The organism is Xanthobacter tagetidis, assembly GCF_003667445.1.
Classification (GTDB): Bacteria; Pseudomonadota; Alphaproteobacteria; order Rhizobiales; family Xanthobacteraceae; genus Xanthobacter; species Xanthobacter tagetidis.
Genome location: NZ_RCTF01000001.1, coordinates 57298 through 169781 on the forward strand (window position 1 = coordinate 57298; position 112484 = coordinate 169781).

A 112484-nucleotide genomic window follows, 5' to 3' on the forward strand; every position below is an offset into this window, starting at 1 on the left:
ACGGCTCCATGGGCGACTATATCGCCTCGCTGGAGCGCCTCGCCGCACGGACGGAAAAGGTTTACCTGCCCGGCCACGGCGGCCCGGTGCGGGATGCGCCCGCCCATGTGCGCGACTTCCTCGACCATCGCCGGGCGCGCGAAGCGGCCATCCTGCGGGCGCTGGACCGCGACGCGACGACCATTCCGGACCTGGTGCGCGGCATCTATATCGGCCTCGACCCCCGGCTCGTCGGCGCCGCCTCGCTCACGGTCCTCGCCCATCTCGAACACCTGGTGGCGGGCGGGCGGGTGGCGACGGACGGTCCGCCCTCCATCAACGGCCGGTTCAGGATCGCGGCGTGAGCGGCGGCCGACCGCCCCGCCTGCCGGCCTGAGGCGCCGCCATGTGCGCGCGCTTCGTCCAGCATTTGTCGCCGCGCCTCTATGCGCAGGTCTATGGCGTGAGCCTCGACGTCCCACTACCCAATGCGCCGGGCCGCTGGACCGTCGCGCCCACGGACGACGCGCTGGTCCTGCGGCGGCATCCGGAGCAGAACGACCTGCGCCTGTCCCTGCTGCGCTGGGGCCTGGTTCCGGTCTGGTCCCGCGACCCGAGCGGCGCCGCCAAGCTCATCAATGCCCGCGCCGAGACCGTCGCCGACAAGCCCTCCTTCCGCGACGCCTGGAGAAAGCGGCGGCGCTGCGTCGTGCCGGCCGAGGGCTTTTATGAATGGGCCAAGGGCCCGTCCGGCAAGGTGCCCCATTTCATCACCCTGCAGGACGGGGCCGGCATGGCGCTGGCGGGCCTGTGGGAGGGCTGGAAAGACCCGGCGAGCGGCGAGTGGCTGCGCACCTTCACGCTGCTCACCTGCGCCGCCAATCCAATGATGGCAGAGCTGCACGAACGCATGCCGGTGATCCTCGATCCCGCAGACGTCGCCCGCTTCCTCGACGATCCCGACCCGCGCGACCTCCTCGCCCCCTTCCCCGCCGACGCGATGGCGCACCAGCCGGTCGATCCCGCGGAAGCAAAACCCGGCGCCGAAATACCTCCACGCGCGAAGATCTAGCGCCCACGCGAACCGCCATAACCTTGGGTCAGGCGCGCGAAACCTTTCCAATATTTCATGTAACCGCCATCATGCGGACACCCTGGTGCCGGCAAAGCTTCGGGGGACGGAGCCGTCAAGCTTCGATCCCAGTTCCCGGAGACCGGACGTGCGCAAGCTTCCCCCATTGATCGGCGACGTGCGCCGTCTGGCGCTGCCCTATTTCCGCAGCGAGGAGCGCGCCGTGGCACTCGGACTGCTCGGGGCGGTGGTGGCCCTGGAACTCGCCTGGGTCTATGCCACCGTGCTGCTCAACGAGTGGAACGTCGCCTTCTACAACGCGATCCAGGACAAGGATCTCGCCGCCTTCCGCACCCAGCTCCTGGTGTTCTGCGCCATCGCCGCGGGCGCCATCGTCGTCGCGGTCTACCAGATCTACCTGAAGCAGTGGCTGGTGATCCGATGGCGGCGCTGGCTGACGCAGCGCTATCTCGGCGCGTGGCTCGCCGACGACGTGCACTACCGCCTGCGCCTCAAGGGCGACGTCGCCGACAATCCCGACCAGCGCATCTCCGAGGACGTGGAACTGTTCGTCAGCCGCACCATCTCCGTCGGCGTCGGCCTGCTGGGCGCCACGGTGTCGCTGGTCTCCTTCTCGGTCATCCTGTGGGGCCTGTCCGGGCCTCTGGCGCTCAGCCTGTTCGGGCACGAGGTCAGCATTCCCGGCTATCTGTTCTTTGCCGCGCTTATCTATTCCGCCGCCGGCACGCTGCTCGCGCATGTGATCGGCCGCCCGCTGGTGCGCCTGAACTTCGAGCAGCAGCGCTACGAGGCGGACTTCCGCGTCGACCTCGTGCGGGTGCGCGAGCACGGCGAGCAGATCGCGCTGCTCGCCGGCGGCCCGGCGGAGGAGCGGCGCCTGTCGGACCGGTTCGCCCGCGTCTGGGGCAACTTCTTCGGGATCATGCGGGCGCAGAAGCGCCTCACCTGGTTCACCGCCGGCTACAACCAGATCTCCAGCATCTTTCCCTATGTGGTGGTGGCGCCGCGCTATTTCTCCGGCGGCATCCAGCTCGGCCAGCTCATGCAGACCGGCTCGGCCTTCGGCTCGGTGCAGGGCGCCTTCTCCTTCTTCGTGTCGAGCTATGTGGAGCTCGCCGAATGGGCCGCGGTGGTCCAACGCCTCACCGGCTTCGAGCGCGCCATGGCGGCGGCGCGCGCCAGTGAGCCGGCCTTTGCCGCTGCGGCAGGTGCCGGAGGCGCGCTCGCTCTGTCCGGCCTCGACGTGCGCCTGCCCTCCGGCGCTGCGCTCATGGAGGTGGACGGCGTGAGCATCGCTGCGGGCGAGCGGGTGCTCATCACCGGCCCCTCGGGCGCCGGCAAATCCACGTTGCTGCGCGCCATCGCCGGCATCTGGCCCCACGGCAGCGGCGAGATCGCGCGGCATTCCCATCACCGGCTGCTGGTGATGCCGCAGAAGCCCTATGTGCCGGTGGGCCGGCTCGACGCCGCTCTGACCTATCCCGAGCCTGCGCGGACCTTCGCCCGCGGCGAGCAGGAGGCCGCGCTGGGCGCGGTGGGCCTGCCGGACCTCGCTCTGCGCCTCGATGAGGAAGCGCAGTGGCCCCACGAGCTGTCGCTCGGCGAGCAGCAGCGCCTCGCATTCGCCCGCGCGCTGCTCCAGGCGCCGGATGTGCTGCTGCTGGACGAGGCCACCTCGGCCCTCGACGAGATGGCCGAAGCGGACCTCTACGCCCTCCTCAAGGCCCGCCTGCCAGAAGCCACCGTGATCTCCATCGGCCATCGCTCGACGCTGGTGCCGCTGCACGACCGGGTGCTCCATCTGCACGGCCTGGAAGCGCCCCGCTCGCTGCGGCCTGCAGGCCCGCCGATGCTCCAGTCGGCCTGACGGCGCCGCCGCGCTTGCGGCGGCGCGCACTCCTCCGCTAATCACGGTACGGGGCGCCGCCACCCGAGCGGTGCCGTTCTGCGCGGAGCGATGGACCATTGGCGGAGGAGACGACTGGCGCGCACCGCGCACCGCGCGATCTGGTCTACTATGCCCTCGCCACGCTGGTGGGCGTGCTTGCCGGAACGGTGGGCGCCCTGTTTCACATCGCCGTCGAAGCAGCCGCGCGCTGGCACACCTTGCTCGACGGCGTCCTGGAAGGACCCGCGAGGCTCGCCGCGCTCTCCGCCGGCTCGGCGGCCATGGTGGTGCTCGCGGTCGCGCTGGTGCGCTTCATCGCGCCTGAGGCCGCGGGATCGGGCGTGCAGGAGATCGAGGGCGCGCTCGAAGGGCTGAGGCCGGTGCGCTGGAAGCGCATCCTTCCGGTGAAGTTCTTCGGCGGCGTCCTCGCGCTCGGGTCCGGCCTCGTGGCCGGCCGCGAGGGACCCACCATCCACATGGGCGCCTCCATCGCCAAGGCTGTGGCGGACGCGGCCAAGCTCGGCACGCGCGACATGCGCGGCCTGCTTGCCGCGGGCGGTGCGGCAGGCCTTGCCGCCGCCTTCAACGCGCCCCTCGCCGCCATCCTGTTCGTGATCGAGGAGACGCGCCGGCAATTCCCCTACGGCTTCCGCACCTACAGCGCCGTCATCCTGTGCGCGGCCGCGAGCGCGGTGGCGACCGAGCTGATCGGCGGCACCGGCCCAGACCTGCGGCTCGACGTGCCGGAAATGCCGCTGGCGCTGCTGCCGGCCTTCATCGTGCTGGGCGCGGTCCTGGGCGTGGTGGGCGTCGCGTTCAACCGCTGCCTGATCCTTGCCCTCGACGGCGCGCGCGCCGTGGGTATGAAAGTGTCGCCCTATCTGGTGCCGCTGGTGGTGGGGGCCGCCGTCGGCCCGCTCCTCGTTCTTCGCCCGGAAGCGACCGGCGGCGGCGAGCAGCTTGTTCTGGCGCTCGCGGCGCAGAACCTGCCGGCGCTGACGCTGGCCGGCATCGTCGTCATCCGCTTCGCCATGACCATGGCGAGCTATTCCACCGGCATTCCGGGGGGGATTTTCGCACCGATCCTGGCGCTCGCGACCGCGGTGGGCGTGCTCTTCGGCACGCTGCTCGGCATGGTGTTCGCCTTGCCGCCGCTGGCGGCGGCGGCCTTTGCGGTGGCGGCCATGGGCGGCCTGTTCTCCGCCACCGTGCGGGCGCCGCTGGTGGGGATGGTGCTGGTGGCCGAGCTCACGGGCGCCTACGCCTTGCTTCTGCCGGTGATCTTCACCTGCCTGTTCGCGAACCTCGTCGCCGAGGCGCTGGGCGGCAAGCCGATCTACGAGCAGCTGCTGGAGCGCACGCTGCGCCTCGCCGGCCAGGTGCCACCGCCCGCCGATGCGCAGGACGACATCGGCGGCTGGGACCAGCGGGTCCGGCGGGACTGACGCCGTCAGCCTCCGCGGCGCGGCCAGGAGCCCCGATGCGCGGCGTTGTGCCAGACGAACGCGAACAGCGCGAGCAGCACCGCGCCGAGGCCGACCGGCACCAGCAGGAAGCTCGCCGGCAACTGCTCGATCACGATGATGATCGGGTTGATGGCTGCCGGCGGGTGCATGGTGCCGGTGACGCGCATGGCCACCATGGCGACCCCCACCGCCGCGGCCGCGGCCACCTGGGACGGCCCGAACAGCCACAGCATGGCGAGCCCGCAGAATGCCGAAACGAGGTGGCCCCCCACCAAGGCCCGCGGCTGGGCCGGGCTCGCCTCGGGCATGCCCATGACGACGACGATCGAGGTGGCGAACGGCACCAGCGCAAGCGGTGTCTCGCCGAGATCCGCGGCGATCTCCATGCCGCCCACCGCCAGCGCCCCGCCGATGCCGCGCCAGACCCAGGTGCCGATTTCCCGCATGTCGAGCCTCACCCTTCCATCCCCCATAAGGCAGAGGGCGCGCGCAGGTGCGGGTCGGGCGAAGGCCGCAGGCGGAGCATCAGGTCAGGCTGCATTCCCTATTCTGGAACCGACCCGATGCCGGCGGCAATGGTGAAGTCGCATCGAACGGCCGGCAAGCCGCGCCTGCGGTCAAAAAAGGCACACTCCCGCGGAGGCCAGCAGGGCGGGAAACGCATCCGAGGCGAGCAGATCGTATTCCCGCGCGCGCTGGCCGGTCACCGGGTCACGCGCCGTGAGCGTCGCATCCACATGGCCGGGATGGACCATGGCGAGCCCCCCCTCGGGCAGGCTTGCGAGAAAGCGGGCCAGGAGCGCGGCGAAATCCGCGCCGGCGGAGAAGTCATAGGCGCCGGCGAAGCGCCCCGAGGTGTGCAGGCCCGCGCGCGCCGCCGCGGAGGGGAAGCCGGCGCCGAACGCGCCGATGAGACGCGCCTTGAGCCCCGGCCCGTCGAACCCGGCGGCGGCAGGGCGCACGTCGCGCAGCCAGGCGGACGGCGCATGGCGGGCGGCGGCTGCGATCACCACGTCCCGCACCCCCGGCAGAACATGGACGTGCTGGTGCCCGTCCACATGGTCCGGCGGCCGGCCGAAGGCCGCCTGGAAGGCGGCGAACTGGGCTTCCACCTCGGCGGCGAGCGCCGCGCGGTCGAGCCGCCCGGTGAGGATTTCCACCAGCCGTCCCGGAACGGACGGAAACCGCGCGTCGGACGCGGTCAGCGGCGCGAAGCCGCCGGTGAGCGTGACGTGGAGCCCGATGCTGACCGCGCGGCCGGCGCACGCCGCGTCGAGCGCGCGCGCCGCCTCCGGCAAGCCCTCGAACACCGTCATGACAGAAGTAGCGTTGAGGCGGCCGAGCGTCACCAGTTCGCGGATTCCGGCGCTGACACCGGGGGCGAGCCCATAGTCATCCGCACACAGGATGATGCGCCTCACCGGTCCTCCCCCGCGGGCGGCGTAGCGCGTGGGCCTGCGGCCGCATGGGAATGGACCGGCGCCGAGGAACGATCGTGGCCGGCTCCCGCCTCATGCTCATGGCGGTGCTGCGCACCGGCGCCGTGGGTCAGCAGATGGTCGGCGACGAAATAGACCGGCCGGCCTTTGATCTCCGACAGGATGCGCGCCATGTATTCGCCCATCACGCCCATGACCAGAAGCTGGGTGCCCCCGATCACCATCAGCCCCACAACCACCGAGGGATAGCCCGGGACCGGGATGCCCCAGACGAACCGCTCGACCACGATCGACAGGCCGAAGATGAGCGCGAAGCCGGCGATGGCGGCACCGAGCAGGCCGGCGAGGCGCAGCGGGGCGGGCGAGAACGAGGTCAGCCCCTCCATGGAGAGCCCGAGCAGGCGCAGCAGGCTGAACGAGGTCTTGCCGTGCGAGCGGGCGGACGGGCGGTAGGGCACCGCCACCTGGCGGAACCCCACCCAGCTCGACAGTCCCTTGAAGAAGCGGTTGCGCTCCGGCATCCGGCGCAGCGCCGCCGTGGCGCGCGGGGAGAGCAGGCGGAAGTCGGCCGCATCCTCGGGAATGTCGGTGGCGGCGCCGAAATTCAGGAGCCAATAGAAGGTCTTGACGAAGAGGCGCCGGCTCAGGGGCTCGTCGAGCCGGTCCGCCTTCACCGCATAGGGCACGTCGTAGCCCTCGTCCTTCCACAGGCGCAGGAAGGTGGCGATCATCTCGGGCGGGTGCTGGCCGTCCCCGTCCATGAACATCACCGCGTCGGCGCGCGCGTGGTCGAGGCCGGCGGCGAGCGCCGCCTCCTTGCCGAAATTGCGCGAGAGCGCCACCACCTGGACGTCGAGCGTGCCGGGCGGCAAGCCGGACGCCAGGCGCGCGCTGCCGTCGCGGCTGCCGTCGTCCACATAGACGATTTCAATCCGCAGCCCGCGCGCGGAAGCCTCGGCCTCGGCGGCGCCCAGGAGGCGGGCATGGAACGTTTCGAGGCCCTTCGCCTCGTTGTAAAGCGGCACGACAATGCTGAGATCGGGCGTCATGGCACACTCAGTCTGCAACCCGCCACGGAGACAATGGGACCGGCGGATTGCGGTAACATGGAACATTGCATTGGGGCAGCGAGATTTTTTTGCGGCCGCGGAACCAGAAGCGCCTCCGGCCGTTATCTGTCTGTAGCGGTCATTGCCCCCCAATTGATCGCACATCTGACGCGGTCGCCTTCCCCCCAAGGCGGCCGCGTCTTCATTTGCCGATCCTGTTGAGCTACATCAAGCGCGCGGATTTTCGGCGCGAATAGGGTATGGTCGCGGCGCCGAAGCGACGGAGGGGGATGAAGCGCATGATCCGGGACATTCTGGTCAACCTGGCCCAGGGCGTGGAGAAGGACAGTGCGTGCGAGTTCGCGGCAAGCCTCGCCGCCTATTTCGGCGCGCACATGACGGGTCTGTCCATCGCCTACGAGATCGATGTGCCGCCCTTTTACATGGGCGCGCTGCCCACGGACTTCATCGATGCGCAGATGACCGAGAACCAGGCTGCGGCCGACAAGGCCACCGCGCGCTTCAAGGAGATCGCCGCGGCGGCGGGCGTGACGTTCGACGCGCGCTCGCTCTCCGCCTCTCTCGGCGTCGCCGCGGGCAGCTTCGCGCACATGGCGCGGCTCTATGATCTCACCGTGGTGGCCCAGCCCAATCCCGACCTTCCGGGACCGGAAGAGGTGATCGCCGAGACCGTGCTCATGGAGTCCGGCCGTGCGGTGCTGATGGTGCCTTACGTGCAGAAGGCGCCGTTCGCGGTGGATCGCGTGGTGGTGGCGTGGGACGGCGGGCGCGCCAGCGCGCGCGCGCTGGCCGAATCGCTGCCGCTGCTGCACCGGGCGAAGACCGTCGAGGTGCTGCGCGTGGTGCAGGCCCATGCCGAGACCGCCGACGAGGAGGGCCCGGAGGTGGTGCGCCATCTCGCCCGCCACAATCTCGAAGCGGTGGTGCGCACCCTGCCGGTGGGCTCGGGCGAGTCGGTCTCGTCGGCGATCCTCAACGAGATCGCCGATCGCGGCGCCGATCTGGTGGTGATGGGCGGCTACGGCCATTCCCGCCTGCGCGAGCTGGTGCTCGGCGGCGTCACGCGGGACATCCTGGGCTCCATGACCGTTCCGGTGCTGATGGCCCACTGAGGCCCGGCGCACACCGGCTGGGCGACCTTCAGGTCGAGACGAATCCGGGAGCCGGCGCCGATCCGCGCCGGCTCCCTTTTTCATGACCGCGCCGTGGCGAGGGTTTTCCTGCGCCGGGTGCCTTTTCCCGGCGGCCCTTGGGGCAGGCATTGTGGGAAGCGGCGACCGGCGCCCCCGCCTCACCCCTTCATCGCCGCCCGCTCCTCCGCCTGGCGCTGGCTCTCGGCCCGCTTGGTGACGATGGAGGCGGCGATCACCACCACGGTGACGATGGCGATGAGGATGGTGCAGACCGCGTTGATCTCCGGCGTCACGCCGAGGCGCACCTGGGAATAGATGCGCATGGGCAGAGTGGTGGCACCCGGCCCGGTGGTGAAGCTCGCGATGACGAGGTCGTCCAGCGACAGCGTGAACGCCAGCATGAAGCCCGAGATCACCGCCGGCAGGATCAGCGGCAGGGTGATGGTGAAGAAGGTCTTGAGCGGCGGCGAGCCGAGGTCGAGCGCCGCCTCCACCAGCGTGGTGTCGAAGGTGACGAGGCGCGACTGCACCACCACCGCCACGAAGCACATGGTGAAGGTGATGTGGGCGAGCGTCACGGTCCAGAAGCCGCGGTCGAAGTCCACCGCCACGAACAGCAGCAGCAGCGACAGTCCGGTGATGACCTCGGGCATGACCAGCGGCGCATAGATCATGCCGGAGAACAATGTGCGGCCGAAGAACCGGCCGTAGCGGGTCAGCGCCAGCGCCGCCATGGTGCCGAGCACGGTCGCGACGCACGCCGAGACGAAGGCGACGCGCAGCGTCACCCAGGCGGCGTCGAGCAGTTGCTCGTTCTCCAGCAGCGCCCAGTACCAGCGGGTGGAGAAGCCGCCCCACACCGTCACCAGGCGCGAGTCGTTGAACGAATAGATCACCAGCAGCAGGATCGGGATGTAGAGGAAGGCGAACCCCAGCGCGATCGAGCTGACGTTGAACCAGGTGAGCCCGCGCCTCATCGCCCCGCCTCCAGTTCGCGCTGCTGGATGTTCTGGTAGATGACGATCGGCACCACCAGCACCAGCAGCAGCAGCACGGCCACCGCCGACGACACGGTCCAGGAGCGGTTCACCGTGAACTCGGTCCACAGCGACTTGCCGATCATGAGGGTGTCGGAGCCGCCCAGGAGGTCGGGAATCACGAACTCGCCCACCGCCGGGATGAAGCACAGCAGCGCGCCGGCGGCGACGCCCGGCAAGGAGAGCGGGAAGGTGATGGTCCAGAACGCCTTCCAGGGCGGGCAGCCGAGGTCTTCGGCGGCCTCGAGCAGCGTCATGTCCATCTTCTCGAGCGCCGAGTAGAGCGGCAGCACCATGAAGGGCAGGTAGGAATAGACGATGCCGATATAGACCGCGAGGTCGGTGTTGAGGATCTCCAGCGGGCTGTCGATTACGCCGAGGCCCATCAGCGCCTGGTTGAGCAGGCCCTCCGGCGAGAGGATGCCGATCCAGGCATAGACGCGGATCAGGAACGAGGTCCAGAACGGCAGGATCACCAGCATCAGCAGGGTCGGCTGAAGCGAGCGCGGGGCGCGCGCCATGCCGTAGGCGATCGGATAGCCCGCGGCCAGCAGCAGCAGCGTCGAGATCGCCGCGATGATGAGGCTCGACCCGTAGGCCTGCAGGAACTCGTTCGAGAAATCGAGGACGTACCAGTAGTTGGCGAAGGAGAGCTGGGACAGGAAGTCCGTGATGCCTTGCCAGCCCGCGGAAAGGTCGAGCAGCGGCGCATAAGGCGGCTGCGCCACCACGTCCTGCGACAGCGAAATCTTGAAGACGATGAGGAACGGCGCGAGGAACAGCGCCAGGAGCCACAGATAGGGCAGCGCGACCACCACGGCCCGCCCCCAGCCCTTCTCGCTTGCGAGCGCCACTATCGCCTCCCCTCAGCGTGTCAGGACGACGCCGGCATGGGGCGCGAACGTCACCCACACCTTGTCGTCCCAGGAGATGGGGCGCTGCACCATGCGCGAGAGATTGGGCTGGGACACCTTGATGCGCGTTCCGCAGGGCAGCTCCACATGGTAGATGGAGAGGTCGCCCAGATAGCCGATGTCCCAGATGGTGCCCTCGAAGCAGTTCTCGGTGATGTCCGGGGGCTGGTCGAGGGTGATGCGCAGCTTCTCGGGCCGGATCGCCACCCAGGCCTCGTCCCCGGTGGCGGCCTCCACCTGCTGGGTCACGTGGATGGGCGATGAGGTGATGGGCGTGACGAGCACCGCCTGGTCGCCCTGGCAGGAGCGCACCTTGCACGCGATCAGGTTCACGTCGCCGATGAAGTCGGCGACGTAGCGCGTGGCCGGCTGCTCGTAGATCTCCGCCGGGGTCGCCACCTGCACCAGCACGCCGTTGTTCATGACGGCGATGCGGTCGGCCACGGTCATGGCCTCCTCCTGGTCGTGGGTGACGATCAGGAAGGTCATGCCCAGCTCCATCTGGAGGTCCATCAGCTCGAACTGGGTCTCCTCGCGCAGCTTCTTGTCGAGCGCCCCGAGCGGCTCGTCGAGCAGCAGCACCTTCGGGCGCTTGGCGAGCGAGCGGGCCAGCGCCACGCGCTGGCGCTGGCCGCCGGAGAGCTGGTGCGGCTTGCGCTTGGCGAAAGGCGTGAGCTTGACGAGCTTGAGCATCTCCTCCACGCGGGCGTCGATGTCGGCCTTCGGCATCTTGTCCTGCTTCAGGCCGAAGGCGATGTTGTCGGCGACGTTCATGTGCGGGAACAGCGCGTAGGACTGGAACATCATGTTCACCGGCCGCCGGTAGGGCGGCACGCCGGCAAGGTCCTGTCCGGCGAGGGTGACGCGCCCGGTGGTCGGCTCATCGAAGCCGGCGAGCATGCGCATCAAGGTGGTCTTGCCGCAGCCGGACGGGCCGAGCAGCGCGAAGAACTCCCGCTCGTAGATGTCGAGCGAGACGTCGTTGATGGCGGTGAAGTCGCCGAACCGCTTCACCACGTTCTCGAACCGGATGAGCGGTGTCTTCGTGGGATCCGTCCAGGGGGCGAACGAACGCCGCACGGCGCCGATGGTTTCCTTGCGCGTCTTCTCCGAAGCCATGCTGATCCCCGCCCGGCGCCACCGCCTGCACTGAGGCTACTAAGCCGCGCGCCAACGCTCAAGCGTTGTGCACGCGCAAAATGCGAGCTGCATCGGCCCGCTTGGCAGCCACCCCGGCGCGGCTCCTCTCGGCGCGGCCGGCCCCACCGCCGCGCCCCGGCCCGCGCGCATATCGGGGACAAAGAGCGCGCCGCCGGCCCTGCCCCTTGCGCCCACCCCCGGCATGTGGCAGGAGAGGCCGCCTGACGGGACGGCGCGCCGCCCCGCCTTTCGGGCAGGGATGATTTTCCCTTCCCGGCCCTCCGGCCCCGCCGGACCGGTTCGCTGCGGTAGCTCAGTGGTAGAGCACTCCCTTGGTAAGGGAGAGGTCGAGAGTTCAATCCTCTCTCGCAGCACCAGCACAAAGCGTTGCGATCGCTATGACCTTTGCAGGTCTCCGCCTCTTGTCCAAGGCCCCGCCCAAAATCTAAGTCCGCAAGTGCAGATGATGCTGGCAGCCTCGTCAGCCCTCATCGCAGGCGGCGGAGCCAGAGGGGGAGAGGGTTTCCGGCGCTCGTCGGAGATGCCTCCGTGAGCACCTCGGCGGAGGCCGGCCTGCGCGGCGAAAGCCCGCCTCACCCCCTTACCGCGTTTCGCCACTCCTTCCCTAACCGCCTATTTCCATGGCGCTTTTGCCGGCCTGCGCGCATGATGCGCGGCGCGGCTGCGGGTCCGTGCGCCGCGTGGTGCATCTGGGGAAACATCCGATGAGATACCTTTTTGCCCTGGCGGTGCTCATCGCCGGGCTCAGCCCGGCTGCGGCGAGCAAGTGGGACCTCTCCACCATGTCCTGCCAGCAGTTCGTCACCAGCGACAAGGACACGATCGCGCTCATCCTCACCTGGCTCGACGCCTATTACCGGGACGAGGACGACCCGCCGGTGATCGACACCGACAAGTTCGTCAAGAATGCCGAGAAACTCGGCGCCTTCTGCGCGGCCAACCCGCAGCTCGGCCTCATCACCGCGGCCGACAAGGTGTTCGACGAGTGAGGCGCCGGCGGGCGCCGGCGGCGCCCGCCCTTCGCCCGGCACGGGCCCGGCGCCGCGCCCGCTGGATCAATGGCCGCCGCCCGGCTATCAAGGACAGGCTCCGGAACGCGCACCTTGAACGCCCTGCAATGAAGCGCACACCATGAACGCCATCTCCTCGCTCAAGACCTTCTTCATCGACCGCGTGAAGGCCCAGGCGGCCCCGCCTTATGCCGAGGCGCACCGCCTCGGCGTGCCGGCGGACGACCCCCATGACGAATTGCCCGGCGGCCCGGTGGAGCAGATGCGCGACGCGGCGGACGGCCAGTCCTTCGCCATCGACTATGTGGACCATGCCGGCCACCCCAGTCACCGGCGCATCTCGGTGTGGGCGGTGGAGCGCAATCCCGAAGGGGTGCCGATCCTGATCGCCAAGTGCCACGAGCGGCAGGCGACCCGCGCCTTCCGGGTGGACCGCATCACCGGCGTGACCGACCTCGACGGGGCGCCGCGCGAGCCATTGGCCCGCTTCTTCTTCGACACCTTCGGCTTCGTCTGGCCGAAGGAGGCGATCCACGTCACCCTCGGCGATCCCGAGGAGGCCCGCTTCGAGCGCATCCGCACCATCGTGCGGCAGGCCGGCCTGCCGCTGCTCGCAGCGCTCTCCCTCGCCGACAAGGAGATGAACGCCGCCGAAGTGGAGGAGATGAGCTATTTCTGCGACCGCGCCTGCGCCGAGAAGGGCATCGACCTCACCGGCGCCGAGCGCGAGCGCCTGAGCGGCGTCATCGCCCGCATGCGGCCGACCGAGGAGACCGTAGACGGCGCCATCGACACGCTCATGGAGAGCGGGCACGACGCAATCTCGGTGCTGCTGCGCGCCGGGCTCAAGGTGGTGAGCGCCGACGGCGCGCTCAATGTCGAGGAGGCGGACATGCTCGACGCCTTCTGCTTCGCGCTCACCGGCCGCCACGTGCGCTGATGCCCTGAGGCTCACCGCACGGTGACGTCGGCATAGACCGGCAGGTGGTCGGAGCCGAACGCCGGCCCGATGCGCGCGCCATCGGTGCCGACGCCCCCCTTCACCGCCAGCCGGTCCACCGGCGCGCCGAGCCAGCGGGGCAGTTCGCGGCCGCGGAACAGGAACACGCGGGTGGACGGCGGCCAGGGCAGCGCCTCGGTGGCAGCGAGCCCCGCCGCATCCATGAAGCGGGCGAACTGCGGCGACCAGGGCGGGGTATTCCAGTCTCCCGCCACCACGACCCGCGTGCCCTCCGGCTCGGCGCGTACGTGCTGCGCGATCTGCGCAAACGTCGCCGCCCGCCGGTGCCAGTAGCGCAGGGTGCGCGGGCTCGGTGGATGGATGGCATAGACCACCAGCGGCGGGGCGCCCGGCGCCACCTGGATCTCGGCGCGCACCGCCACCGGCCGCCGCCGCCGCGCCTTCACCCCGCCCGGCCCGGGGTCGATGAGCGTGACGGTCATGGGCAGGCGGCTCAGCACGTCGACGGCGGCGAGGCGGCTGTCGAGGTCGGACGCCCTGTAGGGAAAGCCGTCCAGCCGATCGAGCGCCATCGGCCAGCCGAGCACGTCCTCCTGCACCACCAGGATGTCGGGGCGCACCTCGTCCACGCTGGCCCGGAACAGGGCCTTGTGGGGATTACTGTAAAGCAGGTTCGCCGACATGATGCGCACCGTGGGCGCCCCGGCTGCGGCGGGCGGGGCTGCGGGCACGGAGGAGACCGCGAGCGGCCACAGATTGAACAGCACGATCGCGCCTGCCGCCAGGACCGCCAGCCTTCGGCGGGCGAGAAGCGCGAGCGCGAGACCGGCGAGGCTCGCGACGAACAGATGCGGGCGGAAGAAGGTGAGCAGATCCGCCGGCCAGACCCATTGCGCGAACAGCGTGCCGGCCGAGACCAGCGTCAGCAGCACCAGGACGCCGTGGACGATCAGGCCGGAAAGGCCGAGGCGCCGCACGGGCGATATGGACATGCTCACGCTCACGCCAGCTCCCACGAATTCCGTCCGGCCACGTCACGGTCGCTGCATTGCAGCATCATGGGGCAATCTGTCTGCAATAAGGGCGAAAGCAAGCTCGAAGACGCCGAGCGGAGCTGCTCGGCGCGGGTGCCGCTGCGGCCCGGTTGCGGGGCATGGACCCGGCAGGCGGAGTGCGTCTGCCGGGCCGGGCGCTGATCCTACTTCTTGTAGGCGTCGATCACCGCCTTGCCGCTGTCGCCGGCCTTGGCGAGCCAGGCGTCGGTGAGGGTGGTGCCCACCTTCTCGAAGCCGGCCTTCAGCTCGGGGCTGGGCGGCGCGAGCTTCATGCCCTTGGCCGAGAGCTGGTCCATATACTGCTTGGTCTTGGTCTCGGCGAGCGCCCAGCCGCGCTCCTCGGCAGCGGCGGCGGCCTTCAGCACCGCCTCCTGCGTGGGCTTGTCGAGGGCGTCGAAGGCGGCCTGGTTCACGAACACCACGTTCTTCGGCAGCCAGGCCTGGATGTCGTAGAAATAGGGGATGCTCTCCCAGATCTTCACGTCCGTGCCGGTGGCCGAGGAGGTGATGAGCGCGGTCACGGTGCCGGTGGCGAGCGCCTGGGCGAGTTCCGCCTGCTGCACGGTGACCGCCTGGGCGCCGACTGCCTCGCCGATGCGGGAGGTGCCGGCATTGTAGGCGCGCCACTTAGCGCCCTTGAGGTCCTCCACCTTCTCCACCGCGGTCTTGGAGAACAGGCCCTGCGGCGGCCACGGCATGGCGTAGAGCACCTTGATGCCCTGGGAGGCGAGCTTCTTCTCGACCGCGGCGCGGGAGGCAGCCCACAGCTTCTTGGAGGCCTCGAACGAGGTGGCGAGGAACGGCACCACGTCGACGCCGAAGATCGGGTCCTCGTTCTCGTGCAGCGAGATCAGCACCTCGCCCGCCTGGGCCTGCCCGGTCTGCACCGCGCGCTTGATCTCCGGCGCCTTGAACAGCGAGGCGTTGGGGTGGAGCGTGATGGTGAGCTTGCCGCCGCTCGCCGCCTCCACGTCCTTCGCAAACTGGGCGAGGTTCTCGGAGTGCAGGTTGTCGGCGGGATAGGCGGACGGCAGGTTCCACTTGGTCTGCGCCATGGCGGGCGCCGCAAATGCCAGGGCCCCCGCCGCGATGACCGGGCCGAGGGTGCGCATCAACAAGGACATCGAACGTCTCCTTCGGGTTGATCCAGATCCGGCGAGGCCCCGCACAGCGGGGGCCTCATTGTCCGTAGGCAAGCTCCGGCAGCACCATGACGATCTGCGGGAACACAGTGATGATGGCGACTGCCGCAACGAGAAGAAAGAAGAATGGCAGCGCGGCGAGCGCCACCGTGTTCGAATCCTTGCCCGACATGGTCTGCAGCACGAACAGGTTGAAGCCCACGGGCGGCGAGACCTCGGCCATCTCCACCACCAGCACCAGGAAGATGCCGAACCAGATAGGATCGAAGCCCGCGGTCTTGATCATGGGGATCACCACCGAGGTGGTCAGCACGATCATGGAAAGCCCGTCGAGCGCGGCGCCGAGCAGGATGTACATGACGGTGAGCGCGGCGATCAGCGCGTAGGGCGACAGATGCAGGCTGTCCACCCATTGGGCCAGCGCCACCGGGATGCCGGTATAGGCCATGGAGGTGGACATGAAGGAGGCGCCCGCGAGGATCAGCATGATCATGCAGGTGAGCCGCGTCGCCCCCATCACCGAGGCCCAGAAGGCGGGCCAGGAGAGCGCGCCCTGCCACCAGGCGATGGCAAGCGAGCCGGCCACGCCCCAGGCGGCGCATTCGGTGGCGGTGGCCCAGCCGAGCAGCAGCGAGGCGAAGACGAAGATGATGAGCAGGCTGACCGGGATGAGGTTCGCCGATTCCTTCAGCTTCTCGCGCCACGGCATGGGCGGGTCGGCGGGCGGCGTCTTCGACGGGTTCAGCAGCGACCAGACGATGATGTAGCCGGAATAGAGCGCCATCACCAGGAAGCCGGGCAGGAAGCCGGCGAGGAATACCTGGATGATGGAGACGTTCGCCGCCACCGCATAGACCACCATGGTGATCGAGGGCGGGATGAGAATGCCGAGCGTGCCGGCGCCCGCCAGCGAGCCGAGGCTGACCTTCTCGTCATAGCCGCGCTTCTTCAATTCCGGCAGCGCGATCTTGGCGACCGTGGCGCAGGTGGCGGCCGAGGAGCCGGACACCGAGCCGAACAGGCCGCAGGCAATGACGTTCACGTGCATCAGCCGGCCCGGCAGCCAGTTGAGCCAGGGGGCGAGGCCGCGGAACATCTCGTCGGAAAGGCGGGTGCGGAACAGGATCTCGCCCATCCACACGAACAGCGGCAGGGCGGCCAGCGTCCAGGAGGCGGAATTGCCCCAGATGGTGGTGGCGAGCACCGCCCCGGCGGGGATGCCGCCGCCGACGAACTGCATGCCAACGAAGCCCACCACCAGCAATGCGACGGCGATCCACACGCCGCCGGCGAGCAGCACGAACAGGAGGAGGAGCAGCAGGCCGGAGATCTCGATCATCTCCATGATGCTAGACCCCGCTCTGCATGGCACGCTCGACCACTTCCTCGGCCGAGGCCGGCGGCGGCTTCTCGTAGCGCGGCTCACCGCCCCTGAGCGCGTGGACCAGTTCGTCGGCGAAGGCGATGGCGAGCATCACGAGGCCGACGGAATAGCCGAGCTGCGGCAGCCAGAGCGGCACGGCGACGACCCCCTGCGAGATGTCGTCGAAGCGGTAGCTGTCCCAGTTCAGGATCACCGCGTTCCAGGCGAAATAGCCCACGGTGAGCGTGCCGATGACGAGGCAGCCCAGCTCCACCACCCGCTTGGCGCGGCCCCTGAGCCGGTCGGTGACGAGGCCGACCCGGATCAGCTCGCCGGAGCGGAAGGTGTGGGCAAGGCCGAGGAAGGCGCTCGCCGCCATGGCCCAGGCGACGAAGTCGTCGCCGGAGGGAATGTTGAAGCCGACGATGCGCCCGATGGAGAGCAGCATCATCAGCACGAAGATGGAGATGAGGAACAGGCCCGCCAGCCATCCGGCGGCGAGATACAGGCCATCCAGCAGGCGGCGGATCATGGGCGGCTCCGGCCGGCGTGCCGCGCGGGCGGGCACACGGGGCGAGAAAATGGGCGGCGAGAAGATGGGCGGCGGGAGATCTGGTGGGGAGAAAACGGGTGGGATGAAAATGGGGAGCAGGCAAGCGGGTGGCGGAAATCCGACCCGCAAGAACCGAGCGGCGCGACGATCACTCCCATGAGGTCCCCTCTCCCGTCTCGCCTGCCGCACCAATCGGGCCGCGCGCGCCACCGCAGAGTGTAGCAAATCCCGAGCCAACGCCATGGCCACCGCCGGGCTGCGGAGGCAGAGGCATGCGCCCGGTCAGCGCCCGCTTGCACCCATGGGGCCGCCGGTTCTCACAGACAAGGCGAAGCATCAGATTCGCGCATTGAGCGTGACGCCCCGAGAATGCTACCCTCTAATTAGAGGAGATGCCGCAGGCCGGCTTTATCCGTAGATTTTCCCGGCTCGGCTGGATGGGTGGGCGAATCACCTGCGGGCGCCATGCGAGGGGGCGATGGAACTGCGGTCTGGGCCGGAGGCGGGTGATCGTGCGGGCCTGGCATGGCCCAAGCCGGATGCGGCGCGCGACTCGCCGCGCGCGCATGCGTGCCGTGCTGCCCATACGCGACTGCTGGCCTCGGTCGCCGGCGCCGCTTTGCTTCTGCCCGGTGCGCCAGCAGCCCGAGCCGCCGACGTCGTCATCGACAACGGCGACGTCGTGACCGTGCCAAGCCTCGCCGTTCCCTCTCCATGGACCGTCGGCGGCCAATTGACCGTCGGCGATACCGGCAGCGGCACGCTGAACGTCGTGGACGGCGGGACGGTCACCAGCGGCACCGTCCGCATCGGCAGCCAGGCCGGCGCGAACGGCACGGTCAAGATCAACGGCGACGGCTCGCTGCTGGACCTGTCCGCATCTACCCTCGGCGTGGGAGGTAGCGGCACAGGCACGCTGACCATCGAGGATGGCGGCAAGGCCAAGAGCGATGGCGCCGGCATCGGGCTGTCCGCAGGCTCGGTCGGGACCGCGACCGTCACCGGGACGGGCTCATCCTGGGAAATCGGCAACGGCAACTTTTTCATCATCGGCTTCAACGACACCAGCAAGGGCACGCTGACCATCGAGGACGGCGGCACGGTCACCAGCGGCTATACCATTGTCGGCGCCGAAGCCGGCGCGAAAGGCACCGTGACTGTGACCGGCGCAGACTCGCGCTGGGAAGTCGAGAACCTCATCGCCGTCGGACTGAATGGCACCGGCAAGCTCACCATCGCCGACGGCGCCACGGTGACCGCCACCGTGGTCGGCCTCGGAGCCGAGGCTTCCGGCAACGGCACGCTCAATCTCTCCGGCACCCCAGGCGCCCGCGGCGTCCTCGCTGTCGAAGGTCTGGGCGCCGGCAACGGCACGGCGAAGATCAATTTCGATGGCGGCGTGCTGCGCGCGACCGCCGACAATGCCTATTTCCTTCTCGACTTCACCGCCAGCGAGATCGACATCAAGGCCGGCGGCGCCTTCATCGACACGAACGGGAACAGCGTCGGCATCACCCAGGCGCTGCAGGGGGTGGGCGGCCTCACCAAGCAGGGCGCGGGCACGCTGACGCTGTCGGGCGCCACCACCTATGCCGGCGCGACGGTGATCGAGGCGGGCACGCTCGCCTTGACCGGCGCCGGCGCCATCGCCGCCTCCAGCGCGCTGACGGCGGACGGCACGTTCGACATCTCCGCCAAGAGCGCCGGCGTCTCCATCAAATCCCTGTCGGGCGCCGCGACCGGCGCCATCAAGCTCGGCGCCAACACCCTGACGGTCACGCAGAATGCCGCCGGCACCTTTGCCGGCGTGATCTCCGGCACCGGCGGGCTGTACAAGCTCGGCAGCGAAAAGCTCAGCCTCTCCGGCATCAACACCTATTCCGGCGACACCATCATCGATACCGGAACGCTCGCGCTGTCGGGCGCCGGCTCGATCGCTTCGTCGAGCAGGGTCTCGGTCTCCGGCACGCTGGACATCTCGGACACCACCTCCGGCGCCACCATCCACTCGCTCTCGGGCTCGATCTTCGGCTCGGTCGTGCTGGGCGGGAAGAACCTGACGGTGGTGCAGGACGCGTACGGCAATTTCGGCGGCATCATTTCCGGCACCGGCGGGCTCATCAAGCAGGGCGACGACTGGCTCTCGCTCCAGGGCGTGAACACCTATACCGGCGACACCACCATCGAAACCGGCAAGCTCTCCCTGATGGCCGACGGCTCCATCGCCGCCTCGCGCTCGGTGACGGTGGACGGCGCGTTCGACATTACGGCCACCAACTCCGGAACCACGATCCACACCTTGTCCGGCGCGTCCACCGGCTCGATCTTCCTGTGGGTGAAGCCGCTCACCGTGGCGCAGGATGCGGACGGCACGTTCGCCGGCGTCATCTCCGACACCGGCGACCTCGGCCGCCTGGTGAAGCAGGGATCGGCGACGCTCACCCTCACCGGCGCGAGCACCTTCGGCGGCGGCACCACCATCTCCGCCGGCACGCTGCAGATCGGCGATGGCGGCACCACGGGATCGATCGTCGGCGACATCGAGAACAATGCCGCCTTGGTGTTCAACCGGTCGAACGCCGCGAGCTTCGGCGGCGTCATCTCCGGCACCGGCACGCTCGGCAAGACAGGCGCGGGCACGCTCACCCTCACCGGCGTGAACACCTTCGGCGGCGCCACCTCCATCACGGCCGGCACGCTCGCTCTGTCGGGCGCGGGCGCCATCGCCTCGTCCAGCGCGGTGACGGTGGACGGCACGCTCGACATCTCCGCCACCGACGCCGGAGCGTCGATCAAGACCCTCTCCGGCGCCGCCACCGGCGCCGTGACGCTCGGCTCCAAGACGCTCACCGTGACGCAGAACGCCAACGCCACCTTCGCCGGCATCGTCGCCGGCGACGGCGGCCTGACGAAGCAGGGGACGGGCACCCTCGTGCTCACCGGCGCGAACACCTTCTCCGGCCTCACCACCATCTCGGCGGGCACGCTCCAGATCGGCGACGGCGGCACCACCGGCGCGCTCGCCGGCGCGATCCAGAACGATGCCGCCCTCGTCTTCGACCGCTCGAACACCTTTGCCGTCGCCAGCGCCCTCTCGGGCACGGGCACCACCGCGTTCCGCGGCGGCGGCACCGCGCTCCTGTCCTCGACCGGCACATATAGCGGCACGGTCACGATGGAAGACGCCAGCGTGCTGCTCCAGAACGCGGCCCTGGCCTCGGCCGGCTTCGTCGTGGCGGACGGCGGCCTCATGGCCGGCGGCGGCAGCATCGGCGCGCTCACGGTCGGCAGCGGCGGCACCGTGGCGCCCGGCTTTTCGCCGGGCACGCTCGTCGTGAACGGCCCGGTGACGTTCGAGGCCGGCGCGACCTACCGCGTGGACGTCACGCCGGACGGGCAGCACGACATCATCTCCGCCAGCGGCGCCGTCACCCTCTCCAGCGAGGCGCGGGTGGTGGTGGAGGCCGTGCCCGGCGCCTTCAAGCCCGGCACCGCCTACACCATCCTCACCACCACTGACCAGGTGAGCGGGCAGTTCGGCGGCATGGACGGCGGGGTGAGCGCCAACTACGCCTTCCTTGACCCCGGCCTCAGCTATGACGCGCAGAACGTCTATCTGACGCTGACCTATAACGGCACCGCCTTCACCACCTTCGCGCCCACCGCCAACACCGCCGCGACCGCGCGGGCCGCCCAGGCGCTCGGGCCGGGCCACCCGGTCTATGACGGCCTGATCCAATTGCCCGCCGGGCCGGACGTGGCGTTGGCCTTCGCCGCCCTCTCGGGCGAGGCCTATGCCTCCGCCAACACGGTGATCCAGCAGCAGTCGGTTTATGTGCGTGAGGCGGTGCTCGCCCGCCTCACGCAGGCCGTGATCGGCCCAGCGCCGACGCCGCTCGCCTACAGCAAGGCGCCCGCCGAGGCGCGCCTCGCGCCGGACCTCGCGCCGACGCTGTGGATGCAGGGCTATGGCGGCTGGGGCAACACGTTCGCGGATGGCAATGCCGCCGCCGTCTCCAACACCATCGGCGGCTTCCTCATGGGCGCGGACGTGGCGGTGTCCGACCAGGCCCGGGCCGGCGTGTTCGGCGGCTATGGCCGCTCGACCTTCGATGTGGACGATCGCGCCTCCTCCGGCACCATCGACAATTACGACCTCGGCCTCTATGCCGGCGCCCGCTTCGGCGCCCTCGCCGCGCGGGGCGCGCTGGCCTATTCCTGGCACGACGTTTCGGTCGACCGCACCGTCGCGTTCCCCGGCTTCGCGCAGGCGCTGCACGGCGGCGCCACCACCGGGAGCTTCCAGGCCTTCGGCGAGCTCGCCTGGCGCCTGACCTTGGGCGCAACCGACGTGGAGCCGTTCGCCGGCCTTGCCTATCTCGGTTTGTCGGGCGCGACCCTGCGGGAGAGCGGCGGGTCGGCGGCGCTGCGCGCCGAGATCGCGGGCATGGACACCTTCTACACCACGCTCGGCGTGCGGGCGGCGACGTCCTGGGAGGTGGTGGGCCGGATGCTGGTGCCGAGCGTCACGGTGGGCTGGCAGCATGCCTTCGGCGACACGACGCCCACCGCCGCCATGCTGTTTGCCGGCGGGACGCTGCCGTTCCAGGTGGCGGGCGCGCCGATCGCCGAGGATACGCTGATGCTGGGCGCCGGCCTCGCCTACGCCCTCTCCGGGGCGGCGAGCCTGTCGGTGGACTATAGCGGCCAGATCGCCTCCGGCGCGGCCCAGAACGCCGTCACCGGCCGCTTTTCAATGCGCTTCTGAGGCAGGGACCACCGCGGACGGCCTCGCCTGCGCAGACCGGCGCAGGCGGGGCCGCGCGCCGTCAGACAACGGCCGGGCGGACGGGAATGCGCATGGCGGTCGCGAAGGTGGCGAACGCCTGCCAGGCGCGCCGCTTCAGTTCGGGCGCGTCGGCCGCCTCCATCACCTCGATCAGCATGCCGGCATGGCGCGCCATCGGCAGCGAGCGCAGGAAGTCCGCCGCCTCGGCCATGCTCCGCAGAACGATGACGGTGCCGTCGCGCGTCACCTGGAGCGGCGAGAGGTCGTGGATCTGCATCGGTCTATCCTCCAAGCTGGTGGCTCGCCCCGTTCTTCCCCCACCTACCGGCCGATGACGTCCCCATTTTGAGGGAGACGTGGCCATTTCGTGGGGCGGGTGCATGCGCGGCTGGATACCTCTCGCCGGGCGACGGGAGCCCGAGCGGGATGCGGCGGCACAGGGAGGCAGGCGGCCTTGGAGGCGCGGGTTCGCAGGGCGGGTTCGCTTTGCGCGGCCATACCCCCTATTATGCGCGTGGCCGGCGCTGCGTCGGCCCTTGCGAGCGAGCGGCCAATCGGTGGCCGGGGATTCGTGACGACTTCGGATTGGAAATCTTTTGCAGGTTCTCGTCAGAGACAACAATATCGACCAAGCCCTGAAGGTCCTCAAGAAGCGCATGCAGCGTGAAGGCATCTTCCGCGAGATGAAGGCGCGCCGCGCCTTTGAGAAGCCCTCCGAGCGGCGCGTGCGCGAGCACGACGAGGCCGTGCGGCGTCATCGCAAGGCGGCGCGCAAGAAGGCCCAGTGGGAGGGCCTGATCGCGGCGCCGAAGCGGCGCATGAAGCGCCCCGCGACGAGCGGCACGACCGGCACCGCCGGAACCGCCGCCCGCTGACCTTCCGGCCGGACCGCGGGCGCGCGTCCCGGTCCGGCCTGCCCTTCACCACGAGCCCGTCAACGGAAGGGGCGCGTCAGTAGAAGGGGCGCGTGAGCTTCAATAGAAGGGGCGCGTGAGCTTCGCGTTGGCCAGCGTCTTGCCATTCACGTCCACAGCCTCCACCGCCCACGTATACATGCCGCCGAGGCAGGGCGGGCGGAAGGCGACCGCGCCGGTCGGAACGGTTCCGTTGGCGGGCAGCGGCAGCGCCGCCCCACCGAGATCACGCCCGCTCGGGCTCAGCAGAACGAAGCGCAGCTGGGTGGTGCCGGCCGGCACGTTGCCGACCTGGAATTCCGGGCTCTTGGGCAAAGGCGCGCACAGAACTGTCCCAAGCCAAGTATAGTCGAGGGTCATCTCGGCGGCGCGGGCGAAGGACGCGGACGCGCCGCCGCAGATCAGGCACACCAAAAGGCTCAAGGTCTTCATCGCCATCCCTCCGGCTTCCGGAGAGAAGCTCTGGGCAGGTTAGCATAATCTCAGCTGTTCGGAATGGACGGCCGAGGAAAAAGCGGTGCAGCATAAAACTTGTCGATCGCCGGCAAGATGTGTGGTAATAAAATTCCATGAGCACGAAATTTGAAATCGATGGTTGGGTCGAGTTTGTCGCAGGATTTCGCGCCCCCGCCGGGCGGTTTCGCATCCTGCGGGCGCTTCCGGCGGATCGCGGCGAACCCAGCTACAGGGTCAAGGGCGAGCGCGAGACCTTTGAGCGCGTGGCGCGGGAATCCGAACTGCGGTCGCTCGGCGCCGAATCCGCCGCCGGCTAGCGGCTCGACGCGGCGGGCGGCTCGATCCGGGCGGATGGAGCCCATCTGCTGCGCGCGCCCCCACCCTGAAGCCTAAGCCCCGCAAGGCCTAAGCCCCGCGGCGACATCGGCCGTGCCCGCGTCCCGCTCGCCGGACCGCGAATGGAGAGAATCCAGCTGGGCTCGTCCCCGCGGGAAAAGAGCCGGACTGCCCCCCGAAAAACGCTCAGAAAAAACGGCCTTGCCGTGAACACAATTGTCTTCTATCTTCCCAAAGTCTGATTTTGACGGCTGATTTTCTGGCGCATAAATCTCTGGTCCATGTCTTTGGCCTCCAGAGTTCCGCCGACGATAAACTCCTTCAATATCTAACCTACGCTTCACCCGATTTATCGGGTTGAGCACCCATGCGCGATTGAAAGGAAATCGTCATGAATATCGGTACCGTGAAGTGGTTCAACGCCACCAAGGGCTTCGGCTTCATTCAGCCTGACAACGGCGGAGCCGACGTGTTCGTCCACATCTCCGCGGTCGAGCGCGCTGGCATGGCCGGCCTCGCCGAGGGCCAGAAGCTGCAGTACGACATTGTCCGCGACAACAAGTCCGGCAAGAGCTCGGCTGGCAATCTTCAGGCTGCGTGACCTATTCGCGAACCGTCGACCACGGATGTACTGGCGGCGGCAGCGGATTGGGACGAAGACGACGAAAGGCTCCGCCCCCGCAAGGGCGGAGCTTTTTTGTTTCCGGCGGCGTCATTCATTGCCGCCGGAAAGTAATCGCGAAATCAACATTCGCGAAAGCTGCAAACTCGTGGTAGGATGGAGCATGACACCAACGACACCTCACCAGTCAAACCTCTCCACCGCCGACCGACGGCGCCAGCTTGAGGAATCGACGTCGCGGGCGATGGATCGCTATCGCGACGATTTCGAGGCCCAGCGCGCGAAGACCTCCCGGCTTCGCGCGGAGCGCGAGGCCCGAGACGCCGCCGATCCGGCGCCGCAGGCCCCGGCCGGAACCGCCTCACCCAAGCCCAAGCGTCGCCGCGCCTCCTGAGCGTGGCTGCGCGCCTGCGCCGGCGAAGGCCACCGACTCGGCGGAGAGCCGACTTGGCAGCGGAGAGCTGCCCTGGCGGGCAGTAACCACTTGGCGGCGCGGTGCCCATTTGGCTGCGATGCACCAACTTGGCAGCGCGGCCTGGATTTCCGCGACCGCACGCCCTAAATAGGGCAGCGGGTGTTGTTAGCCGTGTGGTGCGGTGAAGGCAGGTTTTTGCGCTGGTCGGGCCGCCGCGCAGGGACCATTGCGCATGAACGCTCGCCCCTTGAGCCGTGCCCGCCTTCGCGCCCGCCTTGTTTCCGAGCGCGCGTTTCACACCCTCCAGAAATTTCTCCATATCGAGGCCGTCAGCGGGATGGCGCTGCTTGCCGCCGCCCTGGTCGCCCTGGTGTGGGCCAATTCGCCCGCCGCCCAGAGCTACCATGATCTTTGGCATGCGCCGCTGAGCTTCGGCATCGGCCCGTTCGTCGTTTCCAAGTCGCTTCATTTCTGGATCAACGACGCACTGATGACCGTCTTCTTCCTCGTGGTGGGGATGGAGATCCGGCGCGAGATCCACGAGGGCGCGCTGGCCGATCCGCGTTCGGCCATGCTTCCCATCGCCGCCGCTCTCGGCGGCGTGGCTGTACCGGCGCTGATCTATCTCGCGCTCAACGGCGCCCCGGTACAGCGCGACGGCTGGGCCATACCCACCGCCACCGACATCGCCTTCGCGGTCGGCATCCTGGCGCTGCTCGGCAAGTCGGTGCCGATCAATCTGCGGATCTTCCTGCTGGCGCTTGCCATCATCGACGACATCGTCGCCATCCTCATCATCGCGCTGTTCTATTCCGGCGGACTGGACTATGCGGGCCTCGGCATCGCGGCGGCCGGGATCGTCCTGGTCCTCGCACTACAGGTCGCCGGTATCGGCAGCGCCTTCGCCTACGTGGTGCCGGGTGCGATCCTCTGGGTCGGACTGCTGAAGGCAGGCGCCCACCCCACGCTCGCCGGCGTGATGCTGGGCATGATGACGCCGGTGCTTGGGTTTTCCGGTCGTGAGCGCAGTCTGAGCATCGCGGAGGGGGCGGTCGACGCGATCAGGCGCGCCGCGAGCAGCAGCCCTGTGTCGGCCGAACGCATCTTCGCCGCGGCGCAGCGACTGCGAATCGCACAGCGCGAACTGGTCGCGCCGGTCACGCGGGTGCAGATGACGCTGCACCCTTGGGTCGCCTACATCGTCATGCCGCTGTTCGCCCTCGCCAATGCCGGCGTGAGCCTGGATGGCCTGGACCTCGGCCGCGCCGACGCCCAGCACGTGCTCGCCGGCGTGCTGTTGGCGCTGGTCGTCGGCAAGCCGGTCGGCGTCGTCCTCGCCACCTGGCTGATGGTGCGCTTCGGCGGCGGCAGCCTGCCGGCGGGCGTGTCGTGGACTGGCGTGCTGCTCGCGGGACTGCTCGCGGGCATCGGCTTCACCATGTCGATCTTCATCGGCACGCTTGCCTTCGCCGATCCCGTCCTGCTGGGCGCGGCGAAGCTCGGCGTGCTGCTGGCATCGGCGACCGCCGCCGCCGCCGGGCTCGCCTGGGGGACGGCCATGCTGAGGCGTGCGCCCGCAGGCGTGCCGGCCCGGAGGCCGGGAGCCTCGTGAGCGGCGCGCCGGCGCCCGGCTTCCAATTTGGCCGGGCGCCGGCAATCCATGGCGCGCCATCGCGGGAACAAAGCGCGGGCTTGAGCGTCCTTATGGTCGCAACACGCGGCCGGCGGGGGACACCATGCGCTTCACCATGAATTCGAACCTCGAATACGAGGTGAAGGCGCCCACCATCTTCATCCTGAATTTGGAGGCGGCGGCGCTGCCCCGCCAGCGCATCGTCGCCGAGAAGCTCACGCTGGAGCCGGCCAACCCCATCGACCGGTTCTCGGACGACGAGGGCGGCAGCCGCTTCTTCCGCGTCCTCGCCGAGCCGGGCCGTTTCGCGGTCGCCTACGAGGCGGAGGTCGAGGTGAACATGCTCGACCAGGCGCCGGAGCACATCCGCGAAGTGCCGGTGGGCGACCTGCCGCTCGATATCCTGCCCTATCTCCTGCCCAGCCGGTTCTGCCAGTCCGATCTGCTCGGACGGTTCGCCCGCCGCGAGTTCGGCGAGCTGGAGCCGGGCCATTCCCGCGTCACCGCAATCTGCAACTGGATCTACGAGCACGTGGACTATGTGCGCGGCTCCAGCGACTCACAAACCTCGGCCTACGACACGATGGTGCTGCGCGCCGGGGTGTGCCGCGACTTCGCCCATCTCGGCATCGCCTTCTGCCGCGCCCTCAACATCCCGGCCCGCTTCGCCTCGGGCTATGCGTGGAAGCTGGAGCCGCCCGATTTCCATGCCGTCTTCGAGGCCTATCTCGACGGCAACTGGTATCTGTTCGACGCCACGCGGCAGGCCGCTCTGCAAGGCCTGGTGCGGATCGGCGTCGGGCGCGACGCCTCGGACGCGGCCTTCGCCACCATCTATGGCGAGGCCGAGTTGAAGGGCATGTCGGTGGGCATCGAGGCCGCCCATCCGGTCGCCGACGACGAGCCGACCACCCGGGCGGTTGGGGTCGGATAGGCCCCCACCCGAGGAGCGGCGGCTACCAGGTGCTGCACAGCCGCATCCAGCGGCGGTGCTCGCGCGGCACGCGCCCCGCCTCGCAATCGCGGCGCGCGTCGCCGTCGAGCGCCATCATGCACGACTTGCCCTCGCGCAGATGCTGGCACCAGCCGCGGTCGGACGCATCGTTGAACGCCATGAAGCAGGACTTGCCCTCGACATAGGCCTGGCAGAAGCCGCGGTCCGGGCCGTCGAACGTCATGAAGCAGGACTTCTTCTTGGCGCAGATTTCCGGCAGCGGCTGGGCCTGGGCCGAAAAGCCCCCCAGCGCCGCGAGGACCACAAACAATCCGAATAAGCGTTTCATGTAACCCCCCAGTTCATGAGCGTATGGTCAGGGTGTCCGCGCCGTAGGGGGCGGACACGTCGGTTCGGCAATGGCGGTCGGAGACGGGCGGCGCTCGTCACGCCTGGTGGCGGATCTTCCCGTTCATCATGGTCAGCTCGACCTTCGCCTTGTGGATATCGCGCGGGTCGCCTTCCAGGATGTTGCGGTCGAGCACGATCAGGTCGGCGAGCTTGCCCACCTCCAGCGACCCCACCTTGTCGTCCATGCGGATCTGGTAGGCGGCGCCGAGCGTGTTGGCGTGGATCGCCTCGGCGACCGTCAGCCGCTCGTCGGCCGGCGCAAGCACGGCGGCGTCGGGCTTGCCGATGAGCTGGCGGGTGACGCCCACCTCGATGGAATCGAGCGGCTTGTAGGTGGAGAAATAGCCCGCCGCCGGCCAGTCGGTGCCGAACGAGACGCGCCCGCCCTGCCGCAGGATGGTCTTCGTGCGGTACATCCGGCTGGCCCGCGGCTCGCCCAGGCGCGCCGCCATGTTGATCATCGTGTCCGGATCGGACGACGACCAGTTGGCAGAGAACTGCGCCGTCACGTTCAGCTTGGCGAAGCGTGGATTGTCCACGTCCTCCACATAGACGAGATGGGCGATGGCGTTGCGCCGGTCGCGCCGGGGGTTGGTGGCGATCGCCTTCTCGATGGCGTCGAGAGCAACTCGCGCGGTGCGCTCGCCGCAGGCGTGAACGTGAACGTCGAAGCCCGCCGCATCCACCGCGCCGATGAGCTGGTGCCACTGTTCCTCGGTGAAGGGCGAAGCGCCGGTCGAGCTGGGCAAATCGGCATAGGGCTCGATCAGCCAGGCGGTGTAGCCGCCCTGCGAGCCGTCGCCGACGATCTTGACGATGTCCACATGCACCAGCTCGCTCGCCACCCGGCTGCGGACGTCCTTGAGCTTCTCGACCACGTCGTCGATCGGCAGGCTCTTCACCGAATAGGACGCCGATACCCGGAACGGCAGGACGTCACGCTTCTCCGCATCCACGTAGAGGTTGATGACGGCGCCCTGGTCTGAACCGATGGGCGGCACGCCGGCGTCGAAGATCGAGGTGATGCCGGCGGCGGCGGCCTTGGGCAGCCAGCCCTCCAGCAGCTTGCCGAGGTGGGCGGCGGTGATCGGCTCCACCGCGTTCACGAGGGCGAGAACGGCATTCACCTCCAGCACGTAGCCGGTGGGCTCGCCCTTCGCGTCGCGCGCATAATAGCTGAAGCGCGGGATGGGGTCGGGCGTGTCGCGGCTGACGCCGGCGATCTCAAGGGCCTTGGAATTCACCCACAAACTGTGGCCGTCGATGGCGAAGAAGAAGGCGGGTCGGTCGGGCAGGATGCGGTCGAGGTCGGCGCGGGTCGGCCCCTCCGGCGGGAACATGTCGACGCGCCAGCCGAAGCCGCGAATCGGTCCCGTGGGGTTCTCCTTCGCATACTGCTCGATGGCGGCGAGCGCGTCCTTCAGGGTCGGCAGCTGGAGATCGATGCCGGAGGTGAGGAACGCGCCGAGCAAAGGATGGGTGTGCCCTTCGACGAAGCCCGGCATGAGCAGGCGGCCCTTGAGGTCGACCACCTGCGTCTTCGGCCCGGCGAGCGCCATGGCGCCGGCCTCGTCACCCACATGGACGATGGTCTTGCCGCGCACCGCCACGGCCTTGGCCCAGGGCTGGGCGCCGGAGACGGTGTAGACAGAGCCGTTGCGGAACACGAAGTCCGCCGGTCCGCCGGTGGTGGCGCTCGATCGCGCATCCTGCGCCCGAACCTCGGTCGCGCGGAAGACGGGAGCGACGGCGGCGGCGGTCATGGCCATTCCGGCACCGAGAATCGACCGGCGGTTCAGGCCGGCGGCCCGGCCAAACGCCTCGAAATGAGGTGCCCACTCACACGCAACGCACATGCGCCTGCCCTCCCGATTGCGACGGCGGTGAGGTGGCGGGACGGCACCCGCCCACGACCCGCAAATCATCTGATTACCACTAGGGTACCTTATTTCGGCGAAGGAGGAATGACTTCGTTGCTCAAACGCCGCGGTCCGCGGCGGCGCAGGCCAGCTCAACGCCCAGCAAGGGTCGATGCTCAGCCGGGGCCGATTTGGCGGCCTTGCATGCGATTCGGTCCCGCCGCAACGCCCAAAGGGCCGGACGAGCGCCCGCGGCGCATCGCTACCGCCGCAATGTCGGGAATTGGATTAGAGATTTGGTGGAGCCAGGCGGAATCGAACCGCCGACCTCTTGAATGCCATTCAAGCGCTCTCCCAACTGAGCTATGGCCCCACCGGGCCTCGGGCTGCGCGCCGCGCCTTCGCGGAAACGATCGTTTCCTTGGGGCGAGATCGCGCCGGGATGTCCCGAGGCGGGGTTGCCGGGGCGTTGCGGCCCCGAGCGAGAGCGGCCTTTAAGCACAGGCCGCATCCGGTATCAAGCCTCTTCGTCGTCCTCGAGGCCCTCACCGATCAGATCGGAGACGTCGTCCCCATCATCTTCGTCTTCTTCAAGGAAGGTGTCGTCGTCACCGGCCTCGATGTCCTCGTCCGCGTCGTCGCCGGTGGCCGCGGCCGCACCGGCGGACGCCTCCTCGTCGGCTTCCTCCAGGCTGATGACCTCGGCCTCGGCCTCCTCGGTCTCGGGCTCCTCCGCAGCCGCGCGCGGCTCGGCCCGGCCGCCGCGAACGGCTGGCTCGAAATAGGAGCGCGGATAGGATTCCCCCGTGAACGGCGACACGATGGGGTCCTTGTTCAGGTCGTAAAACTTGCGCCCCGTGATCGGACAGGTGCGCTTGGTGCCGAGTTCAGGCTTCGCCACGGCAAAGTTCCTCGGTATGGCTGTAAAAACGAGGGTGCTCCATTGGCGCCTGCCACAAGGTCTGTCAAGGCCAATCGCAGGACAAGCCCCAAAGGCTGGCGGCGGCGGCGGGCCGCGCGGGCCGCGCGTGACGCCGCTCGGGGGCCTGTGTTAGACGGGCGGCCGATGTTGCCATGACGCCAACAGGCCTGCTTGAACGGGCCGGCGGACCCCACGGGAGGCCTTCCATGTCCACCGCTTCGTCCCCCGCTTCGCCCGCGTCCGCCGCCCATGGCGAAGGCGCTTCGGTTCCCGCGACCGCGCTGGCTTCGGGTCCGCTGAACGGCCGGGTCCGCGTGCCCGGCGACAAGTCGGTCTCGCACCGCGCGCTCATCTTCGGCCTGTTCGCCGAGGGCGTGACCGAGATCACCGGCCTGCTGGAAGGCGAGGACGTGCTGAACACCGCCAAGGCCTGCGCCGCTCTCGGCGCCAAGGTGGAGCGGCTCGGCGAGGGCCATTGGCGCGTGACCGGCGTCGGTTCGCGCGGGCTCAGCGAACCGGATGCGGTGCTGGACTTCGGCAATTCCGGCACCGGCGTGCGCCTGATGATGGGCGCCGTGGGCGGCCAGCCCGTCACCGCCACGTTCGACGGCGACGCGAGCCTGCGGCGCCGGCCCATGCGCCGGGTGCTCGATCCGCTGCGGGAGATGGGCGTCGCGGTGGTGGCGGAAGCCGAGGGCGGGCGCCTGCCGCTCACGCTCAAGGGCAGCGTCGCGCCCACCGCTTTGACCTACGAGACCCCGGTTCCGTCGGCGCAGGTCAAGTCGGCGGTGCTGCTCGCCGGCATCGGCGCGCCGGGCAACACCGTGGTGATCGAGCGCGAGGCGACCCGCGACCACACCGAGCGGATGCTGGCCCATTTCGGCGCCCATGTGAGCGTCGAGCCGCACGGCCCGCACGGGCGGCGCGTCACGCTGGAGGGCGGGGCGAAGCTGAAGGGCGCGCCGGTTGCAGTGCCGGCCGATCCCTCCTCCGCCGCCTTCCCGCTGGTGGCGGCGCTGCTGGTTCCAGGCTCCGAGGTGATCCTCACCGACGTGATGATGAACGCGTTCCGCACCGGCCTCATCGCCACGCTGAAGGAGATGGGCGCCGACATCGAGACCCTCGCCGAGCGCTCCGAGGGCGGCGAGAGCGTCGCCGACCTCCGGGTGCGGCATTCCCGGCTCAAGGGCGTCGAAGTCCCGGCCCACCGGGCGCCGTCCATGATCGACGAATATCCCGTGCTCGCGGTCGCCGCCGCCTTCGCCGAGGGCGAGACCATCATGCGCGGCCTCGCCGAGCTGCGCGTGAAGGAAAGCGACCGGCTCGCTGCGGTGGCGGACGGTCTCGCCGCGTGCGGGGTTTCCCACAGGATCGAGGGCGACGACCTGATTGTCACCGGCGGCGGCGTGCGCGGCGGCGGGCCGGTGAAGACCCACATGGATCATCGCATCGCCATGGCCTTCCTGGTCATGGGCCTCGCCGCGAAGGAAGGCGTGAGCGTCGATGACGTCTCGTTCATCGCCACGTCCTTCCCGAGCTTCCTGCCCATGATGCGCGGGCTCGGCGCGGAGATCCTCGCGTGATCGTCGCCATCGATGGGCCCGCCGCCTCCGGCAAGGGCACGCTCGCGCGGCGCATCGCCACGCATTACGGCCTGCCGCATCTCGATACCGGGCTGCTCTACCGGGCGGTGGCGGCGCGCTGCCTCGCCCTCGGCGGGCTCGACGACGTCGGCGCCTCGGAAGCCGCGGCGCGCACCCTCGACCTTTCGACCATCGATGCCGAGGCGCTGCGCTCCGCCGCCATGGGCGAGGCCGCCTCGGTGGTGGCGGCGCGGCCCGGCGTGCGCGCCGCTCTGCTCGACCTCCAGCATCGCTTCGCCGCGCAGGAGCGCGGCGCGGTGCTGGACGGGCGCGACATCGGCACCGTCATCTGTCCGCGGGCGGACGTGAAGCTGTTCGTGACCGCCTCGCCGGAAGTGCGGGCCCAGCGGCGCTTCCGGGAACTCGGCGCGCGCGGCGCCGCCGTGACGTTCGACGACGTGCTGGCGGACATCCGCAAGCGCGACGAGCGCGATTCGCAGCGTTCCGCCGCGCCATTGGTGATGGCCGACGACGCAGTGGCGCTCGACACCAGCAACCTCGGCATCGAGGAGGCCTTCGCCGCCGCTCTGGCGATCGTGATGGCGCGCACGGCACCGGGCGGCTGAAGCGGACCAAAGGCGCGCCAGGCGCCGGCCAAGGGCGGTCCAGGGCGCCATTTGACAAGCCGCCCCGGCCGGCCCTTAAGTGGCCGGGTCGATGGGTCCCGGACGCGAAGGCGCCGGGCGCAATAGGGAATGCGGTGGGGCGCCGTGCCGAAAGGCAGAGGTGCCGATGCCGCGGCTGCCCCCGCAACTGTAGGCGGTGAGCTTTCGTCAACGGCCACTGGGCGCGCAAGCGGCCGGGAAGGCGGCGGAAGCGCTGAGATCCGCGAGCCAGGAGACCTGCCCTCGACAAGGTCCGCGCCGGGCGGGGTGCCTCGGTTCTGCGTCCCTTCACGCCCGCTCGCGCAGGCGGCCTCGCACCCATGGAATCTGCCAGGTGGAGCGCGCCGCGCCGTCTTCCCCCGTGACCGACGAGACCGCCTCCGCGGCGCCCGCCCCCGCGGAGCGCCCGGCCGCGCCGGTGACGCTGTTCGTCTGCGTCACCTGCGGCGCCGAGGGCGACGGCAGGCCGGCCCGAGGCGAGGCGCTGCTGGCGGCTGCCCGTGCCGAGGGCGCCCGGGCTGCGGCGGCCATCGAGCCCGTGCGGTGCCTCGCCAATTGCAAGCGCGCGCTCTCGGCCGCGATCGTCCGCGCCGACGGCTGGACCTATGTGTTCGGCGACCTCGACGGCGCGAGCGCACCCGACCTCATCGAAGGCGCGCGCCTGCTCGCCGCGGCCGAAGACGGCCTCATGCCCTGGCGCGGCCGGCCCGAGCGCCTGAAGCGCGGCATGGTGGCGCGCATTCCGCCTCTCTTTCCCAGCAAGGACCGTCCATGACCGCGCCCTCCCTCGCCCGCGTGCCCTGCACCATCGTCACCGGCTTCCTCGGCTCGGGAAAGACGACCCTGATCCGCCACATGCTGGAGAATGCCGGCGGCCGGCGCCTCGCGGTGATCGTCAACGAGTTCGGCGACGTGGGCATCGACGGGGAGATCCTGAAGGGCTGCGGCGTCGAGGCCTGCGCGGAAGAGGACATCGTCGAGCTGGCCAACGGCTGCCTGTGCTGCACGGTCGCGGACGACTTCGTGCCGGCGCTGGACAAGATCCTCGCCCGCGCGCCCGACCACATCCTGATCGAGACCTCGGGCCTCGCGCTGCCGAAGCCTTTGGTTCAGGCCTTCCAGTGGCCGGCTGTGAAGAGCCGGGTGACGGTGGACGGCGTCGTGGCCGTGGTGGACGGCCCCGCGCTTGCCGAAGGGCGCGTCGCCAGCGATCACGACGCGCTCGACGCCCAGCGCGCCGCCGACGCGAGCCTCGACCACGAGGATCCGGTGGAGGAGGTGTTCGACGACCAGATCGCCTGCGCCGACCTCGTCGTCATCTCCAAGGGCGACCTGATCGACGGCGCCGCAGCCGAGGCCGCCGGCGCCCGCATCGCCGCCCATCTGCCGCGCGCCGTGAAGGTGATCACGGTCACGCAGGGCAAGGTCGATCCCGCCGCGCTGCTCGGCCTCGGCCTCGCCGTGGAGGACGAGATCGACGCCCGCCGCACCCACCACGACGACGAAGAGGACCACGACCACGACGATTTCGACAGCTTCGTCGTGCCGCTTCCCGAGATCGCCGACCCGGCCGATCTCGCCGGGCGGGTGGCGCGCGCCGCCGAGGCTGTCGACGTTCTTCGGGTGAAGGGCTTTGCGGCGGTGGCCGGCAAGCCCATGCGCCTCCTGGTGCAGGGCGTCGGCCCGCGCGTGTCGCACCATTTCGACCGGCCGTGGGGCGCGGGCGAGGCACGGCGCGGCGCGCTGGTGGTGATCGGCCTCAAGGGCTTCGACCGCACGGCGGTGGAGCAGGCGATCCTCGGCTGAGGCTGGAACGCGAGCGAAACCGCCATGCACCTCCTCTCCACCACGTCCGCGACACTGGAGGACCTCGCCGAGCCGGTGGACCTCGCCCAGGCACCCGCGGACATGGTGGCGCTCTCCTTCGCCGACAGCGACCTCCTCGCGCTCGCCGCAGCATGGCGGGCTGGTCGCGGCCGCCTGCCGAGCCTGCGCCTCGTGCGGCTGAAGGACCTCAGGCACCCCATGTCGGTGGATCTGTGGCTGGAGAAGGTCGCGGCCCACGCCAAGGTGATCGTGGTGCGCCAGCTGGGCGGGCTCGACTGGTGGCGCTACGGAGCAGAGCGCCTCGCGACGCTGGCGCGGGAGAAGGGCATCGCGCTGGCGCTGCTGCCGGGCGAGGACCAGGACGATGCCCGCCTCGCCGCGCTCTCGACGCTGCCGCCTATCGAGCTGGCGCGCTGGCTCGCTTATTTCCGCGCCGGCGGGCCGGACAATCTCTCCGGCCTCCTCGACTGCATGGCCTTCGCCGCTGGCGCCCAGGGGGAGACGCCGCCTGCCCCTCGGCCGGTTCCGCCCTCCGGCCTGCTCACGCGCGCGCCGGACGGCGCCTTCTCGCTCGCCGGCGCCGCCCTGGCGCCCGAGGGTCCGGCGGCGCTGCTGATCCTCTACCGCTCCATGTGGCTGGCCGGCGACGCCGCCCCGCTGGAGCGGCTCGCCGATGCGCTCGCCGCACGCGGCCTTGCGCCGGTGCCGCTGTTCGTGTCGAGCCTCAAGGCCGCCGGCTGCCGCGCGGCGGTGCGCGACGCCGTCGCCCGCTTCGATCCCGCATTGGTCATCACCGCCACCGCCTTCGCCGCCGGGGAGGCGGAAGGTCTGTTCGCGCCCGGCGGCCCGCCGGTGCTCCAGGCGGTGCCCGCCACCACGGCGCGCGCGGCGTGGGACGCGAGCCCGCGCGGCCTGTGCGCCGCCGACCTCGCCATGCACGTGGTGCTGCCGGAACTGGACGGGCGGGTGCTGGCCGGCGCCCTCTCCTTCAAGGATTTGGCGGCCGAGGACGCCGACCTCGGCTTCTCCGCCGCCGTGAACCGCCCGGAAGACGCGCTCATCGCGCAGGTGGCGGACCGCGCTTCGGCCTTCGCCCGCCTCGCGGCAACGCCGCGCGCCGAGCGGCGCCTGTGCGTGATCCTGCCCGACTATCCCGGCGCGCCCGGCCGCACCGGCTATGCGGTGGGCCTCGACGTGCCCGAGAGTGCCCGCCGGCTGCTTCACCTGCTCCAGGACGCCGGCTACGGCGTCGGCCCGGTGCCCGACGATGCCCGTGCGCTGCTGGAGGCGCTGAAGCCGGCGCCGGCGCTTGCCCACGCGGCCTATGCGGCGCACTTCGCCCGCCTGCCCGAGACGGCGCGCGATGCGGTGACAGCCGCGTGGAGCGCGCCGGAGGCGGATCGCGACCTTGAGGCCGGCGCCTTCCAGGTGCGCCACGCCACCTTCGGCAACGTCACCATCGCGCTCGCCCCGGACCGGGGAACGAGCCTCGACCGACGCGCGGACTATCACGACCCGGCGCTGCCGCCGCGCCATGCCCTCCTCGCCTTCGGCGCCTGGCTGCAGCAAGGGCTCGATGCCCACGCCGTGGTGCATCTCGGCGCGCACGGCACGCTCGAATGGCTGCCGGGCAAGGCGGTGGCGCTCACCCCGGCCTGCTTCCCGCAGATAGCCACCGCGGCGCTGCCGGTGGTCTATCCCTTCATCGTCTCCAACCCGGGAGAGGCGGCGCAGGCGAAGCGGCGGCTGGCCGCGCTCACCATCGGCCACCTGCCGCCGCCGCTCGCGGGCGCCGGGCTGACCGAGGCGGAGGCGCGGCTGGAGCGCCTGGTGGACGAATATGCCCAGGCGGACGGCCTCGACCGACGCCGCCGCGAGCGGCTCGCGTCGCTCATCGTGGCGACCGCGCGCGAGAGCGGGCTTGCCGCCACCGCAGGGATCGCGGGCGAGAGCGATCCGGACGAGGCGCTGCGCCGCATCGACGCCTGGCTGTGCGACCTGAAGGACCTCGCGGTGAAGGACGGCCTGCACGTCTTCGGGGCGGTGCCGGACGACGAACCGGACCCGCTGCGCCACGCCAGCGCCGCGGCGGAGCGTGCCGCGCTCATCGCCGCGCTCGACGGCCGCTTCGTCGCCGCCGGCCCGGCCGGCACGCCGGGGCGGGGACGCGCGGACGTCCTGCCCACCGGACGCAATCTCTTCACCGCCGATCCGCGCGCGGTGCCCACCCCCACCGCCTGCGACCTCGCGCGGCTCCAGGCGGACGAGATCGTGCGCGCCTTCCTCCAGGAACAGGGCGACTTCCCGCGCACTTTGGTGCTCGATCTGTGGGGCAGCGCGGCGCTGCGCACCGGTGGCGAGGAGATGGCGCAGGGCCTGTGGCTGATGGGCTGCCGCCCGCTGTGGGACGCCGCCACCGGACGCGTCACCGGCATCGAGGTGCTGCCGCCCGCCGCGCTCGGCCGGCCGCGCATCGACGTCACCTTCCGCATCTCCGGCCTGTTCCGCGACGTGTTCCCCGCCCAGCTGGCGCTGCTCGACGCCGCCGCGCGGGCGGTGGCGGCGCGCACGGAGGAGGAGGCCGCCGACAACCCGCTTGCCGCCGCGGTCGCGGCGGGGGGCGATGCGGCGCGCATCTTCGGCTCGGCGCCGGGCGCCTATGGCTCCGGCATCGAGGCGAGGCTCGCCCGCGGCGCGTTCGAGGACCGCGCCGATCTGGGCCGCGACTATCTCGCCGCCGCATCCCACGCATTCGGCGGCGCCGAGGGCACCGCGCGGCCGGCGCCCGGCGCCTTCGCGGACCGCATGGCGGAGGCGGACGGCCTGGTGCACGGCTGGGACGACGCCGCGCGCGATCTGCTGGACGGCGGCGCCGACGCCGCCTTCGTCGGCGGCTTCGCGGCGGCGGCCCATGCACTCGGCCGCAAGGCCCATCTGGTGATGCTCGACACCCGCGACCCCGCCCGCCCGCGCGGGCGCTCGCTCGGCGAGGCGCTCGCTCTGCTGGTCCATGGCCGCGTCTCCCCGGTCTTCATCGCCGGCCAGATGCGCCACGGCCCGCGCGGCGCGGCGGAGCTTGTGGAGACCGTCGACCGGCTGGTGGCCTTCGCCGAGACCACCGAGGCCGTGCCCTCCGCCCTGCTCGACCGGCTCCACGCGGCCTATCTCGGCGACGGCAACGTGCGCGCCTTCCTGCTCGACCAGAACCCCGAGGCGGCGCAGGCCATGGCAGCGCGCTTCGCGGACGCGCGCCGCCGCGGCCTGTGGCACCCGCGCCGCAACGACCTCGACGCCGACCTCGCCGCGCTCCGGGCGGAGGCGGCGCAATGACGGCCGCCCGCCCGATCCCCCCCGAGCGGCGCGGCGCCTGCCCGGCGCTGTCGCGCCCCATGGAGACCGGCGACGGCCTGCTGGTGCGCCTGGTGCCTGCCGAGGGCGCGCTCGCCCCGGAGCAGGTCAAGGGCCTGGCCGGCGCGGCGCGCGCCTTCGGCAATGGCCTGCTGGAGGTGAGCGCACGCGGCAGCCTGCAATTGCGCGGCCTCTCGGCCGAAACCATCGACGGCCTGAGAGCCGCCGTGAATGCGCTCGCCATCGCTCCGCGCGAGAGCGTGCCGCTCGACGTGTCCCCGCTCGCCGGTCTCGATCCGTCGGAGACCGCCGATGCGCGCCCGCTGGCCCGGCGCATCGCCGCCGGCATCGCGGCGCGCGGGCTTGCGGCGCGGCTCGGCCCCAAGGTTTCGGTGGTGCTGGATAGCGGCGGCGCGATCCCGCTCGATGCATTGAGCGCCGACGTGCGGCTCGTCGCCGTGCCCGGCACCGCGCACTGGGCCTTGGCGCTGGCGGGCGACGCCGCCACCGCGCGCCCGTTCGCGGTGCTGCCGGAGGCGGAAGCGGCGGAAGCGGTGCTCGATCTTCTCGGCCGCGTCGCCGACCTCGGCACCGGCGCGCGCATGGCGGACGTGCTGGCTGGGGATGCCAGCCTCTCCCCCACCGCAGGGGGGGAGGCGACGCCCGGACAGGAGAGGATGGCGCCCGGACGTGCCGTGCGGCCGATCGGCCGCCTTCCACTCTCGGACGGCACCGTCGCCCAGGGCATCGGCCTTCCCTTCGGCCAGATCGAGGCGGAGCCGCTCGCGGCGCTCGCTGACGCCGCCCGCCGCCTTGGCGCGCGCGACCTTCGCCCGGCGCCGGGACGGGCGCTTCTCGCCGTGGGGCTCTCACCCGAGGGCGCAGACGCCTTCGCCGCCGAGGCGGCGACGCTCGGCTTCATCACCGCGCCGGACGACCCGCGCCTGTCGGTCGCCGCCTGCCCCGGCGCGCCGGCCTGCCGCTCGGGCCTAGTGCCTGCGCGGGCGGCGGCGGGAGAGGTCGCGGCGGCGCTGGCGCCCATTCTCGACGGCTCGATCACGGTGCATCTTTCCGCCTGCGCCAAGGGCTGCGCGCATCCCGCGAAGGCCGCGCTGACCCTCGTGGGCATGGACGAAGGCATCGCCCTCGTGCGAGAGGGCACGGCGGGCGCGGCCATGCGGGCGGATTTCCCCCTCGCGGCGCTGCTGCCGCGGCTGGAAGCGTTGGTGCGCGCGGCGGCTGAGGGCCGCCGCGCCGGAGAAGACAGCCGCGCCGTGATGGCGCGGATTAGCCCGGCCGCCGCCGGGACGGAAAACAGGATGCCGGAAGAGACGATGGCGGAACGCAAGACATCGGGGCCCTTGGCATGAGCGGCGCTCCCACCGTGCCCGCCTATGAGCGCGACGGCGGCGCCATCTATGCGCGCTCCTTCGCCATCATCCGCGCCGAGGCGGATCTCTCCCGCTTCTCCGAGGACGAGGCCGACGTCGCGGTGCGCATGGTCCATGCCTGCGGGCTGGTGGAGGCGGCGCATTTCTTCCGCTTCGGTCCAGGCTTCGTTGCCGCCGCCCGCGCCGCGCTGAACGCCGGCGCGCCGATCCTGTGCGACGCGCAGATGGTGGTGCATGGCGTCACCCGTGCCCGCCTGCCGGCGGGAAACGAGGTGATCTGCACCCTGCGCGATCCTGCGGTGCCGGCACTTGCTGAAAAGCTCGGCACCACCCGCTCGGCGGCGGCGCTGGAATTGTGGCGCGACAGGCTGGACGGCGCCGTAGTCGCCATCGGCAATGCGCCCACCGCGCTGTTCCACCTTCTGGAGATGCTGGACAAGGGCGCACCGAAGCCGGCCGCCGTCCTCGGCATGCCGGTGGGCTTCGTGGGCGCCGCCGAATCGAAGGACGAACTGGCGCAGAACCCGCGCGGCGTGCCGTTCGCCATCGTCGCGGGGCGGCTGGGCGGCAGCGCCATCACCGCCGCCGCCCTCAACGCTTTGGCGCGGAGCGGCATATGAGGGGCCATCTCACCGGCGTGGGCGTCGGCCCCGGCGATCCCGAGCTCATCACGCTGAAGGCGGTGCGCGCGCTCGCCGAGGCGGACGTGGTGGCCTATTTCGCCAAGGCCGGCAACGTCAGCCACGCCCGCACCATCGCCGCCGCGCACATATCCGAGGGCACGGCGGAACTGCCGCTGCTCTATCCCGTCACCACCGAGATCCACCGCCACGACGCCGCATACCGGGCCGCCATCAGCGCGTTCTACGACGTCTCGGCGGCGGCGGTGGCCGAGCATCTCTTGGCCGGGCGGCGGGTGGCGGTGCTGAGCGAGGGCGATCCCCTGTTCTACGGCTCCTACATGCACCTGCATGTGCGCCTCGCGCCGCGCTTTCCCTCAACCGTCATCGCCGGGGTCACCGGCATGTCCGGCTGCTGGTCGCAGGCCGGGACGCCCATCGCCCAGGGCGACGACGTGCTGATGGTAGTGCCCGGCACGCTCGACGAAGCGGAGCTGACGCGCCGCTTCCGCGAGGCGGATGCCTGCGTGGTCATGAAGGTCGGCCGCAACCTGCCGAAGATCCGCCGCGCGCTCGCCGCCGCCGGGCGGCTGGAGAAGGCGCTCTATGTGGAGCGCGGCACCATGTCCGGCTGCGCGCTGGTGCCGCTCGCGACGCGCGAGGAGACAAAGGCGCCCTATTTCTCCATCGTGCTGGTGCCGGGCTGGGAGCAGGCGGCGTGAGCGGGCGCCTCACCGTGGTGGGCCTCGGCCCCGGCGCCGCCGGGCAGATGACGCCTGAGGCGCAGGCGGCGGTGGCGCAAGCGGATGCGCTGTTCGGCTACGCCCCCTATCTCGCCCGGCTGCCGGAGCGCGCCGGCCAGAGCCGCCACGCCTCGGACAACCGCGAGGAGCTCCAGCGCGCGGGCGCTGCGCTCGACGCGGCGGCGGCGGGGGCGAAGGTGGCGATGGTCTCGGGCGGCGACCCCGGCGTGTTCGCCATGGCGGCGGCGGTGTGCGAGGCGATCGAGACCGGGCCGCCCCGCTGGCGCACGCTCGACGTGGCCGTGGTGCCGGGCGTGACCGCCATGCTGGCGGTGGCCGCGCGCGCCGGGGCCCCGCTCGGCCACGATTTCTGCGCCATCTCGCTCTCCGACAATCTGAAGCCCTGGGACCTGGTGGAGAAGCGCCTCAAGCTCGCCGCCGAGGCGGGCTTCGTCATCGCGCTCTACAATCCCGTCAGCCGGGCGCGGCCGTGGCAGCTCGGGCGCGCCTTCGACCTCCTGCGGGCGGCGCTGCCGGAAACCGTGCCGGTGGTGTTCGGCCGCGCCGCCGGGCGGGCGGACGAGGCGATCGCCGTTGTGCCGCTCGCCGAGGCGCGCGCGGAGCTCGCCGACATGGCCACCTGCATCATCGTCGGCTCGGCGGAGAGCCGGGTGGTGCATCGCGACGGCCTGCCGCCGCTGGTCTACGCCCCGCGTTCGGCGGGGCCGGCGCGGTGAGCGAGCGTCGCCATCAGCCAGGCCTCGGCGGCGCCGATGTCATCCACCGCAGGCCCGTCCGGCATGAGCGGGCGGGCGATCAGGATCACCCCGATTCCCAGCGCGCGCGCCGCGGCGATCTTGCCGTAGGTGGCCGCGCCGCCGCTGTTCTTGGCGACGATGGCGTCGATGCCGTGGGCGGCGAGCAGCGCCCGGTCGCCCTCTTGCGTGAACGGGCCGCGGCCGAGCACGTAGCGCGCATCCGGAACCGCGAGCGGCGGCGCGATGGGATCGACGCTTCGCACCACATAGGAATGCTGCGGCGCCGCCTCCGCCGCGCGCACCTCGTTGCGCCCCAGCGCGAGGAACACGCGGCGCGGCGCGGCTCCCAAGGCGGCGATGGCGGCGGGAACGTCCACCGCCTCGCGCCAGCGGTCGCCCTCCCGTCGCTCCCACGGCGGGCGCCGCAGCGCCAGCAGCGGCACGCCGGCGGCGGCGCAGGCCTCGGCCGCATTGGCGGAGATGCGGGCGGCGTAGGGATGGGTGGCGTCGATCACCGCCGCGATGCCTTCCGCCTTGAGATAATCCGCGAGCCCGGTCGCCCCGCCAAACCCGCCCACGCGCACCGGCACGGGCTGCGGCGCCGGCGCGAGGGTGCGCCCGGCGAGCGAAAGCGTCACGCGCAGGCCCGGCCGGCCGGCAAGGCGCCCTGCGAGTGCGCGCGCCTCGCCCGTGCCGCCCAGAAGGAGCACATGCGCCATGGCTAGGTCGCCGAAATCACCCACCGCATCCGCATCGTCCAAGGCGCCGAGGTCTCCGAAGGCCGCATCCAAGGGGGCGCAACCTGCCGCAGATGGGCGCTGGCTGTCCATCGTCGGCATCGGCGAGGACGGACCGGACGGGCTCTCGCCGGCAGCGCGGGCTCAGATCGAAGGCGCGCAGATCGTGTTCGGCGGCGCGCGCCACCTTGCGCTGGCGCAGGCGCTCATCCGCGGCGAGGCTCACGCATGGCCGAGCCCGTTCGCGATCGATCCGGTGCTCGCCGCCCGCGGGCGCGCCGTGTGCGTGCTGGCCTCGGGCGACCCCATGCTCCACGGCGTCGGCGCGGTGCTGGCGCGCCACGTTCCGGCGGACGAGATGCGGGTGGTCCCCGGCCCCTCCGCCTTCGCGCTCGCCGCCGCGCGGCTCGGCTGGCCGCTCCAGGAGACGGCGCAGGTCTCGCTGCACGGTCGTGAGATCGGCCGGCTGCGGCCTTTTCTCCAGCCCGGGGCGCGCATCCTTGCCCTGACGTCGGACGAGCACGGCCCCGCAGCGGTCGCGCGCCTGCTTGCCGAATACGGCTGCGGCGCCTCGCGCCTCACGGTGCTGGAGGCGCTGGGCGGGCCGCGCGAGCGCATCCGGGCGGCACGGGCGGATGGCTTCGACCTCGTCGGCATCCAGCCGCTGAACCTCGTCGCCATCGAGATCGAGATGGCGGAGGGCGCACCGGTTCTCACCCTTGCCAACGGCCTTCCCGACGAGCTGTTCGAGCATGACGGGCAGATCACCAAGCGCGAGATCAGGGCGCTGACCCTCTCCGCCCTCGCCCCGCGCCGGGGCGAACTGCTGTGGGACATCGGCGGCGGATCGGGCTCGGTCTCCATCGAGTGGCTGCTCAGCGATCCCTCGCTGTCCGCCATCGCCATCGAGAAGGACGCCACCCGCGCCGCCCGCATGGCGCGCAATGCCGAGCGGCTCGGCGTGCCGCACCTCCAGATTGTCGAGGGTGCGGCACCCAAGGCCCTTGCGGGCCTGCCCCCGCCCGATGTCATCTTCGTCGGCGGCGGCGCCAGCCGGACGCGGTTGCTGGACACCGCTTTGGAGGCGCTGAAGCCCGGCGGGCGGCTGGTGGCCAACGCGGTGACGCTGCAGACCGAGGCGCTGCTGCTCGCCGCCCATGCGCGGCTGGGCGGCGATCTCGTGCGGATCGCGCTGTCGCGCGCGGCGCCGGTGCAGGGGCTCACCGGCTGGCGCTCGGCCATGCCGGTGACCCAGTGGCGGCATGTAAAGGCGAAGGCCTGAAAGCGCCGGCGTCAAGGCGAAGGGTTGAGGAAGGAAGATGATCGTCGCCGGCATCGGCTCGAAGCGGGGCGTATCGCAGGACGAGGTGCTCGCCGCCCTCGACGCGGCGCTGGCGCGCGCCGATCTGGCTCGCGCGGACGTCAGCCTCATCGCCGCCCCCGCCGTGAAGGGCGGAGAGGCCGGGATCAGCGAGGCGGCGGCAGCGCTCGGGCTGCCGCTGGTCCTGGTGCCGCAGACCCAGCTTGAGGCCGCCTCGAACCGCACCAAGACCCGTTCCGAGCGGGTGGTCGCGCTGCTGCGCGTGCCGTCGGCGGCGGAGACAGCGGCGCTGGCGGCGGGCGGCGCGCAGGCGCAGCTGCTCGGCCCGCGCCTCGCGCTCGGCCCCGTGACCTGCGCCCTGGTGCGGCGCGACGCGTCATGACCGTCCATTTCATCGGCGCCGGTCCCGGCGCGGCCGACCTCATCACGGTGCGCGGACGCGATCTCATCGCCCGCTGTCCGGTGTGCCTCCATGCCGGCTCCACCGTGGCGCCGGAGCTGCTCTCCTGGTGCCCGCCGGGAGCGCGCATCGTCGACACCGCCCCGCTCGACCTCGACCGGATCGAGGCGGAGTTCATGCGCGCCCATGATGCGGGCGAGGACGTGGCGCGGCTGCACTCGGGCGACCTGTCGCTCTACAGCGCGGTCGCCGAGCAGGTGCGCCGCCTGGAGCGACGCGGCATTCCCTATACGCTCACCCCCGGCGTGCCGGCCTTCGCCGCGGCGGCGGCATTGGTCGGGCGCGAGCTGACCGTGCCCGAGGTGGCGCAGAGCGTGGTGCTGACCCGCGTCTCCGGCCGTGCTTCCGCCATGCCGGAGGGGGAAAGGCTGGAAGCCTTCGCCGCCACCGGCGCGACGCTCGCCATCCACCTCGCGGTGCATGTGCTGGGCGCGGTGGTGGAAGCGCTGACGCCGCATTACGGGGCCGACTGCCCGGTGGCGGTGGTGGAGCGCGCCACCTGGCCGCAGGAGCGGGTGGTCACGGGCACCCTTGCCGACATCGAGGGCAAGCTCGCCGCCGAGCCCATGACGCGCACGGCGCTGATCCTGGTGGGCCGCGCGCTCGCGGCCGGCGATTTCCGCGAGAGCGCGCTCTACGACCGCGACTATGTGCGCCGCTTCCGGGGAGGCGGCGCGTGAGCCGGGGCGAAGGGCGCGCGGCCCCGGAGCGCGCCGTCGCGATCGAACACGACGATCTCCAGCAGCACGTCGCCGCGCCGGAGCGCGCCCGCCGCGGTCTCCCAGGCGCCGCGCGCCACCGCGTCGCCGAGCGCGATGCCGGCCTCCGCCGCGATGGCGAAGGCATGGGCCACGGTGTTGGCCTGTGCGATCGCGGCCGCCACCTCCTCGCTCGCGCCCGCCCCGCGCGCAAGCTCGGCGAGGGCGGGAAGGTCGGCGTTGCCGCGCTTGGAATGGAGGTCGAGGCGGCCCTGCGCCAGCTTCGTCATCTTGGCGACGCCGCCCGCCACCGTGACCTTCCCGACCGGGTGGGCGGCGAGATATTTCAGCATGCCGCCGGCGAAGTCGCCCATGTCGATCAGCGCCACCTCGGGCAAACCGTGCAGCGCCTGGACCGCAGCCTCGGAGGCGGAGCCGGTGGCGCCGGCCACATGGCCGATCTCCATGGCCCGGGCCACGTCGATGCCGCGATGGATGGAGTGGATCCAGGCCGAGCAGGAGAATGGGATCACCACCCCCGTGGTGCCCAGCACCGAGAGCCCGCCGAGGATGCCGAGGCGCGGGTTGAGCGTCTTCAGCGCCAATGCCGCGCCGTCGGCGATGGAGATCTCCACGTGGGCGTCGGGCGCGAGGCCGTGCGCCGCGGCCACCTCGGCGATCCCTTCGGCGATCATGCGGCGCGGCACGGGGTTGATGGCCGGCTCGCCCGGCGGCAAGGGCAGGCCCGGCCTCGTGATGGTGCCGACCCCCGGCCCCGCGGCGAAGGTGACGCCCGCGCCCGGCGCGCCGCGGCGCACGGTGGCGAGCACCAGCGCGCCGTGGGTCACGTCCGGGTCGTCGCCGGCGTCCTTGACGATGCCGGCGGTGGCGCTCTCCTCCCCCAGGTCCTGCCGCGCCAGCGCGAAGGCGGGGCGCTGGCCGCCGGGGAGCCTCACCTCCACAGGATCGGGGAAGGCGCCCGTCGCCAGGGCCGCGAACGCCGCCTTGGCGGCGCCGGCGGCGCAGGTGCCGGTGGTCCAGCCGCGCCGCAGATGCGGGCCGCCGGGTTCCGGATCGGACGGGCCATCGGTTTCGGGCGCAACGCTCATGGCCTGAGTGATAGGCCCGAAGGCCGCGCCTTTGAAGGGCCGTCCGCGGGCGGGGCGGCATCATGAGCGCGCGCGGCTTCCTCGTCGGCGCGCCGCGCTCGGGTTCGGGCAAGACCACGGTGACGCTGGCGCTGCTCTCCGCCTTCGCCCGGCGGGGCGTGAAGGTGCGGGCGGTGAAGACCGGGCCGGACTATATCGATCCCGCCTTCCACGCCGCCGCCACCGGCCGGGAGGGCCTCAACCTCGACAGCTGGGCCATGCCGCCCGCATTGCTCGACGCGCTCGCGGCCGAGGCGGCGGAGGGGGCCGAGCTGCTGGTGGCCGAAGGCGCCATGGGCCTGTTCGACGGCGTTCCGGCCGCGCCGCGCCGCACCGGCGCGGGAGCGGACGTCGCGGCGCGGCTCGGCCTGCCGGCGGTCCTGGTGCTGGACGTGTCCGGCCAGTCGCAGACCGCGGCGGCGGTGGCGCGCGGCTTCGCGCTGTTCGATCCCGAGGTCCCGCTCGCCGGCGTGGTGCTGAACAAGCTCGCCAGCGCGCGCCACGAGGCGCTGATCCGCACCGCGATGGAGGCGGCAGGCATCGCCGTGCTCGGCGCGATCCCGCGCGAGGCGGGCCTGATCCTGCCGGAGCGCCATCTCGGCCTCGTCCAGGCGGAAGAGACGGGCGATCTCGACGCCCGCCTCGCCGCGCTTGCCGACCTCGCCGAGCGGCATCTCGACCTTGACGCGCTCGCGGCCGCCGCCCGGCCGCTGAGGCTCCTCCCGGCGTCAGACGCGCAGGCGCACGCCTTGCCGCCGCCCGGCCAACGGGTCGCGCTGGCGCGGGACGCCGCCTTCTCCTTCGTCTACGGCCATGTGCTGGCGCACTGGCGCCGCAGCGGCGCCGAGATCGTTCCCTTCTCGCCGCTCGCGGACGAGGCCCCGGACGAGGGCTGCGACGCGCTGTGGCTGCCCGGCGGCTACCCGGAACTCCATGCCGGCCGGCTCGCGGCGGCGGATCGGTTCCGCGACGGCGTGCGCCGGTTCGCGCAGACGCGGCCGGTGCATGGGGAGTGCGGCGGCTACATGGCGCTCGGCCGCGTCCTGACCGATGCGGACGGCACGGCGCACCGGATGCTCGGCCTGCTCGACCTGGAGACCAGCTTCGCGCAGCGCCGCATGAATCTCGGCTATCGCGCGGCGCGATTGCTTGCGCCCTCGCCGCTGGGGCCGGAGGGCGCCGGCGTGCGCGGCCACGAATTCCACTACGCCACCACGCTCACGCGCGGCGACGACGCGCCGCTGGCGCAGCTCGCCGACGCGCAGGGGCGCGACCTTGGCCCGGCGGGCAGCCGGCGCGGGCACGTGACGGGTAGTTTCTTCCACGCCATCGCCCGCGCCTGAACCGCCCCGGCCTGGGCGGCGGAGCGCCTACCGCACGGTGGCGGCGAAAATCTGCCGCGCCACCAGCCAGGCGCAGGGAACGGCGACCAGAGCGCCGATGCCCGCCGCGAGCGGGATCAGGTTCATGTCCTGCCCCGACAGCGAGGGCGTCGCCAGGACCACCATCACCCCGATGCCCGCGAACGTGGTGCCCATCACGAGCCAGACGAGAATTGCCAGCTTCCACATATCCCTGCCCTCCTTCGAGAGGTTCCAGGAACGTAAACCCGGCAGTGGTGCACAGGGTTGACCTCGATCAACACTCGGCCCATGTGGATTGCGGCGCTGCGCCGCTGCGGCGAAGTGCGCCGGGAGGAGACGCAGAATGAACGGTTGGGACAAGCGGTTCGCAGGTGAGGAATTCCTGTTCGGAGAAGCGCCCAACGCCTTCCTCGCCCGGCAGGCCCCGCTGCTGAAGAAAGGCCAGCGGGTGCTGGCGGTGGCGGACGGCGAGGCGCGCAACGGCGTGTGGCTCGCAGAGCAGGGCCTCAGCGTGCATTCCATGGATTTCTCGTCGGTGGCGCAGGCCAAGGCGCGCCAGTTCGCGGCCCGGCGCGGCGTGACGCTCGACTTCGAGCTTGCCGACCTCCTGACCTGGGAATTTCCGCCCGAGGCCTACGACGTGGTCGCCACCATCTTCATCCAGTTCATGCCGCCGCAGGACCGGGCGCGGGTGTTCGCTGGCATGAAGCGCACGCTGAAGCCGGGCGGTCTTCTCATCATGGAGGGCTACCGGCCCGAGCAGATCGCCTACGGCACCGGCGGCCCGTCCGACCCCACCTGGCACTACACCGAGGACCTGCTGCGCGCGGAATTCTCCGACTTCGAGATCATCGAGCTTGCGAGCTACGACGCCGAGCTGAACGAGGGGTCGCGGCACAAGGGCCCCTCCGCCCTCATCGACATCGTCGCGCGCAAGCCCGGCTGAGGCGCCGCACGCAAACGTGGCGATTGCGCTCGTCCATTTCCGCGACATCGGCGTTATGATCGCGGGGACGGTCGAAGATGCCGCCACGCGGGCGCTCCCCGCCCGCCTTTGCCGGGAGGACGTGAGCCATGAGGTGCGAACTCAAGGACGACGATTTCCGCGAGGCCGTGCTCGACATTGTCAGCGCCAAGGAGGGGCAGGCGATCATCATCCAGGTGGTGGGCGGATCGACCATCACCGGATTTGCCCCCATGAGCGTCGGCCGGGACTATCTGCGCTGCCAGGTGGCGGCCGGCGCCGGGCACAAGGAGCAGATCGTGCCCTTCCATTCCATCACCTGCGTGCGCTGAAGCCATTTCTTCGGTGCCGCATGCGGACAGAGCCGGGCGCGCGCTGCGCGCATGACGCGCGGTGCACGCTTGCGCACGAGGCGCTCGCGCGGATGCGTCTTTCGTCCTATATGCGGTAGCCGAAAGCCCGCTTGGCTCTCAGCCTCAGGAGAAAGACCATGGCCTCTCCCCAGCCTCTCGCCCGTACCGGCGCGCCGCGCTTCACCCTCCTGCGCGAGCAGATGCTCATTGGCGGCCAATGGGTCGGCGCCGACAGCGGCGAGGCCATCTCCGTCACCAACCCCGCCACCGGGGAAGTGATCGGCACCGTGCCGCGGGGCGGCACCGACGAGACCCGCCGCGCCATCGAGGCGGCGGACAAGGCGTTCGCCGGCTGGCGCGCCACTCCCGCCGGCGACCGCGCGGCGAAGCTGCACAAGCTCGCCGACCTCATCCTCGCCAATGCCGAGGAACTGGCAGTCATCCTCACCACCGAACAGGGCAAGCCGCTGCCGGAAGCGCGCGGCGAGATCGGCGCGTCCGCCGCCTATGTGCGCTGGTTCGCCGAGGAGGCGCGGCGCCTCTATGGCGACGTGATCCCCTCCCCCTGGGCTGGCCGGCGCATCCTCGTCACCAAGGAGCCGGTGGGCGTGTGCGCGGCCATCACGCCGTGGAACTTCCCGTCCTCCATGCTTTCGCGCAAGATCGGCGCGGCGCTCGCCGCGGGCTGCACCGTGGTGTGCAAGCCGGCCGAACTCACCCCCTTCTCCGGCCTCGCCTGGGGCGTGCTGGCGGAGATGGCGGGCATCCCGGCGGGCGTGGTGAACATCGTCACCGGCAAGTCCTCGCTGATCGGCGCCGAGATGACCTCGAACCCGATCGTCAAGAAGGTGACGTTCACCGGCTCCACGCCGGTGGGCAAGCTGCTGGTGAAGCAGTCTGCGGACACCATGAAGAAGGTGTCCATGGAACTCGGCGGCAACGCGCCTTTCCTGGTGTTCGACGACGCCGACCTCGATCTCGCCGTCGAGCAGGCCATCGCCTCCAAGTTCCGCAACGTGGGCCAGACCTGCGTGTGCGCCAATCGCTTCTATGTCCAGGCCGGCATCTATGACGCCTTCGCGGCGAAGTTCGCCGAGGCCTCGAAGAAGCTGAAGGTGGGCAACGGCATGGAGGAGGGCGTCGCCGCCGGTCCGCTGATCGACGAGAAGGCGCTGAAGAAGGTGGAGAGCCTGCTTGCCGACGCGCTCGGCAAGGGGGCGCAGGTGCTCGCCGGCGGCAAGCAGCCCGCGCAGGGCGGCACCTTCTTCGAGCCGACCGTGCTCAAGGGCGCGACCCAGGACATGGACTTCGCGCGCGAGGAAATCTTCGGCCCGCTTGCCCCGCTCTTCAAGTTCGAGACCGAGGAAGAGGCCGTCCGCTACGCCAATGACACCGAGTACGGCCTCGCCTGCTACTTCTTCACCAAGGACCTCGGCCGCGCCTTCCGCGTCTCCGAGGCGCTCCAGTACGGGCAGGTGGGCGTCAATGCCGGCGTCATCACCACGGAAGTTGCTCCGTTCGGCGGCGTGAAGGAGAGCGGCGTCGGCCGCGAGGGCTCGAAGTACGGCTGCGACGACTATCTCAACATCAAGTACGTCTGCCTCGGCGGCCTCTGAGCCGCTGACGCGCGCCGCCGGGGCCTTGGCCCCGGTGGCCGCCCAACCACCTCATCCCGCGGCGCCGGGCGCGCTGCGGGCCATCTCCATGATCAGCGACCGCAGCCAGCGGTGCGCCGGATCGTTCCGGTAGCGCACGTGCCACGCCATGTGCACCGGGAAGGTGCCGAGGTCGACCGGCGCCTCCACCACCTTCAGCCGCGGGTCGTGGGCGAGGCGCTTGCAGATCAGGCGCGGCAGCGTGGCGCAGAAATCGGTGGCCGCCACCATTTCCGGCACCGCGAGGAAATGCGTCACCGAGAGCGCGACCTCGCGCCTCAAGCCCTGCCGCTCCAGCGCCTGGAACAGGCCGGCCCGCAAGCGGCCCGGCGGCATGACGTTCACATGCTTCAGGCGCTCGAACTGGGCGCGGGTCAAATCCCCCGTCACCTGCGGATGGCCGGCGCGCACCACGCAGGCGAAGCCCTCATCCATGATGTGCTGGACCACGATGTTGTCCGGCGCATCGACCACCCGGCCCAGCGCCATCGCGGTGGTGCCGGAGATGACGCCGGTCTCGGCGAGGTCGGTGCCGTAGGGAGTGAGGCGCAGCGTGATGCCCGGCGCCACCTCGCCCAGCCGCGCGACGATCCCCGGAATCAGCGCGAACTCGACGAAGCCGTTCGGCGCCAGGGTGACAAGCCGCTCGGCGAGCGCCGGGTCGAACGCCTGCTGGCCCAGCACCACCGCGTCGATCTTGGACAGCGCATCGGCGATCGCCGGCGCGAGGTCGAGCGCCAGGGCGGTCGGCTCGATGCCGTAGCGCGCGCGGACGAACAGAGGGTCCCGCATCACGGTCCGCAGCCGGCCAAGGGCGTTCGACAGCGCGGGCTGGGTGATGCCGAGCCGCGCCGCCGCGCGGGTGACGTTGCGCTCCTCCATCAGGGTGACGAAGACCGGCAGGAGATTGAGGTCGTAGCGCATCAGTTATAATTCTCAATGAATATCTAGAATAATATCAATAAATTTCAGGAATATAAAGACCCGGCGCATGGTGAGCCTGTCCGAACCGGACGCATCCACGACGGAGGCAGACATGAGCAAGGGCAAGGTTCTCGTGGTGGGCTCCAACGCCACCCGCATCGAGGTCCAGGGCGGCGGCACCGGCGCCACGGGCCAGTATCTCAACGAGACCGTGGTGCCGGTGATGGCGATCCTCGCCGCCGGCTACGACGTGGTGCTTGCCACCCCTGACGGCACGCGGCCGCACATCGACCCGGTCTCGGACGCGGCGGCGCATTTCGACGGCGACCAAGCCGCCTATGAGAAGGCCAAGGCCTTCTATGCGGGCGATCCCTCCATGACCCATGTGCGCACGCTTCGTGCGGTGGTGGAGGAAGGGCTGGGCGACTATGCCGGGGTGTTCGTGCCCGGCGGGCAGGGGCCGGTGGTGGACCTGATGCAGGACGGCGATCTGGGCGTGATCCTGCGCCATTTCCATGCCGCGGCGAAGCCGACGGCCATGCTGTGCCACGGCCCGATGGCGGCGGTCGCCGCCATGCCTCACGCGCGTGAATTCCGCGCCGCCCTCGTCGCCGGCGCCCCCGAGAAGGCGGCCGAATGGGCCAAGGACTGGCCCTATGCCGGCTATCGCATGACCGTGTTCTCGAACACCGAGGAAAAGGTGGTGGAGGACCGCATCCTCCATGCGAAGCTCTACTTCAACATGGTGGACGCGCTGCAGGCCGCGGGCGGCGCGGTCGAGACCGGCACGGTCGACTTCGATCCCAACGTGGTCGAGGATCGCGAACTCATCACCGGCCAGAATCCGCGCTCGGACCATCCGCTGGCGGCGCGGTTCGTGGCGGCGCTGGAGCGGGCGCGCGCCTGAGCTCCCGCCATCCGGCGGACCGCGCCGCGGACCGCCGGAGCCGGCCCGTTTCACTCAAGCCCAAATAGGAGAACCCCATGGCCGCACCCGTGAAGATCGTCGCCATCCTCGTCGCACGCCCCGGCAAGGCGGAGGAGCTCAAGGGGCTGCTCTCCGGCATGCTCGGGCCGAGCCGCGCCGAGGCCGGCAACCTGCGCTACGACATCTGGCAGGACCAGGCCGATCCCGCACGGTTCGTCCTGGACGAACTCTATGTCGGCGCCGACGCCATCGCCGCGCACCGGCAGAGCGCGCACTTCCAGCACTATCTCTCGCAGGTCGGCGACCTCGCCGACCGCACCGCCTTCGTGCTTGATCCCGTCGACGTCACCTGACCGGCGGGCCATCTCCCAACCGCGGCGCAGCGCGCCTCCCCGCGCTGCCCGCAGCCAGAGGATACGGCCATGACACTCAAAGATATTTTTCCCGGCAAGCTCGGCTTCGGCTCGGCGCCGCTCGGCAACATGTTCCGCGACATTCCCGAGGCCGAGGCGCAGGCGACGGTGGACGCCGCCTGGACCGACGGCATCCGCTATTTCGACACCGCCCCCTTCTACGGGGCGGGCCTGGCGGAGATCCGCATGGGCGAGGTGCTCGCCGCCCGTCCGCGCGACGACTACGTCATCAGCACCAAGGTCGGCCGCGTGATCCTCGACGAGATCGAGGACGTCAGCGCCCGCGACCAGGGCGAGAAGGGCGACGTGTTCAAGCACGGCCGCCCGAACCGCATCGTCAACGACTATTCGGCGGACGCCACGCTGCGCTCCATCGAGGACAGCCTGAAGCGCCTGAAGACCGACCGCATCGAGATCGCCTTCGTGCACGACGTGGCGCAGGACTTCTTCGGCGACGAATGGCTCGCCATGTTCGAGAGCGCCCGCAAGGGCGCCTTCAGGGCGCTGGACCGGCTGCGCGACGAGGGCGTGATCAAGGCCTGGGGCCTCGGCGTCAACCGGGTCGAGCCGATCGAGCTGCTGATGTCACTGGACGAGCCCCGGCCCGACGGCTTCCTGCTCGCCGGACGCTACACGCTGCTCGACCACGACCGCGCGCTCCAGCGGGTGATGCCCGAGGTGGTGCGCCAGGGCCTCGGCATCGTTGTGGGCGGCCCCTACAGCTCGGGCGCGCTGGTGGGCGGGCCGAACTTCGAATACGCGCCCGCGACGCCGGCGATCCTCGACAAGGTGGCGCGCATCAAGGCGATCGCCGATCGCCAGGGCGTCAGCATGAAGGCGGCCGGCCTGCAATTCTCGCTCGCCCATCCTGCGGTGGCGGCGGTGATCCCCGGCGCCAGCCGGCCGGAGCGCATCGCCGAGGACAACGCGGCGCTGGAGGAGACTGTGCCGGCGGACTTCTGGCGCGAGCTGCGCGCGGCGGGCCTGGTGCATGCCGCCGCGCCCCTGCCCGGCGGCGCGTGAGCGCCGGGCGCTCCGCGCCCCGGTCACGGACCTCAACGAGAAAGGCCGCCGCGCTGGTCCAGCACGGCGGCCTTCTTCATCTCAGCGGACGGCTCGGAGCGCCGTCCGGCGGGAGCCTCAGCGCCCGCTCAGTGGCCCATGGCCTTGACGATCTCCTCGGTGACCTTCTTGGCGTCGCCGAACAGCATCATGGTGTTGTCCTTGAAGAACAGCTCGTTCTCCACGCCCGCATAGCCCGAGCCCATGCCGCGCTTGATGAACAGCACGGTCTTGGCCCGCTCCACGTCGAGGATCGGCATGCCGAAGATCGGCGACTGCGGATCGGTCTTGGCGGCCGGGTTGGTCACGTCATTGGCGCCGATGACGAAGGCGACGTCCGCCTGGGCGAACTCGGAGTTGATGTCCTCCAGCTCGAACACCTCGTCATAGGGCACCTGTGCCTCGGCCAGCAGCACGTTCATGTGGCCAGGCATGCGGCCCGCCACCGGGTGGATGGCGTACTTCACGTCGACGCCTTCCTCCTTGAGCATGTCCGCCATCTCGCGCAGGGCATGCTGGGCCTGCGCCACCGCCATGCCGTAGCCCGGCACGATGATGACCTTGCCCGCATTCTTCATGATGTAGGCCGCGTCGTCCGCCGAGCCCTGCTTCACCGGCCGGGCCTCCACCGCGCCCGCCGGGCCGCCGGAGGTCTCGCCGCCGAAGCCGCCCAGGATGACGGAGATGAAGGACCGGTTCATGCCCTTGCACATGATGTAGCTGAGGATGGCGCCCGAGGAGCCGACCAGCGCGCCGGTGATGATGAGCGCCGTGTTGCCCAGCGTGAAGCCGATGCCGGCCGCCGCCCAGCCCGAGTAGGAGTTCAGCATCGACACCACGACGGGCATGTCCGCGCCGCCGATGGGGATGATGAGCAGCCCGCCGAGCACCAGGGCCAGCACCGTGATGATCCAGAACAGCGCGATCGAGCCGGTGAGCACGAAGGCGACGATGAGGATCAGCAGCAGCAGCGCGAGGCCCGCATTGATGAGGTGGCGCCCCGGCAGCATGATCGGCTTGCCGCTCATGTTGCCGTTGAGCTTGGCGAAGGCGATGATCGAGCCGGTGAAGGTGACGGCGCCGATGGCGACGCCGAGCGACATCTCGATCAGGCTCGCGGCGTGCAGGTGGCCCGGCGAGCCGATGCCGAACGCCTCCGGCGCATAGAGCGCGGCGGCGGCGACCAGCACGGCGGCAAGACCCACCAGCGAGTGGAACGCGGCGACCAGCTGCGGCATCGCCGTCATGGCGATGCGCTTGGCCACAACGGCGCCGATGGCGCCGCCGATGGCGATGCCGGCGATCACCAGCACCCAGCCGAACATGTCGGAGGGGGGCTGGAGCGCGAGCGTGGTGAGCACCGCGATGCCCATGCCGACCATGCCGAACAGGTTGCCCTGCCGGGAGGTGGTGGGATGCGAGAGGCCTCGCAGCGCCAGGATGAAGAGGATGCCCGCCACAAGGTAGAGGGCGGCGGCGATGTTCGCATTCATGGCGCCGGCCTCACTTCTTCTTCGAGTACATGGCGAGCATCCGGCTGGTCACCATGAACCCGCCGAAGATGTTCACCGAGGCGAAGACGAGGGCGATGAACCCGAAGATGCGCGCCCACCAGGCATGGCCCGGATCGCCCACCGTCGAGACGCCCACCGCCAGCAGCGCGCCCACCACGATCACGGAGGAGATCGCATTGGTCACGCTCATGAGCGGGGTGTGCAGCGCCGGGGTCACCGACCACACCACGTAATAGCCCACGAACACCGCGAGCACGAAGATGGAGAGGCGGAACACGAACGGGTCGATGGCGCCGCCGGTGGCCGCGTGGGCGAGTCCGCCGAGGGCCGCGGCGGCCTGGTCCGCATAGGCCTGGGCGGCGATCGCCGCCTCGCGCGCCACCTCGGCGGCGATGCGCGCCTGTTCCGCGGCGTCCGCCGCGAGCTGTGGATTGGGGGTCATCAGGCCGCTCCCTCAGGGGAAGGATTTTTGGGGGCGAAATTGGGGTGCACGACCGCGCCGTCGCGGGTGAGCAGCGTCGCCTTGACCAGTTCGTCGTCCCATTTGACGGCGAGGGCCTTGGCCTGCTTGTCCACCATCGTTTCGAGGAAGTTGAACAGGTTCTTGGCGTAGAGCGGCGAGGTGGAGGCGGCCGCGCGGCCCGGCACGTTGAGATGGCCGACGATCTTCACGCCGCCCACTTGCACCACCTGGCCGGGGATCGCCCCTTCCACGTTGCCGCCGCGCTCGACCGCGAGATCGACGATCACCGAGCCCGGCTTCATCGAGGCCACCATGGCGGCGCTGATGAGCTTCGGCGCCGGCCGGCCCGGGATGAGCGCTGTGGTGATGACGATGTCCTGCTTCTTGATGTGGTCGGCGACGAGGGCGGCCTGCTTGGCCTGGTACTCCGCCGACATGGGCTTGGCATAGCCGGCCGCGGTCTCGGCCTGCTTGAACTCCTCATCCTCCACGGCGACGAACTTGGCGCCGAGCGAGGCCACCTGCTCCTTCGCCGCAGGGCGGACGTCGGTGGCGGTGACGATGGCGCCGAGGCGGCGCGCAGTGGCGATGGCCTGGAGGCCGGCGACGCCCGCGCCCATGACGAAGACGCGCGCGGCGGGCACGGTGCCGGCGGCGGTCATCATCTGCGGCAGCGCGCGGTTGAACTCGGCGGCCGCGTCGATCACGGCCCGGTAGCCGGCGATGTTGGCCTGCGAGGACAGCACGTCCATCACCTGCGCGCGGGTGATGCGGGGCATCAGCTCCATCGCGAAGGATGCGACGCCGGCGTTGGCCATCGCGGCCAGCGCTGCGTCGTTGCCGTAGGGGTCCATGATGGCGAGCACCAGGGCGCCGCGCTTATAGGACGAAAGCTCGGCTTCCGTCGGGCGGCGCACCTTCAGCACCACGTCGGCACCGGCGACCACGTCCGCTCCCGAAGGAGCGATGGTGGCGCCGACCGCCTCGTAATCGGCATCGAGGATGCCGGACTTGACGCCTGCGCCGGCCTCGACCGCCACCTGGGCGCCGAGCGCGACGAGGCGCTTGACCGTATCCGGGGTCGCAGCGACCCGCGGCTCGCCGAGATCAACCTCGGCGGGGACAGCGATTTTCATCGAAAATGTCTCCGGTGCTCCGGGCTCACAGGCTCAGAGGAGGAAGATCCACATCAGGACGAGAAGAACGGCGACGGCAATGCTGCCCCATTTCGTGAGCGCGACGAACAGCGCATAGGTGCGCTCGTGCTCGACATAGTCGTTGCCTTCCGCGGTCCCGTACTCGATCGTGCCGTGATCGGCCATCGGTTTCCCCCTAGCTTATCGCTCGCATTGGCGTTTAGCGGAGAAGTGGTTTTCTGGCAACTGTTCTCTGGTGTACAGTATACATAATGTAGGGCAAAGCGGCGGTATTCTGGTTCAGAACGAGACGCGTGTTCTTGCTTTGTTCGCGTCGCCGAGCTAGCCTTCGGGAATGGATGCGCCGCTCGACTCACTCATGACCGATCCGTCCGGGCCGGCCGCCGGTGCCGGCGGCGCGTCCGGTGTGCCCACAGGCCGCAGGAGCACCCGCTCCGGCGGCAGCGCAGCCCGGCCGGCGGCGCCGCGCCGGGCGCGGCCGGACTCGACGGTGACGGACACCCCGCCGCGCGCGGAGCCCCCCAAGTCGCGGGGCAAGCGCATTGTCGGCAGGCTCGCCGAGGACCGCGCGACGCCCGCGCCCGCCGTGCCGCCCGCGCTGGACGGCGAAGCGGGAACGGGGGTGGAAGCGGAGCGCCGGCGCGGACGCGGCGCCACCTCGAACGCCGCCGGCCGCTTCGAGCCCGCGGCCCGCATCCTGTTCGACGACGGCTGGGAGAGCCTCGACGATCTGCCGCCGTTCCGGACCGAGGTGACGGAGGAGCGGGCACGCACCGTCATCACCCGCAACCAGTCGCCGGACATCGCCTTCGACCGCTCCATCAACGCCTACCGCGGCTGCGAGCACGGCTGCATCTACTGCTTCGCGCGGCCGACCCACGCCTATCACGGCCTCTCGGCCGGTCTCGACTTCGAGACCCGGCTGTTCGTGAAGCCGGACGCTCCGGAGCTTCTGGCGCGAGAACTTTCGCATCCGTCCTACCAGCCGCGCGTCATCGCCATGGGGACCAATACCGACCCGTACCAGCCGATCGAGAAGCGGTACCAGGTGACGCGGCGCCTCCTGGAGGTGCTGGCGGACTTCGGCCATCCGGTGGGCATCGTCACCAAGTCGGGGCTGGTGGCGCGCGACATCGACATCCTCGCCCCCATGGCGGAGCGGGGGCTGGTGAAGGTGGCGATCTCGCTCACCACACTCGACCCGCATCTGGCCCGGACCATGGAGCCGCGCGCGGCGAGCCCCCATGTGCGGCTCGGCACCATCCGCCGCCTCGCCGACGCGGGCATCCCCACCGCCGTTCTCACGGCGCCGATCATCCCCGCGCTCAACGACATGGAGATCGAGCGCATCCTGGACGCCGCCAAGGCCGCCGGCGCGAGCGAGGCAGGCTACGTCACGCTGCGCCTGCCCCTGGAGATCGCCGACCTGTTCCGCGAGTGGCTGGTGGCGCACTTCCCCGACAAGGCCCGGCACGTTCTGGCGCTGGTGCGGCAGATGAACGGCGGCAAGGACTATGATTCCACCTTCGGCAAGCGCCAGCGCGGCGCCGGGCCCTATGCCTGGACCATCGGCCGGCGCTTCGAGATCGCCGCCCGGCGCCTGGGCCTGGAAGGCCGCGGGCTCAAGCTCAGCACCGCCCATTTCCGCCGCCCGGCCGCCAAGGGCGAGCAGCTCTCGCTGTTCGATTGAAGCCGAGCCCCTTGAGGACCATGCCATGACAGACAACGCCGACGCCGGGGAGACGGGGGCGCCCGATCTGCGGCTTCATCTTGTGACGCTCGGCGTCGCCGATCTCGCGCGATCCGCCGCCTTCTACGAGGCGATGGGCCTCGAACGGCGCTATCGCGGCGCGACCGGGGTCGCCTTCTTCCACGCCGGCAGCATCGTGCTCGGCCTCTACCCCATCGCCGCCTTGGCCGACGACGCGCAGCTCGCGCCCGAGGCCGCAGGCAGCGGCTTCGGCGGCGTCACCCTCGCCTTCAACGTCCCGGACGATGGAGAACCCGCCCGCGTCATCGCCCGGGCGGTCGCCGCGGGCGGTCGCTGCCTGAAGCCCGCGCAACCGGTCTTCTGGGGCGGCATCAGCGGCTACTTCGCGGACCTCGACGGCCATGTCTGGGAGGTGGCGTTCAATCCGGGCTTCCCGTTCGATGCCGAAGGGCGGCTCGTTGTGCCCGCCGAGGCCGCCGCGCCATGAGCGCGCGCCAGAGGTGGGGAGGGGCCGGCAGTGTCTCCGCCGGAAGGCCGTCGCCGCAGCGGCCTCCCCTCCCTTCCCCTGACGCGGATGACGCCGGCGGCGGCATCCGCCGACCGTTTACGGTGCGTTCCGCCGGCAAGGGCCACGCTTCGGGAGCCCGCACAACACTGGGCATGCGCGCGGGGGGGCAGATGTCATGGGACTTGGGGCCCGCGCGGCGTCGCGGGCTGCGGCCATCAGCGCTGGCGGAGGTCCGGTTCCGCGAGATCCGGTGCCGCGAGATTCGGTTCCACAAGATCCGGTTCCACAAGATCCGGTGCCGAAACCGGAGCGGCGGGCTTCTCGCTCGCGGAAGCCTCGATCCCGGCGGTGGTCCCGCAGCAGGGACAGCCGCGGCCCTTGGCGCCGTAAGCCGCCATGAAGACGCGCACCGCGCCGTTCACCACCTTCGCGGCATGGGCCGGATCGGGCGGCTCGTTGGAGCCGATGAGGATGGGGGCGGTCACGCCGTCCTTGCACAGGCCCAGGAACTGGCTCGCCGCCTGCTCCACGTCCTCGATGTCGAGCACGCCCTGCTCCACCTTCGCGGCAAGGAATTTCGACAGGCGCTGGATGCCGGCGCACGGTCCCGCCTCGAAGAACTGGCGGCCGATCTCGGGAAACTTTCCCGCGATGGCGATCACGGTGCGCAAGGTGGCGATGTGGCCGGGCCGGACAACGGCGGCAATGAAGGAATGGCCGAGCTGGGTGAGCGCGGTCTCCACGTCCGGCGCCGCGGCATCGAACACGAACAGGCGCTCGGCGGTCTCGGTGCATTCGCTGGCGACCAGCGCGGCGAAGAGGTCTTCCTTGTTCTGGAAGTAGACGTAGAGCGTGCCCTTGGAAACTCCGGCGGCGCGGGCGATGTCCCCCATGCTGGCAGCGTCGAAGCCGCGATCGAGGAAGACCTCGCGGGCGCCGGAGAGAATCTGCCTGCGCTTTTCCGGGTCCTGCCCGGCGCCGTGGGCGCCCTCGCGCGCCTCGGCCATGCGCGCCAGCGCCGCGCCGCTCTCACTCGTCATCGCCGTTACGCATCCTCGCCTGAATGTGCCCTGCCCTCGATCGGCTCCTCGCCCTTGGGACGACCCGCTGATCTGCAGACATCGAAAGCCCCGGCGCAAGCACCACTCCGACCTGGAACGCTGCTTGCGTCCACATGCCGGCCAAGGGTGGCGCCGGCGCAACAGAGGCTCGATCAGAAACATCGAACCGAACCGTACGGTTCCCTCTTGCTATGCCAGTTGCAATGCGCTAGATCAAGGCCATCGACCGAACCGTTCGGTCAACGCGCGGATCCGCAACCCACGCGCTGATCGGGCCGGAGGGAGGAGAGCACCGCCCCCGCTCTCCTCCCTCTCTTCTTTTCGGGCCGACTCTCCTCTCCAAGCTTGCATATGCCTAGGGCCCCGCGCTGCGCCCGTGTCGCTGTGCTGGGGTGCATGGCGCCTGCCTTGCCGCGACCGCTGCCACCGACGGCCTGCCGCAGGCCAGATCCTGGACGACCGCACCGCAGTCGGCGCCCGGCAGCAAGAGCGTTCTCAATCTTTGCCGCACCGGCGCACCGGGGCTTGCGAACGCAGGGATCCTTTGGCCGGAGCCCAGCTCCTTCGCGGTGGGTTCACCGCATCCGAGACGCCATCGCCTCGGGACGTCTCCAAGCTCCGCAGCGTCAGAAGCCTGCCCCCCCCGCGCCAATGCTCCGCTTGGGTCCGCCGGCTGGACGTCTAAGCGCTTCAATCCCCTGCCCGGAGAGAGCCCGCCGGCCTGCCCCTGGCACATTCGCGCCTCGCCTCTGAATACCACCCGCGCGCCCCTTGGCAGCGTCGCCGCGCCGGCCCCTTTATTCCCATTATGCGGCATTTCGCCACATACCCCTGAGCTTGCCGCCCGCCGGAGCCTGACTATTTCAGCGACAGGAGATCCGGGCCCCTCTGGCGTTGGCCTTTTGGCTGCGCGATGTCGGATCATCGTCGTGCTCGCATCGACCGTGAGGCCCCTTGATCCCGTTCCGCTGCCCCCTCCGGGGCCGAATCCCGTGTCTTTAAGCCCATCGCCCCGGCGCGCGCTGCTGCTGGTCAACCCGCGCGCCCGCATGGGCCGCACGCCACTGGCACGCGAACGAGCGGCACTGGAGGCCGGCGGCATCGACGTCGCCGCGCAGGCCTGGCCACAGACCGGCACCCTGTCCGACCTGATCCGCCGCGAGGCGGCCGGCTTCGACCTTGCCGTCATCGGCGGCGGTGACGGCACGCTGAACGGCGCCGCCGCGGCCCTCGCCGACACCGGCCTGCCGCTGGGCGTGCTGCCGCTCGGCACCGCCAACGACTTCGCCCGCACCCTCGGCATTCCGCAGGACACCGTCGCCGCCGCGCGCCTCATCGCCACGGGCACGCCGCGTGCGGTCGACCTCGGCGACGTGAACGGCCACCCCTTCCTCAACGTGGCCAGCATCGGCTTCAGCGCCGATCTCGCCCGCGCCCTCACCCATGATGCCAAGCGCCGCTACGGCGTGCTCGGCTATGCGGTCGTGGCGGCCCGCCTGCTCGCCCAGTCGCGCCTCTTCACCGCCCATGTGGTCCATGACGGCACCGTGGAGAAGGTGCGCACGCTGCAGGTCTCGGTGGGCAACGGGCGCTATTACGGCGGCGGCATGGCGGTCGCCTCCGACGCCACCGCCGAGGATGGCCGGCTCGATTTCTACAGCCTGGAAGTGGACCACTGGTGGCGCCTGCTGGGCCTGCTGCCGGCGCTGCGGCGCGGCACCCAGGGCCGCTGGCGCGACGTGCGCGCCTTCCGCACCACGGAAGTCACGGTCGAGACGCGCCGGCCGCGCCCGGTGAACACCGACGGCGAGCTGGTCACGCACACCCCCGCCCGCTTCTCGATCCGTCCCCGCGCCCTGCGCGTTTATGCCCGGACAGCCGCCGCCGCGCCGGTGGAGCCCTTCGCCGATACCCGCTTCATCCGTTCCTGAAGGATCACCGCCATGGACTACCTCGTCGCACTCGCCCAGGACCCGGCCGCCTGGGTGGCGCTCGTCACCCTCGTCGCCATGGAGGTGGTGCTCGGCATCGACAATTTGATCTTCATCTCCATCCTCACGAACAAGCTGCCGCCCCAGCACCGCACCAAGGCGCGGCGCATCGGCATCGGCCTCGCGCTCATCATGCGCCTTGCCCTGCTCGGCACCATCGCCATCATCGTGCGGCTCACGGCGCCGGTCATCACCGTGCTCGGCCACGACTTCTCCTGGCGCGACATGATCCTCATCGCCGGCGGCCTGTTCCTGGTGTGGAAGGCCACCAAGGAGATCCACCACAGCGTCGACCATCGCCCGACCGGCGACGTGTTCGACGTTCCGGCGAAGGCGTCCCTCAGCTTCTCCGCGGCGATCGTGCAGATCCTGCTGCTCGACCTCGTGTTCTCGGTGGACAGCATCATCACCGCCGTGGGCATGACCGAGCACATCCCGATCATGGTGATCGCCGTGCTGGCGGCCGTGACGGCCATGCTGCTCGCGGCCGATCCGCTGGCCCACTTCATCGAGCGCAACCCGACCGTGGTGATGCTCGCGCTGGGCTTCCTCATCATGATCGGCATGACGCTGATCGCGGAGGGCTTCGGCGCCCATGTGCCGAAGGGCTACATCTACGCCGCCATGGCCTTCTCGGCCTTCGTGGAGGGCCTCAACATGATGGCCCGCCGGCGCAGCACCAAGGCGCCGCACTAAGGGGCCGCGCTGAGGCGCGCATGCGCGGGACCGCACGGCGGCGCGGTCCCGCCTTCCCCCTTGCGCGGGGGCCGGCCGGCGCGGTCTATATGCGTGACCGTGCCGCCGGGGGAGGCGGCCGCCTTCAGGGAGGGATCATGTCCCGTTCGTTCGCCTGTTTCGCACGCCGCGCCGGCCTCGCCGCGGCTCTCGCCGGGCTCGCTCTTTCGGGGGCGTCGGCGCCGGTTTCCGCGGCGAGCTGCCTGGAGCAGATCGTCGTGGTGCAGCAGCAGCTGAAGGGCAAGGAGCCGCGGCCGAACGCGCCGCCGCCCCAGGAGCAGTCCGTCGCCGCGCAGACCGACCGCCAGGCGACCCCGGGCTCGCTCGCGGCGGCCGGCGTCACGCAACCCGATTCCGGCGCGCTCGGCGCGCTCAACGCAGCCATGAACCTGCAGGCGGCAGGCGACGAGGCGGGGTGCCTGAAGGCGCTGGCGGAGGCGCGCAAGCTCGGCGGCCTCAATTGAGGCCGCGGCCGGATCACAGCCGGTCGCGCAGGGCGTAATAGCTGAGGCCCGCCACCAGCAGCGGATAGCGCATCATCGTGCCCCCGGGGAACGGCGGCACCGGCAGGCGCGAGAGGATGTCGAGGCGCTCCTGCTGCCCGCGCACGGCTTCGGCGAGGATCTTGCCGAACAGCGGCGCCAGCATCACCCCCTGCCCGCTATAGCCGGAGGCCACCAGCACCTTGTCCGAGAGCTTCCGCACGAACGGCAGCCGGCTCATGGTGATGCCCAGAACCCCGCCCCAGCCATAGTCGATGCCGACATCCTTGAGCTGCGGGAAGACCTTGAGCATGTAGGGGCGCACGAAGCCGGGAATGTCCGCCCGGAGCGCCCGGCGATAGCTCTCGCCGCCGCCGAACAGCAGCCGCCCGTCGCGGCTCAGGCGGAAATAGTTGACCACGAAGCGGCTGTCGGCCACCGCGGCATCGTTCGCCAGCAGTTCACGGCCCATCTCGTCCAGCGGCGCGGTGGCGACGATGTAGTTGCAGATGGGCATGACGTGCCCGTCCACCCGGCGGTCCAGCCCGTCCTGGAGGCCGTCGCCGCATTCGAGCAGGAAATCGGCCTCCACCGTGCCGCCCTGGTCGGTCGTCACGCTCACGCGCGCACCGTCCTGAAAACCGGTGACGCGGGTGCATTCGTGGATGCGCGCTCCGGCGGCCTCGGCCGCGTGGGCGAGGCCGAGGGCGAAGTTCAGCGGGTGCAGATGGCCGCCCTTCTGGTCCAGGATGCCGCCGTAATAAAGCGGCGAGCGGACCAGATAGCCGATCTCCTCGCGATCGAGTTCGCGCACCGCGTCATAGCCGTACGCCTGCCTCAGGTGGCGCGCATAAGCGTGGCTTTCGGCGACGTAGTGCGGCTTGTGGTCGGCGAGGATCAGGCCGTCCTTCAGGTCGCAATTGATCGCGTGGCGCGCCACCAGCACCTTGAGCAGGCTCTTCGCCTCCTCCGCGAGCTCCCAGAGCTTGCGGGCGTCGTCCTTGCCCACCTGCGCCTCGAGGAACAGCTGGTCGCGCCTCTGGCCGGAATGGATCTGCCCGCCATTGCGCCCGGACGCGCCGGACCCGACGCGCGCGGCCTCCAGCAGCACGACGTCGTACCCCGCCTCCGCCAGATGCAGCGCCGCCGAAAGCCCGGTATAGCCGCCGCCGACGATGCACACATCGGCCCGCGCGGCGCCCTTCAGCGGCATATGGGCCGGATGGGAAATTGCCGTCGCCGCATACCAGGATCTGGCATGGCCGGAGGGGCTCAAGGGGGCGGCGGTGCGGTGCATGGCGCTCCTTGTTCTTATGGTTCGGACGGCGGCCCCTAGGTCGGGTCGCAGCCGGGGCCACCCCGGTCGCGCTGGTCCTCCTCAGGCCTTCCGCCCGCCGGCGGCGCGTTCTCTTGCTTGAACTCTTGCTTGAACAAGCGTGCGCTCGGCCGACCGGGCGGAGCCGGCCGTCCGGTACGCGCGCGCCTTACACGTTCAGCAACAGATACTCGCGCTCCCAGGGCGAGATCACCCGCATGAAGGTCTCGAATTCGGCCTGCTTGACGGCGGAATAGTTGGCGACGAAGCGATGGCCGAGCACGTCGGCCATCTCCTCGCTCTGCTGGAAAGCGGCCACTGCCTCCAGGAGCCCGCGCGGCAGCTCGAAATCCAGGTCCTTGGCGTCGCGCTCCAGCGGATCGGTGGCGCGCAGGCCCTCCACCATGCCGAGATAACCGCAGGCGAGCGAGGCGGCGATGACGAGATAGGGGTTGGCGTCGGAGGACGGCACCCGGTTCTCCACCCGCCGCGCCTCGGGCGAGGACGGCGGCACGCGCAGGCCGGCGGTGCGGTTGTCGTAGCCCCACTGCACGTTGATCGGCGCCATGGAATCGCGGGTCAGGCGCCGGTACGAATTCACGTAGGGCGCGAGGATGCACATCACCGCCGGAAGATACTTCTGGTGCCCGGCGATGAAGGAGAAGAATTCCGGCGTCGGGTCGCCGTCCTTGTCGGAGAAGATGTTCTCCCCGGTCGCCACCGAGACCACCGACTGGTGGATGTGCATGGCGCTGCCCGGCTCGTTGGCGATGGGCTTCGCCATGAAGGTGGCGTAGATCTTGTGCAGCAGGGCCGCCTCGCGGATCGTGCGCTTGAACAGGAACACCTGGTCGGCGAGCGCCAGCGGCTCGCCGTGGCGCAGGTTGATCTCCATCTGCGCGGCGCCGTCCTCGTGGATCAGCGTGTCGATCTCCAGGCCCTGCGCCTCCGAATAGGCGTAGATGTCCTCGAACAGGGCGTCGAACTCGTTCACCGCCTGGATCGAATATGACTGGCGGCCGATCTCCGGCCGGCCGGAGCGGCCCACCGGCGGCTTCAGCGGGTAGTCGGGATCGGTGTTCGGCTCCACGAGGTAGAACTCGATCTCCGGCGCCACCACCGGCTTCCAGCCGCGGTTGGCATAGAGCGAGAGCACGTGCTTGAGCACCTGGCGCGGCGCCACCTCCACCGGACGGCCGTCGCGGTGGAAGGCATCGTGGATCACCTGGGCGGTCGGGTCCTGCGCCCACGGCACCGCGGACAAGGTGGCGAAATCGGGTTCTAGGACCAGGTCGCTGTCCGCGATCACCGAATCCACGAGGCCCTCATAGTCGGGATACTCGCCGGAGATGGTCTGGAAGAACACCGACAGCGGCAGGTTCATCACCGGCGAGGAAAAGAACTTGGAGGCCGGCATGATCTTGCCGCGGGCGACGCCCGCGAGATCCGGCACCTGGCACTCGATCTCGGTGATCCCGCGCGCCGCCATCCAGGCCTTGGCCTCGCTCAGCGACTTGACGCCCCTGTGGGACGCGACGACGTCCTTCTCGGCAACCTTGGTCCTCTTGGCCATGATGTCCTCTGGCGTGAACACTCACGCGGGCTTCAGGGAACACCTGCGCCCCTACGGGTGTCAACGCAGCGCTTCGGTTCGCGGCATAGGTCGAGGCGGCCCGGGCCGTCCCGCGACGGGACAACGGTGCCGGAGGACGGGCGAACAAGGACGGAACGAAGCGGGGGCGAATCGGTCTGCGCGGATGTTCCGCCTTCACCCCCTACTAGGGCTTGTGGTCGAGCCCCGGCGCAGCCCCAGGGGAGAAAACCGCCCGCGCCGCGATTCGGGCGCGTTCAGGGCTTGGGGGTGCTCACCGACAGGGAGCCGACGGGCGGCAGCATCTCCATGGCCTCGGCCTCCAGCACCGCGGTGCCGATCATGGTGGCGACCGAGACCTTGTAGGGCGCCATCAGGCGCGTGCCGGCGATCGGCACCAGCCAGGCATAGACCTCCTTGTTGTCCTGCATGTACTTGACCGTGTAGCGCGAGGGCCGGTGGCCGGCGACCGGCTTGTAGCGGGCGGCGCACACCACGGCGGGGCCGCTGTAGCCCTCCAGCTTCACCTGCTCGATGCGCTGGAAGCTGAGCGCGATGTCGTAGCGCTGGCGTCCGTCGAACACCGGGATGACCCGCTGGCACGCGGCAGCCGAAAGCATCTCGCCGGTGCCGGGCATGTAGGCAAAGGCGCCGCTCACCGGGTCGAGCACGCTCTTCAACACCGCCTCGGTCACGGGGATGCGGTCCGGCGCGAACTTCAGCTCCGGCTCGACATCCATCTCCTTGACCCCGCTGGCGGCCATGACGATGCGCGCGCTCTCCTCCTTGCCGTCGGCCTCGGCGTCCATGGCATAGACGACCGGCAACATGCGGCCGCCGGCGAAGACGCCGCGCGCGGCCGCACGGCCCTTGCCGTTGGCGACCGCCCGCATGAGGCCGGTGATGCGCGCCGTGCCCGAAATCTCGTAGGCCGAATCGCTCGCCTGCACGACGAAGGTGCCGCGGCCGAACTCGACGCCGGCGACGCTCAGCGAATATTTCGCCACCATGCGCCCGTCCGCGCGCGCAGCGTCGATGCCGAATGCGAGCGCCATCGGCGCAAGGGCAAGCACGGTGGCCGCAAGGCGCACGTGAGACAATACCGAGGCAGCGTCGATCATTGACGTTCCCGTAGGACCTGCGCGCAAGCCGCCCGCTCCCGCTGCGCAACGTTCGCTCCGCGCCGCAGGAAGTGCGCGGCGAACGCGGCTGAACTGTGGCTGCCGCGACTATGCCGTGGAGGCGGTACGAGCGTCCAGAGCGCCGGCCGGCACCATCCCCAGCCCCGCGCCGCAGGATGCCTCGCCGGTCGGATGCACCGGGCGACCGGGCTCCCGCTCTGGTGCGCCGCACACCGGTGACACCCGCGAAATCCCCGAAGGTCATTGACTTTGGCGCGGTTTATACCGATCTTGGGAGCCTGCCCAAAGATCGGGTCCAAGAACCCCGCGGCCAGCGCCGCGCATCCTGGCCCAGTGCTGCGGGCAGAGTTCAACTGCCTGAGGAGCATACGCCATTCGCCGCCCCATGAGACCCGTCGCGCCGGAGAAGGATGGACCGCGCGTCAATGAGGAAATCCGCATCCGCGAAGTCCAGCTGATCGACCAGGACGGGCAGAACCGCGGTGTGCTGGCCATTCGCGACGCTCTGACGCTCGCGCAGGAGGCCGGTCTCGACCTCGTCGAAATCTCGCCCAACTCCACCCCGCCGGTCTGCAAGATCCTCGATTTCGGCCGCTTCAAGTATCAGAACCAGAAGAAGGCCAGCGAGGCGCGCAAGAAGCAGAAGGTCGTCGAGGTCAAGGAGATCAAGCTGCGCCCCGGCATCGACACCCACGACTACGAGGTGAAGATGCGCTCGATGCAGCGGTTCTTCGAGGAAGGCGACAAGGTCAAGGTGACCCTGCGCTTCCGCGGCCGCGAGATGGCGCACCAGGACATCGGCTTCAAGCTGCTTCAGAAGCTCAAGGAAGACGTGGTCACCATCGCCAAGGTGGAGAGCGAGCCCATGCTCGAAGGCCGCCAGATGATCATGATCCTGGCGCCGCGCTGAGCGTCGCCGCGCGAAGCCTCAGGCTCGGGGACGCCGCCATCGGTGGCGTCCGCCGACACCCCGGTTCCGCCCGAGGGCCATTGGGTTTCTAGCCATTCGCGAGGCGCAGGGCCTGCGGGCTAACGGGCATTCCCCCCTGGACCACCGACATCCGAAGCGAGCCCCCCGGTCGGAGCGAACCCCGGTGCGCCACGGCGCGCCTTGTCGCGCGCGCTTCTCGGCCGGCTGGCCATTCCATGCGAAACGAAAAACGCCCCGCCGCATGTGCTATGGCGGGGCGTTCGGCTTTCGGGGCCAGGAGGCGGGCGTCAGCCCGCCGCCTCAGGCCTCACGGGCAGGGGTGCTGGTACCCGTCATAGCCGGTATAGGTGCCGGTGGCGGGGTTGTAGGAGCGGAAGCGCTGCATGCAGTAGGCCACCGCATCGTCCGTGACGACCGCGCTGTTGGCGGCCGCGGCTGCGGCCCCGACGGCGACGGCGCTCGCCACGCCCAGCGCCACCCAGGCGCCCGTATTGTTGTAGTAGCCCCAGCCCCAGCCGGGACGGTACCAGCCCCAGCCCGGCCGCCACGGGCCCGGACCCCACGCGCCCGGAGGCGGACGCCAGCCGGGACGGCCCCAGGCAACGCCGCCCGGTCCCCATCCGGGACGGAAGCCGGGACGATAGCCGGGATAGACCGGCCGATAGCCGGGCCGCACCACGCCCGGCCGATAGCCGGGGCGGAAGGCCGCCGCCCGATACGCGCCGCCGCGATAGGCCGGACGCACGCCGACGGCCCGCATGCCGCCGACGCGGGCGCCGCGATAGCCGCCCACCCGCACGCCGCCGCCGCGATAGGCCACCTCGGCCACGGGGGCGGCATGAGCCCCGAGCTTTCCTGCGCCGACGCTGAACGCCTGCGCTCCGGCGGGGACCGGACCCAATCCGCCGACGGCGAGACTCATCGCCACGGCCATCATTTTTGCTTTGCGAAACATTCAAGTGTCTCCTGACCTTGATGACGCAAGGTCGCAGGGATTTGTGTCGAATTCCCTGCAGGCTTGTCGCCGATCCATGTCAAACAGGCGGCAAATTCTGTGCTGTCGACATCCGATACTTCCGCGTCCCCGCGACGAAAGACCGGAACCGCCTGACACCATCACATGGCAGCACCGGGCCGCCCGCGAAAGGGTTGGGGGCAGCTGTTCACGGTGACGTGAGGTCATCGAACCTCTCGCGGCGCCGGCCGTTACCTCTTCTGGACAAGGCTTGCACGCCTTCGGCAAGGAGAGAGAGTTTATGAGAAAAAACAACGCACTGGCACTCCTGTTGAGTGCCACGATGGCGGCCACTCTCGCCGCACCTGTCGCCGCCCAGCCGCTTCGTGCCGCGCCCGGCGGGCTTTCCGCCGCCGCCGTGGGGCCCGATGAAGTCCAGTACAGGCCGAGGCCGCGACCGGGGGTTCGGCCCGTGCCGCCGCGCCGCTGGGTAGGCCCGCGGCCGGGCTATCATCCCCGCTGGGGACGCCCCTACTGGCGCAATGGCGGCTGGTACTACAACAACAACGGCGCCTGGGTCGGAGCGGCGGTGGCCGGGCTTGCGCTCGGCGCTGCGGCGGCGGCCGCCGCCAACAGCAACAACAGCGGCTATGGCGACCCGGTCGCCTACTGCATGTCGCGCTTCAAGTCCTACAACCCGCGAACCGGCACCTATACAGGCTATGACGGGCGGCAGCATCCCTGCCCCTGACCGGCGACAGGCGGACTGAAAGACGATCTTGAAAGAAGGGCGGGCGCCATGCGTCCGCCCTTCGCGATTCCGGCGCTCAGTCCGGGAAATGGTGGCGGAACAGCAGCCCGGCCAGGAACGCCCCCACCAGCGGCACGACGATGAACAGCCACAGCTGCGCGATGGCCTGCCCGCCCGCGAACAGCGCCGGGCCGATGGAGCGGGCCGGGTTCACCGACACGCCCGTCACCGGGATGAACACGATGTGGATCATCACGAGCGACAGGCCGATGGCGAGACCGGCTGCCTGGGTGATGCCCGCCTTCGAAGTGGAGCCGAGGATCACCACCAGGAACACGAAGGTCCCCACCAGTTCCGCGAGGATGGCGGCGCCGATCCCGTAGCCGCCGAGATAGTTCGCGCCCCAGCCGTTCTGTCCGAGGCCGGCGGTGCCGACATCGAAGCCCGCGAGCTTGCCGGAGGCGATCACGTACAGGATCGCCGCGCCGGCGACGCCGCCGAGCACCTGGGAGATCCAATAGAGGGGCACCTCGGAAGTGGGCAGGCGGCCCGCCGCCCAGACCCCGAGCGTGACCGCGGGATTGATGTGGCAGCCGGACACATGCCCGATGCCGTAGGCCATGGCGGTGACCGCGAGGCCGAAGGCGAAGGCGATGGCGAGCATGCCGATGGGCGCGCTGCCATAGCCGGTGAGCACGGCCGAGCCGCACCCGAACAGGACCAGCACAGCGGTGCCGATGAACTCAGCGACGTACTTCTTCATGTGACGTCCCCCTTGCTACCCTCTATCGCGCTTAAGCTTCAGCGCACGCAAGATCAAGGACCATCCAATCCTTGGGCGAAACCTTCGGTGGAGAAGAGCTGGCTGAGAAAAGAAGGCGGATGCCTAGGTATCCGGCTCCGCACGCGCGCAGGGGCACGGATGAACCGTTCATGAACACACGCGGCCGCCCGCGTTCATGAAAGTGAAGGGCAGCTAAAGGCGCGGTTCAGATTGGGTTCCGTAACCGCCCATTAGAACCCTCCGCATCCCGGCCGCATTGATCGGCCGCAAACTGCCAGGTGCATCCATGCCGCAGGTGTTCTCATGTCGAAGTCGGTCGTGATCGGTGTCGCCGCGGCGGTGCTGGTCGCGGGGTCGGTGGGCTTCGGCACCATCGCCGAAGCGCTCCAGCCGGCGGCGGAAGCCGCGGCACGCTCCACACCCTCGGTGCAGAAGATCGGTGAGCCCGTCGGCCCTTCCGGCGCGAGCCTGACGCCGGCCTGCGGACTTCGGAAGGTTTGGGTCGCCACGGCCTCCGGCCCGCGCCTGAAATGGCGCCGCCCCTGCTCCGAGCTCTGACCCGTTTTCGGAATGGAACCAGACACACGGACGCATTTCCCCCCGCAACTTGCGTTTAGTGCCTGGCGCCATAGCCCGGCCCCGAAAGGGGCCGGGTTTTTCTTTGCGTCATCTCACCTTGGGTCAGTGTGGCCATGCGGCGCTGCTGACGATTCAGTCGGAACATGGTAGGTCTCCGCCGCTCCGCCTTGTGCGGATTTGGAGGAACACCATGGTTCGGCTCACGGCCTTGAGCACGGCAACGGTGGTCGCCTTCGCGATGGCGCTGCAGGCGCCCTCGGCGACGGCCCAGCAGGCACAGGCACAGGCACAGCAGGGGCAGACGGACGTCTTCGCCGGCCCGCCCACTTGGCCGCGCACGTTCGACCTTTCCGGCGACACCGTGCTTCAGCTCTATCAGCCGCAGGTGGACGACTGGCAGGGCGACGTAATGAGCGGCCGTGCCGCCGTCGCGATCGGCCCGAAGAACGGCGCCCCGACCTACGGCATGCTACGCTTCACCAGCCGCGTGGCGGTGGACAAGCCGGCGGGCGTCGTGCACGTGGCGTCCTTCTCCATCACCGGCGTCGAGGTGCCGACCGCGCCGGACAAGGCGCCGGTGATCCGGAGTGCGCTCCAGTCCCGCCTGCCCGAAGGCGGCATGTCCGTGCCACTGGACCAGCTCCAGGCGAGCTATGCGGTCAACAAGGAACTGGCGTCGCTGAAGAGCCAGCCGGTGGACAACACCCCGCCGAAGATCGTCTTCACCACCACCGCGACCGTCCTGGTGCCGGTGGCGGGCAAGCCGGTGCTCAAGCCGATCCAAGGCGTGGTGGGCTTCCAGCGGGTGGTAAACACCCGGCCGCTGCTGCTGCTCGACGAGGCCGGCACCTACCATCTCCAGGCCGCCGGCACCTGGTACGAGGCGACCGGCATCGACGGTCCCTGGGTCGTGACGCCCAAGGTCACCGACGCGCTGACCGCCGCCGGCGAGATCGCCAACAAGCAGCAGGCGGCGGACCCGCTGCTGTCGCAGGAGGGCAAGCCGATCACCCCGCCGCCGGCGATCGTGGTCTCCACCGTGCCCACCGAACTGATCCAGTCCGACGGCCAGGCGCAGATGCTGCCGGTGACCGGGGCGCCGAACCTGCTCGCCATGAACAATGCCGACCATGCGGTGTTCATGGAGACCAGCTCGAATTCCTATTACGTCCTGATCTCGGGCCGCTGGTTCAAGGCGACCAGCCTCAACGGGCCGTGGACCTTCGTCGCCGCGAACGCGCTGCCTGCCGACTTCGCCAAGATCAACCCCAACGATCCCAAGGCCAACGTGCTGGTCTCGGTGGCCGGCACCCCGCAGGCCAAGGAGGCGGCGATCGCCGCCACCATCCCGCAGACCGCCACCGTCAAGCGCGATCTCGCCATCACCGTGAGCTATGATGGCGGCCCGCCCGTGTTCGAGGCGATCCCCGGCACCAGCCTGTCCTACGCGAAGAACTCGCCGACCCCGGTGATCCAGCTCGATGCCCAGCGTTTCTACGCGGTGCACAACGGCACCTGGTTCGCCGCCACCTCGGCCATCGGCCCATGGAAGGTGGCGACCGTGGTGCCGGACGTGATCTACACCATCCCGGTCTCCTCCCCGATGCACTACGTGACCTATGTGCGGGTCTATGCCGTCACGCCGGACACCGTGGTGGTGGGCTACACGCCCGGCTACATGGGCGTCGTCGTCGCGCCCGGCGGCACGGTGGTCTACGGCACGGGCTACAATTGCCCGGGCTATGTGGGCACCTACTGGATCGCCTGCCCCGTCACCTACGGGCTCGGCGCTGGCTTCGCGCTCGGCGCGGTGGACGGCTTCGCCTTCGGCTTCGCCGCCGGCTGGGGCTGGGGCGCGGCGGTCGGCCCCTATTGGGGGCCCTATTGGCATTACGGTCCGTACGGACCCTATGGGCCCTACGGCCCGTGGGGTGGCCACTGGGGCTATACCAACGTCAACCAGGCCAACCTCTATGGCCGCTGGGGCGGCGCCGCCACGGTGAACCACGCCTGGGGCACCACCTGGAACGGGACCGAATGGTCGGGCCGCAACTGGGCCGGCCACACCGCCAACGGCACCGCCTTCACCGGCCGCTCGGCCGCCGCCTTCAACCCCTATTCGGGCAACTGGGCGGCGAACCGCGAGAATGCGCGCTACAACCCCGCCACCGGCGCACGCGGCCAGTCCGCGGCGGCGGCGGACGGCAACGTCTATCGCGGCACCGCGGCGGCGGGCCGTGAATCCACCGGCGCGAACCCCACCACCGGCACCTATCACGCCTCGCAGACCGCCGTGACCGACAATCACGGCAACGTCAATGTGGACAGCCGCGGCGTCGCCGGCAACGCGAAGACCGGCAACGCGGTGGCGTGGGACAACGGCAAGGTGGTCGCCGACCACAACGGCAACGTCTACCAGCACTCGGACAGCGGCTGGAGCCGCGCCACCTCGTCCGGCTGGCAGAACATGGGCCGCGACTTCGACAGTTCCGGCCTCGACAACGAGAACCAGGCCCGCTCCTGGGGCCAGCAGCGCACCGACAGCTACGGCGGCGGCGGCGACCGCTGGGGTGGCGGGAGCTGGGGCGGCGACGACCGCTTCGGCTCCGGCGGCTTCGACCGCGGCTTCGGCGGCGGCGGCTGGGGCGGCGGCGGCCATTTCGGCGGCGGCTTCGGCGGGGGCTTCGGCGGCCGGCGCTGAACGCCGCTCGCATCGTCCTGAACATCGGGCGTGCCGGCACCGTTCGGCGCGCCCTCTTCGTTTCAGCCCGTGCGGAGACGCTCCATGCGCGCCTATCGGACCCTTGCCGCCTACAATGCCTGGGCCAATGCCCGGCTCTACGACGCCGCGGCGGTGCTCGGGCCGCAGGCCTGCGCGCGGCCCATGGGCGCCTTCTTCGGCTCGCTCATCGGCACGCTGAACCATCTCGTGGTGGCGGATCGCATCTGGCTCGCCCGGTTCGAGGGCACGGACGGACCGCAGCCGGCGCTCGACACCATGCTGGAAACCGACCTCGCCGCCCTGCGGGGGCTGCGCGCGGCCGAGGACGCCCGGATCATCGACTTCGCCGAGAGGCTGATGCCGGAGCGGCTCGACGGCACGCTGTCCTATGCCAACAGCTCCGGGCGCATCTTCACCCAGGCGCTTTCAAGCGCGCTGGACCATGTCTTCAACCATCAGACCCACCATCGAGGCCAGGCGCACGCACTCCTGACCCAGTTGGGCGGGCGGGCGGCAGCACCCTCGCTCGACCTGATCGCTTTCCAGCGCGAGGCGCAAAGCTAGAGAACGCTCAGGCCGCCTGCTCCAGGCCCTCCACCGTCGCACCGCGCAGGCGCAGCAGCACGTCCGGCGGATCGCGCTCCTCCGGCGTCGCCGCGAGGCCGCGCGCCGTCAGCCAGGCGCCGAAGCGCGGGTCGGCGGTGGCCACCACGAACGGGATGGCGAGCACATAGCCGGCGAGGAGCGGCGCGAGCCACAGGAGCAGCGCCGGCGCCACCGCCGCCAGCCCGGCGGCGACCGCCAGGCCGAACAGCGTCGGCCCCCAGAATTGCCGCACCGCGAGCCCGAGCGGCACCGCGTGGCCGTCGCGCGCCTGCCCGCCCCAGCGCGCCGCCACCCGCCCGAGCGCGAGCCGCGCCAGCAGCATCGTCACCGCCAGGGACGTGAGCGCGGAGAGCAGGAAGGAGAAGACAAGCTCCATCGCCGCCGAGACGGCGAACCGCTTGGCTCCGCCGTAGCGCGCCGCCCCGCCGGGGGTCAGCGCCACGTCGATCCAGCCGGCAAGCTTCGGCGCCTGCGACATCAGGAGCAGGACGCCATAGATCGCCGCCGCGAGCCCGGCCGGAAAGTCGTCGCCGGCCGTCGCCTCGGACGCTGCGAGCGGAACCAGCGCGAGCGCCAGCGGCAGGGCCGGCACGGTGGCGAACATGAGGATCGCCCACAGAAGCTGGAACCGGCTCATGGGGGCAAGGCCCGGCAGGCCGAGCAGCTTCACATATTGCAGGTTGCCGAGGCACCAGCGCAAATCGCGGGTGATGAAGTCGGTGGCGGCCGGAGGGTTCTCCTCATAGCTCTCGGCCTCCACCGGCAGCACCCGCACCTCGAAGCCGGCGCGGCGCATCAGCACCGCTTCCATCTGGTCGTGCGAAAGGATCGGCCCGCCGAAGGGCGGCGCGCCGGGCAGGTCCGGCAGGTGGCAGAAGGCGCGGAACGGGGCGACGCGGATCAGCGCGTTGTGCCCCCAATAGGGCCCGCAGTCGCCCGCCCACCAGGTGGCGCCGAGCGTGTAGCAGCGCATGCCGGCGCGCATGCCGAACTGGAACAGGCGGGCGAAGCCGCTGGTCGCCGGCAGCCCCACCGCGAGGCTCTGCAGGATGCCCATGCGCGGATGCGCCTGCAGGATGCCGAGCATGTTCAGGATAGTGCCGGCGCCCATCAGGCTGTCGGCGTCGAGCGGCAGCATGAACTCGTAGGGCGCGCCGTGGGCCTCCAGGAAATCGCGGATGTTGCCGGCCTTGAAGCCGGCATTGGAGAGCCGGCGTCGGTAGAAGACGTGCGCCGCCCCCTCCTGCGCCCGCCAGGAGGCCACCAGCGCCTCCTCTTCCGCCGCGACCTCGGGCAGCGACGTGTCGGAGAGGAGGTGGTAGTCGAAGATCGGCGCGAGCGCGGTGGCGTCGAGGTCCGCCTTCACAGCCCGCAGCCGGGCGATGGCGCGGGCCGGGTCCTCGTTGCGCAGCGTCATGAGGATCGCGACGCGGGTGCCCGCATGGGGCGGCGCCGGCGCGTCGAGGAACGGCGCGGCGGCCACGACCCCGTCGCGCCGGCGGTGGCGCAAAGCGAGGCCGACCGCCGCGTTCCAGAACCCGAGCGCGTGCCAGGGCGTTATGGCCAGAGCGCACAGGAGGACGAGGCCGTCGATGAGCGTGAAACCGTCCTGCGCCAGCACGAAGGCCGTGGCCGCGCCCACCGCCGCCAGCGTCGCCCCGTTGGCGGCCAGCATGAAGCGGCGGCGCCAGGCGAGCGTGGCCACCTCGGCACGGGAGGCGCGGGCGGACGGGGGGAACGAGGCGGGCGATTGCAGATCCGGGCGAAACGACATGGGATACTCCCGTGCGCCCGGGATCCGAACCGCCCGTGGCAACGTTGCAGCGCACTCCAGCAGTACGGGGACGGCGGCATGACGGCGGAGACTGCGGCAGAATGCCGCAACATCGGGCAAGCGCGCGCCGTGTGGTACGTGGCACCGGCACAGGCGGAGATCCGCGCCGCGCCGCTGCCCGAAGGCGGGCCGGGCGAGCTCCTCGTCGCCACGCGCTGGAGCGCGGTCAGCCGCGGCACCGAGCGCCTCGTCTTCGCCGGGCTGAACGATGCGGCCCATCGCGCGGCCATGCGCGCGCCGATGCAGGAGGGCGAGTTTCCCTTCCCCGTGAAGTACGGCTACTGCGCCGTCGGCCGGGTGGAGGACGGCCCGCCGAACCTCGTCGGCCGCGACGTGTTCGCGCTCCACCCGCACCAGGACCGGTTCCGCGTGCCCGCCGCGCTGGCGACGCCGGTGCCGGAGGGCGTTCCGGCCCGCCGGGCGACGCTCGCCGCCAATATGGAGACCGCGCTCAACGCGCTCTGGGACAGCGGCGCGGGCGCCGGAGACCGCATCGTCGTGGTTGGGGCGGGGCTCGTGGGCCTGCTGGTGGCCTTCCTCGCCGCACGCCTGCCGGGGGCCGAGGTCACGGCGATCGATCCCGATCCCGCCCGCGCCGGCATCGCCGCCGCGCTCGGCGCCCGCTGGCGGGCGGAGCCGGACGGGCGCGCCGACGCCGACGTGGTGTTCCACACCTCCGCCACCGCCGCCGGCCTCGAAGCCGCCGTCGGCTGCTGCGGCCAGGAGGCGCGGCTCATCGAGATGAGCTGGTATGGCGACCGGAAGGTGAGCGTGGGGCTCGGCGGGGCCTTCCATTCCAGGCGCATCGCCCTCGTCTCCTCGCAGGTGGGCTCGGTGCCCACGGCGCGCCGGCCGCGCTGGGATTTCGCCCGCCGCCGCGCCATGGCGCTGGCGCTCCTTGCGGACGAGCGGCTCGATGCGCTCATCACCGACGAGGTGGCGTTCGATGATCTTCCCGCCCGCCTCGGCCGTATTCTCGGCGAGGGCGCGCCGGGCATCGCCACCGTCATCCGCTACTGACGCAACAGGGAGAACCGCCTCATGTATTCGGTCGAGGTGCGGGACCACATCATGATCGCCCACAGCTTCAAGGGCGACCTCTTCGGCCCCGCGCAGAAGCTGCACGGCGCCACCTTCGTGGTGGACGTCGCCTTCTTCCGGCCCGACCTGACGCCCGAGGGGGTGGTGGTGGACATCGGCCGCGCCCACGAGGCGCTCAAGGCCATCCTCGGCCCGCTGAACTACCAGAACCTCGATGAGGTGCCGGACTTCGCCGGCCGCAACACCACCACCGAGGTGCTCTGCCGCCACGTCTTCGACCGCATGGCCGAGGCCGCGCGCACCGGCGCGCTCGGCACGGGCGGCGACGGCATCGCCCGCATCAAGGTGACGCTGCACGAATCCCATGTGGCGCGGGCCGCCTACGAGGCTGCGCTTTCGTGAGCGTGCGCGCGGTCCTCGCCTTTCCCGGCGATCTTGCGACCCCCACCGGCGGCTATGCCTATGACCGGCGGATGCTGGCGGAGCTACAGGCGCTCGGCCTCGACATCGCCCCGCTGCCGCTGGGCGATGGCTTTCCGTTCCCTGAGCGCGCCGCCGTGGATGAGGCATTTGCCCGCCTCCGGGCGACGGCACCGGACACGGTGCTGCTGGTGGACGGCCTCGCGCTCGGCGTGCTGCCGGCTGCCGGGCTCGCTGCGCTCGAACGGCCCATCGTCGGCCTTGTGCACCATCCGCTGGCGCTGGAGAGCGGCCTTGGCGATGCGACCCGCGCGCACCTCGCCGAGAGCGAGCGCGCGGCGCTGGCGCAATGCCGCGCGGTGGTGGTGACGGCGCCCGCCACCGCGCGCACGCTCGCGGCGGATTTCGGCGTGTCCGCCTGCGCCATCACGCTCGCTCTGCCGGGCACGCAGGATGCCCCCCGCGCGCCGGGGAGTGGCGATCCGCCGCGCCTTCTCGCCATCGGCTCGGCGATCCCGCGCAAGGGGTATGGCGTGTTGCTGGAGGCGCTGGCGCGGCTCGGCGACCTGCCCTTCTCGCTCGCGATCGCCGGCTCGCTTACCCTCGATCCCGCGACCGCCGCCGATATCCGCGCGCAGGCCGAGGCGCTGCCGGAAGGGCGCGTGCGCCTGCTCGGCGCGCTGCCGGCGGACGCGCTGGACCGGCTCTACCAGGAGGCCGACATCTTCGTTCACCCCTCGCTCTATGAAGGCTACGGCATGGTGCTGGCGGAGGCGCTGAAGCGCGGCCTGCCCGTGGTCTGCACCACCGGCGGGGCGGCCGCCGAGACGGTGCCGGACGGCGCCGGCCTGAAGGTGCCGCCGGGCGATGCCGGCGCCCTGGCCGAGGCGCTGCGCGCGGTGATCGCCGACCGCGCCCTGCGCTGCCGCCTCGCGGACGCGGCCTTCGCCGCCGGCGCGGCGCTGCCCACATGGGCGGACGGCGCGCGCGCCATCGCCGCGACCCTCACGCGCGTCGCTGGAGACAGACGATGAGCGGCTTCTCGCCCGACTGGCTCGCGCTGCGCGAGACCGCCGACCGGCGCGCCCGCAGCCCGGCCATCGACGGCGCCGTGGCTGCCGCGCTGGCGCATCTGGTCGAGCCGCGCATCTGCGATCTCGGCGCCGGCACCGGCGCCAGCCTGCGCGCGCTCGCCCCGCTGCTCGGCCCGCGCCAGCACTGGGTGCTGATGGACCACGACCCGGCGCTCGCCGCCGCCGCGCGGGCGCGCCTGTCCGCCCAGGCCGACGCGGCGCGGGACGACGGCGCGGACCTCGTGCTCGATTGGGGTGGCCGGGCGCTCCGCGTTTCCTTCGCCGCCGCCGACCTTGCCGCCGACCCTGCGGCGCCGCTCGCCTTCGCGCCCGACTTGGTCACCGCCTCGGCCTTCTTCGACCTCGCCTCGGCCGACTGGTGCCGCGCCTTCGCCGCGGCCATGGCGGACGCGGGGGTGATGGTGCACGCGGCGCTCACCTGCGACGGGGCGGACGAATGGCTCCCGCCCCATCCGGCCGACTTGGCGGTGCATGCCGCCTTCAAGGCCCATCAGGCGCGCGACAAGGGCTTCGGCCGCGCCGCCGGCCCCGAGGCGGCAGCGATCCTGGCCGGGGCGCTCACCGCTTCAGGCCATGCGGTGATGGTGGACGAGAGCCCCTGGCGGCTCGGCCCGGGCGACCGCGCGCTGATCGCCGCCCTGGCGGACGGCACGGCCGGCGCGGCGCGCGAACAGGGCGGCGTCGACCCGGACGCTCTCGCGTCATGGCAGGCCGCACGACGGCAGGCCGCCTCCTGCCGCATCGGCCATCTGGACCTGTTCGCCCGGCCGTCGCGCTGAGGCTCAGTCCAGCCCGGCGATGGCACGGGCGAAGTCGCGGGCGGCGAAGGGCTGGAGGTCGTCCGCGCCCTCCCCTACCCCGATCAGGTGGACCGGCAGGCCGTGCTTCGCCGCGATCGCCACCAGGATTCCGCCGCGCGCCGTGCCGTCGAGCTTGGTCATGACGAGGCCGGTGACGCCGGCCACCCGCTCGAACGCTTCCACCTGGGACAGCGCGTTCTGGCCCACGGTGGCGTCGAGCACCAGCAGCACCGCGTGGGGCGCCGAGGGCTCCAACTTCTTGATGACGCGCACCACCTTCTCCAGCTCCGCCATCAGTTCGGCGCGGTTCTGGAGCCGGCCGGCGGTGTCGATCAGAAGCACGTCGGCGCCGCTCGCGCGCGCGGTGGTGATGGCGTCGTGGGCGACGCCGGCGGCGTCCGCGCCCGGCTCGCGGGCGATCACCTGGGCCCCGGTGCGCGCGCCCCAGACCTTGAGCTGCTCGATGGCCGCGGCGCGGAACGTGTCGCCCGCCGCCAGCAGCACCTTCCGGCCCTCGGCGCGCCACTGGGAGGCGAGCTTGCCGATGGTGGTGGTCTTGCCCGAGCCGTTGACCCCCACCATGAGCACGATGAAGGGCTTGTGTGCCCCGTCCACCACCAGAGGCTGCGCCACCGGGGTGAGGATCGCCTCCACCTCGCGAGCGATGAGGCCCTTCACCTCCTCCGCCGAAATCTCCTTGTCGTGCCGGCCCGCGCCCACGCTCTCGACGATGCGCGCGGCGGTCTTGGTGCCGAGGTCGGCGCGGATCAGGATGTCTTCCAGGTCCTCCAGCGTCGCGGCGTCGAGCTTGCGCTTGGTGACGAGGTCGCCGATGCCCTGGCTCAGCGACGCGGCGGTGCGGGTCAGCCCCTTGGCGAGGCGGCTCCAGAAGCCGCCGGTCTTTTCCTCTCCGCTCATCGGTCTTCCTTAAATGGATCAGGCGGCGATCAGGCGCGTGCCATCGTGGCCGGCGACGCGCAGCGCGTGGAGGCTGCCGCGCGGCAGCTCCCGCGCCAGGCGCACCGGCGTGAAGTGCTCCGTATGGCCGCGCCCGCCCGCCTCCACCAGCACCGTGCGGCGCGCGCCCACCTCGGCGGAAAGGTGACGGCGCAGCAGGTCCGCGCCCTTGGCGCGCAGGCGCCGGGCGCGTTGGGCGATCTCGGCCGGCGCGACCTGCGGCATGCGCGCGGCGGGCGTGCCGGGACGGGGCGAGAACGGGAAGGCGTGGAGGAAGGCGAGCCCCGCCTCCTCCGCCAGCGAGAGGGTGGCGCGGAACTGCGCCTCGGTCTCGGTGGGAAAGCCGGCGATCAGATCGGCGCCCAGCACCACGCCGGGTCGCAGGCGGCGAAGCTCGGCGACGAAGGCCAGCGCCTCGGCGCGCGAGTGCCGGCGCCTCATGCGCTTCAGGATCAAATCGTCTCCTGCCTGGAGCGAGAGATGCAGGTGCGGCATGAGCCGCGCCTCCTCAGCCAGCGCCGCCTTCAGCTCGCGGTCCGCCTCCAGCGCGTCGATGGAAGAGAGGCGCAGGCGCGAAAGTTCGGGCACCTGGCGCAGGATCGTGCGGGCGAGCCGCCCGAGCGTCGGCGCGCCGGGAAGATCGGCGCCGTAGGAGGTGAGGTCGACGCCGGTCAGCACCACCTCCGCATGGCCCGCCTCCACCAGCCGGCGCACCTGGGCGACCACGGCGCCCATGGGCACGCTGCGGGAATTTCCCCGGCCGTAGGGGATGATGCAGAAGGTGCAGCGATGGTCGCAGCCGTTCTGCACCTCGACGAAGGCGCGGGTATGGGCCGAAAATCGGTCGGCGAGATGGGGACTGGTCTCGCGCACCGCCATGATGTCGCCGACGCGTACCTGCGCCTCGCCGGCAAGGCCGAAATCGGGCGCCTGCGCGAGGGCGTCCCAGGTCTGCCGCCGCACCTTCTCGCCATTGCCGACCACGGCGGCCACCTCGGCCATGCGGGCGAACGCCTCCGGATCGGTCTGCGCCGCGCAGCCGGTGACGATCACGCCGAGGTCCGGATCGGCCCGCTTGGCGCGGCGGATCGCCTGGCGCGCCTGGCGCACCGCCTCGGCGGTCACCGCGCAGGTATTGACGACGAGGGTGCGCTTCAGGCCCGCTTCGGCAGCCATGGCGCGCAGTGCGTCGCCTTCGAGCGCGTTAAGGCGGCAGCCGAAGCTCAGGACTTCGGGGGCGGTCATCTCAGGCCGCCTCGCCCAGCATGGCGGGGGTGATCAGGCCGGAGAACTCGCGCTCCACCGGCCCGGTCATGAGCACGTGGCCACTTTCCCGGCCATCGTCGCCCGGCCGCCACTCGATGCCGAGCAGGCCGCCCGGAAGCCGGACGCTCACCGTGCGCCCGGTGCGACCCGTGCGGGCGGCGGCGACCGCGGTGGCGCAGCCGGCGGTGCCGCAGGCGCGGGTGCGCCCGGCGCCGCGCTCCCACACATGGAGCAGGATCGCGTCCGGCCCGGTGAGGCTGGCGAACGAGATGTTAGCGCGCTCGGGGAACAAGGGGTGATGCTCCAGCGCCGCGCCGAGGCCTTCCACGTCCACCGCGTCGGCGTCAGGCACGAAGAAGACGGCATGGGGATTGCCCATGCTGAGGAGGCTCGCGGGTCCGAACTGCTCGAAACCGGCAATCGTCACGGCGGAGGTGTCGTCCACATCGCGCGCCAGCGGGATGTCGCGCCAGGAAAAGCGCGGCGCGCCCATGTCCACCGTCACCGTTCCATCGGCATGGACGCGGCAGTCGAGCAGGCCGGCCTCGCTCTCGAACCGCACGTGGCCGGAGCCGGTGGCCTCGGCTTCAAGCGCGGCGATGCAGCGCGTGCCGTTGCCGCAGGCGGCGGAGGCCGAGCCGTCGGAATTCAGGATGCGCACGAAGGCGGACGTGTCCGGCCGGCGCGGCGGATAGAGCACCATCGCCTGGTCGAACGGCAGCGCCTCGCGCCGCGCCAGCGCCCGCGCCGCCGCGGGCGCGACCGCCACCGGATCGGCGCGCAGGTCCAGCACCAGGATCTCGTTGCCGAGGCCGTTCATCTTCACGAAGGGGCGATGGGCGAGGGAATCCATGAGCGGGCCGGCACGCGAGACAGGGAAAGGCGCGCTTGCGCCCAGCCCCTTATATGGCGCAAGCCCGACGCGGCGCCACCCCCGCCGCCAAAGGCGGGGGCACCGGCCGCCATGCCGCACGGCAGCGTGCCATCCGCCGCCGGCTCGGATAGCTTAGCCGCCAAAATCGGGAGGACCCCCATGGGCGAGTGGATGGACGAGAGCAACAAGGCGCTCGCGCGGCGCTACGGCGTGTTCATTTTCGTGATTGCCGGCGCGCTCATCAGCCTCATCCTGTCCTTCGTCACCGAGCACGTCTTCATCTTCGCCTTCTGCGTGTTCTTCACCCTCGCCATGGTGGGGGTGTTCGACATCACCCAGCCGAACCACTCGCTGCTGCGCAACTATCCGCTCATCGGCTCGGTGCGCTGGATCTTCGAGGCAGTGCGGCCGTATCTGCGCCAGTACCTCATGGAGGACGACCTCTCGGGCCAGCCCTACAACCGCGACGACCGTTCGCTGGTCTATGCCCGCTCGAAGAACGAGGAAGACCGCCAGCCGTTCGGCACCGAACTCGACACCTATGCCGCCGAATACGAGTGGATGACCCATTCGCTGGCGCCCACCCCGGTCAGCGAGGAGCCGTTCCGCGTGAGCATCGGCGGTCCGGCCTGCGCCAAGCCCTATTCCGCCTCGGTGCTGAACATCTCCGCCATGAGCTTCGGCTCGCTCGGCAGCCACGCCATCGAGGCGCTGAACATGGGCGCCAAGGCGGGCGGCTTCTATCACGACACCGGCGAGGGCGGGCTCTCGCCCTACCACCGCAAGCACGGCGGCGACATCGTGTGGGAGCTGGGCTCGGGCTATTTCGGCTGCCGCAACCGGGACGGCTCATTCTCGCCCGAGCGGTTCCAGGAGCGGGCGCTGCTCGATCAGGTGAAGATGGTCGAGATCAAGCTCTCGCAGGGCGCCAAGCCGGGCCATGGCGGCGTGCTGCCGGGCGCCAAGGTGACGCCGGAAATCTCCGAGACGCGCGGCGTTCCCATGGGCGAGGACTGCATCTCGCCCTCGCGACACCCGGCCTTTTCCACGCCGGTCGGGATGATGGAGTTCGTCGCGCAATTGCGCGAGCTGTCCGGCGGCAAGCCGGTGGGTCTGAAGCTGTGCGTCGGCCATCCGAGCGAGGTGTTCGCGCTCGCCAAGGCCATGCTGAAGACCGGCATCCGGCCGGATTTCGTCGTCGTCGACGGCTCTGAAGGCGGCACCGGCGCGGCGCCGCACGAACTGGCCGACCATGTGGGCATGCCGCTGCGCGAGGGGTTGATCCTGGTGCGCAACGCGCTGGTGGGCACCGGGCTGCGGCCCGAGGTGCGCCTTGCCGCCTCGGGCAAGGTGGTGTCGGGCTTCTCCATGGCCGCCAACATGGCCATCGGCGCCGACTGGTGCAACGCGGCGCGGGCCTTCATGTTCTCGCTCGGCTGCGTGATGTCCATGCGCTGCCACACCGGTGCCTGCCCCACCGGCGTCACCACCAACGACCCCCACCTCCAGCGCGGCCTGGTGATCGAGGACAAGGCCGAGCGGGTGACGAGCTTCCACCACCACACGGTCGGGGCGCTGGCGGACCTGATCGCGGCGGCGGGGCTGGAGCACCCGCGCGATCTGCTGCCGCACCATGTCTGGCACCGGGTGAGCCCGATCGAGGTGAAGCCGCTGGACCGGCTCTACACCTTCCTGGCCGCCGACGCGCTCATCGACGCCCCGGACGACACCCCCTACGCCGCCGAATGGGCGGCGGCGGACGCCGACAGCTTCGCCCCGCGCCGCGCGGTGGGGCCGCGCCGGGCGGCCTGACGATCGGCGCACGCGGTGCAGGCGCACGCGGTGCCAGCGCGCTCAGCGCTGGCAGGTGGCGCAGAAGAAGGTGGAGCGCGCGCCCTGCACCATGCGCTCGATGCGACCCTTGCAGTGAAGCGTGGGGCACGGCGCGCCCTCCCGGTCGTAGACCCGGAAGGCATGCTGGAAATAGCCCAGCTCCCCGTTCACCTGCCGGTGGTCGCGCAGCGAGGAGCCGCCCGCCTGGATCGCCGCCCTGAGCACGTCGCGGATGGCGGTGACGAGCCGCTCGGCCCGCAGGGTGGGGCCGCCCTCCTTGGTGGCGATGGTGTGGGCGGAGCGGCGCGGCGAGAGGCCGGCACGGTGCAGCGCCTCGCACACATAGATGTTGCCGAGGCCGGCCACCACCTTCTGGTCGAGCAGCGCCGCCTTCAGGGGCGTGCGCTTCCTGGCGCAGGCGCGCGCCAGATACTCGGCATTGAAGCCGTTGCCCAGCGGCTCCGGGCCGAGGCCCCGCAGCAGCGGATGGGTGTCGAGCCGGTCGTAGGGCACCATGAGGATCGCGCCGAACCGGCGCGGATCGTTGAAGGTGACGGTGGCGCCGCCGGCGAGGTGAAACACCACATGGTCGTGCGGCCCGGCCGCGGCCCGCGGATAGTGGAACGCCGGCATGCGCCCGCGGGCCGGCGCATTCTCGATGCGGATCGAGCCCGACATGCCGAGATGCAGGATCAGCACCTCGCCGCCGCACAGGTCCGCCAGCAGGTATTTCGCCCGGCGGCCCACCGCCTCGATGCGGCGGCCGGCGAGGCGCTCGGCGAAGTGCTCCGGCAGCGGCCAGCGCAGATCCGGCCGGCGCGCCTCGACGTTCTCAATGACGGCGCCTTGCAGAACAGGCAGCAGGCCGCGGCGGACGGTTTCCACCTCAGGCAGTTCGGGCATTTCGTCCTTCGGGTGCGGGGTTCGCTCGCCCCGCGATTCGCACTCGACTGCCTGAAAAGGTAAGGACGGCCCGCCACCGTGCAAGTCAAGATTGCGCGGACACGGCATCCGCGACGCGCCGCGGGCGACCCATCCGGCTGGGGTGCCGTGTGGTGCAGCGCACCCAGGCGATGCACAAACGGCACGCTTTCGCGGCGGTTCGGGCGCGAAGGGGCTTTGCTTTCTCGAATTCCGCGTTAATAGCGGCGCATGCCTCGGGTGCGTGCTGTCCTGCAGCACGCACCTTCACCACGGCCAGCATGCGGGCGGGAGCGAGATCGTCACCCCGTTGCGTGCGCCGCCGGACCGTTTCGAGATGTGATCCATGGGCTTCAAATGCGGTATCGTCGGCCTGCCGAATGTCGGCAAGTCGACCCTGTTCAATGCGCTGACCCAGACCGCGGCGGCGCAGGCGGCGAACTATCCGTTCTGCACCATCGAGCCGAACGTGGGCGACGTGGCGGTGCCCGATCCGCGCCTCGACACGCTGGCCGAGATCGCCGGCTCGGGCGCCATCATCCCCACCCGCCTCACCTTCGTGGACATTGCCGGCCTGGTGCGCGGCGCCTCCAAGGGCGAGGGGCTCGGCAACCAGTTCCTCGCCAACATCCGCGAATGCGACGCCATCGCCCATGTGGTGCGCTGCTTCGAGGACGGCGACGTGACCCACGTGGAGGGCAAGATTTCGCCGGTGGACGACATCGAGACCATCGAGACCGAGCTGATGCTCGCCGACCTCGAAAGCCTGGAGAAGCGCGCAGCCGCGCTGGAGAAGAAGGCCAAGGGAAACGACAAGGAGGCGAAGGAGACTCTCGACCTCATGACCCGCGCTTTGGTTCTGCTGCGCGAGGGCAAGCCGGCCCGCCTGGCCGAGGTGAAGCCGGAGGAGGAGAAGCTGTTCAGCACGCTCGGCCTCATGACGGCCAAGCCCGTGCTCTACGTCTGCAACGTGGAGGAGGCGTCCGCCAAGGAGGGCAACTCCCTCTCCGCCCAGGTGTTCGAGCGGGCGAAGCTGGAAGGCGCGAAGGCGGTGGTGGTCTCGGCCAAGATCGAGAGCGAGATCGCGGTGCTGCCGCCCGAGGAGCAGAAGGACTATCTGGAGGCCATCGAGCTGGACGAGCCGGGCCTCAACCGCGTGATCCGCGCCGGCTACGACCTGCTCAGCCTGGTCACCTACTTCACCGTGGGGCCGAAGGAGGCACGCGCCTGGACCATCACCCGCGGCACCAAGGCGCCCGCGGCGGCGGGCGTGATCCATTCCGACTTCGAGAAGGGCTTCATCCGCGCCGAGACGGTGGCCTATGACGACTATGTGAAGTTCAAGGGCGAGGCCGGCGCCCGCGAGGCCGGGCGGTTCCGCCTGGAAGGCAAGGACTACGTGGTTCAAGACGGCGATGTGCTGCACTTCCGTTTCGCCAATTGAGCCCGGCTCCGATGAGGAGCGCGACCTGATCGGCCTGCCGCAAACCGGCGTGCGGCGCGAGACCGGCCGCTTCGTCTTCACCGAGCAGGAGATGCTGCGCTTCTCGCGCCAGTACGATCCCCTGCCCTTCCACGTCGACCCGGAGGCGGGGCGGCAGTCGCAGTACGGGCAGCTCATCGGCTCCGGCTGGCACACCATGGCGGTGTGGATGAAGCTGTTCGTCGGCGCACACGACGCATCGGGCTTCCCGCCGGATTCCCCCGAGGCCATCTCGCCCGCCGGCATCGGCTTCGGCTTCAAGGACCTGCGCTGGATCGTGCCGGTCTTTCCCGGCGACGAGATCGTCTTCTCCACCATCCTCGACGAGGTGCGCGCGAGCGCGAACCGCCCCGGCTGGGCGGTGTTCCGGCGCCAGGCGCTGGCCGCCCGGCCGGAGGGCGAGGAGGTGATGCACTTCGTGCTGACCTATCTCGGGCCCCTCGCCACCGCCATCGAGTACCGCGCGCCCGACGCCGCCACGGCGCGGGCCTGACCGTTCTTCCCATCCTTGACGCAGCGGCGATCCTCCAGTTGGATCGACCCTCAAGCCATCTGGAGGCCGCCTTGGCCGATCTCTTCTTCGAGGATTTCATCGTCGGCGAGGTGAAGACCTTCGGCTCCTACGAGTTCACGCGCGAGGAGATCCTCGCCTTCGCGCGCGAGTTCGATCCGCAGCCCATGCATCTCGACGACACCGCCGGGGGTGCCTCGCTGCTGGGCGGCCTCGCCGCCTCCGGCTGGCACACCTGCGCGGTGATGATGCGCCTGATCTGCGAGGGCTTCCTGGAGCGCTCCGCCGGCATGGGCTCGCCGGGCGTGAAGGAGAACAAGTGGAAGGCGCCGGTCTTTCCCGGCGACGTACTCACTTTGCGCCGCACGGTGCTGGAGAGCCGCAGTTCCAAGAGCCGCCCGGAGATGGGGCTCATCACCTTCCGGTTCGAGTTGCTGAAGGCCGACAAGACCATTGCCCTGGAGGCGGTCCTCGTCATCATGATGGGCCGCCGCAATCCGGGAGCGCGCCTCGCATGAAATTCTTCGAGGACATCGAGATCGGCGAGCGCCGGGTTCTGGGACACCACACCTTCGCCCAGGACGAGATGATTGCCTTTGCGCGGAAGTTCGACTTCCAGCCCTTCCACGTGGATCCGGAAGCGGCCAAGCGCAGCCTCTATGGCGCGCTGGTCGCCTCCGGCTGGCTCACCTCGGCCACCTGGATGCGTTACTTCGCCGAGCTCAATGCCCGCGAGGCCGAGGCGCAGCGCGCCCGCGGCGAGCGGGTGGCCGCGTTCGGCCCCTCGCCGGGATTCGAGAACATGCAGTGGCTGAAGCCGGTCTATGCCGGCGACACCGTCACCTACGCCTCGGAGGCGCGGGAGAAGACGGCCAGCCGCTCGCGCCCGCAATGGGGCATCCTGCGCACCTACAATTCCGGCACCAACCAGCATGGCGACCTGGTGCTGGACTTCGAGAGCATCGTCTTCGTCGAGCGCCGGACCTGAGCGGCAGCCTGGGCCGGGACGCGGGCCGGGGCGGCCACGCTCACCGGGCCGGGTCCGGGCAGCCTGACGCCTCCCCCGGGCGCGAGCAGGCCTCGGGCAGCGGCGAGCCGGCGGTGAGCAAGTGGGTGACGGGCGCACGGTCGAAGCCGGCGCAGCGCACACCGTCCGCCTCCACCAGCGGGCGGCGGATGAGCAGCGGGTCGGCGAGCATGAGCGCGATCGCCTCGGCCGCACCCAAAGCGGCGGGGTCCACCGCGCCCGCCTTCACCTTCGGCGCAGCCGGATTGAACCAGGTCGCCACCGGCGTCGCCCCGAAGAAGACGCGGAGGCGCTCGGCCGTCCACGGCTCGGCGATAAGGCTGCGCACCTCCAGCTCATGGCCTGCGGCGGCGAGCATCTGCCTCTGCCGGGCATTGGTGCCGCAGCCGGGCTTCTCGTAGAAGACCACCTTCGCCACGGCCTAGAGGCTGCCGAGCTGGATCAGCGGCTGCGCCCCGCCGCGGCCGAGGATGGTGTCCACCTTCTTGCGCACGCTCTCGATGGTGAGCGGCTTGACCAGCGCACCGTGGGCGCCGGCCTTCAGGCCCTCCACCGCCGCCGCCTCGTCCTCCTTGCCGCACACCACCAGGATGCGCACGCCGGGGAAGCGGCCGTTGATGTCCGTGACCAGGGCCGCCCCGCGGCTCTTCAGGAAGCCGACGCCGAGCAGCACCACGTCCGGCTTCAGCCAGTCGACGCCCTTCTCAAAGGCCTCTTCCGGAGTGGCGATCTCGTGGGTCTCGATCTCGTCGTGCAGCATGAACTGGAGCGCGGCGCGGGTGACCTCGTCCTCGTCCACCACGAACACCCGCCGCTGGTCCACGGCCTTCAACGTCTCAACACCGATCTGCATGTTCCGATCCTCGCTTCAGGCTGCACGCGCGGGTGCCGGGACCAGGCTCCGACGCCTCGCGCAGGCGGGCGTTTTCTTCTCAAGCAAGTTCCGTTCCCCGCCGAAGCGGAACGGGAAGGGCGCGTCCTCGCAACGCCTTGAGGCCGGCGGGCGGGGGCGGGCTTGTTTCAATTGCGACAGGGCCTCGCCCGCCTGTCGGGTTCGGCACACCTTTCGGCGGCGGAGCCGCGCGCCGTGCCGGAGCGCTCTGATTGATATGAATCAAGCCTTTGCGGGCGCTTCGACGCGGCTGGCACGGTGATTGCTCAGACCTTGCCGCTACAGCGAGTGAGGGCTGAGTGCACGCCTACGTGAAAACGAGCGATGCGCTCCTTCCCAACAGCCCGCCGTGCGTTCCCGACGAGACATTTCATTCGTGAACCTCTCGCGCCACGCGCGCGGTGATCCTTTGTGTCCGGTGAGGAGGAGAGCAAGATGTCGCTGAGACAGATCGCGTTTTACGGGAAGGGGGGCATCGGCAAGTCGACGACGTCCCAGAACACGCTGGCGGCGCTGGCGCAGATGGGGCACCGCATCCTGATCGTGGGCTGCGACCCGAAGGCGGATTCGACCCGCCTGATCCTGCACGCAAAGGCGCAGGACACCATCCTCTCCCTGGCGGCGAACGCCGGCTCGGTGGAGGACCTCGAGATCGAGGACGTGATGAAGGTGGGCTTCCAGGATATCCGCTGCGTGGAGTCGGGCGGTCCGGAGCCGGGGGTCGGCTGCGCGGGGCGCGGCGTCATCACCTCGATCAACTTCCTGGAGGAGAACGGCGCCTACGAGGACATCGACTACGTGTCCTACGACGTGCTGGGCGACGTGGTGTGCGGCGGGTTCGCGATGCCGATCCGCGAGAACAAGGCGCAGGAGATCTACATCGTCATGTCCGGCGAGATGATGGCCATGTATGCGGCCAACAACATCTCGAAGGGCATCCTGAAGTACGCCAATTCCGGCGGCGTGCGCCTGGGCGGGCTGGTGTGCAACGAGCGCCAGACCGACAAGGAGCTGGAGCTGGCGGAGGCTCTGGCGGCCAAGCTCGGCACCAAGCTGATCTACTTCGTGCCGCGCGACAACATCGTGCAGCACGCGGAGCTGCGGCGCATGACGGTGATCGAGTATGCGCCGGAGAGCCAGCAGGCGCAGCACTACCGGAACCTCGCGGAGCGCGTCCACAACAATGGCGGCAAGGGCATCATCCCGACGCCGATCACCATGGACGAGCTTGAGGACATGCTCATGGAGCACGGCATCATGAAGACCGTGGACGAGAGCGAAGTCGGCAAGACCGCCGCAGAGCTCGCCGTCTGAGCCGAAGGCAGCACACGCGCCGGCCGGTCCCGCGAGGGGCCGGCCGGTTTTGTTTTCGCAGGCATCGTCTCCTGAGACCTCTCATCCGGTCCTTGCGGAGAGGCCCCGCCGGCACAGCCCACCCGCATCCACCCAAACCACCGTCATGCTCCGGCTTGATCGGAGCATCCATTGCACCCCCCGACCCCGCGCCCGGCCGCAGGATGGGCCCTCCGGTCAAGCCGGAGGGCGACGGCGGGGAAGGGGGGCCACGGTGGTGAAGCGCGAGGATGGCGACCCATCTCCCCTCCCCAGCCGCTGTCATCTTCCCGACAAGCCGCTTTTCTTTGTCCGCTCCCGGCAACCGCGCCGGACTCCGTAGAATTCCGGAGGAGGTGTTCGTAATCGCTTGATTGCCCGTGTCTATTTACAGCATTCGATGCTTGGCACGCGCCTTGCTCACCTGACCGTGGAGCCAACGGGAAGGCGCGGAGCCAGGGTCATGCATATCGTCGTCTGCATCAAACAGGTCCCCGACAGCGCGCAGATCCGTGTCCACCCGGTCACGAACACCATCATGCGCCAGGGCGTGCCCACCATCATCAATCCCTACGACCTGTTCGCGCTCGAAGAGGCGCTGCGCCTGCGCGACCGGTTCGGCGGCGCGGTGACGGTGCTGACCATGGGACCGCCCTCGGCCGAGGACAGCCTGCGCAAGGCGCTGACCTTCGGCGCCGACCGCGCGGTGCTGCTCACCGACCGCTTCTTCGCCGGCTCCGACACCCTCGCCACCTCGTTCGCGCTCGCCACCGCCATCACCAGGATCGGCGAGACCTGGGGCGCGCCGGACATCGTCTTCACGGGCAAGCAGACCATCGACGGCGACACCGCGCAGGTCGGCCCCGGCATCGCCAAGCGCCTCGGCCTGATCCAGGTGACCTATGTGGCCAAGGTGGCGGAGCTGGACCCTGAGGGTCGCACCATCACCCTGGAGCGCCGCGCCGAGGGCGGCACGCAGGTGCTGAAGTCGCAGCTGCCGTGCCTCATCGCCATGCTGGAAGGCACCAACGAGGTGCGCCGCGGCACCATGGCCGACGCGCTCAGCGCCGCGCGCGCCGAGATCGTCAAGTGGAACGCCAAGGACGCCGGCGTCGAGGACCTCGGCAAGTGCGGCCTCAAGGGCTCGCCCACCATCGTCAAGCGCGTGTTCGCGCCCGCGGCCCGCTCCGAGAAGGCGAAGGTGATCGAGGCGCCCGAGGGCGGCAGCCTCGCCGACGCGCTGATCGCGGACGTGTTCGCGCGCCAGCCCCATCTCGAAGCCGACCTCACCGCGCTGGCGCGCGGTTTCTGAACGCCCAAGGACGCCGGAAAGAGAAAGCCGACCATCATGAGCGAGCCGAAGAAGCCCCAGGCCCCCGCCGCAGGCGGGCGGGCCTCCACCAAGAAGGAGCTGCCCGAGCACTTCAAGGCGTACAAGCACGTCTGGGTGTTCATCGAGCAGGAGCGCGGCCAGGTCCATCCGGTCTCGTGGGAGCTGATGGGCGAGGGGCGCAAGCTCGCCGACAAGCTGAACGTGGAACTCGCCGCCGTGGTCCTCGGCGCGGAGGGCGAGACGGTGCGCCACGCGGTGGCGGAGGCCTTCTGCTACGGCGCAGACCTCGTCTATGTGGGCGCCGACGCGGTGCTCGCGGACTACCGCAACGAGGCCTACACGGCGGCGATGACGGACCTCGTCAACACCTACAAGCCGGAGATCCTGCTGCTCGGCGCAACCACGCTCGGGCGCGACCTCGCCGGCGCGGTGGCCACCACGTTGCTCACCGGCCTCACCGCGGATTCCACCGAGCTGGACGTGGACGCGGACGGCTCGCTCGCCGCCACCCGCCCGACCTTCGGCGGGTCGCTCCTGTGCACCATCTACACGCTCAACTACCGTCCGCAGATGGCGACTGTCCGCCCGCGCGTGATGGCCATGCCGGAGCGGGTGGAAAAGCCGATCGGCCGGGTGGTGGAGCACGCCCTGCAGATCAGGGAAGCCGACATCGTCACCAAGATCCTGAGCTTCCTCCCGGACCGGGATTCCAACAAGTCGAACCTCGCTTATGCCGACGTGGTGGTGGCGGGCGGCATGGGGCTCGGCTCGCCGGAGAACTTCCAGCTGGTGCGCCAGCTCGCCGCCGCCATGGGCGCCGAGTACGGCTGCTCGCGGCCGCTGGTGCAGAAGGGCTGGGTCACCTCCGACCGGCAGATCGGGCAGACCGGCAAGACCATCCGCCCGCGGCTCTACATCGCCGCCGGAATATCAGGCGCGATCCAGCACCGGGTGGGGGTGGAGGGCGCCGACCTGATCGTCGCCATCAACACCGACAAGAACGCGCCGATCATGGACTTCGCCCATGTGGCCGTCGTCACCGACGCGATCCGCTTCCTGCCCATGCTGACCGACGCCTTCAAGCGGCGCCTGTCGGCCCATTCCCGCGACAAGATGGCGAGCTGAGGAGGACTTGAGATGATCGACGAGAAGTTCGACGCGATCGTCGTGGGCGCCGGCATGGCCGGCAATGGGGCCGCCTACACGCTGGCGAAGCGCGGCCTGAAGGTGCTGCAGCTGGAGCGCGGCGAGTATTCCGGCTCCAAGAACGTGCAGGGCGCGATCCTCTACTCCGACATGCTGGAGAAGATCATCCCCGACTTCCGCGAGGATGCGCCGCTGGAGCGGCACCTCGTCGAGCAGCGCTTCTGGATGATGGACGACAGGTCGCACGTGGGCCTGCACTACCGCTCGGAAGACTTCAACGAAGAGGCGCCGAACCGCTACACCATCATCCGCGCCCAGTTCGACAAGTGGTTCTCCGGCAAGGTGCGCGAAGCCGGTGCCCTGGTGGTGTGCGAGACCACCGTGACCGAGCTGGTGCAGGACGCCTACGGCAAGGTGATCGGGGTGAAGACGGACCGCGGCGGCGGCCAGATCCATGCCGACGTGGTGGTGCTGGCGGAGGGGGTGAGCGGCCTGCTCGGCACGAGAGCCGGCCTGCGCAAGATCCCGAAGCCCACCGATGTCGCTTTGGCGGTGAAGGAGATGCACTTCCTGCCGCAGGAGACCATCGAGGACCGCTTCCTCCTGAAGGGCGACGAGGGCGTGGTCATCGAGGCCGCCGGCACCATCTCGGAGGGGATGACCGGCATGGGCTTCATCTACACCAACAAGGAATGCATCTCGCTCGGCATCGGCTGCCTGGTGTCGGACTTCCAGAAGACCGGCCGGTCGCCCTACCAGCTCCTGGAGACGTTCAAGCAGCACCCCTCGGTGGCGCCGCTGATCGCCGGCTCGGAGGTGAAGGAATATGCCGCCCACCTCATCCCCGAGGGCGGCTACAAGGCGATCCCGCAATTGTTCGGCGACGGATGGGTGGTGGTGGGCGACGCGGCCCAGCTCAACAACGCCATCCACCGCGAGGGCTCGAACCTCGCCATGACCTCGGGCCGCATCGCCGCCGAGGCGATCTTCCAGGTGAAGTCGCGCAAGGAGCCGATGACGGCGCAGAACCTCTCGCTCTACAAGACCCTGCTGGAGCAGAGCTTCATCATCAAGGACCTGAAGAAGTACAAGGATATGCCGCAGTTGCTGCACATCCAGTCCCAGAACTTCTTCCTCACCTATCCCCAGCTCGTGTCGAAGGCGATGCAGAACTTCGTCCGCGTGGACGGCACGCCGAAGATCGAGAAGGAGAAGATGACCCTGAAGTCGTTCACCTCGGCGCGGTCGTGGGCGGGCCTGTTCGGCGACGCCTTCCGCCTCGCCCGCGCGTGGCGCTGAACCCCATCAACCGGAGGACATGACATGGCCACCGCCGATCCCGCGGTCCGCGTCGAGGACAAGCTGTTCCAGAACCGCTATCTGGTGGATGCGGGGCGCTGCCACATCAAGGTGCGGCCCCACACCACGCCCACCCCGGCGCTGAAGGCGCTGCTCACCGCCTGCCCGGCGCGCTGCTACGAGCTGAACGCCAACGGCCAGGTGGAGATCGCCGCCGACGGCTGCGTAGAATGCGGCACCTGCCGCATCATCGGCGAGCCCTCGGGCGACATCGAGTGGAACTATCCGCGCGGCGGCTACGGGGTGCTGTTCAAGTTCGGCTGAGGCCGCGCGGCAGGGCGACCGCCCCCGGGACCGGCCGCCCGCGTGCCCTCCGGTCAGGCCGGAGGGCGTTGGGAGAAAAGCCGGCGGAGCGGAGACCGGGGGCGAAGTCCCCTTATTCCGGCGCCACCATCTCCTTCAGCCGGAAGCGGATGATCTTGCCGGAGCCGGTGCGCGGGATCTCGCTCACCTGGTGCACCACGTGGGGCACCTTGTAGGACGACAGGCGCTGGCGGCAGTGCGCCATGAGCGCCTCCACGTCGAAGGCGGCGCTGCGCGGCACCACATAGAGCGCCGGCACCTCGCCGAGCTGGGGATGGGCGACGCCCGCAACCGCGCAGTCCAGCACCTCGGCGAACGTGAGCACCGCCTCCTCGATCTCCGCCGGGGCGATGTTCTGCCCGCCGCGGATGATGAGTTCCTTCAGGCGCCCGGTGATGGTGACGAAGCCGTTGCGGTCCGCACGTGCGAGATCGCCGGTGTGGTACCAGCCGTTGCGCAGCGCCTTGTCCGTCTCCTCCGGCTTGTTGTGGTAGCCGAGCATGACGTTCGGCCCGCGCACGATCAGCTCGCCCTCCTGGCCGGCGTCGAGGTCCTTCAGGCTCGACGGGTCGACGATGCGCAGCGCCACGCCCGGCAGCGGCAGGCCGCACGAGCCCATGACGCGGGCGCTGTCGGCGGCGTTCATCGTCACCATGGTGGACGTCTCGGTGATGCCGTAGCCGTCGAGCAGCGGCACCTTGAACGCGGCCTCGAAGGTGGAGTTCAGCGTCGCCGGCATGATCGCGCCGGCCGACATGCAGACCCTGATGCCGGCAAGGTCGGTCCGGCCTTCGGCGAGGCCGGCCTCCATCAGATAGTGGAACATGGTGGGCACGCCGGGAAACACGGTGAATTCGCCGGTGTCCAGCAGCCGCAGCGCCTCGCGGGTGGAATACTTCTCCATGATGTACTCGCTCGCCCCGGTGGCGAGGATCGAGAGCACGGAGAGGTTCAGCGCATAGGAATGGAACAGCGGCAGCGGCGAGAGGACGTTGTCCTTCTCGCTCAGGCCCATGACGGAGGCCCAGGCCGATGCGGTGACCCACAGCATGGAGCGGCAGGTGAGCAGCACGCCCTTCGCCCGGCCGGTGGTGCCGGACGTGTAGATGATGAAGGACGCGGCATCGATGTCGTCCGGATCGCGCGGCGGAGCGGGCGGCACGGTGGTCGCCAGCGCCTCGAAGCCGCGCGGATCGCCCGCCGGCGCATCCGCCAGGATGATGCCGGCGACGCTCGGCGCGTCCGCCCTGAGGCCCTCGATCAGTTCCGCCTTCGCCGCCGAGGTGACGACGATGCGGCAGGCCGCATCCGAGAGCCGGTAGGAGACCTCGCCCGGCGCCGCCTCGGCGCTGATCGGCACGGCGACGCCGCCGGCCCGCACGACGGCGAGAAGCGCCTCCACCCAAGCGACCGAGTTGGCGAGGTAGATGGCGACGCGCTCGCCCTCCCCCACCCCGAGCGCGGCGAGATGGCCGGCGAGGTTCGCGGTGCGCCGGTCGAGATCGGCGTACGTGACCGCGCGGGCGGCATCCCGGAATGCCACCTTGCCGCCGCGCGCGGCGGCGTGGCGCTTCAGAAGCTCCGGAACGGGAGCGATGAGTTCCGCCTTGAGCATGCAACCTCCCCGAATGTTCGCCGGCGTTCGCCGCGCGGCCGGCCTCAGAGCATCGAGAAGCCGCCCGAGATGCTGATGACCTGCCCGGTGATCCACGAGCCCTTGGGCGAGGCGAGCAGCGCCACGGTGGGAGCGATGTCCTCCGGCTGACCGAGGCGGCGCAGCGGATAGAACTTGGTCAGCTTGTCGCGGTTCGCCTCGACCCAGGAGCGGTCGTGGGCGGTCTCGATCAGGCCGAGCGAAATGGTGTTGGCGGTGACGCCCGAGCGGCCCATCTCGCGCGCCAGCGACTTCATGAGCGCGATCACGCCGGCGCGCGCGGCGGCGACGATGGAGAGGCCGGATTCGCCGACGCGCGAGCTGTCGCCCACCACGGCGATGAGGCGCCCGTCGCCGCCCTTCTCCAGATGCGGGGCGGCGGCGTGGGCGAGGTGGATGGCGCCGTAGAGGCAGGTGTCGATCTGCGCCTTCCACTCCTTCTCGGTGGTGTCGGTGAACTTCTGGCGGATGGCGAGGCCGGCATTGTTGACGACGATGTTCAGCCCGCCCAGCTCGGCGACGATGGCGTCCACCATCGCCTTCACCGCGCCGAAGTCGGCGACGTCCGCCTTGTAGGCCTTGGCTTCGCCGCCCTTGGCGCGGATCTCGTCCACCACCGCCTGCGCCTCCTCGGCGGACTTGCGATAGTTCACCGCCACGCTCGCGCCCTCGGCGGCGAGCGCCAGGCAGATCTCGCGGCCAACATCGCGCCCGCCGCCGGTGACCAGCGCCACTTTGCCCTTCAGGTTCAGGTCCATCGTCGTCTTGCCTCGTTCTCGATTGGCGGGGCGGCCGCGCGGCGGCCGGGTGTCATTGATAGGCGTCGGCGCCCTTGCGCAGGCTCTGCCACTGGGCATCGTCGTGCCCGCACAGGACGACCGCGCCCGCCGCCTCGATCTTCCGAATCTCGGCGATGGTCTTCACGTGGGCGTCCACATTCCATGTATTCTTCGGCACCACGTCTCGATCGAGCGCGGAGCGCAGGCTCACGGCGTCGGAAGCGAGCAGGAAGGCGCCATCTCGGTCCAGCGTCACCAGCGCGCCGGTCAGACCCGGCGTGTGGCCCGGCAGCGGCACGAGGGTGATACGGCCGTCGCCGAACAGGTCCCGCTCGCCCTCGATGAGCTCCAGCGGATTGGGCTGGTCCCAGTCCACCGGCAGATAGCCCGAGGCGACCGCGTTCTCGGCCCTCGCGGCGGCCAGCTCCAGCGCGCTCACCACCACGGTCGCCTTGCGGAACAGGCCGTTGCAGCCGCAATGGTCGGGGTGGAAGTGCGAGCACACCACCACGTCGATGTCGTCGGGCTCAAGGCCGACACACTTCAGTTGCGAGGCCGCATTGTCGCCCGCCCCCATGATCGGCGCCATCGCGCGCGCGACGCCGCCCCAGCGCGCTTCCGCGTCGCTCACCACAGAGGGGTGGCAGCCGGTGTCGAACATCACGTTGCCCTGCGGGTGGCGCAGCAGGAAGCAGGAGACCGGCAGCTCGATCATCTCGCTGCGGTCCGCGCTCGGCTCGTAGACGTGCTTCTTCATGCGCAGCCGGCCGCCGGACAGGACATGCATCTTCATGACGTTCTCCCTGCCGTGCGCGCTCAGCGGCCCATGAAGCGCGGCGGGCGCTTCTCGGCGAAGGCCGTGCGGCCCTCCTGGTAGTCGTCGCTGCTGGAGGCGGCGTCGATCAGGCGCTGCGCCTCGGCCACGTCGAGCGCGCCCTCGCCCATGGCGAGGCCATCGAGGATGTATTTCGCGCCCGAGACCGAGAGCGGCGCGTTCTGCGCGATCCGGCCGGCGAACTCCAAAGCCGAGGCCATGGGATCGACCGCGAGATCCTGCGCGAAGCCGATGCGCACCGCGCGCTCGGCATCGATCCGGTCGGCGGTGAAGAGGATGCGCTTGGCCTCGGTGAGGCCCACCAGCGACAGCAGGCGCTGGGTGCTGCGCACGCCGTAGATGATGGAGAGCCGCGCCGCCGGGATGCCGAACATCGCCGAGGGGCCGGCGAAGCGGAAGTCGCACGACATGGACAGGTGGCAGCCGCCGCCGAGGCAATAGCCCTCCACCACGGCGATGGTGGGCTTGCCGGCGGCCTGGATGGCATCGGACGAGGCGTCCACCGCCACCTCATAGGCGACCGACTGCTCCACCGTATGGCGCACGGCACCGAACTCGGAGATGTCCGCGCCAACAGAGAAGTTGCCGCCGGCCCCGGTGAGGATGATCGCCCGCACCTCGGGATCGGCCCCGAGCTCGCCGAAGATGCGCGCGATGCCCTGCCACATGGCGAGCGTCATGGGATTGCGCAGCTGCGGCCGGTTCAGCGTGACGGTGGCGATGTGATCGGCGACGGCAACCTCGATATCCGACACAACGTTCCTCCTTCGCTGGGCGCCGCCGGAAGCGACGGGCGCAGGTGCAGATCCACCGGCCCGCCTGGCGCGCATGCGCCCCTGCACCGGCTTCTTTCGCGCTCCGCGCCAAGCCTGCGCGAAAGGCGTCGCCGCACCCTCGATTATGACTTGCATTAATAGACTGAAAATGATTTTGTCAATGGCGCAGCGCCGGAACGCTCAAGGGCTTTTCCAGGATTTCCAAGCCTTTCAGCGCGGCGTGCCCCCATCCCCGGGCAGAGTCTGATCGCGCCCGCGCGCGCGCCGGACGCCACGCGCAGAGCCGATCTTGAGACTGCTCCTCCCGAGCATGCCCGCCTCCCGGCGGGCTTTTTTTTGCGCTCCGCTCAAGGCCCGCCGTCCAGCGCCGGCTCCTCGATGCGCTCCCGGTTGGCACCGAACGGGGCCGGGTCGTAGTTCAGCCGGTAGCGCATGGCGTGCGCCTCCACCGGCTGGCGGCACTGGTCGCAGATGACGGTCGCCGTGAAGTCGTGGCCGCAGTCGAGATGGGTCAGGATCAGCGGCGGCTCGCCGCCCGACAGCCACCGGTCGCCCCAGGCCTGCATGGCGATGAAGGCGCCGTAGATGTCCTTGCCCATGTCGGTGAGGCGGTACTCGAACCGCTCCGGCTGGCCCTGGTACCTGCGCCGCTCGAACATGCCCCGGGCGACGAGCCGCGCGAGCCGGTCGGTGAGGATGTTCGGAGCAATCCGCAGTTCGGTCTGCAGCGCGTCGAACCGGCGCACGCCGAAGAAGGCCTCGCGCAGGATGAGGAAGGTCCAGCGGTCGCCGACGATCTCCAGCGTGCGCGACACCGAACTCGGCCGCCCCCGGGAGAAGCTCGCCGATTCGGCGGTGCGCCGCGACCTTTTCTCGACGCCCACGGGCGTGCGGCCGGCGCCGGGCCCGTCGCGGTAGCGCACGCGCGTGGCACTGGCCGGTTCCAGGCAATGGGAGCAGGCCACATAGGGCCGGCATTCGTGGCCGCAGGTGGCGTGCACGAGCCGCAGCGGCGGGCCGTCCGGCCCCGAGAGCCAGCGGTCGCCGAACGCGATCATGGCCATGAAGCTCGGATAAAGGTCCATGCCGCAGCGGGTGAGATGGTACTCGACCCGGCTCGACGTCGCGGAATAGTGCACCTGCCGGAAGATTCCGCGCTGGGTCAGGCGCTTCAGGCGCTCGGCGAGGGTCGCGCGCGGCAGGCCGAGCGCGGCGCGGAACTCCTCGAAGCGCCGCGCGCCGAAGAAGGCCTCGCGGATGACGAGGAAGCTCCAGACGTCGGAAAGAATGGACAGCGTGCGGCCGACCGAGCAATTGCGCTCGAACGCCTGAAGCGCGCCGCGCACCTTCGGCTCTGCCTTCCTGGCCCCGGCCTTCTTTGTCCCGCCTAGCTTCGGCGTGCCCGATCCGGCTGCGCTGGGTTCGGCAGCGCCTTTGCCCACCGCGGCCGTCTTGGCACCGGACGCCGCAATGGCCTTCTTCGGCCGCGCGGGCGGTTCGGCTCCAAGGCCGTCGGGCTGGCGCGCGCGCTTGTGCGTGGACATTCGGCTCCCGACCCAGTGGCGAATTCGGTTCACTTATACAATGAACCCGCCGCGCGCCGCACTGTCGAGCGAAGATTGTCCGGTGGACCGGTCGCTACCTCAATGGGCGTAGATCACCCCCGGCAGCCACAGCGCCAGTTGCGGGAACGCCCACAACAGCCCCAGGCAGACGATCTGGAGGCCCACGAACGGAATGATGCCGCGATAGATGTCGGAGGTCTTCAGCTCCGGCGGCGCCACCCCGCGCAGGAAGAACAGCGAGAAGCCGAACGGCGGGGTGAGGTAGCTGGTCTGCAGGTTCACCGCCAGCATGATGGAGAGCCACACCGGGTCCACGTCCATGTGCAGGAGGATGGGCGCGGCGATGGGCACCACGATGAACAGGATCTCGAACGTGTCGAGGAACATGCCCAGCACGAACACGATCGCCATCACCACCAGCACCGCCCCGTCGGCGCCGCCGGGCATGGCGCGCAGGAACTCGCCCACCACCTCCTCGCCGCCGAGGCGGGTGAACACCAGCGAGAACACCGTCGCCCCGAGGAAGATGACGAACACCATGACGGTGAGGATCAGCGACTGGCGCGAGACCTGCGTCGCCACGTCGACGAGACGCGCGCGGGTGTCCGGCCGCGACAGCGCGAAGGCGGAGGCAACGACGAGCGCCACCAGCGAGCCCGTGAGCACCCCCGCCGCGCCGGCGAGGAGCGCGAGCATCACGAGGCCGAGGATCATCGCCGTCCACCACCAGAACAGCGCGCGATCGACCTGGGCGCCGAAGCGCGGCGCCAGCGCCTCGCCGACGATGCGCACCACGGTGAGCAGCACCGCGCCCATGGCGCCCACCGAGGCCGCCTCGGTCGGCGTCGCGACGCCGGCGATGATGGAGCCGAGCACGGCGATGATCAGCAGCAGGGTCGGCGCCAGCGCCACCACCACGCGCTGCCCGAGCCCGGGCGAGCGGTGCGTAACCATTGCGGGGCACGAGGCCGGCCGGAAGATGATGTGGCCGATCACCCACAGCGTGTAGAGGCCGGACAGGACGAGGCCGGGAATGAAGGCGGCCGCGAACAGGTCCCCCACCGAGAGCGTCTGCGGCACGAAATTGCCCTTGGCGAGCTGCACCTGGCTGTTGGCCGTCTGCATGATGACGGCGAGGAACACCAGCACCGTTGAGGGCGGGATGATCTGCGCCAGCGAGCCGGTGGCGCAGATGAGCCCCGAAGCGAGGCGCTTGTCGTAGCCGACGCGCATCATGGCCGGCAGCGAGATCAGCGCCATGGTGGTCACGGTGGCGCCGACGATGCCGGTGGAGGCGGCGAGCAGCGAGCCGACGAGGATCACGGAAAGGCCGAGCCCGCCGCGCATGCGCCCGAACACTTCGCCGAGCGTCTTCAAGAGGTCCTCGGCGATGCCCGAGCGCTCCAGCATCACTCCCATGAGGATGAAGAGCGGCACCGCGATCAGCACGTCATTGTTGAGGATGCCCCAGTAGCGCAGCGGCAGCGCGTTGAAGTAGCTCAGGTCGAAGGCGCCGGCATAGTGGCCCAGAAGGCCGAAGCCGAAGCCCACGCCGGCCAGCGAGAACACCACCGGATAGCCGAGCGCGAGCACCGCCACCACGGCGAGGAACATGAGGACGCTGAGCGCTTCGCCCGCGAGCAGAGGCGTAATCATGGCGCATCCGGGAGCGCGGGCACGACAGCGTGCGACGGCTGGTGGCAGAGGAGGACGGCGAGAGCGCGCGCGATGATGGCAACGCCCTGGAGGCCGACGGTGAGGACGAAGAACAGCAGCGTGCTCTTCAGCAGCCACAGGGCCCGAAGCCCGTTCTCCCACTGCGAGGCCTCGTTCATCACGTAGGAGGTGTGGAAGAAGGACCATCCCGACACCGCCATCATGGCCAGGAAGGGCGCCATGAGGAACAGCGTGCCGAACAGCTCCACCAGCGCCTTGCCGCGCGGGCCGAAACGCGCATAGAGCAGGTCCACCCGCACGAAGCCGCCCTTCATGAGCACGTAGCCCGCGCCCAGGGTGATGGCAGCCACATGGGTCCAGGCATAAAGCTCCTGGAGCCAGATCTCGCCGACATGGAACACGTAGCGCAGATAGACCGTGGCGAAGCACACCACCACGGTGGCGAAGGTGAACCACGCCACGACGCGGCCCACCGCCTCCGTGAAGCGGTCGATGCCGGAGGCCGCGGCCTCCAGCATCGCGCCCAGGTCCGAGCCCCCGCGCTCAGACATAGGGGAAGCCGAGGCCGCGGGCGTTGCCGAGGGCGCGGTCGGAATAGTCCGACAGGTTGATCATGGTGCGGCGGGCGGAGAAGTAGGCGTCCCAGATCTTCTGGCCGAGCGGGTCGAGCTTGCCGCGCTCCTCCTTCAGCACCTCGCCGGCCGCGGTGCCGAGGGCGACCAGCACCTCGTCGGGCAGCTTGCGCGCCTCGACGCCGTGCTTCTCGGTGAGCGCCTTGAGCGCCTGCGCGTTGATCCAGTTGTACTCGGCCAGCATGTCCTGGTGCCCGGCCTGGCACGCCACCGTCACCACCTCCTGGAGGGTGGGCGAGAGCGCGTCGTACTTGGCCTTGGAGATGATGACCTGCTGGATCGCCCCCGGCTTCTGCACGCCCGGCCAGTAGTAATACTTGCACACCTGCTGGAAGCCGAGCGCCATGTCGTTGGCCGGGCCGGTGAAGTCGGTGGCGTCGAGCGCGCCGGACTGGAGCGCGGCGAAGATGTCGCCCGGCGCGAGGATGGTGGGCACCATGCCGACGCGGCGGATCATCTCCGCCCCGAGGCCGGGCATGCGCATCTTCAGGCCCTTGAGGTCGGCGACCGAGGTGATGGGCTTCTTGAACCAGCCGAAGGGCGGGGTGTCGATGTTGCCGATGGCGAAGGACTTCAGCCCGTATTGCGCGGACAGCTCGTCCCACAATTGCTGGCCGCCGCCGTGGTAGAGCCACGCCACGTGCTCCACATAGGCCATGCCGAACGGCACGGTGAAGAAGTAGCCGAAGGCGCGGTTCTTGCCGAGATGGAAGCCGGGCGTGTCGTGGCCCATCTCGGCGGTGCCGTTCTGGACCGCGTCGAAGGTCTGGAGGCCGGGCACCAGCTCGCCCGCGGCGAACACCTTCACCGCCAGCTTGCCGTCCGACATCTTGGTGATGCGCTGGGCGAGCCGCTCGGCGCCGGTGCCGAGGCCCGGCAGGTTCTTCGGCCAGGCGGTGACCATGCGCCACTCGATGCGGCCCTGCGAAATGGCCGGAGCGGGGAAAGCGGCGGCTCCCGCGGCACCGGCGGCAAGGCCGGCCACGATCTTGCGGCGGTCGATGGGCTTCGACATGGGGTGCTCCTGAAGAGGCGGGCGAAGGGAAAGGCGGCGTCGGGACGGGCGCGGCGGCCGCGCGTCAGGCGGCGGACGCCTTGGCGGCCAGCGGCTCGATGTAGTGGACCTCGCCGGTCTTCACTTCGGTGATGGCGAAGGTCTCGAAATATTCGATCTCGGGATACATCCCGTAGCGGGCGACGATCCCGTCGAGCCAGGGGCCCTGATAGAAGGCCTTGGCGTCGGCGATGCTCTCCCAGAGATAGACGCCGCCCGCGCTGCCGGTCTCGTTCCAGATGAAGTGCTTGCGCAGCAGGCCCTTCACCTCGCCGAAGCCGGGGGCAATCTTGTGGAAATGGGCGATGCAGTCGGCCCGCGTGATGGCGGCGGGAAGCTGATAGCGGACGATGGCGGTGATCATGCAAGGACCTCTCGGCGCGGCGGCTGGGCCGACCCCGAGGGTTTTGCAGGGAGCATGCCAAATCGTATAATATTTAGATCTCCGGAGGCAGACAGCCTCTCCACAATGTCAGAAATTATATAAAAATCAGCATGATAAACGCGATCCCGGATTTCATCCCCGCATCGCGCATCACATGATATTATACGATCTACCGATGACGGCAGGAGGAAGCAGGGTGTCCGCCGATGCAGCCGGGTTGAGCAAGGCGCCCAAAAAACAGGCGCGGCAGGCGGCGGTGCTGGATGCGCTGCGCAAGGACATCCTGGACGGCCTGATCCCGCCCGGCGCGCCTCTGCGCCAGGACGATCTGGCGGCGGCGCACCATGTCAGCAAGATCCCGGTGCGCGAGGCGCTGCTGCATCTCGTCGCCGAGGGCCTGGTGCACCTGGAGCCCAACCGCGGCTTCACCGTCGCCGCCTTGGGCGCTCAGGACGCCGAGGAACTGCTCGACATGCGGGCGGTTCTCGAATGCCACATGCTGCGCCTCGCCATCCCGCACATGAGCGACGCGGACATCGGCATCGCGACGCGCATCGTCGAGGAGGCCGAGGCCGTCGAGGAGCTGGGGCGCTGGAGCCAGCTGAACTTCGCCTTTCATGCGGCAATCTCGGCTCCGGCCAAACGCCACCGCCTCGCGGGGCTCATCCGCCAGGTCTCGAACCCGACCGACGCCTATGTGCGCGTGCTCCTGACCAACGCCAATTATCGCGGCCAGGCGGAGCGCGAGCACCGCGCCATCCTCTCCGCCTGCGCCGTGCGCAATGCCGAGGCGGCGACCGCGCTGCTGGACCAGCACATCCGCCAGACCGGTGTTCTGCTGGCGGACGTGTTCGCGGGAAAGACCGCCTCGTCCGCGGCTCCGCACGACCGCCCCCTTGCCGCCGCCGACGGGCCGAAGTCGCCCCGCCGCCGCTGAACGCCGCCGGGGTCCGGCCGCGCGCGCCTACGACTGCGGCGGCGCCTCGGGAGGTACTGCGTCAGGCGCGGCCGCAGGCGATGGATCGCCGTTGACCGCGGCGCGGGTGCGCAGTGCCACCCGCTCGATCGCCTCGGCAAGACGCGGGCGCGTCACCGCCGTCAGCCGGTCGATGCCGAGCAGCCGCGCCAGCGCCACCGGCGGGTCGGGCTCTTCCAGGATGTGGCGGTTGCGGTCCACCACATAGGCCAGTTCGGCGAGGGGGATCTCGGCGACGGCGCGGCGCGAGGCCTCCCCGGACGGCGCGCGATAGGCGACGAGGTCGCGCACCGAGCCGGCGCGCCACAGGAAGTCGCCGCTGCTCTCGGCGGTGCGCTCGACCGTGTCGAGGCAATGGGTGATCCTCGCCTTGATGCGCGGGCCGGTGCGCAGCCAGCCATGGACACGGGCGATGCGCTGGGCCAGGACGTCCTCGCGCACCGGTGCCTCGCAGTCGAGCACGGTCTCGATCATGGCGGCCAGGGTGGGCCCGTAGCTTTTCTCGAAGAACTGGTCGGGCCGCGCGGTGAAGGCGGAGAGGTCGGCCGTCAGGTAGCGCGGGCCGCTCTCGGCTGCGCCGCGCTCTGCGAACAGCGGCCCGTCGTGCCGCGCGGCAGCGTCCGGCGCCGGGCGGGTCGGCGGCCCCTGCCCCACCCTTTCCTCCGGCTCCGGCGGAGCTTCGGGCTCCTCTGCGGGCTCCGGCGTCTCGGCCACCTCGTCGGCGACGGGATCGACCGCCGCACCGAGGTCCCAGTGCGCCGCCGCCGTCGCCGGCTCGGGCACGCCGGCGGCAAGCAGCGCCTTGAGCGCCTCGTCCACGGTCGTCAGCGCTCCGTCCGCGTCGCGCCACCAGTCGGTGGACCACACCCGCAGGATCTTCCAGCCGAGCCCGCGCAGCACCTCCTCGCGCACCTTGTCGCGGTCGCGGGCGGTGGCGGAGCGGTGATAGGTGGCGCCGTCGCACTCGATGCCGGCGAGGTAGAGCCCCGGCTTTTCCGGATGCTGCACGGCAAGGTCGATGCGGAAGGCGGAAACGCCCACCTGCGTCGCCACCTTCCACCCGCGCGTGGCGAGCGCGATCGCCACCGCCTCCTCGAACGGGGATTCGGCGGCGCCCACCGAGCCACGGTCGGGCGCCGCCAGCGCCGCCGGTCCGCGCGCGGCATAGTCCAGGAACGCCTTCAGGTGCCGCACGCCGGGCTTGCCGGTGCGCGAGAGGTCGAGGTGCTCCGCCTCGGTGCCGGAGAACACCAGCATTTCCTGCCGGGCGCGCGTGATGGCGACGTTGAGGCGCCGCTCGCCGCCGTCGCGGTTGAGGGCGCCGAAGTTCATGCGCCGCACCCCGGCGGCGTCCTTGGTGTAGGTGATCGAGAACAGGATCACGTCGCGCTCGTCGCCCTGCACGTTCTCCAGGTTCTTGACGATGGTGGGCTCGAAGCGGTCCTCGGAGAAGAACCATTCCAGCGCGGGGTCGTCGCGCCGCGCCTTGTCGAGCAGGTCCTGGATCAGCGCCTGCTGCGGCAGGTTGAAGGTGATGATGCCGAGCGTCGGGCGCGCCCGTTCCGGCTGTTCGAGCGCGGCGCGCATGCGCGCCACCGCCTCGTCCGCCACCGCGCGGGCTTCCAGAGGATTGGTTCGGCCGCCGCCCTGCCCGCTCAGATAGACGCCTTCGGGCACGCGCCTCAGCCGCACCGCCCGCCCGTCCGCCTCGGGCGCGGGGAAGGTCACGAGCCGGTTGCCGTAATAAGCGGCGTTGGAGAAGGCGATCAGGCTCTCGTCGCGGCTGCGGTAGTGCCAGGAGAGATAGCGCACCGGCAGGCCGCTGGTGCGCGCCTCGTCGAGGATGCTTTCGAGGTCCTTCTGGTGGTCCTCGATCTCCTCGTCGTCCTCCTCGTTGCGGCCGAAGAAATTGGTGGGCGGCAATTGCTTAGGATCGCCCACGATCACCGTCTGGCGCGCCCGCGCGATGGCGCCCACCGCGTCCCAGGTGGTGATCTGCGAGGCCTCGTCGAAGATCACCACGTCGAACAAGGGATGCGCCGGCGGCAGATACTGGGCGATGGAGAGCGGCGACATGAGCAGGCACGGCGCGAGCTTGGGGAAGCTCTGCGGCATGGCGGCGATCATCTCGCGGATCGACTTGCTCGGCCGCTGGAGCGCCATCTGGTGGTTCAGCAGGCCGAGCTCGGAATTGCGCGGCACGCCGTGCGCCGGCGGCAGCCCATGGGCGATGCGGTGGCGCACGCGTGCGCTCGCCTGCCCGCGCACGAAATCGTCCAGGGCGCGGAAGTCGCCGATGGCATGCTCGTGCCGGAAGCGGCGGAAGTCGCGCAGCGCCGGCGTCGCGTCGAGCGCCAGGGGTGCCCACCAGCGGGCATAAGCGAGGCGGAAGGCCGAGCCCATGAAGCCCGGCGCCAGCAGCCCCTGCTCCAGCGCCTCCACCAGCGGGCCGATCCCGGCCTCGGTGGCGCGGTGCTTCACCGCGCACCAGCTGCTCCAGTCGGCGAGCGCGGTCTGGGCCGCCGCGATCTCCTCCATGGCGCCGGCGAGTTCGCCGAGCGATCCCGCGCCGATGATGGCGGCCGGATCGCAGCCCGCCGCCGCGGTGAAGCCGCGCCCGGCCACGGCGAACGCATCCATGGCGGCGCGCAGCGCGCCGGCCGCCGGGCGCACGCGGTAGCGGTCCTCGCCTGCCATGGCGACAGGCGCGAAGGCGTCGATCGCCTCCTGCGCCTCCTCGTCATCGAGCGGCAGCTCGGAGAAGGCCCGGCGCAGCTCCGCGCAGCGCGCAAGGTGCGCGGTCATGGCAGGGATGTCGCTGTCAATGCCGGCAAAGCCGAGCTTGCCGCCCGCGAGCGGGTTCGCGGCGATCTGGTCGAGGTGGCCCTTGAGGCGCCGCAGCAGCGGCAGCACCTCCTGCGGGTCGGGCTTGCCGGACACCGCATAGGTGGCGATGAGGTTGCGCACCTTGGCGAGCCGGGTGACGCGCAGCGGCCAGGCGGACGCGGCTGCGGCGCGCCAGTCGCGCTCCAGGTCGTCGAGCGGGATGCGCGCGATCTCCTCGCGGGCGAACTGGCCGACCAGCCGGGCTTCCGCCCCCTTCGCCCCGGACAGGCTCTCGCCGAGCGCATGCAGCGCCGGGGCGAGGGCATCGAAATCGGGATCGAACACCACCGCATGATCGGCCGCCGCGCAGGCCTCCAGCGCCACTGCGAAGGCCTCGAACCGCTCGATTTCCGGCAGGCCGGCATCCGGCCGCGCGGGCAGGCCGAGCGCCTCCAGGAAGCCGTCGAAGGCGGCCGCGAGCCCGCCCGCCGCCGCCCCGAGGCCTGAGGCGGCGCCGAGCAGGTCGCGCTGCCAGGTGCCGGACCACTGCTCCACATCCACGAAGCGCAGCGCCGGCCTTGTGCCGACGGCGGCGAAGGTGCGCCCCGCCTCCTCGGCCAGTTCCTCCAGCGCCTGGCGCGCCGCGGCGTCGAGGGCGTCGGCGGCCGGAAAGGACAGCGCCGGCACGTCGCGATCGACCCCGCGCAGCACGGTGCCCACCGCCTCGAAGGCGGACAGGCCGTTGCCGTGGGGCGCGTGCAGCGCCTCCACATAGGTGTTGAGCTCGTCGCGGCGGCGCTGCAGCTTGCCGTTGCCGACGATCCAGTCGCGGTCGTCCGCCGCGCCGCCCTCCTCCCACGCCGCCCTGAGCTGGCCGAGGAAGTGCCGGCGGTCGGTCTTGCTGGAATGCAGCTCCAGGCAGTGCGGGCCGAGGCCGTGCTCCTTGAGCCGCCGGTGCACCACGTTCAGCGCCGCCGCCTTCTCGGCCACGAACAGCACGCTTTTGCCCACCGCCAGGCAGTGGGCGATCATGTTGGCAATGGTCTGGCTCTTGCCGGTGCCGGGCGGCCCGACGATCACCATGTCGTGGCCGGCGGCGGCCATCACGCTTGCGACGATCTGCGAGGAATCCGCCGGCAGCAGACACACCACCTCGCGCGGGGCGAAGGTGCGGTCGAGATCGGCCGGCGCCGGGGCGGGCGCATCCACCTCCGGGAACGGGGCGTCCGGCGTGTCGATCAGATGCCGCACCAGCCGGTTCTCGCGCAGCTTCGCGGCCCGCTCGACGAGGTCCTTCCACATCAGATACTTGGCGAAGGAGAAGGTGGAGAGCGCGGTGTCGCTCGTCACCTCCAGGCCGGGCACCTCGCGCACCGCGGTGCGCACCTTCTCGATGAGGGCGGCGACGTCCACCCCCGTGCCGTCCTGCGGCAGCGGCTCTTCGAGCTGCGGCAGCGAGAGGGAGAACTCGCTCTCCAGGAACTTCAGCAGCGTCGCGTTGAAGCGCGGCTCGTCCTCGTGGAAGCGCAGGTTGAAGCGCGCGGACGCAGCGACGCGATCGAGCTTCACCGGCACCAGCAGGAGCGGCGCGCGATGGTCCTTGCCGCCGCGCCGCCAGCGCAGGAAGCCCACCGCCAGGAACAGCGTGTTGGTGCCGCCCTCCGAAAGGTCGTTCCTGGCGGCGCGGTGAAGCTCGATCAGCCGCGCTTCGAGCTGGTCCGGAGCGAGCGGCGCCGGCAGTTCGTCCCGCGCCAGCGCCTCGGCCGCGAAGCCGAGATGGATGTCGTGCCCGCGCATGTCGCGGAAGGTGCCGGGATCGCGCTCGCCGATCGGGTTCTGCTCCGGCAGCGAGACGATGCGGATGGTGGCGCCGGCGGCGAGCCGGTTCTCCAGGTGCGCCGCGTCGGTGCACAGGAACGGCACGGTGCGGCGGGTGTCCTTGAAGTTCAGCAGGCGGTTGGAGAGCGTGAGGTCGAGCAGCTTCTTCTGCCAGCGGGCGATGCGGCCCTCGGGCGTGGTGGGCTTCTCCTCCCCGCTCTGGGGCGGCGCGGGCGCGGGCTCCGGACCCGGCGGCGGGAGGATGATGAGCGGATCGCCGGGCTCCGGCTGCGGCTCCCCAGCCGTCTCCGGCTCCTTCGCGCGCTCCTCGTGGCTCGGCAGGGGCGTGATGCCGCCCTCGCGCAGGCGCTTCACGTCGATGGCGGCGCGGAACTCGCGTTCGCGGGCCTCGCCGAGGCGGGCCGCCACCGCCTCCTGCGCGCGGTCGATGGCGAGCACCGGCCTGCGCGTGACGCCGGTGGTCTCGAACACCATCATCTCGCCGGCGGCGATCGCCTTGCGCACCTCCATGGGGTCCGCCGTCACGGCGAGCGGCAGCGTGCGCGGCGAGAGCCAGACGCCGACCGCCGCGTGACCCTCGAACAGCAGCACCACGGGGTTCAGCCCCGCCGCCTCGAACGCCGCCGCGAACAGCAGCGTGCTGTCGAGGCAGGTGGCGAAGCCCTGCGCCTGCACCACGGAGGGCCGGCGGATCTTCTGGCCGCGCGCCTCGAAGCTCGCGGGCGGCTCGGCATAATGCAGCCCCATGGCGGCCCCGGCGGCGTAGATGGCCGCGGCCAGGATGCGCGCGCGGCGCGGATCGCCGCTCTGGTAGCCGTCCATGCCGGAGGGGATGCGGTTGCGCTCCAGCGCCTGCGAGGCGGTGCGCAGCAGCGCCGCCACCGCCGGATCGTTCGGCATGACGAAGGCGGGGAGCAATTGCGCCATGTCGGCGATGCCGCCCCATTCGTCCCGCGCCAGCAGCCGCACCGGCAGGCGGGCCTCGGTGAGGACCTCACCCTCCTTGCGCAAGACGAAGGCGACTTCGCCCCGCTCGGCCTCGTCGAGGCCCCGCAGGTAGTCGAGGTCGAAATGCACCAGCCGGTCGAACACGGTCTGCCGGTCGCCGGCGGCGAGCCGGTCGATCGCCCAGCTCTTCGGCCGCAGGAAGGGCGGCGTCGCGGTCATTTCCAGCCTCAGGCCGGCATGGACCTCGCTTGTCATGTTGGCGAGCGTCAGAGCGCGCAGCACAGGCACGGCGTTCTGGTAGGAGGCATAGGTGAAGCACGGCGCGACCTCGGCGAGGATCGCCACGGCTCCCGCCGCCGAGGCCCCTGCCATCGGGTCCAGCGCCGCCGCGTCGTCACCCTCGTCTGCCACGGGCGCCCCCCAAGTCCTAACCCAAAGATAGACCGCCGGAATTCCCCCTAGCAACCCTGCGGCACGGCTGCGGTCGGCCTCTCCCGGCGGGCAGCGAGGCGCTCGCGGGTCCCGTCATGCAGGGGGGTCCCGGCGTGGGGCGTTCAGCGGCCAATGCCGAAAGCCGCGCCCACCACCGCGGCGGCCTTGGCCCCGAACGGCATCCCTGCCGCGATCTCCTGCTCGAAATCGGCGAATGCAGCGTCGAGCCGCTGCCGCTCCCGCCCCTTGTCGGCCTCGGCGAGGAAGGAGCGCGCGATGCCGGTGTGGGCGAATGTCCTCAGCCGGCGGTACCCCAATCCCTGGTCGACAGCGGCGCGGAGATACTCGTTGGTGAGATCGATGCGCGAGACCCCCGCATCGTCGGTGGCGAGCGTCACCGGGACGCCGGCCGACAGATAGGTGTGGATCGGATGGGCGCGGCCGCGCACGCCGAGGATCACGTCGCTCGACGTGAGCGCCACCTCCACGGTGACGCCGCGCCGCGCCATCTCCGCCAGCAGGGCGTCCATGTCGCGCTCGAAGGCGATGGCGGTGCCGTGGCCGATGCGCCGCGCGCCGGCCACCTCCACCGCGGCGCGGATGTGGAAGTCGAGGTCGTCCGGCGGCACGAGGCCGAGCCACAGCTCGCCCGCATGGAGCGCCACCGGCACGTCCGCGCCGGCGAGAAAGCCGATCCACCCCATATGGGCGCGGTAGTCGCGCCGGGCGATCTGGAAGTCCTCCGGCCCCACATAATTGATGCCGGCGACCACGGACGGGAGCGCGCGCGCCAGCGCCACCGAGAGCGCGGTCTGCGCGAACACCTCGGCCGGCGGTCCGTTGCGGTTGATCTGGGCGATGTAGCGGAAGGCGACGCCGCAGCCGGGCTTCTGCGTGCCGCCGCCGCAGGCGCGAAGCGCGTCGATGCGGGCGACGAGGGCGGTCATGTCGCGCGCCCGCGCGGCGACGAGATCGGCAAGGCCGTTGTCCTTCAGCGCCGCGAGCAGCACGGCGGGATCGGCCTCCGTGACCGGGCGCCCGCCGGCGGCACGGGTGACGAACCGCGCCATGCGGCGGCGGTCGTCGCCCTCGAACAGGGTCGCCATCAGCTCGGCATACTGGACGTTCTCGGCATCGTACTGCCGCAGCTGGTCGAGCGTCATCT

The 112484-nt window shown here is 70.5% G+C and carries 105 protein-coding genes, 2 tRNA genes and 1 riboswitch (2 of these 108 only partly in view); of the genes, 59 read left to right on the forward strand and 48 right to left on the reverse strand.

Features of this window, described 5'->3' with window-relative positions; translation table 11 throughout:
- The 4 genes from D9R14_RS00220 to clcA form a co-directional block, all read left to right on the forward strand.
- Positions 1–344: the end of an MBL fold metallo-hydrolase gene (locus D9R14_RS00220; RefSeq protein WP_121621293.1), read on the forward strand. The gene continues 571 nt to the left of window position 1, outside the view; only the last 344 of its 915 coding nucleotides appear in the window; the start codon falls outside the window, past its left edge; it ends in the stop codon at positions 342–344.
- A 41-nt stretch (positions 345–385) separates the two neighbouring features.
- On the forward strand, positions 386–1051 hold the full coding sequence (locus D9R14_RS00225) for an SOS response-associated peptidase (RefSeq protein WP_121621294.1): 666 nt from the start codon (positions 386–388) through the stop codon (positions 1049–1051).
- A gap of 148 nt (positions 1052–1199) precedes the next feature.
- Complete coding sequence (locus D9R14_RS00230; protein WP_121621295.1) at positions 1200–2939, forward strand: ABC transporter ATP-binding protein/permease; 1740 nt, start codon at positions 1200–1202, stop codon at positions 2937–2939.
- Between the two features lie 98 nt (positions 2940–3037).
- Positions 3038–4405, forward strand: coding sequence for a H(+)/Cl(-) exchange transporter ClcA (clcA, locus tag D9R14_RS00235; protein ID WP_121621296.1), 1368 nt, complete (start codon positions 3038–3040; stop codon positions 4403–4405).
- Positions 4406–4410: 5 nt separating this feature from the next.
- Here clcA and D9R14_RS00240 read toward each other — a convergent pair whose 3' ends face one another.
- From D9R14_RS00240 to D9R14_RS00250, 3 genes are all read right to left on the reverse strand, one after another.
- Positions 4411–4884 (reverse strand): HPP family protein, encoded by a 474-nt coding sequence (locus tag D9R14_RS00240; protein ID WP_245420441.1) that lies wholly within the window; start codon positions 4882–4884, stop codon positions 4411–4413.
- A 159-nt stretch (positions 4885–5043) separates the two neighbouring features.
- The gene (locus D9R14_RS00245; RefSeq protein WP_121621298.1) at positions 5044–5847 is read right to left on the reverse strand and encodes a ChbG/HpnK family deacetylase; all 804 of its coding nucleotides are present in this window, start codon (positions 5845–5847) and stop codon (positions 5044–5046) included.
- Positions 5844–6914: a glycosyltransferase family 2 protein gene (locus tag D9R14_RS00250; RefSeq protein WP_121621299.1), complete on the reverse strand. Its 1071-nt coding sequence runs from the start codon at positions 6912–6914 to the stop codon at positions 5844–5846. Before D9R14_RS00250 ends, D9R14_RS00245 begins: the two co-directional genes overlap by 4 nt.
- A gap of 299 nt (positions 6915–7213) precedes the next feature.
- Between D9R14_RS00250 and D9R14_RS00255 the strand changes: the two genes are divergently transcribed.
- On the forward strand, positions 7214–8047 hold the full coding sequence (locus tag D9R14_RS00255) for a universal stress protein (protein ID WP_121621756.1): 834 nt from the start codon (positions 7214–7216) through the stop codon (positions 8045–8047).
- A gap of 179 nt (positions 8048–8226) precedes the next feature.
- Here D9R14_RS00255 and D9R14_RS00260 read toward each other — a convergent pair whose 3' ends face one another.
- Genes D9R14_RS00260 through D9R14_RS00270 form a run of 3 tightly spaced genes read right to left on the reverse strand, consistent with a single transcriptional unit; the run spans position 8227 to position 11138 of the window.
- On the reverse strand, positions 8227–9045 hold the full coding sequence (locus D9R14_RS00260) for an ABC transporter permease (RefSeq protein WP_121621300.1): 819 nt from the start codon (positions 9043–9045) through the stop codon (positions 8227–8229).
- Positions 9042–9959: an ABC transporter permease subunit gene (locus D9R14_RS00265; protein ID WP_121621301.1), complete on the reverse strand. Its 918-nt coding sequence runs from the start codon at positions 9957–9959 to the stop codon at positions 9042–9044. Before D9R14_RS00265 ends, D9R14_RS00260 begins: the two co-directional genes overlap by 4 nt.
- Before the next feature lie 12 nt (positions 9960–9971).
- Entirely contained in the window at positions 9972–11138 is a 1167-nt protein-coding gene (locus D9R14_RS00270) for an ABC transporter ATP-binding protein (protein WP_121621302.1), read from the reverse strand.
- Between the two features lie 323 nt (positions 11139–11461).
- Between D9R14_RS00270 and D9R14_RS00275 the strand changes: the two genes are divergently transcribed.
- The 3 genes from D9R14_RS00275 (at position 11462) to D9R14_RS00285 (ending at position 13130) form a co-directional block, all read left to right on the forward strand.
- A tRNA-Thr gene (locus D9R14_RS00275) sits at positions 11462–11536 on the forward strand.
- A gap of 348 nt (positions 11537–11884) precedes the next feature.
- Positions 11885–12169, forward strand: coding sequence for an HdeA/HdeB family chaperone (locus tag D9R14_RS00280; protein ID WP_121621303.1), 285 nt, complete (start codon positions 11885–11887; stop codon positions 12167–12169).
- 142 nt (positions 12170–12311) lie between these two features.
- Positions 12312–13130 (forward strand): WYL domain-containing protein, encoded by an 819-nt coding sequence (locus tag D9R14_RS00285; RefSeq protein WP_121621304.1) that lies wholly within the window; start codon positions 12312–12314, stop codon positions 13128–13130.
- Positions 13131–13141: 11 nt separating this feature from the next.
- Here D9R14_RS00285 and D9R14_RS00290 read toward each other — a convergent pair whose 3' ends face one another.
- From D9R14_RS00290 to D9R14_RS00305, 4 genes are all read right to left on the reverse strand, one after another.
- Positions 13142–14143, reverse strand: coding sequence for an endonuclease/exonuclease/phosphatase family protein (locus D9R14_RS00290; RefSeq protein WP_121621305.1), 1002 nt, complete (start codon positions 14141–14143; stop codon positions 13142–13144).
- 206 nt (positions 14144–14349) lie between these two features.
- Entirely contained in the window at positions 14350–15324 is a 975-nt protein-coding gene (locus D9R14_RS00295; protein WP_394010215.1) for a TRAP transporter substrate-binding protein, read from the reverse strand.
- Between the two features lie 61 nt (positions 15325–15385).
- Entirely contained in the window at positions 15386–16693 is a 1308-nt protein-coding gene (locus tag D9R14_RS00300) for a TRAP transporter large permease (protein WP_121621306.1), read from the reverse strand.
- Positions 16694–16697: 4 nt separating this feature from the next.
- On the reverse strand, positions 16698–17243 hold the full coding sequence (locus D9R14_RS00305; RefSeq protein ID WP_121621307.1) for a TRAP transporter small permease: 546 nt from the start codon (positions 17241–17243) through the stop codon (positions 16698–16700).
- Positions 17244–17946: 703 nt separating this feature from the next.
- Here D9R14_RS00305 and D9R14_RS00310 point away from each other — a divergent pair.
- Complete coding sequence (locus D9R14_RS00310; protein WP_170168426.1) at positions 17947–22032, forward strand: autotransporter domain-containing protein; 4086 nt, start codon at positions 17947–17949, stop codon at positions 22030–22032.
- A 61-nt stretch (positions 22033–22093) separates the two neighbouring features.
- Here D9R14_RS00310 and D9R14_RS00315 read toward each other — a convergent pair whose 3' ends face one another.
- Positions 22094–22330, reverse strand: coding sequence for a hypothetical protein (locus tag D9R14_RS00315; RefSeq protein WP_121621309.1), 237 nt, complete (start codon positions 22328–22330; stop codon positions 22094–22096).
- Positions 22331–22649: 319 nt separating this feature from the next.
- On the opposite strand from D9R14_RS00315, the gene rpsU reads away from it, so the two are divergent.
- A complete protein-coding gene (rpsU, locus tag D9R14_RS00320) occupies positions 22650–22928 on the forward strand; it encodes a 30S ribosomal protein S21 (protein WP_121621310.1) in 279 nt (92 codons plus the stop codon).
- A 99-nt stretch (positions 22929–23027) separates the two neighbouring features.
- On the opposite strand, the gene D9R14_RS00325 is transcribed toward rpsU, so the two are convergent.
- On the reverse strand, positions 23028–23399 hold the full coding sequence (locus D9R14_RS00325) for a hypothetical protein (RefSeq protein ID WP_147452919.1): 372 nt from the start codon (positions 23397–23399) through the stop codon (positions 23028–23030).
- 137 nt (positions 23400–23536) lie between these two features.
- Here D9R14_RS00325 and D9R14_RS00330 point away from each other — a divergent pair, with 137 nt between their 5' ends.
- The 5 genes from D9R14_RS00330 (at position 23537) to D9R14_RS00350 (ending at position 27363) form a co-directional block, all read left to right on the forward strand.
- Positions 23537–23740 carry a hypothetical protein gene (locus tag D9R14_RS00330; RefSeq protein ID WP_121621312.1) on the forward strand — a complete coding sequence of 68 codons (204 nt, stop codon included), beginning with the start codon at positions 23537–23539 and terminating at the stop codon, positions 23738–23740.
- Positions 23741–24150: 410 nt separating this feature from the next.
- Positions 24151–24360: a cold-shock protein gene (locus tag D9R14_RS00335; RefSeq protein ID WP_121621313.1), complete on the forward strand. Its 210-nt coding sequence runs from the start codon at positions 24151–24153 to the stop codon at positions 24358–24360.
- Positions 24361–24625: 265 nt separating this feature from the next.
- Positions 24626–24775, forward strand: a complete 150-nt coding sequence (locus D9R14_RS00340) for a hypothetical protein (protein ID WP_170168427.1) — start codon at positions 24626–24628, stop codon at positions 24773–24775.
- Positions 24776–25028: 253 nt separating this feature from the next.
- The gene (gene nhaA / locus D9R14_RS00345; RefSeq protein WP_121621314.1) at positions 25029–26408 is read left to right on the forward strand and encodes a Na+/H+ antiporter NhaA; all 1380 of its coding nucleotides are present in this window, start codon (positions 25029–25031) and stop codon (positions 26406–26408) included.
- Between the two features lie 124 nt (positions 26409–26532).
- Complete coding sequence (locus D9R14_RS00350; protein WP_121621315.1) at positions 26533–27363, forward strand: transglutaminase-like domain-containing protein; 831 nt, start codon at positions 26533–26535, stop codon at positions 27361–27363.
- Between the two features lie 22 nt (positions 27364–27385).
- On the opposite strand, the gene D9R14_RS00355 is transcribed toward D9R14_RS00350, so the two are convergent.
- The 4 genes from D9R14_RS00355 to D9R14_RS00370 form a co-directional block, all read right to left on the reverse strand.
- A complete protein-coding gene (locus D9R14_RS00355; protein WP_121621316.1) occupies positions 27386–27712 on the reverse strand; it encodes a hypothetical protein in 327 nt (108 codons plus the stop codon).
- A 97-nt stretch (positions 27713–27809) separates the two neighbouring features.
- Complete coding sequence (locus D9R14_RS00360) at positions 27810–29537, reverse strand: amidohydrolase (RefSeq protein ID WP_245420445.1); 1728 nt, start codon at positions 29535–29537, stop codon at positions 27810–27812.
- Between the two features lie 393 nt (positions 29538–29930).
- Positions 29931–30006, reverse strand: a tRNA-Ala gene (locus D9R14_RS00365).
- Between the two features lie 144 nt (positions 30007–30150).
- Entirely contained in the window at positions 30151–30534 is a 384-nt protein-coding gene (locus D9R14_RS00370) for a TIGR02300 family protein (protein WP_121621318.1), read from the reverse strand.
- Positions 30535–30761: 227 nt separating this feature from the next.
- On the opposite strand from D9R14_RS00370, the gene aroA reads away from it, so the two are divergent.
- From aroA to D9R14_RS00415, 9 genes are all read left to right on the forward strand, one after another.
- A complete protein-coding gene (aroA, locus tag D9R14_RS00375) occupies positions 30762–32138 on the forward strand; it encodes a 3-phosphoshikimate 1-carboxyvinyltransferase (protein ID WP_121621319.1) in 1377 nt (458 codons plus the stop codon).
- Complete coding sequence (locus tag D9R14_RS00380) at positions 32135–32764, forward strand: (d)CMP kinase (protein ID WP_121621320.1); 630 nt, start codon at positions 32135–32137, stop codon at positions 32762–32764. The genes aroA and D9R14_RS00380 overlap by 4 nt, the downstream gene beginning before the upstream one ends.
- A gap of 75 nt (positions 32765–32839) precedes the next feature.
- Positions 32840–33062: riboswitch (cobalamin riboswitch) on the forward strand.
- Between the two features lie 75 nt (positions 33063–33137).
- Complete coding sequence (locus D9R14_RS00385) at positions 33138–33578, forward strand: DUF1636 family protein (protein ID WP_245420447.1); 441 nt, start codon at positions 33138–33140, stop codon at positions 33576–33578.
- On the forward strand, positions 33575–34609 hold the full coding sequence (cobW, locus tag D9R14_RS00390) for a cobalamin biosynthesis protein CobW (protein WP_121621321.1): 1035 nt from the start codon (positions 33575–33577) through the stop codon (positions 34607–34609). Before D9R14_RS00385 ends, cobW begins: the two co-directional genes overlap by 4 nt.
- Positions 34610–34633: 24 nt before the next feature.
- Positions 34634–37960: a cobaltochelatase subunit CobN gene (gene cobN, locus D9R14_RS00395; protein WP_121621322.1), complete on the forward strand. Its 3327-nt coding sequence runs from the start codon at positions 34634–34636 to the stop codon at positions 37958–37960.
- Positions 37957–39348 (forward strand): precorrin-3B synthase, encoded by a 1392-nt coding sequence (cobG, locus tag D9R14_RS00400; protein ID WP_121621323.1) that lies wholly within the window; start codon positions 37957–37959, stop codon positions 39346–39348. The genes cobN and cobG overlap by 4 nt, the downstream gene beginning before the upstream one ends.
- Positions 39345–39989: a precorrin-8X methylmutase gene (locus D9R14_RS00405; protein ID WP_170168428.1), complete on the forward strand. Its 645-nt coding sequence runs from the start codon at positions 39345–39347 to the stop codon at positions 39987–39989. Before cobG ends, D9R14_RS00405 begins: the two co-directional genes overlap by 4 nt.
- Complete coding sequence (locus D9R14_RS00410; protein WP_121621324.1) at positions 39986–40711, forward strand: precorrin-2 C(20)-methyltransferase; 726 nt, start codon at positions 39986–39988, stop codon at positions 40709–40711. The genes D9R14_RS00405 and D9R14_RS00410 overlap by 4 nt, the downstream gene beginning before the upstream one ends.
- Positions 40708–41469: a precorrin-3B C(17)-methyltransferase gene (locus D9R14_RS00415; protein WP_121621325.1), complete on the forward strand. Its 762-nt coding sequence runs from the start codon at positions 40708–40710 to the stop codon at positions 41467–41469. Before D9R14_RS00410 ends, D9R14_RS00415 begins: the two co-directional genes overlap by 4 nt.
- Here the strand turns inward: D9R14_RS00415 and D9R14_RS00420 are convergent.
- Complete coding sequence (locus D9R14_RS00420) at positions 41436–42209, reverse strand: cobalt-precorrin-6A reductase (RefSeq protein ID WP_121621326.1); 774 nt, start codon at positions 42207–42209, stop codon at positions 41436–41438. The two genes, D9R14_RS00415 and D9R14_RS00420, sit on opposite strands and share 34 nt — an antisense overlap.
- On the opposite strand from D9R14_RS00420, the gene cbiE reads away from it, so the two are divergent.
- From cbiE to cobM, 3 genes are read left to right on the forward strand one after another with little or no spacing between them, the layout of a single operon-like run.
- A complete protein-coding gene (cbiE, locus tag D9R14_RS00425; protein WP_121621327.1) occupies positions 42208–43509 on the forward strand; it encodes a precorrin-6y C5,15-methyltransferase (decarboxylating) subunit CbiE in 1302 nt (433 codons plus the stop codon). The genes D9R14_RS00420 and cbiE overlap by 2 nt on opposite strands.
- A gap of 37 nt (positions 43510–43546) precedes the next feature.
- On the forward strand, positions 43547–43930 hold the full coding sequence (locus D9R14_RS00430) for a cobalamin biosynthesis protein (RefSeq protein WP_121621328.1): 384 nt from the start codon (positions 43547–43549) through the stop codon (positions 43928–43930).
- Positions 43927–44688 carry a precorrin-4 C(11)-methyltransferase gene (gene cobM / locus D9R14_RS00435; protein ID WP_121621329.1) on the forward strand — a complete coding sequence of 254 codons (762 nt, stop codon included), beginning with the start codon at positions 43927–43929 and terminating at the stop codon, positions 44686–44688. The genes D9R14_RS00430 and cobM overlap by 4 nt, the downstream gene beginning before the upstream one ends.
- Here cobM and D9R14_RS00440 read toward each other — a convergent pair.
- Positions 44655–45815 carry a cobalt-precorrin-5B (C(1))-methyltransferase gene (locus D9R14_RS00440; RefSeq protein WP_121621330.1) on the reverse strand — a complete coding sequence of 387 codons (1161 nt, stop codon included), beginning with the start codon at positions 45813–45815 and terminating at the stop codon, positions 44655–44657. The two genes, cobM and D9R14_RS00440, sit on opposite strands and share 34 nt — an antisense overlap.
- Before the next feature lie 62 nt (positions 45816–45877).
- On the opposite strand from D9R14_RS00440, the gene D9R14_RS00445 reads away from it, so the two are divergent.
- Complete coding sequence (locus D9R14_RS00445) at positions 45878–47197, forward strand: cobyrinic acid a,c-diamide synthase CobB (protein ID WP_121621331.1); 1320 nt, start codon at positions 45878–45880, stop codon at positions 47195–47197.
- A 27-nt stretch (positions 47198–47224) separates the two neighbouring features.
- Here D9R14_RS00445 and D9R14_RS00450 read toward each other — a convergent pair whose 3' ends face one another.
- Positions 47225–47425 carry a hypothetical protein gene (locus tag D9R14_RS00450; protein ID WP_121621332.1) on the reverse strand — a complete coding sequence of 67 codons (201 nt, stop codon included), beginning with the start codon at positions 47423–47425 and terminating at the stop codon, positions 47225–47227.
- A 136-nt stretch (positions 47426–47561) separates the two neighbouring features.
- On the opposite strand from D9R14_RS00450, the gene D9R14_RS00455 reads away from it, so the two are divergent.
- The 3 genes from D9R14_RS00455 to D9R14_RS00465 all read left to right on the forward strand — a co-directional run bounded on the left by D9R14_RS00455 (position 47562) and on the right by D9R14_RS00465 (position 50151).
- Positions 47562–48164 carry an SAM-dependent methyltransferase gene (locus D9R14_RS00455; RefSeq protein ID WP_121621333.1) on the forward strand — a complete coding sequence of 201 codons (603 nt, stop codon included), beginning with the start codon at positions 47562–47564 and terminating at the stop codon, positions 48162–48164.
- A 128-nt stretch (positions 48165–48292) separates the two neighbouring features.
- Positions 48293–48514, forward strand: coding sequence for a hypothetical protein (locus tag D9R14_RS00460; RefSeq protein ID WP_121621334.1), 222 nt, complete (start codon positions 48293–48295; stop codon positions 48512–48514).
- Between the two features lie 158 nt (positions 48515–48672).
- A complete protein-coding gene (locus D9R14_RS00465) occupies positions 48673–50151 on the forward strand; it encodes an NAD-dependent succinate-semialdehyde dehydrogenase (RefSeq protein ID WP_121621335.1) in 1479 nt (492 codons plus the stop codon).
- A 51-nt stretch (positions 50152–50202) separates the two neighbouring features.
- On the opposite strand, the gene D9R14_RS00470 is transcribed toward D9R14_RS00465, so the two are convergent.
- The gene (locus tag D9R14_RS00470) at positions 50203–51114 is read right to left on the reverse strand and encodes a LysR family transcriptional regulator (RefSeq protein ID WP_121621336.1); all 912 of its coding nucleotides are present in this window, start codon (positions 51112–51114) and stop codon (positions 50203–50205) included.
- Between the two features lie 112 nt (positions 51115–51226).
- Here D9R14_RS00470 and D9R14_RS00475 point away from each other — a divergent pair, with 112 nt between their 5' ends.
- The 3 genes from D9R14_RS00475 to D9R14_RS00485 all read left to right on the forward strand — a co-directional run bounded on the left by D9R14_RS00475 (position 51227) and on the right by D9R14_RS00485 (position 53478).
- Positions 51227–52021: a DJ-1/PfpI family protein gene (locus D9R14_RS00475; RefSeq protein ID WP_121621760.1), complete on the forward strand. Its 795-nt coding sequence runs from the start codon at positions 51227–51229 to the stop codon at positions 52019–52021.
- Between the two features lie 77 nt (positions 52022–52098).
- Positions 52099–52395, forward strand: a complete 297-nt coding sequence (locus tag D9R14_RS00480) for a putative quinol monooxygenase (RefSeq protein ID WP_121621337.1) — start codon at positions 52099–52101, stop codon at positions 52393–52395.
- 69 nt (positions 52396–52464) lie between these two features.
- Positions 52465–53478: an aldo/keto reductase gene (locus D9R14_RS00485; RefSeq protein WP_121621338.1), complete on the forward strand. Its 1014-nt coding sequence runs from the start codon at positions 52465–52467 to the stop codon at positions 53476–53478.
- Between the two features lie 128 nt (positions 53479–53606).
- Here D9R14_RS00485 and D9R14_RS00490 read toward each other — a convergent pair whose 3' ends face one another.
- From D9R14_RS00490 to D9R14_RS00505, 4 genes are read right to left on the reverse strand one after another with little or no spacing between them, the layout of a single operon-like run.
- Complete coding sequence (locus tag D9R14_RS00490) at positions 53607–55010, reverse strand: NAD(P)(+) transhydrogenase (Re/Si-specific) subunit beta (RefSeq protein ID WP_121621339.1); 1404 nt, start codon at positions 55008–55010, stop codon at positions 53607–53609.
- Between the two features lie 10 nt (positions 55011–55020).
- Complete coding sequence (locus D9R14_RS00495; RefSeq protein ID WP_121621340.1) at positions 55021–55473, reverse strand: proton-translocating transhydrogenase family protein; 453 nt, start codon at positions 55471–55473, stop codon at positions 55021–55023.
- A complete protein-coding gene (locus D9R14_RS00500) occupies positions 55473–56630 on the reverse strand; it encodes a Re/Si-specific NAD(P)(+) transhydrogenase subunit alpha (protein WP_121621341.1) in 1158 nt (385 codons plus the stop codon). Before D9R14_RS00500 ends, D9R14_RS00495 begins: the two co-directional genes overlap by 1 nt.
- A gap of 33 nt (positions 56631–56663) precedes the next feature.
- On the reverse strand, positions 56664–56816 hold the full coding sequence (locus D9R14_RS00505) for an aa3-type cytochrome c oxidase subunit IV (protein WP_121621342.1): 153 nt from the start codon (positions 56814–56816) through the stop codon (positions 56664–56666).
- A gap of 376 nt (positions 56817–57192) precedes the next feature.
- Here D9R14_RS00505 and D9R14_RS00510 point away from each other — a divergent pair, with 376 nt between their 5' ends.
- Positions 57193–58341, forward strand: a complete 1149-nt coding sequence (locus D9R14_RS00510) for a PA0069 family radical SAM protein (RefSeq protein ID WP_121621761.1) — start codon at positions 57193–57195, stop codon at positions 58339–58341.
- A 25-nt stretch (positions 58342–58366) separates the two neighbouring features.
- Positions 58367–58849, forward strand: coding sequence for a VOC family protein (locus tag D9R14_RS00515; RefSeq protein WP_121621343.1), 483 nt, complete (start codon positions 58367–58369; stop codon positions 58847–58849).
- Between the two features lie 236 nt (positions 58850–59085).
- On the opposite strand, the gene D9R14_RS00520 is transcribed toward D9R14_RS00515, so the two are convergent.
- Positions 59086–59910: a TetR/AcrR family transcriptional regulator gene (locus D9R14_RS00520; protein ID WP_121621344.1), complete on the reverse strand. Its 825-nt coding sequence runs from the start codon at positions 59908–59910 to the stop codon at positions 59086–59088.
- Between the two features lie 1013 nt (positions 59911–60923).
- Here D9R14_RS00520 and D9R14_RS00525 point away from each other — a divergent pair.
- The 3 genes from D9R14_RS00525 to D9R14_RS00535 all read left to right on the forward strand — a co-directional run bounded on the left by D9R14_RS00525 (position 60924) and on the right by D9R14_RS00535 (position 63121).
- On the forward strand, positions 60924–61862 hold the full coding sequence (locus tag D9R14_RS00525) for a lipid kinase (protein ID WP_121621345.1): 939 nt from the start codon (positions 60924–60926) through the stop codon (positions 61860–61862).
- 12 nt (positions 61863–61874) lie between these two features.
- A complete protein-coding gene (locus tag D9R14_RS00530; RefSeq protein ID WP_121621346.1) occupies positions 61875–62618 on the forward strand; it encodes a TerC family protein in 744 nt (247 codons plus the stop codon).
- Between the two features lie 137 nt (positions 62619–62755).
- Positions 62756–63121: a hypothetical protein gene (locus tag D9R14_RS00535; protein WP_121621347.1), complete on the forward strand. Its 366-nt coding sequence runs from the start codon at positions 62756–62758 to the stop codon at positions 63119–63121.
- 13 nt (positions 63122–63134) lie between these two features.
- Here the strand turns inward: D9R14_RS00535 and D9R14_RS00540 are convergent, their stop codons facing one another.
- The 3 genes from D9R14_RS00540 to D9R14_RS00550 form a co-directional block, all read right to left on the reverse strand.
- Positions 63135–64436 carry an NAD(P)/FAD-dependent oxidoreductase gene (locus D9R14_RS00540; RefSeq protein WP_121621348.1) on the reverse strand — a complete coding sequence of 434 codons (1302 nt, stop codon included), beginning with the start codon at positions 64434–64436 and terminating at the stop codon, positions 63135–63137.
- A 187-nt stretch (positions 64437–64623) separates the two neighbouring features.
- The gene (locus tag D9R14_RS00545; protein ID WP_121621762.1) at positions 64624–66027 is read right to left on the reverse strand and encodes a glutamine synthetase family protein; all 1404 of its coding nucleotides are present in this window, start codon (positions 66025–66027) and stop codon (positions 64624–64626) included.
- 275 nt (positions 66028–66302) lie between these two features.
- Positions 66303–67166: a DUF3108 domain-containing protein gene (locus tag D9R14_RS00550; RefSeq protein WP_184759577.1), complete on the reverse strand. Its 864-nt coding sequence runs from the start codon at positions 67164–67166 to the stop codon at positions 66303–66305.
- A gap of 406 nt (positions 67167–67572) precedes the next feature.
- Between D9R14_RS00550 and infC the strand changes: the two genes are divergently transcribed.
- Positions 67573–68097 carry a translation initiation factor IF-3 gene (infC, locus tag D9R14_RS00555; protein WP_121621349.1) on the forward strand — a complete coding sequence of 175 codons (525 nt, stop codon included), beginning with the start codon at positions 67573–67575 and terminating at the stop codon, positions 68095–68097.
- A gap of 328 nt (positions 68098–68425) precedes the next feature.
- Here infC and D9R14_RS23325 read toward each other — a convergent pair whose 3' ends face one another.
- Positions 68426–69073: a BA14K family protein gene (locus tag D9R14_RS23325; RefSeq protein ID WP_245420449.1), complete on the reverse strand. Its 648-nt coding sequence runs from the start codon at positions 69071–69073 to the stop codon at positions 68426–68428.
- Between the two features lie 301 nt (positions 69074–69374).
- Between D9R14_RS23325 and D9R14_RS00565 the strand changes: the two genes are divergently transcribed.
- Entirely contained in the window at positions 69375–69824 is a 450-nt protein-coding gene (locus tag D9R14_RS00565; protein WP_121621350.1) for a BA14K family protein, read from the forward strand.
- Positions 69825–69900: 76 nt separating this feature from the next.
- Here D9R14_RS00565 and aqpZ read toward each other — a convergent pair whose 3' ends face one another.
- Positions 69901–70587: an aquaporin Z gene (aqpZ, locus tag D9R14_RS00570; RefSeq protein ID WP_121621351.1), complete on the reverse strand. Its 687-nt coding sequence runs from the start codon at positions 70585–70587 to the stop codon at positions 69901–69903.
- 324 nt (positions 70588–70911) lie between these two features.
- Between aqpZ and D9R14_RS00575 the strand changes: the two genes are divergently transcribed.
- From D9R14_RS00575 to D9R14_RS00585, 3 genes are all read left to right on the forward strand, one after another.
- Entirely contained in the window at positions 70912–71166 is a 255-nt protein-coding gene (locus tag D9R14_RS00575) for a hypothetical protein (protein ID WP_121621352.1), read from the forward strand.
- Between the two features lie 211 nt (positions 71167–71377).
- On the forward strand, positions 71378–73888 hold the full coding sequence (locus tag D9R14_RS00580; RefSeq protein ID WP_121621353.1) for a carbohydrate-binding family V/XII: 2511 nt from the start codon (positions 71378–71380) through the stop codon (positions 73886–73888).
- An 84-nt stretch (positions 73889–73972) separates the two neighbouring features.
- Positions 73973–74473 (forward strand): DinB family protein, encoded by a 501-nt coding sequence (locus D9R14_RS00585; RefSeq protein WP_121621354.1) that lies wholly within the window; start codon positions 73973–73975, stop codon positions 74471–74473.
- Positions 74474–74480: 7 nt separating this feature from the next.
- Here D9R14_RS00585 and mdoH read toward each other — a convergent pair whose 3' ends face one another.
- Positions 74481–76331 carry a glucans biosynthesis glucosyltransferase MdoH gene (gene mdoH / locus D9R14_RS00590; protein WP_394010172.1) on the reverse strand — a complete coding sequence of 617 codons (1851 nt, stop codon included), beginning with the start codon at positions 76329–76331 and terminating at the stop codon, positions 74481–74483.
- A 36-nt stretch (positions 76332–76367) separates the two neighbouring features.
- On the opposite strand from mdoH, the gene D9R14_RS00595 reads away from it, so the two are divergent.
- From D9R14_RS00595 to D9R14_RS00610, 4 genes are read left to right on the forward strand one after another with little or no spacing between them, the layout of a single operon-like run.
- Positions 76368–77369, forward strand: coding sequence for a zinc-dependent alcohol dehydrogenase (locus D9R14_RS00595; RefSeq protein WP_121621356.1), 1002 nt, complete (start codon positions 76368–76370; stop codon positions 77367–77369).
- Between the two features lie 21 nt (positions 77370–77390).
- Complete coding sequence (locus D9R14_RS00600) at positions 77391–77792, forward strand: 6-pyruvoyl trahydropterin synthase family protein (RefSeq protein ID WP_121621357.1); 402 nt, start codon at positions 77391–77393, stop codon at positions 77790–77792.
- Positions 77789–78844, forward strand: coding sequence for a glycosyltransferase family 4 protein (locus D9R14_RS00605; protein WP_245420451.1), 1056 nt, complete (start codon positions 77789–77791; stop codon positions 78842–78844). The genes D9R14_RS00600 and D9R14_RS00605 overlap by 4 nt, the downstream gene beginning before the upstream one ends.
- Positions 78841–79683, forward strand: a complete 843-nt coding sequence (locus tag D9R14_RS00610) for an SAM-dependent methyltransferase (RefSeq protein WP_121621358.1) — start codon at positions 78841–78843, stop codon at positions 79681–79683. Before D9R14_RS00605 ends, D9R14_RS00610 begins: the two co-directional genes overlap by 4 nt.
- Positions 79684–79686: 3 nt before the next feature.
- On the opposite strand, the gene ftsY is transcribed toward D9R14_RS00610, so the two are convergent.
- From ftsY to dapF, 3 genes are read right to left on the reverse strand one after another with little or no spacing between them, the layout of a single operon-like run.
- Entirely contained in the window at positions 79687–80622 is a 936-nt protein-coding gene (gene ftsY / locus D9R14_RS00615) for a signal recognition particle-docking protein FtsY (protein WP_121621359.1), read from the reverse strand.
- A gap of 18 nt (positions 80623–80640) precedes the next feature.
- A complete protein-coding gene (gene mtaB, locus D9R14_RS00620) occupies positions 80641–81906 on the reverse strand; it encodes a tRNA (N(6)-L-threonylcarbamoyladenosine(37)-C(2))-methylthiotransferase MtaB (RefSeq protein ID WP_121621360.1) in 1266 nt (421 codons plus the stop codon).
- Position 81907: 1 nt separating this feature from the next.
- Positions 81908–82780, reverse strand: coding sequence for a diaminopimelate epimerase (gene dapF, locus D9R14_RS00625; protein ID WP_121621361.1), 873 nt, complete (start codon positions 82778–82780; stop codon positions 81908–81910).
- 192 nt (positions 82781–82972) lie between these two features.
- Between dapF and D9R14_RS00630 the strand changes: the two genes are divergently transcribed.
- Positions 82973–84613: an FMN-binding glutamate synthase family protein gene (locus tag D9R14_RS00630; protein ID WP_210210795.1), complete on the forward strand. Its 1641-nt coding sequence runs from the start codon at positions 82973–82975 to the stop codon at positions 84611–84613.
- 42 nt (positions 84614–84655) lie between these two features.
- Here D9R14_RS00630 and mutM read toward each other — a convergent pair whose 3' ends face one another.
- Positions 84656–85537, reverse strand: coding sequence for a bifunctional DNA-formamidopyrimidine glycosylase/DNA-(apurinic or apyrimidinic site) lyase (gene mutM / locus D9R14_RS00635; protein WP_121621363.1), 882 nt, complete (start codon positions 85535–85537; stop codon positions 84656–84658).
- 364 nt (positions 85538–85901) lie between these two features.
- Here mutM and ychF point away from each other — a divergent pair, with 364 nt between their 5' ends.
- The 4 genes from ychF to D9R14_RS00655 all read left to right on the forward strand — a co-directional run bounded on the left by ychF (position 85902) and on the right by D9R14_RS00655 (position 88537).
- Positions 85902–86999 carry a redox-regulated ATPase YchF gene (ychF, locus tag D9R14_RS00640; protein WP_121621364.1) on the forward strand — a complete coding sequence of 366 codons (1098 nt, stop codon included), beginning with the start codon at positions 85902–85904 and terminating at the stop codon, positions 86997–86999.
- A complete protein-coding gene (locus tag D9R14_RS00645; RefSeq protein WP_121621365.1) occupies positions 86971–87531 on the forward strand; it encodes a MaoC/PaaZ C-terminal domain-containing protein in 561 nt (186 codons plus the stop codon). The genes ychF and D9R14_RS00645 overlap by 29 nt, the downstream gene beginning before the upstream one ends.
- A 71-nt stretch (positions 87532–87602) precedes the next feature.
- Positions 87603–88067 carry a MaoC family dehydratase gene (locus D9R14_RS00650; RefSeq protein ID WP_121621366.1) on the forward strand — a complete coding sequence of 155 codons (465 nt, stop codon included), beginning with the start codon at positions 87603–87605 and terminating at the stop codon, positions 88065–88067.
- Positions 88064–88537 carry a MaoC family dehydratase gene (locus tag D9R14_RS00655; RefSeq protein ID WP_121621367.1) on the forward strand — a complete coding sequence of 158 codons (474 nt, stop codon included), beginning with the start codon at positions 88064–88066 and terminating at the stop codon, positions 88535–88537. The genes D9R14_RS00650 and D9R14_RS00655 overlap by 4 nt, the downstream gene beginning before the upstream one ends.
- Positions 88538–88577: 40 nt before the next feature.
- Here the strand turns inward: D9R14_RS00655 and D9R14_RS00660 are convergent, their stop codons facing one another.
- Entirely contained in the window at positions 88578–88994 is a 417-nt protein-coding gene (locus tag D9R14_RS00660; protein WP_121621368.1) for an ArsC/Spx/MgsR family protein, read from the reverse strand.
- A 3-nt stretch (positions 88995–88997) separates the two neighbouring features.
- Positions 88998–89429: a response regulator gene (locus D9R14_RS00665; RefSeq protein WP_121621369.1), complete on the reverse strand. Its 432-nt coding sequence runs from the start codon at positions 89427–89429 to the stop codon at positions 88998–89000.
- Between the two features lie 474 nt (positions 89430–89903).
- Between D9R14_RS00665 and nifH the strand changes: the two genes are divergently transcribed.
- From nifH to D9R14_RS00690, 5 genes are all read left to right on the forward strand, one after another.
- On the forward strand, positions 89904–90782 hold the full coding sequence (nifH, locus tag D9R14_RS00670; protein ID WP_121621370.1) for a nitrogenase iron protein: 879 nt from the start codon (positions 89904–89906) through the stop codon (positions 90780–90782).
- 481 nt (positions 90783–91263) lie between these two features.
- The gene (locus D9R14_RS00675) at positions 91264–92112 is read left to right on the forward strand and encodes an electron transfer flavoprotein subunit beta/FixA family protein (RefSeq protein ID WP_121621371.1); all 849 of its coding nucleotides are present in this window, start codon (positions 91264–91266) and stop codon (positions 92110–92112) included.
- 36 nt (positions 92113–92148) lie between these two features.
- On the forward strand, positions 92149–93258 hold the full coding sequence (locus D9R14_RS00680) for an electron transfer flavoprotein subunit alpha/FixB family protein (protein ID WP_121621372.1): 1110 nt from the start codon (positions 92149–92151) through the stop codon (positions 93256–93258).
- 12 nt (positions 93259–93270) lie between these two features.
- Entirely contained in the window at positions 93271–94578 is a 1308-nt protein-coding gene (locus D9R14_RS00685; protein ID WP_121621373.1) for an FAD-dependent oxidoreductase, read from the forward strand.
- Positions 94579–94602: 24 nt separating this feature from the next.
- On the forward strand, positions 94603–94902 hold the full coding sequence (locus D9R14_RS00690; protein ID WP_121621374.1) for a ferredoxin family protein: 300 nt from the start codon (positions 94603–94605) through the stop codon (positions 94900–94902).
- A gap of 112 nt (positions 94903–95014) precedes the next feature.
- Here D9R14_RS00690 and D9R14_RS00695 read toward each other — a convergent pair whose 3' ends face one another.
- From D9R14_RS00695 to D9R14_RS00735, 9 genes are all read right to left on the reverse strand, one after another.
- On the reverse strand, positions 95015–96556 hold the full coding sequence (locus D9R14_RS00695; protein WP_121621375.1) for a class I adenylate-forming enzyme family protein: 1542 nt from the start codon (positions 96554–96556) through the stop codon (positions 95015–95017).
- Positions 96557–96600: 44 nt separating this feature from the next.
- Positions 96601–97353 (reverse strand): SDR family NAD(P)-dependent oxidoreductase, encoded by a 753-nt coding sequence (locus D9R14_RS00700; protein ID WP_121621376.1) that lies wholly within the window; start codon positions 97351–97353, stop codon positions 96601–96603.
- A 52-nt stretch (positions 97354–97405) separates the two neighbouring features.
- Positions 97406–98167, reverse strand: a complete 762-nt coding sequence (locus tag D9R14_RS00705; protein ID WP_121621377.1) for an N-acyl homoserine lactonase family protein — start codon at positions 98165–98167, stop codon at positions 97406–97408.
- Positions 98168–98190: 23 nt separating this feature from the next.
- The gene (locus D9R14_RS00710; protein ID WP_121621378.1) at positions 98191–98964 is read right to left on the reverse strand and encodes an enoyl-CoA hydratase-related protein; all 774 of its coding nucleotides are present in this window, start codon (positions 98962–98964) and stop codon (positions 98191–98193) included.
- Positions 98965–99332: 368 nt separating this feature from the next.
- Positions 99333–100331 carry a winged helix-turn-helix transcriptional regulator gene (locus D9R14_RS00715; RefSeq protein WP_245420453.1) on the reverse strand — a complete coding sequence of 333 codons (999 nt, stop codon included), beginning with the start codon at positions 100329–100331 and terminating at the stop codon, positions 99333–99335.
- Positions 100332–100628: 297 nt separating this feature from the next.
- Positions 100629–102206, reverse strand: coding sequence for a TRAP transporter large permease (locus tag D9R14_RS00720; RefSeq protein ID WP_184759579.1), 1578 nt, complete (start codon positions 102204–102206; stop codon positions 100629–100631).
- Positions 102203–102778 carry a TRAP transporter small permease subunit gene (locus D9R14_RS00725; protein ID WP_121621380.1) on the reverse strand — a complete coding sequence of 192 codons (576 nt, stop codon included), beginning with the start codon at positions 102776–102778 and terminating at the stop codon, positions 102203–102205. The genes D9R14_RS00720 and D9R14_RS00725 overlap by 4 nt, the downstream gene beginning before the upstream one ends.
- A complete protein-coding gene (locus tag D9R14_RS00730) occupies positions 102771–103874 on the reverse strand; it encodes a TRAP transporter substrate-binding protein (protein WP_210210790.1) in 1104 nt (367 codons plus the stop codon). The genes D9R14_RS00725 and D9R14_RS00730 overlap by 8 nt, the downstream gene beginning before the upstream one ends.
- Before the next feature lie 64 nt (positions 103875–103938).
- On the reverse strand, positions 103939–104277 hold the full coding sequence (locus D9R14_RS00735) for a hypothetical protein (RefSeq protein WP_121621381.1): 339 nt from the start codon (positions 104275–104277) through the stop codon (positions 103939–103941).
- Positions 104278–104494: 217 nt separating this feature from the next.
- On the opposite strand from D9R14_RS00735, the gene D9R14_RS00740 reads away from it, so the two are divergent.
- On the forward strand, positions 104495–105235 hold the full coding sequence (locus D9R14_RS00740; protein ID WP_170168429.1) for a GntR family transcriptional regulator: 741 nt from the start codon (positions 104495–104497) through the stop codon (positions 105233–105235).
- 27 nt (positions 105236–105262) lie between these two features.
- Here the strand turns inward: D9R14_RS00740 and proA are convergent, their stop codons facing one another.
- Both proA and D9R14_RS00750 read right to left on the reverse strand, forming a co-directional pair.
- The gene (gene proA, locus D9R14_RS00745; protein WP_245420455.1) at positions 105263–111298 is read right to left on the reverse strand and encodes an anti-phage protein ProA; all 6036 of its coding nucleotides are present in this window, start codon (positions 111296–111298) and stop codon (positions 105263–105265) included.
- Positions 111299–111441: 143 nt separating this feature from the next.
- Positions 111442–112484: the 3' portion of an amidohydrolase family protein gene (locus D9R14_RS00750; RefSeq protein WP_121621384.1), read on the reverse strand. The gene runs 526 nt beyond the window's last position; 1043 of the gene's 1569 nt are visible here — the last part of the coding sequence; the start codon falls outside the window, past its right edge — the gene reads right to left on this strand; its stop codon occupies positions 111442–111444.

Bases quoted from the DNA above. Each gene is read 5' to 3' on its own strand.
- D9R14_RS00225 (WP_121621294.1), top strand. From the start codon at position 386: ATGTGCGCGCGCTTCGTCCAGCATTTGTCGCCGCGCCTCTATGCGCAG.
- D9R14_RS00250 (WP_121621299.1), bottom strand. From the start codon at position 6,914: ATGACGCCCGATCTCAGCATTGTCGTGCCGCTTTACAACGAGGCGAAG.
- D9R14_RS00255 (WP_121621756.1), top strand. From the start codon at position 7,214: ATGATCCGGGACATTCTGGTCAACCTGGCCCAGGGCGTGGAGAAGGAC.
- D9R14_RS00260 (WP_121621300.1), bottom strand. From the start codon at position 9,045: ATGAGGCGCGGGCTCACCTGGTTCAACGTCAGCTCGATCGCGCTGGGG.
- D9R14_RS00270 (WP_121621302.1), bottom strand. From the start codon at position 11,138: ATGGCTTCGGAGAAGACGCGCAAGGAAACCATCGGCGCCGTGCGGCGT.
- D9R14_RS00280 (WP_121621303.1), top strand. From the start codon at position 11,885: ATGAGATACCTTTTTGCCCTGGCGGTGCTCATCGCCGGGCTCAGCCCG.
- D9R14_RS00285 (WP_121621304.1), top strand. From the start codon at position 12,312: ATGAACGCCATCTCCTCGCTCAAGACCTTCTTCATCGACCGCGTGAAG.
- D9R14_RS00290 (WP_121621305.1), bottom strand. From the start codon at position 14,143: ATGTCCATATCGCCCGTGCGGCGCCTCGGCCTTTCCGGCCTGATCGTC.
- D9R14_RS00300 (WP_121621306.1), bottom strand. From the start codon at position 16,693: ATGGAGATGATCGAGATCTCCGGCCTGCTGCTCCTCCTCCTGTTCGTG.
- D9R14_RS00305 (WP_121621307.1), bottom strand. From the start codon at position 17,243: ATGATCCGCCGCCTGCTGGATGGCCTGTATCTCGCCGCCGGATGGCTG.
- D9R14_RS00315 (WP_121621309.1), bottom strand. From the start codon at position 22,330: ATGCAGATCCACGACCTCTCGCCGCTCCAGGTGACGCGCGACGGCACC.
- D9R14_RS00325 (WP_147452919.1), bottom strand. From the start codon at position 23,399: ATGAAGACCTTGAGCCTTTTGGTGTGCCTGATCTGCGGCGGCGCGTCC.
- D9R14_RS00330 (WP_121621312.1), top strand. From the start codon at position 23,537: ATGAGCACGAAATTTGAAATCGATGGTTGGGTCGAGTTTGTCGCAGGA.
- D9R14_RS00335 (WP_121621313.1), top strand. From the start codon at position 24,151: ATGAATATCGGTACCGTGAAGTGGTTCAACGCCACCAAGGGCTTCGGC.
- D9R14_RS00340 (WP_170168427.1), top strand. From the start codon at position 24,626: ATGGATCGCTATCGCGACGATTTCGAGGCCCAGCGCGCGAAGACCTCC.
- nhaA (WP_121621314.1), top strand. From the start codon at position 25,029: ATGAACGCTCGCCCCTTGAGCCGTGCCCGCCTTCGCGCCCGCCTTGTT.
- D9R14_RS00350 (WP_121621315.1), top strand. From the start codon at position 26,533: ATGCGCTTCACCATGAATTCGAACCTCGAATACGAGGTGAAGGCGCCC.
- D9R14_RS00355 (WP_121621316.1), bottom strand. From the start codon at position 27,712: ATGAAACGCTTATTCGGATTGTTTGTGGTCCTCGCGGCGCTGGGGGGC.
- D9R14_RS00360 (WP_245420445.1), bottom strand. From the start codon at position 29,537: ATGACCGCCGCCGCCGTCGCTCCCGTCTTCCGCGCGACCGAGGTTCGG.
- aroA (WP_121621319.1), top strand. From the start codon at position 30,762: ATGTCCACCGCTTCGTCCCCCGCTTCGCCCGCGTCCGCCGCCCATGGC.
- cobW (WP_121621321.1), top strand. From the start codon at position 33,575: ATGACCGCGCCCTCCCTCGCCCGCGTGCCCTGCACCATCGTCACCGGC.
- cobN (WP_121621322.1), top strand. From the start codon at position 34,634: ATGCACCTCCTCTCCACCACGTCCGCGACACTGGAGGACCTCGCCGAG.
- cobG (WP_121621323.1), top strand. From the start codon at position 37,957: ATGACGGCCGCCCGCCCGATCCCCCCCGAGCGGCGCGGCGCCTGCCCG.
- D9R14_RS00405 (WP_170168428.1), top strand. From the start codon at position 39,345: ATGAGCGGCGCTCCCACCGTGCCCGCCTATGAGCGCGACGGCGGCGCC.
- D9R14_RS00410 (WP_121621324.1), top strand. From the start codon at position 39,986: ATGAGGGGCCATCTCACCGGCGTGGGCGTCGGCCCCGGCGATCCCGAG.
- cbiE (WP_121621327.1), top strand. From the start codon at position 42,208: ATGGCTAGGTCGCCGAAATCACCCACCGCATCCGCATCGTCCAAGGCG.
- D9R14_RS00420 (WP_121621326.1), bottom strand. From the start codon at position 42,209: ATGGCGCATGTGCTCCTTCTGGGCGGCACGGGCGAGGCGCGCGCACTC.
- D9R14_RS00430 (WP_121621328.1), top strand. From the start codon at position 43,547: ATGATCGTCGCCGGCATCGGCTCGAAGCGGGGCGTATCGCAGGACGAG.
- cobM (WP_121621329.1), top strand. From the start codon at position 43,927: ATGACCGTCCATTTCATCGGCGCCGGTCCCGGCGCGGCCGACCTCATC.
- D9R14_RS00440 (WP_121621330.1), bottom strand. From the start codon at position 45,815: ATGAGCGTTGCGCCCGAAACCGATGGCCCGTCCGATCCGGAACCCGGC.
- D9R14_RS00445 (WP_121621331.1), top strand. From the start codon at position 45,878: ATGAGCGCGCGCGGCTTCCTCGTCGGCGCGCCGCGCTCGGGTTCGGGC.
- D9R14_RS00450 (WP_121621332.1), bottom strand. From the start codon at position 47,425: ATGTGGAAGCTGGCAATTCTCGTCTGGCTCGTGATGGGCACCACGTTC.
- D9R14_RS00455 (WP_121621333.1), top strand. From the start codon at position 47,562: ATGAACGGTTGGGACAAGCGGTTCGCAGGTGAGGAATTCCTGTTCGGA.
- D9R14_RS00460 (WP_121621334.1), top strand. From the start codon at position 48,293: ATGAGGTGCGAACTCAAGGACGACGATTTCCGCGAGGCCGTGCTCGAC.
- D9R14_RS00465 (WP_121621335.1), top strand. From the start codon at position 48,673: ATGGCCTCTCCCCAGCCTCTCGCCCGTACCGGCGCGCCGCGCTTCACC.
- D9R14_RS00470 (WP_121621336.1), bottom strand. From the start codon at position 51,114: ATGCGCTACGACCTCAATCTCCTGCCGGTCTTCGTCACCCTGATGGAG.
- D9R14_RS00475 (WP_121621760.1), top strand. From the start codon at position 51,227: ATGAGCAAGGGCAAGGTTCTCGTGGTGGGCTCCAACGCCACCCGCATC.
- D9R14_RS00480 (WP_121621337.1), top strand. From the start codon at position 52,099: ATGGCCGCACCCGTGAAGATCGTCGCCATCCTCGTCGCACGCCCCGGC.
- D9R14_RS00485 (WP_121621338.1), top strand. From the start codon at position 52,465: ATGACACTCAAAGATATTTTTCCCGGCAAGCTCGGCTTCGGCTCGGCG.
- D9R14_RS00490 (WP_121621339.1), bottom strand. From the start codon at position 55,010: ATGAATGCGAACATCGCCGCCGCCCTCTACCTTGTGGCGGGCATCCTC.
- D9R14_RS00495 (WP_121621340.1), bottom strand. From the start codon at position 55,473: ATGACCCCCAATCCACAGCTCGCGGCGGACGCCGCGGAACAGGCGCGC.
- D9R14_RS00500 (WP_121621341.1), bottom strand. From the start codon at position 56,630: ATGAAAATCGCTGTCCCCGCCGAGGTTGATCTCGGCGAGCCGCGGGTC.
- D9R14_RS00505 (WP_121621342.1), bottom strand. From the start codon at position 56,816: ATGGCCGATCACGGCACGATCGAGTACGGGACCGCGGAAGGCAACGAC.
- D9R14_RS00515 (WP_121621343.1), top strand. From the start codon at position 58,367: ATGACAGACAACGCCGACGCCGGGGAGACGGGGGCGCCCGATCTGCGG.
- D9R14_RS00520 (WP_121621344.1), bottom strand. From the start codon at position 59,910: ATGACGAGTGAGAGCGGCGCGGCGCTGGCGCGCATGGCCGAGGCGCGC.
- D9R14_RS00530 (WP_121621346.1), top strand. From the start codon at position 61,875: ATGGACTACCTCGTCGCACTCGCCCAGGACCCGGCCGCCTGGGTGGCG.
- D9R14_RS00535 (WP_121621347.1), top strand. From the start codon at position 62,756: ATGTCCCGTTCGTTCGCCTGTTTCGCACGCCGCGCCGGCCTCGCCGCG.
- D9R14_RS00540 (WP_121621348.1), bottom strand. From the start codon at position 64,436: ATGCACCGCACCGCCGCCCCCTTGAGCCCCTCCGGCCATGCCAGATCC.
- D9R14_RS00545 (WP_121621762.1), bottom strand. From the start codon at position 66,027: ATGGCCAAGAGGACCAAGGTTGCCGAGAAGGACGTCGTCGCGTCCCAC.
- D9R14_RS00550 (WP_184759577.1), bottom strand. From the start codon at position 67,166: ATGATCGACGCTGCCTCGGTATTGTCTCACGTGCGCCTTGCGGCCACC.
- infC (WP_121621349.1), top strand. From the start codon at position 67,573: ATGAGACCCGTCGCGCCGGAGAAGGATGGACCGCGCGTCAATGAGGAA.
- D9R14_RS23325 (WP_245420449.1), bottom strand. From the start codon at position 69,073: ATGTTTCGCAAAGCAAAAATGATGGCCGTGGCGATGAGTCTCGCCGTC.
- D9R14_RS00565 (WP_121621350.1), top strand. From the start codon at position 69,375: ATGAGAAAAAACAACGCACTGGCACTCCTGTTGAGTGCCACGATGGCG.
- aqpZ (WP_121621351.1), bottom strand. From the start codon at position 70,587: ATGAAGAAGTACGTCGCTGAGTTCATCGGCACCGCTGTGCTGGTCCTG.
- D9R14_RS00575 (WP_121621352.1), top strand. From the start codon at position 70,912: ATGTCGAAGTCGGTCGTGATCGGTGTCGCCGCGGCGGTGCTGGTCGCG.
- D9R14_RS00580 (WP_121621353.1), top strand. From the start codon at position 71,378: ATGGTTCGGCTCACGGCCTTGAGCACGGCAACGGTGGTCGCCTTCGCG.
- D9R14_RS00585 (WP_121621354.1), top strand. From the start codon at position 73,973: ATGCGCGCCTATCGGACCCTTGCCGCCTACAATGCCTGGGCCAATGCC.
- D9R14_RS00595 (WP_121621356.1), top strand. From the start codon at position 76,368: ATGACGGCGGAGACTGCGGCAGAATGCCGCAACATCGGGCAAGCGCGC.
- D9R14_RS00600 (WP_121621357.1), top strand. From the start codon at position 77,391: ATGTATTCGGTCGAGGTGCGGGACCACATCATGATCGCCCACAGCTTC.
- D9R14_RS00610 (WP_121621358.1), top strand. From the start codon at position 78,841: ATGAGCGGCTTCTCGCCCGACTGGCTCGCGCTGCGCGAGACCGCCGAC.
- ftsY (WP_121621359.1), bottom strand. From the start codon at position 80,622: ATGAGCGGAGAGGAAAAGACCGGCGGCTTCTGGAGCCGCCTCGCCAAG.
- mtaB (WP_121621360.1), bottom strand. From the start codon at position 81,906: ATGACCGCCCCCGAAGTCCTGAGCTTCGGCTGCCGCCTTAACGCGCTC.
- dapF (WP_121621361.1), bottom strand. From the start codon at position 82,780: ATGGATTCCCTCGCCCATCGCCCCTTCGTGAAGATGAACGGCCTCGGC.
- D9R14_RS00630 (WP_210210795.1), top strand. From the start codon at position 82,973: ATGGACGAGAGCAACAAGGCGCTCGCGCGGCGCTACGGCGTGTTCATT.
- mutM (WP_121621363.1), bottom strand. From the start codon at position 85,537: ATGCCCGAACTGCCTGAGGTGGAAACCGTCCGCCGCGGCCTGCTGCCT.
- ychF (WP_121621364.1), top strand. From the start codon at position 85,902: ATGGGCTTCAAATGCGGTATCGTCGGCCTGCCGAATGTCGGCAAGTCG.
- D9R14_RS00645 (WP_121621365.1), top strand. From the start codon at position 86,971: ATGTGCTGCACTTCCGTTTCGCCAATTGAGCCCGGCTCCGATGAGGAG.
- D9R14_RS00655 (WP_121621367.1), top strand. From the start codon at position 88,064: ATGAAATTCTTCGAGGACATCGAGATCGGCGAGCGCCGGGTTCTGGGA.
- D9R14_RS00665 (WP_121621369.1), bottom strand. From the start codon at position 89,429: ATGCAGATCGGTGTTGAGACGTTGAAGGCCGTGGACCAGCGGCGGGTG.
- nifH (WP_121621370.1), top strand. From the start codon at position 89,904: ATGTCGCTGAGACAGATCGCGTTTTACGGGAAGGGGGGCATCGGCAAG.
- D9R14_RS00675 (WP_121621371.1), top strand. From the start codon at position 91,264: ATGCATATCGTCGTCTGCATCAAACAGGTCCCCGACAGCGCGCAGATC.
- D9R14_RS00680 (WP_121621372.1), top strand. From the start codon at position 92,149: ATGAGCGAGCCGAAGAAGCCCCAGGCCCCCGCCGCAGGCGGGCGGGCC.
- D9R14_RS00685 (WP_121621373.1), top strand. From the start codon at position 93,271: ATGATCGACGAGAAGTTCGACGCGATCGTCGTGGGCGCCGGCATGGCC.
- D9R14_RS00690 (WP_121621374.1), top strand. From the start codon at position 94,603: ATGGCCACCGCCGATCCCGCGGTCCGCGTCGAGGACAAGCTGTTCCAG.
- D9R14_RS00695 (WP_121621375.1), bottom strand. From the start codon at position 96,556: ATGCTCAAGGCGGAACTCATCGCTCCCGTTCCGGAGCTTCTGAAGCGC.
- D9R14_RS00700 (WP_121621376.1), bottom strand. From the start codon at position 97,353: ATGGACCTGAACCTGAAGGGCAAAGTGGCGCTGGTCACCGGCGGCGGG.
- D9R14_RS00705 (WP_121621377.1), bottom strand. From the start codon at position 98,167: ATGAAGATGCATGTCCTGTCCGGCGGCCGGCTGCGCATGAAGAAGCAC.
- D9R14_RS00720 (WP_184759579.1), bottom strand. From the start codon at position 102,206: ATGATTACGCCTCTGCTCGCGGGCGAAGCGCTCAGCGTCCTCATGTTC.
- D9R14_RS00725 (WP_121621380.1), bottom strand. From the start codon at position 102,778: ATGTCTGAGCGCGGGGGCTCGGACCTGGGCGCGATGCTGGAGGCCGCG.
- D9R14_RS00730 (WP_210210790.1), bottom strand. From the start codon at position 103,874: ATGTCGAAGCCCATCGACCGCCGCAAGATCGTGGCCGGCCTTGCCGCC.
- D9R14_RS00735 (WP_121621381.1), bottom strand. From the start codon at position 104,277: ATGATCACCGCCATCGTCCGCTATCAGCTTCCCGCCGCCATCACGCGG.